Below are 101968 nucleotides of genomic sequence, written 5' to 3'. Positions count from 1 at the left end.
CCTCCCCACCCCCCCGCCCAACACCCCAAGCCCCCAAAACACCCTTCTCAAAAAAACCCTCCGCCCCCAACCTTTTTCCGTTGCGACGCGCGCGGTGTTTCTGTTTCCGACGTCTACTTCGACAGCGGTAACCCGGTCGGGGCCGGGATCTGTTCCACGGTGAGGCGCTTGCGGAACACCCAGTACGTCCAGCCCTGGTAGATCAGCACGACCGGCATGCACAGCAGCGCGGCCCAGGTCATCACCTTCAGGGTGTAGGCGCCGGAGGCCGCGTTGTGGATGTCGAGGTCGAACGCCGGGCTGATGGTGGACGGCATCACGTTCGGGTACAGCGAGCCCACCAGCAGGATCGTGGCCGACGCGATGGTGACGGCGGTGCCGACGAAGGCCCAGCCGTCGCGGCCCGCCGCGGTCGCGCCACCCGCCAGCACCAGGCCGACCACTGCGGCGCCCAGGGCCGCCCAGGTCCAGCCGTTGCCGTAGGCGAGCTGGGTCCACAGACCGAAACCGCCCACAATTACCACGGTCGGAATGAACAGGATCCGCACGCACTTGCGGGCGTCCTCGCGGACATCGCCACCGGTCTTCAGCGCCAAGAAGATCGCACCGTGCAACGCGAACAGGATGGCCGTGGTCGCGGCGCCGAGCAGGGCGTACGGGCTGAGCAGGTCCCACACCGACCCCACGACCTGTCGCTTCTCGTTCAGCGGCACCCCACGCACCAGATTGGCGAACACCCAACCCCACGCCAGCGCCGGAATCCACGAACCGATCCCGATGCCGACGTCACACCAGCCCCGCCACTTCGGCGAGTTGATCTTGGACCGCCATTCGATGGCGCACACGCGCACGATCAACGCCACCAGTAGTAGCAGCAGCGCCAGGTAGAACCCGGAGAACAGGCTGGCGTACCACTCGGGGAACGCCGCGAACATCGCACCGCCCGCGGTGATCAGCCAGACTTCGTTGCCGTCCCAGACCGGGCCGATGGTGTTGAGCAGCACGCGCCTGCGCGTGTCGGAGCCCTTGCCCAGGATCGGCATCAGCATGCCGACCCCGAAGTCGAAGCCCTCGAGAATGAAGTAGCCGGTGAACAAGACGCTGACCAGCACGAACCAGAATTGCTGCAGACTCATCGTGGTCTCCTAGTACGCGAAGGACAGCGGTTCGACAGGATCGGCACGGTGTTTACCGCCGCCACCGTCGTCATCGGGACCGGACTGATCATCGGCGGCCGTGGGCCCGGGCTCGGGCCCGACCACGGTGTAGCGGTGCATCAGGTAGTACCAGACCACCGCCAGCGCGCCGTACAGCAGCGTGAACACGGCCAGGGAGAAGATGACCGTGCCCGGCGCGTGATCGGAGACGCCTTGCGCCACGGTCATGCGAATGGTCTTGTCGCCGGTGAGATTGGGCACCACCACCCAGGGCTGACGGCCCATCTCGGTGAAGATCCAGCCCGCGCTGTTGGCCAGGAACGGGGTCGGAATGGCCAGGATCGACAGCCACGAGAACCATTTCTTGTCGGGCACCCGACCGCCGCGCGTCATCCACAGCCCGGCCAGCAGCAACAGCACCGGCCCGGCCAGCAGACCGACCATGCCGCGGAAACCCCAGTAGGTGACGAACAGGTTGGGCCGGTAATTGCCGGGCCCGTAGTCCTCGACGTAGGACTTCTGTAGATCTTCCACGCCCTGCAACGTCACACCGGTGAACTTGTCCTTGGCCAGGAACGGCAGCACATACGGCACCTGGAACAGGTGGTCGACGCTTTCACAGTTGTTGTGCGTGCCCACGGTGAGAATGGAGAACTTCGGGTCGGTCTGGGTGTGGCACAACGATTCCGCCGAGGCCATCTTCATCGGTTGCTGATCGAACATCAGTTTGCCCTGGATATCGCCGGTCATCCCCACCACCACGATCGACGCGGCCACCACCCACATGCCGGCTCGGGCCACCGGCCGCCACATGGTCTTGGCCTCGTCCTGTTTCGTGGCGTCGCCGCTGCGCATATTGCGCACCATGAACCAACCCGCGATACCCACGACGAATGTGGCCGCGGTCAAGAACGCGCCCGCGACCACGTGGGGGAACGCGGCCAGGGTGGTGTTGTTGGTGAGTAGCGCCCAAATACTGTCCAGCTCAGCACGTTTGGTTTCGGGATTGTATTTCGCGCCCACCGGGTGCTGCATGAACGAGTTGCCTGCGATGATGAAGAACGCGGAGGCGTTGACACCGAACGCGACGATCCAAATCGTGGCCAGGTGAACCAGTTTGGGCAGTCTGGTCCAACCGAAGATCCACAATCCCAGGAATGTCGACTCCATGAAGAACGCGATCAGCGCCTCGAATGCCAGTGGCGCACCGAAGACATCGCCGACGAACCGGGAGTATTCGCTCCAGTTCATGCCGAATTGGAACTCCTGCACGATGCCGGTGGCCACGCCGATGGCGAAGTTGATCAGGAACAGTTTCCCGAAGAACTTGGTCAGGCGGTACCAGTGCTCTTTCCCGGTGATCACCCAGGCGGTCTGCATACCGGCCACCAGTGGGGCCAGGCCGATGGTGAGGGGAACGAAGATGAAGTGGTAGACCGTGGTGATACCGAACTGCCACCGGGAGACGTCCAGGGTGCTCATTGCCAGCGAACTCATCTTCGGATCTCCTGCCATCGCAGTGAACTGTGGCCGAACCGCGTGCGCTTGGTGATTGTCGTCTGTGTCTAACGTCTGATGCGGATATCGAGATGAAATGGATGCATATCAATTTTCCGGCGGCGGGGGATAGGTGATGGTCGTGCCCGCCACGTGGGCGAAGTCGGTGAGCTGGTGGTCGGGTGCGCGGGTGGCGGACATGATGTCGCGCACCTGCACGCCCCGGACCAGCAGCGCGTCGCCGACCAGCGAGCGGTGGCACCGCCACGGCACGGCTTCGGCGCACATGATCGCCGTGGTCGCTTCGCCCGCGAGGTCGACGAGTTCGTCGATGCCCGCGCGGAATTCCGGTGTCTGCATGTAATCGGCATACTGGCGAAACGACGCATTGCGCCAGCCGGCGTTGGTATCACCGGTTTGACCGTGCCGCAGCCCGCCCAATGCCGCGAGATACACATAGCGAATGCCCGCCGCCTGTAGCGTTTCAGGGAGAACTTCGCGGCCGAACTGTGGATTGTGGCGTGACCGGGGAACGGTGCGGATATCGACCAGTTGGGTGACGCCATAATCGTTGAGCAGACCGACGAATTCGTCCGCGGTCCGCGTGGAATGGCCGATCGTGTACACAGTCAGCACTGCTCGATCCTAGGTCACGATCTCGCCGATTCCGGTCACGACTCGGCGATTGTCTTGGCGCGCAGGAGGACGTCTTCGACCATGGCGGGAGTGACCCGGCCGGTGGCGGTATTGCGTTGGCTCACGTGATAACTGCCGAGAATGGTGACCGCGCGACCGTCGGGGTGGGTGATCACGACTTCCGCGCCGTGCGTGAAACGGGGGCGTGGGCGGGGAATGTTCCAGCCGCCCTCGAGCAGCACCGCGAACAGGGCCTGCCATCCGAACGCGCCGAGCACGACCAGCACCCGCAGCGTGCCGCGGAGCAGTTCCAGTTCCCGGCTCAGGAACGGGGCGCAGGTGTGTCGTTCTTCGGGTGTGGGTTTGTTCTGTGGCGGGGCGCAGTGCACGGGCGAGGTGAGGCGGGTGTTGATCAGCTCGATGCCGTCGTCGCGGCTGACCGGGTGCGCGCCGGTCGCGAGACCGACCGCGTGCAGTGCGCCGAACAGCACAGTGCCGCTGGGGTCGCCGGTGAACATGCGGCCGGTCCGGTTCCCGCCGTTGGCCGCAGGCGCGAGCCCGACCACCAGGATGGCCGCGTCGGCAGGCCCGAAGCCGGGCACCGGTCGACCCCAATAGTGTTCGTCGCGGAAGGACGCGCGTTTGACCGTGGCGACTTCCTCACGCCAGGCGACCAGTCGGGGGCAGGCCCGGCAGGTGGAAACCAACTGGTCGAGCGCGGCGATGCTGCGGGTGCCTTTCGCCTGTTGCGGGGCGGTTTCCGGGTCTTGGCCGGTCATCGGCACAGTCTAATCGGCGGTGTCGATGCGACTTCGAGACAGTTCGCTGGACGAACCACCTGCGCGGTACCGCCAGTACCACGTACATTCGGGGAATGCTGTCCCCTGAGATCGTGAGCGCCGACGGAGTCGTGCGCGGTCGTGTGGGCCGTCGGATCGCCCGATGGCGTGCCCTGCCCTACGCCGCCCCGCCCACCGGACCGTTGCGGTTGCGCGCGCCCCAGCCCGTTCGGCCGTGGTCGGGGGTGCGGGCGGCGACCGAGTTCGGCTTCGCCGCGGTGCAGAACCCCCAGGGCGCCCGCGTCGGCCCGCGCACCTGGCAACCGACCGGCGAGAACTGCCTCACGCTCAATGTCACCGCCCCGGCCACGACATCGGCGACACCGCGCCCGGTCATGGTGTTCTTCCACGGTGGCGGGTACCTGCTCGGCACGTCCAGCATGTATTCGGGCGCGCGGTTGGCCGCCCGCGGTGACGTGATCGTGGTGTCGGTGAACTACCGGCTCGGCGCGCTGGGTTACGTGGACTTCAGCGAATTCTCGACGCCGGAAAGACCTTTCGAGTCGAATCTGGGTCTTCGGGATCAGGTCGCGGCGCTGGAATGGGTGCAGCGCAATATCGCCGCGTTCGGCGGCGACCCGGACAACGTCACCATTTTCGGGGAGTCGGCCGGCGCGCACGCGGTGGTCAGCCTGCTGGCCACGCCGTCGGCGGCAGGCCTGTTCCACCGGGCGATCGCGCAGAGCGCCCCCGCGGACTGGACATCGACACCCGAGCAGGCCCGCCGGTTCGCCCGCCGCTGCTTGGAACGGCTGGGCGCCACTACCGCCGACGCGGCGACGGTCCTGAGCACCCTGCCCGCGAAGGAGCTCGGCCGCGCGGGCGACCGTGCGCTGGCCAGATCCCTGCGCGAGGAGCCCGGCAACTTCCCCTTCGCCCCCGTCGCCGACGGCGAATTCCTGCCCGAGGCGCCCCTGGACGCGATCGCGGCGGGCCGGGCACATCCGGTGCCGTTGATCATCGGCACCAACCGCGACGAGGCCACGCTGTTCCAGCGTTTCGCCAAGGCGATCCCGCACACTCCCGAGCAGCTCACCACCATCTTCGAACGCTACGAGCCCGGCGCGGAACAGCTCGTGACCGGCAGCTATCGCGGCTACCCAGCCCCTCGGACCGCGGTGCGCATCGGCGGCGACCACCTGTTCCTGCGCCCCACACTGGCCGTGCTCGAGGGCCACAGCGCGTACGCCCCGACTTTCGCGTATCGGTACGACTATGCCCCGCGCGCACTGCATCTCGCGGGCTTCGGCGCCACCCACGCCCTCGACCTCGTTCCGGTCTTCGGCTGGGTGGATGGCCCGGTCGGCCGCGCGATGACGGCGGCAGGCGGTCGGCGCGCGTTCCTCGCCGTCCAGGACTACATCCAGGACAACTGGTTGAATTTCGCCCGCACCGGCCAACCGTTGGCGCCCTGGACGCCGTACACGGCCGAGCAGCGAACCACCTGCATCATCGACAATCCACCGCGCGTGCTGGTCGACCCGGATGCCGCGCGACGTGCGGCCTGGCAAGGCATTCGAAAGTGTGAAGCGTGAATGTGGAGCTCGACGCCGGGCAACTGGCGGATCGCATCAAAACGCTCTACGCCGAAGACGAGCAGTTGCGGGCGGCGCGGCCCGACGAGAACGTGCACGCCCGGGTGACAACACCCGGACTGCCGATCTCGCGCATCGTCGAGACCGCCATGACGGCGTACGGGGATCGTCCGGCGCTAGGTACCCGGCGAACCGAGCTGGTCGAGTCAGGCGGGCGCTGTTTCCGAAAGCTGTTGCCGGAGTTCGAATTCCTGACCTACGGCCAAGTATGGGAGCGGACTCGCGCGCTCGCCGCGGCTTGGCAGCGGGACGGCATCGTCGCGGGGGATTTCGTCGCGGTGCTGGGGTTTACCAGTGCCGACTATGCGGTGCTGGATCTGGCCACTATTCACCTCGGTGGGGCCGCGGTGCCGTTGCAGGGCGGCGCGGGTCTCGAGCAGTTGCGGTCGATTCTGGACGAGACCGAGCCGACGGTGTTCGCGGTCGATACCGCGCACCTGGACGTCGCCGTCGACGCTGTGCTGGCCGGTGCCACGCCGCATTCGCTGATCGTGTTCGACCACCACGCCGACGATGACGACCACCGAGATGCCCTCGCTCGGGCTCGGACCCGTTTGCGCGCAGGGGGATCGACCGTTGTGCTCAGCACGCTCGACGACACCGTCGCCCAGGGCCGTCTGGCCGAACCCGCACCGCTGCACGTGCCCGACGACGGTGCGGACCCCCTCGCGCTGCTGGTTTACACCTCTGGCAGCACCGGCACACCCAAGGGCGCGATGTACACCCAGCGCCTGGTCGCGGTGGGCTGGCAGCCGCGACGGCCGCTGACCGCGATCACGGTGAACTTCCTGCCGATGAGCCACATTGCCGCGCGGCTCACGCTCAACAGCGTGCTCGCCCGTGGCGGTATCGCGTATTTCGCTGCGGCGCCGGACCTTTCGACCTTGTTCGACGACATCGCGCTGGCACGACCGACCGAGATCTTCCTGGTGCCGAGGGTGTGCGACATGATCGCGCAGCGTTACCGTCGCGAGGTAGCCGAGCAGGGCTCGATGAAAACCGAACTGCGCGAACAGTTCCTGGGTGGACGCTTGATGTCGGCGTCCTGCGGCAGCGCACCGATCGCACCCGAACTGCGGGCCTTCATCGAGTCGGTGTCGGACCTGCGTCTGCACGACGGTTACGGCTCCACCGAGACCGGCGGCGGGGTCATCTTCGATACGAAGGTGATGCGGCCGCCCGTGCTGGACTACAAGCTCGTCGACGTGCCGGAGCTGGGGTATTTCGGCACCGACAAGCCGTATCCGCGCGGTGAGTTGCTGCTCAAGACCACCACCATGATCGCCGGGTACTACCGTCGTCCCGAGGTGACCGCCGAGGTGTTCGACGCCGAAGGGTTCTGTCGCACAGGTGATGTAGTCGCGGAGTTGGCACCGGACAGGTTGGTCTACGTCGACCGTCGCAACAACGTCTTGAAACTGTCCCAGGGCGAGTTTGTGACCGTGTCACGGCTGGAAGCGGTGTTCGAGGGTGCCGATCTGGTGCGCCAGATCTACGTGTACGGCAGCAGCGAACGGTCGTATCTGCTGGCAGTCGTGGTGCCGACCGAGGCTGCGCTGGCCGGACCTGCCGAGGAGCTGCGTGCCGCGGTGAGCGCATCGTTGCAGCGTGCCGCGATGTCGGCCGGGCTCGAGCCGTACGAGATTCCGCGTGACTTCCTCATCGAAAACGAACCGTTCTCCACGGCCAACGGGATGTTGTCGGGCATTGCGAAACTGTTGCGGCCCAAGCTGAAACAACGCTACGGCGACCGACTCGAACAGCTCTACACCGACCTGGCGCGCGGTCAGGAAGACGAACTCGAGCGCCTGCGGCACGAGGCCCCTGGCTTGCCGGTGTACGACACCGTCGTCCGTGCAGCGCGCGCTGTGCTCGGCGGCGATTCCGCGGACCTGGCCCCGGACGCACGGTTCGGCGATCTGGGCGGGGATTCGCTTGCCGCACTGACATATTCGAACTTGCTGCGTGAACTGCTCGGCGTGGATGTGCCGGTGAACGTCGTGCTCGGACCGTACAGCGACTTGGCGCGCATCGCCGACTACGTGCAGCAGGAACGCGAACCCGGCACGCGCAGAATAGATTCCGATGCGGTACACGGCCCGGCGGCCACCGAGATTCGCGCGACCGACCTGACGCTTGAGAAGTTCCTCGACGTCACCACTACCGCGCAGGTACCGGCAGCCACCCCGGCGAAGACGGTGCTGATCACCGGCGCGAACGGCTATCTCGGACGATTCCTCCTCCTGACCTGGCTCGAACGTCTCGCCCCTGTGGGCGGCAAGGTGATCTGCGTGGTCCGTGGTGGCGACGCAACCGCAGCGCGTGAACGTCTGGACGCGGCATTCGACTCCGGAGACGCCGAACTCAGCGATCTCTTCCAGACTCTCGCGAAGGAAACCCTCGAGGTTCTGCCCGGCGACATCGGCGAACCGAATCTCGGCCTGCCGCAACCTGTGTGGGATCGCCTTGCCGCCGAAGTCGACCTGATCGTGCACTCCGCGGCGCTGGTGAACCACATGCTCCCGTACACCCAGCTGTTCGGCCCGAACGTGGTCGGCACCGCCGAGATCATCCGCCTGGCACTGACAACCACCCGCAAACCGGTCACCTATCTGTCGACAGTGGCCGTCGCGGCACAGGGGGAGTCCTTCGCCGAAGACGGCGACGTGCGAACCATGAGCCCGGTCCGCCGACTCGACGATTCCTACGCCAACGGCTACGGCAACAGCAAATGGGCCGGCGAAGTGCTGCTGCGCGAGGCCTCCGAGCGGTTCGGTCTGCCCGTCGCGGTGTTCCGCTCCGACATGATCCTGGCGCACAGCCACTTCCGCGGCCAACTCAACGTCCCCGACGTCTTCACCCGCCTGCTGCTCAGCGTGCTGATCACCGGCTTGGCCCCGAAGTCGTTCTACCGCACCAATTCCCACGGCCACCGACAACGCGCTCACTACGACGGCCTACCCGCCGACTTCGTCGCCACCGCGATCACGGATCTAGGTGCCACCGTTACCACCGGCTACCGCACCTACGACGTCCTCAACCCCCACGACGACAACATCTCTCTCGACACCTTCATCGACTGGCTGACCGAAGCAGGCCACCACATCGACCGCATCGACAACTACGCCGAGTGGTTCACCCGCTTCGAAACCGCCCTGCGCACCCTCCCCGAACCCCAACGCAAGAACACCCTCCTCCCCGTCCTGCACGCCTACCGCCACCCCGCCCGCCCTCTACCGGGCTCGGCCCTGCCCGCAGACAACTTCCGTGCGGCGGTCCGCGCGGCACAACTAGGCACCGACATCCCGCACCTACCAACGGATCTCATCGCCAAGTACGTCCGCGACTTGACCCACCTCGGCCTCCTGAAATAGCTGGCAGTGGGGGAGGGGTGTCACCGGTCGGACAATCGCTGTAGGGCAGGGGAGGCCAAGGTGCAGTGGAGGTTTGAAGTGTCCGGGTACTGACGCCGGTGGTGGTCTCAGGCGAGCCGATGGCACTCAGTCGTGGCCACTCAAAAGGCAGAAGATAAATCATGATACGTACATATAGGCATCTACTAATGTGTTTGCCGATCCGATCAAACGGCGCGCCGCCCACAAACCAAAACCCTAAAGACGCATAGACGGGAGGCGGCCAGGCTGCCCGCAGAAGTAGTCGACCAACACGTTCGGAACTATGGTCGAATGCGGAACTGAACAGTTCTGGAATTTGTGAGATGAGGGCTGGATGAGCGCGGACAAACCACGGTGGCAGCAGCTGCGCGAGCAGCGCGACGTCGCGACCGCTGATCTGGACCAACTGTGGACCCGGCTACGCCCAGCTCGCGCGGAGGACATCCTCGGGCAATGGCGTGGTGACGCCTTCCAAACCGGGCACCCCCTGTGCGGCGCGCTGCCCGCCAGCGGCTGGTACGGCAAGAACTTCCTCGCCCTCGACGACGCGCAGCCACTGATCTGTCGACGCGACGACGGCACCCTGTTCTCGAATATCGAACTCGGACAGGGTGAGGCGACCCTGTGGAACATCGAGTTCCGCGGCGAGGTCACCGCGACCATGGTCTACGACGGTCGCGCGGTCTTCGACCACTTCAAGTGGCTCGACGACTGCACCCTGATGGGCATCACGAACGGGCGCCCCGACCTGGTGCTCGCGCACGGCGAGTACTTCTATTTCCTGCTGGAACGGGTCGCGTCATGACACTGACCTACAACGACCTCACCGACACCGAGACACCGACCCGAACCCAACGACGACTCACCGCGTTGAGTGCCGCGCGCGCGGTCTTCGTGGTCCAGGGCTATCACGGTGCGAGCATGGACGACATCAGTGACCGGGCCGGCATGAGCAAACCCGTGCTGTACACGCACTACGCGAGCAAGCTCGACCTGTATTTGGCTGTGCTGCAAGGCTATCTGGACCGGATGGTCGACGGCATCCGCGATGCGCTGGCCGACGCCAGCGGGCAAGAGGACAAGGTCCGCCGCGCCGTGCTGGCCTACTTCGACTTCGTCGACGAGGACGCCGGCGGGCACACCCTGGTCTTCGAATCGCCCGTGCCCAGCGAACCGACTGTGCGGTGGCGGGTGCGCAAAGCGATGAGTGAATGCGCGGTGCTGGTCAGTGCGCAGTTGCGTGCGGCGGGCATGGATGACGTTCGCGCGTACACGTGCGCGTTCGGGGTGGTCGGCGCCAGCCACAACGCGGCCAGGCAGTGGCTCGACGCGGGTCGTCCGATTCCGAAGGAGGACGCGGTCGAGACCGTGGTCGCGCTGTGTTGGAGCGGCCTGTCCGCGGTGCAGAATGGGCAGAAATCGGAAAAACGTACGTCGTAACTGCTTATCTGGACTCATGACCCCGTCCATTGCAGTGATCGGCAGCGGGTTCGGCGGCCTCGCGGCCGTGATCGAACTGAAGAAGCGCGGCTTCGACGATATCGTCGTGTTCGAGAAGGCCGACGAGGTCGGCGGTGTGTGGCGGGAGAACACCTATCCCGGTGCTGCCTGCGATGTGCCGTCGCCGTTCTACTCGTACTCCTTCGAGCCGAATCCGCGCTGGCCGCACCGTTATTCGCGGCAGCCCGCGATTCTGGACTACATCAGGCAGGTCGCCGAAAAGTACGACGTCGCCCGCCACATCCGTTTCGGCACCGAGGTCGTGAGCGCCGCGTTCGACGAGGTGACCGGGAAGTGGACAGTTCGTGTGAGCACGGGCGAGTCGGTGGTGGTCGATGTGCTGGTGTCGGCGGTCGGTCAACTCTCGCGACCGGTCATTCCGGCGATCGAGGGCCGGGAGACCTTCGGCGGTAAGAGTTTTCACTCCGCGGAGTGGGACCACGAGGTAGACCTGACGGGCAAACGAGTCGCGGTGATCGGCACGGGAGCGAGCGCCATCCAGTTCGTGCCGGAGATCCAACCGCACGTCGAGAAGCTGACGGTGTTCCAGCGCAGCGCGCCCTACATCATCCCGCGCATGGACCGCGAGTTCTCGCCGCGCCATCAGCGCATGTTCGAGAAGCTGCCGGTGACCGAACTCGCCGAGCGTGGCACCTGGTACGGCGTGGTCGAAGGGCTCAGCGTCGCGTGGGTATACGCGAAACCGCTGGCCGCGGCGATCAAGGCGGTGTCGAAGTGGCACATGCGCAGGCAGACCAAGAACGCGCCGGGCCTGTTCGAGAAGGTGTGGCCGGACTATCCGGTGGGGTGCAAGCGAATCCTGTTCTCCGACAACTACCTTCCCGCGCTGACCGAACCCAACGTCGAGGTCACCACCGCGGGAATCGCCGAGATCACCCCGACGGGTGTGCGCACGGTCGACGGACGTGACCACGAGGTCGACGTGATCATCTGGGGGACCGGTTTCGCGACCACCGAGTTCCTGGCCCCGATGACGATCACCGGCACGGGCGGGCACCCGCTGGCCGAGGAATGGCGCGACGGCGCGCGCGCCTACTTCGGCATGACCGTGCCCCGGTTCCCGAACCTGCTGGTGATGTACGGCCCCAACACCAACAGCGGCGGCGGTTCGATCATCTTCTTCCTCGAAGCGCAGGCCGCCTACCTGGCCCGGTATGTCGAACATCTCGCGCAGGCGGGTCGGCCGTTGACGGTGCGGCCCGAGGTCGAGCGGGCCTACGACGAACGTGTTCAAGCGCGGCTGGCCGACAGTGTGTGGAGCAAGTGCTCGTCGTGGTACCGCCAGGCGGACGGCCGGATCACGACCAACTGGCCGCTGCTGGGAATCCAGTACAAGCAGCAGGCGCGGTTCGACCCCGCCGATTATGAGGTGGTCCCGTGACATATGACTACGACGCGATCGTCGTCGGCTCCGGTTTCGGCGGCAGCGTGACCGCGCTGCGTCTGACCGAAAAGGGTTATCGCGTAGGAGTTCTCGAATCGGGGCGACGCTGGAACGTCGACGACTATCCGAAGACGAACTGGAACATTGCCAAGTCCATCTGGGCACCACGGCTGGGTCTGACCGGTCCGCAGCGGATCAGCGCGCTGGGCAAGTGCCTGGTGTTCAGCGGTGCGGGTGTCGGTGGCGGTTCGCTGATCTACGGCAACACCCTGTACGAACCGCTGCCGGAGTTCTATCGCGACCGGGCGTGGGCGCACATCACCGACTGGAAGTCCGAGCTGGCCCCGTATTACGACCAGGCCAAGCGCATGTTGGGCGTGGTGGAGAACCCACAGCTCGGGCCGAAAGACGAAGTGCTGCTGCAGATTGCGCGCGATATGCAGGTGGCCGATACCTTTCATCGCACCCAGGTCGGCGTGTTCTTCAACGAAGGATCCGAAGGCGTCGAGGTCGATGACCCGTACTTCGGTGGTGCGGGACCACGCCGAGCCGGCTGCATCCACTGCTCGGAGTGCTTCACCGGCTGCAAACACAGTGCTAAGAACACCACCACCCTGAACTACCTGCATCTGGCCGAAACCAATGGCGCGCAAGTGCATTCGTTGACCACGGTCACGTCGGTGGCACCCGACGGTAACGGTGGTTATCGCGTGGACACGGTGCAGTCCAACGGCTGGTTGCGCAGACAGCGGCGCACGTTCACCGCCGAGCAGGTGGTCTTCTCAGCAGCGGCGCTGGGCACACAGAAACTGCTGCACCGGTTGCGCGCTGACGGCACCCTGCCCGAGCTGTCGCCGCGAGTCGGGCAGCTCACCCGCAGTAACTCCGAGGCGATCATCGGCGTGCAGAGCAAGTCGCGCACCGATTTCGCACAGGGCGTGGCGATCACGTCGTCGTTTCATCCGGAGCCGCAGACCCATGTGGAGGTGTGCACGTACGGCAAGGGGCAGAACGCGCTGTTCGTGCAGACGGTGCCGATGGTCGACGGCGGTGCGTTCCGATTCCTGCGGTTGCTGCTGACGATGCTGTTGCATCCGCTGAAGTTCGCACGCTCACAGAACGCGCACCGGGCGTCGGAGCGGTCGGTGATCCTGTTGGTGATGCAGTCGCTGGACAACTCGCTGACGTCGTCGTTGAAGCGCGGCAGGCTGGTGACCGCGCAGGGAAGCGGGCAGGCGAACCCGGACTGGATTCCACTGGGTCATGACATCGCGCGCCGGTACGCGGCGGAATGCGACGGCGACACCGGCAATATCGCCACCGACATCTTCAACATCCCCGCCACCGCGCACTACATCGGCGGGTGCACCATTGGCGACTCCCGCGACACCGGCGTGATCGACCCGTACCAGCGCGTCTACGGCTACCCCGGCCTGCACATCGCCGACGGCAGCGCGATCACCGCCAATCTCGGGGTGAATCCGTCGCTGACCATCACCGCGCAGGCCGAGCGTGCGATGGCGTTCTGGCCGAACAAGGGCGAGCCGGATCCGCGACCCGACCTCGGTTCCACCTACCGGCGGATCAATCCGGTCGTCCCGGTTCGGCCCGCCGTCCCCGCTTCCGCGCCCGGCGCCCTGCGTTTGCCGAGCTGAGGCTGTTTGCCACGGTGATTGCGGGGTACGCGCCGGATGGGGAGGACCTTCGACGGAAGGACGCGTTCCATGACTACCTACCATGATCCGCATCAACACAAGTTCCCCGATACCGAGCGCACGACGCGTTCGCACGCGGGGGAGCTGGTCCAGGATTCCCTCAATTGGCCGGGGCTGTTGCTCGTGGGCATCGGCATCGTGATGGTCGCGGCCACGTTGACCGCCGCCGGTTCCGGATTTGTCGGGTGGGCGGTGATCGCCGGGATCGTCAGCGGGGTGTGCCTGCTGCTCGGGGTGGGGATCGTGCTCGCCGAGCATCGCCGGATCAAGGTCGGCGAGGGGCTGCACCTGACCGATCCGTGTGGGCACTGATGGCCGAACCCGCGCTGATCACCGTGGGCTATTCGCATCTGTTTCCCGGCGTGGTGGTGCACGCCGATCGGATGGCGGACGATTTCGATGTGGTGTTCTCCGACGGCGTGCGCACCGAGGCGGGGATCGTGCACGACAACAACGGGGGTTCGGCCTTGGACGTGGTCGGGTACGCGACGGCCGCGGGGACGATGCTGCCCGGACGGATGTGGCCGATCACGTCGATCGAGGATGCCGAGTCCGGGGTGACTATCAAACTCGGGGCTTTCGTGCGCTAGCGGCGCTGAACCAGGCCGGTTCGCGCTAGCTGGACCTTTCTGTGCCCATCAGCTGGACCGGCGTCCACCTATGCCGCACTGTTGATTCTCATGAGCGAGCATCCCGCGCAACGGCGCACGTTGGCCGTGTTGGTCGCGGCGCAGATCTTCAGTGGGGCGGGGCTTGCCGCGGGTATCACGGTCGGGGCGCTGCTGGCGCAGGACATGCTCGGGTCCACCGGGTGGGCGGGGTTGCCCGCGGCGATGTTCACGGTGGGGTCCGCGGGGGCGGCGGTCGCGGTGGGCAGGATTTCGCAGCGAGCCGGGCGGCGGGCGGGGCTGACGTTCGGGTATCTGACCGGTGCGCTGGGCAGTTTCGGGGTGGTGGCGGGCGCGGTGACCGGGAGTCTGCTGCTGTTGTTCGCGTCGATGGTCGTCTACGGGGCGGGCACCGCGACCAGTCTGCAAGCGCGCTACGCCGGTGCTGATCTGGCCCGACCCGCGCATCGGGCGCGCGCGATCAGCACGGTGCTGGTCGCCACGACAGTGGGTGCGGTGGTCGGCCCGAACCTGACCACGCCGATGTCGGATCTTGCTGTGCGGTGGGGCATTCCGAGTTTGTCAGGGCCGTTCGTGCTGTCGGGAGTGGCGTATCTGCTGGCCGGACTGGTGTTGTGGGTGTTGTTGCGCCCGGATCCGCTCGTGCTCGCCAAGGCGATCGCCGAGAAGCCCGCCGACGACGTTGTCGACACGACAGCGACGCCGCGGTGGTCGGCACCGATCGTGGCCGGGACGACGGTGATGGTGGTGACCCAGTTGGTCATGGCCGCGATCATGACCATGACACCGATCCACATGCAGCATCACGGGCACGGCGTCGGCGCGGCGGGATTCGTGATCGCGGTGCACGTGGCGGGGATGTATCTGCCGTCGTTGCTGTCGGGGATGCTGGTGGACCGGTTCGGGGCGGGGCGGGTCGCGGTGGCGGCCGCGGCCACGCTGGTGGCCGCCGGATTGGCCGCGGCGCTGGCCCCGCCGAGCTCGGTGGGGGCGCTGGCGGTGGCGCTCGGACTGCTCGGAGTCGGCTGGAACCTGGGGTTGGTCGCGGGCACCACGATGATCGCGGACGCGACACCGGTCGCCACTCGTGCTCGCACGCAGGGCACCGTCGACGTGGGGATCGCCATCGCTGGTGCCGGCGGCGGGCTCGGGTCCGGGGTCATCGTGGCCTTCTCCGACTACCCGGGGCTGGCCTTCCTGGGTGCGGGGATCGCGTTGTTGATCGTGCCCGCGCTGGCCTGGTCCGCTCGCCGTCCGCGCATTCACGACGAGGTCGCGGCCGGTTGACCGCGGCGCGGCGGGTGGTCGGCCCGTGGGATGATCGGGCGATGAAAGGTCAGACGAGTACATCCCGCCTGTTGACGATTTTCGGCGGCGTGGCCATCGTGATGCTGTTGGTCAACTGGAGTCTGATGCGTGCGGTGGCGTTCGCGGTGATCTGGGCGATCGCGGCGGCGGTGCTGGTGTTGCGGGACCGACGCCGCGGAACCCCTGAACCCACCGAGTCAGACCCCGGCGAGCGCTGAGGCCAGATCCCCTCGCGTCGGTGTTACCTTTCCACCTCGGCGCGCGTCATAGCTGTGACGACCTGATTCGCACGGGTCGTCGCCTCAATGACTGAAGTGGAGAACTTCGATGCTGACCGACATCATGTATGTGACTGTGTACGTCACCGATCAAGACCGCGCGCTGGCGTTCTATACCGACGGGCTCGGGCTGGAGAAGCGGATCGACTTCGCGGGTCCCGACGGGCGTTTTCTCACCGTCGGTGCGCCCGGCAGCGAGATGCAGGTCATTCTGTGGTCGGACGCGACGGCCGCGGGAAAGCCCGCAGGCGGGGGCGAACAGGCCGCGCCAGGACCGCTCATCCTCGAATCCGATGATCTACGAAAGGATTTCGAGGTGATGCGACAGCGCGGTGTCGTCTTCGAGGAGTCCGAACCGCAGGACTATCCGTTCGGGGTGCGCGCCGAAGCGGTCGATCCCGACGGCAACCGGATCTCGCTCCGCCAGCAGCGCACATCATGACCACCCACCCGCCGGGTTCGGTGACCGACGCGTTCGAAGCCCAGCGCGGTCGACTGCACGCGGTTGCCTACCGAGTGCTCGGCTCGCACGCCGACGCTGAGGATGTGGTCCAAGAAGCATGGTTGCGCCTGGTCGGCCAAGACACGGCTGCCATCGGCAATCTGGCGGGTTGGCTCACCACCGTCGTCGGCCGAATCAGTCTCGACCTGCTGCGCTCCCGTCGGGCGCGCCCCGAAACGGTCTATGGGCCCGAACTAGCACCTCTGATCGTGACTCCCGACGACGAGCCCGCGCCGGACGAGCAAGTGGCGCTGGCCGACTCGATCGGTCTCGCGTTGCTCGTCGTTCTCGATTCGCTCACCCCGAGTGAGCGCCTGGCGTTCGTGCTGCACGACATGTTCGCGGTCCCGTTCGTCGACATCGGCCACGTCCTCGGCAAATCCGCCGACGCCACGAAGATGATCGCCAGTCGAGCCCGCCACAAGGTCCATACTGTGCGCCGGCCGACCGGTCGCGACCGCGAGCACCGCGAGGTCGTCGACGCGTTCGGTGCCGCCGCACGCAACGGCGACTTCGAAGCGTTGCTCCGCGTCCTCGACCCGAATGTGAAGCTCACTGTCGACACGGCCGGTGGCAGGGTCATCACCCTGGGAGCCACCGAGGTCGCCACCGGCGCCCGAATGTTCTCCGGTGAGGTTGCCCGCCATCGACCCGTGCTGGTCAACGGCATTCCGGGCCAGATGTCGTGGCAACCGGACGGCCATCCCCTCTCGATCATCACTTTCACGGTGACCGCCGGGCGAATCACTACGATCCACATCATCATCGACCCTGCGATCCTGAACGCGATCGATGTACCCGTCCCGTAAGGGACCTGATGGTGCGGCGGTTTGGACGTGATCGAGCCGGAGGCGTCGGAATCATCATGAACGCAACCGGTGTCGGTGGTCGTGGGATTCGGGCGCGGGGAGAGACGCCGTTTCTGCATGCGATCGCGCACAACACCTCGGCGATCAGTTTGTACGAGACGTTGGGTTTCACTGTGCGGAAGAGGTCGATGCTGACCCTGATGCAAGCACCGTAGTCGCTGCGGCGCCGGGATTTCGGTCGCGAAGGGCTGTCGCATCTGACTATTGGGCGATAAAGTCTGCCTGGAGTGAACTAACAGCGGAAGGTGGCAGGCCAATGACGGCAGCGGCGGTTAAGCAGCAGGTGCTCGAACTCGGTGGGGCGTTCATGATCTCGCGTGAGGTCAGGGCGTTCGGGGAGACGACCGGGGTGGCGGGGTTTCACGGGTCGTACATGCGGGGGCGTGGTGGGGTGCTCGGTGATGTGGATGCCGATGTGGTGACCGCGGCGTTCGGGTTCTTCGAGCCCGAATGTGTGCGTGCCGCTTGGGAATCGGTGTCGATGCCCGCTGCCGAGGCGGCGACGGGGTACATGGTGGCGTGTCGGGAATTCGGGCAGCGCAAGCTCGCCGGGTTCGAGCACGCTGATCGGCTGGCCGCACTGCTGCAGCGGGTGGTGGATGCCGCGCCGTCGGCCGGGTTGCCGTTGTTCGCCGGGTGGCGGGCGCTGCCGGTGCCCACCGACGGGCGGGCCGCGGTGCTGCAGTTGACGCATGTGCTGCGCGAACTGCGTGGTGGCTTGCATCTGGTGGCTGTGTTGGCCAACGGGCTCACCCCGTTGCAGGCGATCTTGGTCGCGGGCGCACCGATCCACGACGGGCCCGGTCACGCGAAGTTCCTGGGTTGGACCGAACCGTTCGAGTCGGTGACCGACGACGTGCGCACGCGGTGGGAAGCCGCGGAGAAGGTGACCGACGAGCTGATCGCGCCCTGCTTCGACGTCCTCGACGAGTCAGAACGCGACGAGCTCATCACGCTGATGCACGAAGCGCACCGAGTCGCGTTGACTCGCTAGCGTTTTCACGACCCGATGACGTCGCGCCCGCGTCCCACGATCAGCGGGTCCGCGGTGCCGACGATCTCGACATCTTTGTTGTCGTACTCGAACCCGCTCAGCACATGCCGCATCGCGTTCAGCCGCGCGCGTTTCTTGTCGTTGCTCTTGACCACGATCCACGGTGCCTGGTCGGTGTCGGTGTGCTCGAAGTTCTCCTCTTTGGCCGCGGTGTAGGAATCCCATTTGTCCAGCGACGCGAGGTCCATCGGCGACAGTTTCCAGTGCCGCACCGGGTCGACCTGACGGATCGCGAACCGGGTGCGCTGCTCCAGCGGCGACACCGAGAACCAGAATTTGATCAGGTCGATGCCGTCGTCGACCAGCATCTGCTCGAACAACGGCACCTGCGACAGAAACCGCCGATGTTGTTCGGGCGTACAGAAATTCATCACCCGCTCGACCCCCGCCCGGTTGTACCAGGAACGGTCGAACAGCACGATCTCGCCCGCGGCGGGCAGGTGCTGGACATACCGTTGGAAGTACCACTGGGTCGATTCGCGCGCGGACGGCTTCTCCAACGCGACCACTCGCGCGCCGCGCGGATTCAGGTGTTCCATGAACCGTTTGATGGTGCCGCCCTTGCCCGCGGCGTCGCGCCCTTCGAACACGATCACGATGCGCCGACCGGTGGCCTTGACCCAGTTCTGCAGTTTCAGCAGTTCGATCTGCAACAGCCGTTTGTCCAGGTCGTATTCCAGGCGCGACAGCCGCTCGTCGTACGGGTAGCCCTCGCGCCAGGTGTCCACGACCAGCCCGCCGGGCGCGGTGAGCAGGATCGGGTCGTCGTCGTCGCTGTCGTCGACGGTGAATCCGGTGGTGTCGGCCAGGTTCACCACATCGGCGAGATCGGCGACCTCGCTGACGTCACGGGGCATCGGACTCGTCTGGACATCGGTCATCGTTGGGACGTTAAAGGGTGTGCGTGACACCGAGATGAACGCACGGTGCCCGGCCGCACGCGGCGCGGGTGCACAATCGAAAGATGTTCCGTACGGCGATCTATCCCGAGCGCGGTTCCCGATGAGCGGGCGCGTCGAAGGCCGGCCGGGGTCGCCGACGGCGCTGCGGGACCAGAACCGGGCCCGGGTAGTCGAAGAGCTGCGCAAGCAGGGTCAGGCGACCCAGGCCGATCTGGCCAGGGCGACCGGTTTGGCCCCCGCCACGATCTCCAACATCGTGCGCGATCTCGCGGGCGCGGGCAGTCTTCGCATCGAAAAGCGCAGTGGCAAACGCAATTCCGTGCGACTGACCGGTGGGACGGGGTTCGTTGTCGGGGTCGATCACGGGCACCGTCACGTCACGGTCGGTATCAGCGACCTGGCGCACCAGGTGGTCGCGCAGACCCGCACCGAACTGCCTGTCGGCCTGTCGGCGGCACAGTCGATGGACCATGCCGCGCGACTGCTGGACAAGACGCTGGTCGACGCGGGCATCGAACGCGCGGAGCTGGTCGGTGCCGCCATGGGCCTGCCCGCACCCATCGACCGCACCACCGGCCGCGTGGGTTCACCGTCGATCCTGCCCGGCTGGGTCGGCATCGACGCCAGCAGTTTGGCCACCACCGCATTGGGCCTGCCGACGCGCGTGATCGTGGACAACGACGCGAACCTGGGCGCCCTGGCAGAGCATCAGTGGGGCGCCGGGACCGGCACGACCGACATGGTCTATCTGAAACTGTCCGAAGGTGTGGGCGCGGGGCTGATCGTGGGCGGACGCCTGTATGCGGGGGTCGCGGGCACAGCAGGCGAGATCGGGCACACCACCGTCGACGAATTCGGGGCGGTGTGCCGGTGCGGTAACCGGGGGTGTCTGGAAACGCTGGTGTCGGCGCGGTACGTGGTGTCGCTACTGGCTCCGACCGAGGGGGAGTTGAGCATCGAGGAGGTCGTGCGTCGCGCGATCGCCGGTGATCGGGCGTTCGTGCGGGTGCTCGACGATGTCGGCAGGCAGGTCGGGGCTGCGGTGGCGGGGCTGTGCAGCATCCTCAACCCCGAACTGCTCGTGCTGGGCGGCGAACTCGCGCAGGCCGCCCAGATCCTGATCCCGTCGATCCAACAGGTGGTCGACCGGTGCGGCGTGCCCTCGGCCGCCGCCGCGTTGCGCATCCGACCCGCACTGCTGGGCCCACAGACCCATTTGCTGGGTGCGATAGCGCGGGCGATCGCCGATGCAGACCGCTCGGTGTTCATGTCCTGAACGGCAATATGGCGATTTGGGCTCGATTGCGCGAATTCCTGCATGTGTCACGCAATTCGGGGCACACTGTGATCTGATTCACATTGTTGCTTGCGAGGCAATGATGCCCGCCGTGGAGAGGACGAGGCCGATGCACGATGGAGTCTCCTTGGACAAATCCGCCCTTCCAGACGGCGAGGGTTCCAGTAACCGCGTCGTGCTGATCGCGTCCGTCGCGGCGCTGGGCGGGTTGTTGTTCGGCTTCGACAGTGCCGTGATCAACGGCGCGGTCTCGGCGATCCAAACCGAATTCGACGTCGCCGACGCGGTGCTGGGCTTCGCTGTCGCCTCGGCGCTGCTGGGTGCCGCGGCGGGCGCGATGACCGCGGGTCGCATCGCCGACCGCATCGGCAGGCTCAAGGTGATGAAGATCGCCGCGGTCCTGTTCTTCCTCAGCGCGATCGTGACCGCGTTTGCCCCCGACGTGTGGACGCTGGTGCTGGGTCGCATCATCGGCGGCATCGGTGTCGGCGTCGCCTCGGTGATCGCGCCCGCCTACATCGCCGAAACCTCGCCCGCGCGCATCCGCGGTCGCCTGGGCTCGCTGCAGCAATTGGCCATCGTGCTCGGTATCTTCTTGGCCCTGCTGGTGGACTACCTGCTGGCCGAACTGGCCGGCGGTGCGAGCGAAACGCTGTGGTTCGGGCTGGAAGCCTGGCGCTGGATGTTCCTGTCGATGGCCATCCCGGCCGTGGTGTACGGGGTGCTGGCGTCCACGATCCCGGAGTCGCCGCGCTACCTGGTGGCCACGCACAAGATCCCCGAGGCGCGGCGCGTGCTGTCGATGCTGTTCGGTGAGAAGAACCTCGAGATCACCATCCACCGCATCGAAGACAGCCTCAAAAGCGACACCAAGCCGTCGTGGAAGGACCTGCGTCGTCCCGGCGGCGGCCTGTACCCGGTGGTCTGGGTGGGTTTGATGCTGTCGGTGTTCCAGCAGGCCGTGGGCATCAACGTGATCTTCTACTACTCGAACGTGCTGTGGGAGGCCGTGGGCTTCGAGGAATCGCAGTCGTTCCAGATCAGCGTGTTCACCTCGGTGGTCAATATCGCCACCACGATCGTGGCGATCATGCTCATCGACAAGGTCGGGCGCAGGCCGCTGCTGCTGGTCGGCTCGATCGGCATGACCATCACCTTGGCCACCATGGCCATCTGCTTCGGTGCCGCCGACCAGGTCGCCAACGCCGAGGGTGTGCTGGAACCGCATCTCAACGGTGCGTGGGGTCCGATCGCGTTGGTCGCGGCGAACCTGTTCGTGGTGTTCTTCGGCATGAGCTGGGGCCCGGTGGTGTGGGTGCTGCTGGGCGAGATGTTCCCCAACCGGATCCGTGGCGCGGCGCTGTCGCTGGCCGCGGCCGGGCAGTGGGCGGCCAACTGGGCGATCACCGTGTCGTTCCCCAGCCTGAAGACCTTCTCGCTGGGCTTCGCCTACGGCATGTACGCGGTGTTCGCACTGCTGTCGTTGGCGTTCGTGGCCAAGTTCGTGCCCGAGACCAAGGGCATGACTTTGGAAGACATGGACGAAGCCGCCGGTTTCGACCGTCCCGCCACCACCGCCTGACCATCTCTCCCGCTTCACCAGTCTCGGAGCTCCACCATGTCTGCTTCTGTGCCCTCTTCCGGTCTCAAAATCGCTGTTCTGGGTCCCATTCCGCTCGACCACGTCGTCACGCACCGCGGCGAGGTCATCGACAAGTACGGGTGCGCGCTCTACACCGTGGCCGCACTGGCCTCGCTGCTGGGCCCCGACGATGTGGTGCGGCCGATCGTGCACGTGCGCGAACGCGATCTGGGCCCCATCACCGAACAACTGTCGCGGTTCAGCAATGTCGACCTCACCGGCATTCGCGCGGGCAGCGACCGCGGCGACGTCGTGGAACTGACGTTTCGTGACCAGAATTTCCGTGACGAACGCCAAACCGGTTTCATGCACCCGATCTCGCCCGCCGACGTCGAATTCGCTTTGGACTCCGACGCTTTCGTGTGCGTGCCGATCACCGACTACGAAGTCGCCCAACCCACCCTTGCCTACATTCGGGCCAACAGCGACGGCCTGATCCTGCTGGACTGTCACGGCCCCACCGTCGCGCTGACCGCCGCCGGGTACCGGGTGAGCAGGCTGTGGATCGACCGCGACGCGTGGCTGCCCACCATCGACATCATGAAGATGAACCTGGAGGAGGCGGGCCGGGCCTGGTTCCCGCCGCCGGGCGGTGACCCCGACGAATTCGGCAAACCGCTGCCCAAAGAGCAGTTGCCCGAGTTCGCCCTGCACTGTTTGCGCCGCGGGGTGAAGGCGGTGTGTGTGACCCTCGACGAGGAAGGCTGCGCGATGTATTTTCTCGACCCCGACGGGGAGTTACGGGAGGAGATCGTGCCCCGCATCCACGTGGAGAACGTCATCGACACCACCGGTTGCGGTGACTCGTTCGCCTCCGGGATGGCCTTCGGGTACCTGGCCGCGGGCGATTTCGTCACCGCCGCCCGGTACGGCAATGCGATGGGGGCGCAACGATGTTCGGGCAAGGACCTGTCGGTCTATCGGTCGCTGCTGGAAACCAACCAGCAGTTGCGGGAGGCGTACGGCGCCGAGGCGGTGGGGCAGTGAACGCGCCGGCGCAGACCGACACGACCTGGTCCGTGGTCGAGAACGGGTGGAATCCGCAGCGCGCCAACTACTTCGAGACGATCTTCACCGTCGGCAACGGTCGTCTGGGCACACGAGGGTCGCTCGAGGAACGGCACACCGGGGCGTTGTCGGGCACGTTCATCGCCGGTGTGTACGACGCGTATGACTCGCCGGTGATTGATCTGGTGAACGCACCGGACTGGCTGGACAGTGAAGTCTTCGTCGACGGTGTGCGGTTGGACACCGAGACGGTGCGCGTGGTCGAACACCGGCGCGAACTGGACTTGCGGTGCGGAGTTCTGCACCGCGACACCGTGTTCGCGCTACCCGACGGTGCGCGGGTTCGGTTGCGCACGCAGCGGTTCGCCAGTACCGCTGACCGTGATCTGTGTTGTCTGCGGATCGAGGTGAGCTGTCTGGATCGGGCAGGTGCGGTGACGGTGCGTACCGGGGTCGACGCGAACCGGCGCAATCTGGAACGGCTGCCGACCTATCGTGAGCAGACCTCGTTCGGATACGAACGCAAATGGGACAAGTGGGCCAAGTCCACGCATTTGGTATCGGCCGGTGCGGGGTTCGACGGGGAGATCGGGGTGATCGCAAGCCGCACCATCGACAGCGGCATCGACCTCGCCTACGCCTTCACCTGCACCGCCGACGGCGGGCGGCAGCAACAACGGTGCCGCCACGACGCCATCTCCTCGCAGTGGCAATTCGATTGTGGTGCAGGCGAATCGGTGCGGGTGGACAAGCTGGTCGGGATCGCCACCAGTCGCGACTATCAGGCCGTGGAACCGGTGCGCGAACGCGCCGTGGACACGGTGGTGCGCGCGGGCACCTTCGACGATGCGGCGGCGGCGAACCGGGCGGCGTGGGATCTGGTGTGGGCCGATGCCGATTGCGAAGTGGTCGGCAATGATCGGGTGACGCAGGCGTTGCGGTTCGCGATCTACCACCTGCTCATCGCCGCGGACCCCGACGACCCGACCGTGAGCATCGGCGCGAAATCGCTGTCGGGCGAAGGGTATCGGGGGCATGTGTTCTGGGACACCGAGGTGATGCTGCTGCCGTTCTTCCTGTTCACCCAGCCGCGCGCGGCTCGCGCGTTGCTGGGGTACCGGCACCACACGCTGCCCGGTGCGCGCGAAGTCGCCGCCGACAACGGGACCGGCGGTGCGCGCTTTCCGTGGGAATCCGCGGACACCGGCCGCGAGGAATGCCCGCAATTCACCCCCGACGGGAAAGACCGTTTCTATACGCGCGAAGAAGAACTGCACGTCACCGCCGATATCGCCTACGCGATCATGCGCTACGCCGAAGTCACCGGCGACGACGATTACCTGTTCGGCGAAGGCGCGGAGATCCTGTTCGAAGGTGCCCGATTCTGGGTGCAGCGGTGCGTGGAAGACGGCGATTCGCTGGTCATCCGGACGGTGATGGGGCCCGACGAATTCCACTCCCACGTCGACAACAACGCCTTCACCAACAAACTGGTGCACTGGCATCTGCTGCAGGCAGCGGCGGTATTCGACCGGATGTCACGGGAACGGCCGGATCAGCTGGATGCCCTGATGGCGTCGATCGGGCTGGATCCGGGCGAACCGCCGGGTTGGCTGGCCGCCGCGGACCGACTGCGGGCACCGGTGGATCCCGACTGCGGGGTCATCGAACAGTTCGACGGCTATTTCGAGCGCACGGTCGTGCCCATCGTGGAATGGGACGACAACGACATGCCGCTGTATCCGGCCGGCTACAACCATTTCAACTGCGAAACCACCTCACTGCTCAAACAACCCGACGTGGTGATGCTGATGCATTTGCTGCCCGACGAATACTCCCTGGCCACCCGGCGGGACAATTACGAGTTCTATGAGCAGCGCACGGTGCACAAATCCTCGCTGAGCCCGTCGATCCACGCCATCGTCGGATTGCAGGTGGGGGACTCGCGCACCGCGGAACGGTATTTCGGACGGTCGGCGTTCGTGGATCTCGACGACAATCAGGGCAATACCGAAGAAGGCATTCACATCGCGTCGGCGGCGGGGACCTGGCAGGTCGCCACGCACGGTTTCGGTGGATTCCGGGCGTCGGTGGACGGGTTGCATTTCTCGCCCGCGTTGCCGTCCTCCTGGGAACGGTTGCGGTTCTCGGTGCACTGGCGTGGACGCACGGTGCGCGCGGATCTGGGACACGGTGACGCGCGGTTCGAGTTGGTCGGGGAAGGACCCGCAGAACAGATCATGGTCTGGGGTCGCCCGGTGACACTGGCACCCGGCGTTCCCGTCGAGGTCGCGGCTACGTGACCCGCGTCTTGGCTTCGCAGGCAGTGCTTTTCGACCTCGACGGGGTGCTCACCGACACCGCGGCGGTGCATCGACGGGCGTGGTCGGCGCTGTTCACCGAGTTCCTGCCCACCGTGGCTCCCGCCGCCGCGCCCTATACCGACGCCGACTATTTCGCCCTGGTGGACGGGAAGGAGCGGGCGGCGGGAGTGCGGTGCGTGCTGGACTCGCGCGGGGTGCGCCTGCCCGACGGGGCATTGGACGACCCGCCCGAGGCCGCGACCGTGCACGGGCTGGGCAACCGGAAGAACGTGCGGTTCACCGACATCATCGAAAGCGACGGTGTCGAAGTGTTCGCGGGGTCGCTGCGAGTGGTCGACGCGGTGGGCGCGGCGGGGATTCCGATGGCGGTGGTGTCCAGCTCCCGCAACGCGGTACTGGTGCTGGAAACCGCCGGCCTGCTCGACCGGTTCCTGGTGGTGGTCGACGGGGTGGTGGCCGGGCGTGAACACCTGGCGGGCAAGCCCGCACCGGACATGTTCCTGTCCGCGGCAACGACTTTGGGTGTGGAACCCGCGCGCACGGTAGTGATCGAGGACGCGGTGTCGGGGGTGCAGGCGGGGCATCGGGGTGGGTTCTGGGTGGTCGGCGTGGATCGGGGGACCGGGGTGACGGCGTTGCGTGACGCCGGGGCGGACGAGGTGGTGGCCGACCTGGGGGAATTGTTGGTGTGAGGGTGCACGGGCGCGGTAGGGTCGCACCGACCGTCCAACTGAACAATCGTCCAAGTTCGCCGGGTGTTCACGTCGACGACGGCCGACACCGCTAGATTCGGATCGCACGATTCGCGTTGTCACCGTCGAGGAACGTCTAGGCTGCGTCGCGATTGTCCAACAGCTCCCAGCCAGAAGGTGGCCATGCCCGATCAGTTCTCGTCCGGAATCGGCCGTCGCGAAGTGCTGGCCGGTGCGGCCGGTGTTGTGGCGGGCCTGTCGCTGGTGGGCCTGACCCCCGCGTCCGCGGTACCCGCCGAGGTGCCCAAGTTCGCGCCTGCACGTGGGCGTAACGTGCGCGTGCTGGTCACCGGTGATGCCGGCACCGGCAGTCGCACCCAGTGGGCTGTAGCCGACGCGGCACGCGAATACCATGCGCGCCAACCGTTTTCGCTCGCGGTAGGCCTGGGCGACAACATCTACGAGACCGGCCCCGACGGTCCCGACGACGAACAGTTCGCCACCAAATTCGAGAACCCCAACGCGGGCCTGGACTTCCCGTGGGCCATGGTGCTGGGCAACCACGACACCAGCGCGATCTTCCCCGGCGACGGCGGCTGGCTCGCGCGCGGCAACCACGAAGTGGCCTACCACGCGAAATCGCAGCGCTGGTGGATGCCCAGCCGCTACTACTCGCTGCGCGTGCCCGAACAGAACCCGGTCGTGGAGTTCTTCGTCCTGGACATCAACCCCCTCGCCGCCTACATCCCGCCGTTCCTGGACCCGTACTGGGCGGTGGACGGGCCGTACATGAACCAGCAACGCGCCTGGCTGGACACCGCGCTGGCCGAATCCACCGCGCAGTGGAAGATCGCCTGCACCCACCAGCCCTACCTGAGCAACGGCCCACACGGCAACGCGGGCAACTACGAGGGCCTGCCCATCGAACCGATCAACGGCGTGCACGCCAAACGCTTCTTCGAAGACCATGTCCTGGGCAAGGTGTCGTTCCTGCTGTCGGGCCACGACCACACCCTGCAGGTGCTGGAACCCACCCCGGCCACCGTGGGCACCCGCCAGATCGTGTCCGGCGCGGCAGGCAAAACGTCCAGTGGGCACCCGCGCACCGGTCCTAACGCCGCGCTGTTCGAGACACAGAACGAACTGGGGTTCATGGTCATGGACCTGACCGCGAACTCGGCGAACCTGAAAGTGGTCACCGTCGATCCGGCCACCGGCGCGAGCACCGAGGTTTTCGACCGACGACTGGGCTGAAACGCCGCCGACAGGGGATGATCGGAACATGGGTTTCTACACCGACCGGATCCTGCCGCACCTCGTCGACAAAGTCTGCGGGACCGCCCAGAACGGGCCACTGCGCGAGCGCACCTGCGCCGGATTACACGGGCACGTTGTCGAGATCGGGTTCGGTTCGGGCAACAACATCGGGTTCTATCCCGCCGCGGTCGACAAGGTCAGCGGGGTCGAGCCTGCGTCGGTGGCGTGGGATATCGCCGCCAAACGTGTTGCGGCCAGCCCGATTCCGATCGAACAGGCAGGCCTGGACGGTCAGTCGCTGCCGTTTCCCGACAACACCTTCGACACGGCGCTGTCCACCTTCACCCTGTGCACCATCCCCGACGTGTCGGCCGCGCTCGCCGAGATCCGCCGGGTGCTCAAACCGGGCGGCACCCTGCATTTCGTGGAACACGGTCTCGCACCCGACGAATGGGTGCAGACCTGGCAGCACCGCCTCAACCCGATCCAGCAGCGCGTCGCCGGTGGCTGCCACCTCAACCGCGACATCGCCGCGCTGATCGGCGACGCGGGCTTCGAGTTCACCGAACTGGACCGGTTCTACCTGCCGGGAGCCCCGAAAGCGTTGGCGGCGTTGTCACTTGGGGTTGCCCGCTGACTGGTTTCGGCAAATGCTTGCGCGACGGTGAGGCTGTCTTCGTAGACGTGGTAGCGGGTGATCACACCGCTTTCGACGGTGAAGTGCAGTGCGCACCGGGCGGTGTATTTCTTGCCGGTTGCCCTCACCGTCTGATTGATCTCGCCGAGCACGACGGCGTCCGGACCGTCGACCAGGATTTTGGTGATTGTCCCGCCACCCTGGCCGGGAACGTGGAAGTCGTGCAGTGCCCTGAAATGGTCGGCGACGTCCGCGCGAGTCGACCGCTGTCGGATCCAGGGCACCGCGGGATGCCCCGCATCGGGCCAATCGAGTTGCCAGTCGACATTTTCCGCGAACAGCTCGGCGATCCGGTTCGGCTCTGCCTGTGCCAGCCGGTGGAGAAATTCGGTCACGACAGCGCGGGCGTCCGAGTCTGGTGTAGAGGTCATAGTCGAAACTGTAAGCAAGCTGCACTGACATCTTCTGTCAGTGAACTTTGACAGAATCGCCGTATGCGCGCGGCTCGTCTGGTGACCCTGCTGTTACTGCTGCAAGCCCGAGAGCGGATGACCGCTCAGGAACTGGCAGACACCCTCGAGGTCTCGGTCCGCACGATCTACCGGGATGTGGAATCGCTGGGCATCGCGGGAGTCCCGGTGTACGGAGAACCCGGACATGAAGGCGGTTACCGCCTTCTAGACGGTTATCGGACCCGACTGACCGGTCTCACCGCCACTGAGGCCGAGGCGCTGTTTCTCACGGGGCTGCCCAAGGCCGCCGCCCAGTTGGGTCTAGCTGCCCAAGCGACCACCGCACAGCTCAAGATCGAGGCCGCGTTGCCCGCCGACGTGCGCGATCGTGCGCGCCGCAGCGCCGATCGGTTCCACCTCGACTCGTCGACCTGGTACAGCGACGCCGACCACACACCCCATCTGTCACCGATCGCCGACGCCACCTGGAATCAGCAATGCGTGCGGATCCACTACCTGCGCTGGGCGGTACCGCGGGAGATCACCCGCATCGTCGAGCCGCACGGACTGGTCCTCAAGGCCGGCGTCTGGTATCTCGTAGCCCGCAATCAGGGACGGTTGCGCACCTACCGGATCTCCCGCATCCTCGAGGTGAAAGTTCTCGCCGAGTCTTTCGACCGATCCGAAGGTTTCGACCTGGCCGCCCACTGGAACGACTACCTGATCCGATTCGACCAGCGCCGCCACCGTGACACCGCCACCCTGCGCCTGTCTCGCCGCGGTATCGAGCGGTTGCCGGGTCTACTCGAGCCCGCCATGGTCGCGGCCGCCCAGCGCACAGCTGTGGGACCGGATGCCGCGGGTTGGACTGAGGTCGAGCTGCCGATCGAGTCGGTCGAAACGGCCGTACCCGAACTGCTGAAGTTCGGTGCAGATGTCGAAGTTGTCGCGCCCGAAGAACTTCGGACGGAAATCACCCGAACGCTGCGAGCGATGTATCGGATCTATGAGTAACAGCTGCCGGGTCCGCTGCTACTCGGTGATCCCTACCAGGAGCTGATCAGTGTGGTCTCGTGGTCGCCGCGGTGCCAGTGTTGCGCGAGGCGGGTGAGGCGGTGGGGGGCGGCGATGCTGCGGGTGGTCGCGATCTTGTTGTCGCGGATTTCCAGGATCGCCACGCCCAGGACGCGGTCGTCGGTGGTGAACACGATGGCTGGGCAGCCGTTGACCACGGCGGCGTGGATCGAGGGTGTGCCGCCTGCGAGTCGGCGTTTGGCCGGTGTCGGGGTGAAACCGGCCTGTATGGCGCGGGCGAGGCGTTGTGGGGTGGCGTAGCTGATCAGTTTCGCTGCGCGGCCGCCGAAGCCGTCGGAGATGCCGGTCGCGTCGTCGGTCAGCAGCGCGATCAGGCGTTCGGTGCGGCCCGAGGAGGCGGCGTCGACGAAGGCTTCGACGATGCGGCGGGCGGACCCGGGATCGGTGCCGGTGTTGTTGCGGGCCACGGTGATTCGTGTGCGGGCGCGGTGCAGGTGTTGCTGGCTCGCGGAGACGGTGAGGTCGAGGATGTCGGCGATTTCGGCATGCCGGTAGGCGAAGGCTTCGTGTAGCACGTAGACGGCGCGTTCGACCGGTGACAGTCGTTCCATCATCGCGAGTACGGCCAGGGTCACCGATTCGCGCTGTTCGACGGTGTCGGCGGGGCCCAGCATCGGGTCGCCGTCCAGCAGCGGTTCGGGCATCCAGGTGCCGACGGCGCGTTCGTGGCGTGCTTTGGCCGACCGGAGTCGGTCGAGTGCGAGGTTGGTGACGATCTTGGTCAGCCAGGCCTCCGGTACGTCGACGTAGGTCCGGTCGGCGGCCTGCCACCGCAGGAACGCGTCCTGCACCGTGTCTTCGGCGTCGGCGGCCGAGCCGAGTAGGCGGTAGGCGATCGAGGCCAGCCGGTGGCGGCTGGCCTCGAAATGCGCCACGGTGGCGGTGTCCATGAGCACGACTCTAGGCGGGGATCACGTCGTGTTCGACGGTGGTGACCGCGCGCTTTGACTCGTGCGGCCGCCCGGCCTCGCAAAGCCCACGACTTGGATCGCGCGTCACCGCCGACCACCTGGAACAACCCGTCCTTGCGACCCAGACTGATGTGATTGCCCACGTAGGGAAGCGATTTCGTCGAGATCGTGCGCCCGGTCAGGTCTCCGACGATCGTGGCGGTGGCCTGCATGCCGGTGAATCCCGCGGACGCGCACGACATCGGCAGCGGTTGTCCGTTGTCGCCGATGACGAAGGCGCTGTCACCGGCGACGTAGACGTCGGGGTGCGAGACCGAGCGCATCTGACGGTCGACGGTGATCTGACCGTTGGGTTCCACGGTGAGACCGGTGGCTGCGGCGATCGGATGGGCGGCGAAACCGGCGGCCCACACCGTCGCGTCGGTGGTGAACACGGTGCCGTCTGTGGCCACCGCGCGTTCGGCTTCGACCCGCTCGATGGCGGTGTTCTGGTGGACGGTGATGCCGAGCCGGTCGAAGGCGTCGAGCAGGTGGGTGCGGGCTTTGGTGCCCAGCCAGCCGCCGAGTTCGCCGCGGGTGGTCAGGCTGACGCGCAGTTCCGGATGGGATTCGGCGATCTCGGTGGCGGCCTCGATCGCGGTCAGGTTGCCGCCGACGATCAGTACCTTCGCGCCCGCGCCGAGGGCGTTCAGGTGGGCGCGCAGTCGCAATGCGGCCGGGCGCGATGCCACGTGAAAAGCGTGCTCGTCGACGCCGGGGACATCGTGGTCGTTCGCGGTGCTGCCGAGTGTGTAGAGCAGGGTGTCGTAGTCGAGTCGGTCAATTCTGTTTCCGTCGGTGATCGTGACGGTTCGGTCTTCGACGTCGACACCGGTCACCCGCGCCACATGAAGCCGGATGCCGGTTCCCGCGAACATCTCCGCCAACGGCAGATGCCGCAGATCCTGACCGGCGGCGAGCTGATGATTGCGCAACCGTTCGGCGAAATCGGGTTCGGCGTTGACGATCGAGATCTCGAAGTCGTCGGAATGGAGTCGGCGGGCCAGGGCCCCGGCGGAGAATGCTCCGGCGTATCCGGCCCCGAGGACGACGATGCGGTGCTTCATGATTCGCTCCTGTCTGGTTCGCGTGCACCCTGAACGAGACAGGCCGTGATTTCCTGACACGTTTGCCAAGTGACGTGAGTCACGCCCTGTCGCCGTGTTCGGTGATGCTGCCCGTCAACCACCAGAACGCCGAGGACGCCCGGTGGGTGATGCGGACATAGGCGGTGTCGTGGGCGAAGTCCTGGACCTGGGTCACAGTGTTTACCGAATCCGGTTCGGTCCACGACACCCAGATACAGTCCGGTCCGGAGCTCGACACGGTCGATCGGGAGGAAGGCAACAACGTCGGCGCTCCCACCTGGGTATCAGTCTTCGACCACATCGCTACCACCGAGTCGGTCAGAGAATCCTGAAGTGCCGATTTCAGGGTGTTCGGTCGGTGTGTCGTTTCCGGCAGGGCAGACTCAATTGCACCAGCATCGCACCGATCAGCATGATCACAGCCCCCACTATCTGTGTCAGCCCTAGTGACTGGCCGAGCAGCAACCAGGCCAGCACGGCCGCGACCAGTGGTTCCACCACGGCCAGCACGCTTGCGAGAGCCGAGGGCAGATCACGCAGGGCCCGCAGACCGGCCAGATAGGGCAGCACGGTCGCCGCCACCGCCAGCACCAGAAGCACCAGCCACACCGGCGCTCGTAGACCGGCCAATACTGCGGGGGCTGCCAATAGCTGCGAGGGCAGCGTCCACGGCGGGGTAAACATTGCTACCACCACCGCGCCGATCGCCAACCCGACCGCCGTCAGCCCGACCGGGTCATGCCTGCTCGCGCCGTGTTCGCCGAGCAAGAAGTATCCGGCTGAGCAGATCGCCGAGCCCAGACCGGCGGCAACACCGAGCACGTCCAACTGGGCGCCCTGCCAGACCTGTGCAACCAGACCCAAGCCGCCCCCGGCTAAACTGATACCCAACCAAACTGAGCCGGTCAGCCGAGTACGCCGCACTATCCGCACCCACAGTGCCACCAGCGCGGGCGCAAGATTGACCAGCACCATCGCCAACCCGACTGGAACCCGGGCCACCGCAACGAAAAACAACAGTTGCACCCCGGCCACACCGACCACGCCATAACCGAGCAGAAGCCACAGGTCGGTACGGCGGAACCGCAATGCTCGTGGACGCAACACCGCAACAATCGGCACCAGAAGTACCGCAGCCAACACGGTTCTCGCAGCAGTCACCGCCGCCGGGGACCAGCCCGTCCCCATGACCGCCTTCGCCAAGGGGCCCGAACTCGCGAACAATACCCACGAGGCCAAACTCCACCCCGTCGCCCGGGCTCGAATAGACACTCGCCCAGCGTGTTCCATCGTGGCCATAGCCCAGTGTCACGAAACGAGCACTGCGCCGACCACAGAATTTCCGACGGGACTACGTCGTCACAGGCGGCACGGCTCCATCGGGGTGAACGAAGTCTACTGCCGCATATCGCGCGGCCATGTCAATCGCCGCGCCGGCGGGACGCTCAGTAGGCTCGGCGGGTGTCGACGATCGCGCTTCGTGCCGCAACCAGCAGTGACATCCATACCATTCTCGCCTTCTGGGGAGCCGCCGCCGAGGATGCCCACCGGCCCGCGGACACCGCCGAGGCCATCGAGTCCGTCATCGGCCGCGACCCTGGCGCCGTGATCCTCGCTATCGATGAGGACACCGACGACCGTGCTCTCGTCGGCACCGTGATCGCAGGCTGGGATGGCTGGCGGTGCCACATCTATCGGCTGGCGGTCTCACCCGACCGCCGCCGTAGCGGCATCGGCCGACGCCTACTCCAGGCCGCCGCGCAACGTTTCGCCGAACTCGGGGGCGGTCGCGCGGACGCGATGGTTCTCGACCGAAACGACTTGGCGCACAGTGCGTGGAAGGCCAACGGCTATGCGCAACAGCCCGAGTGGTCGCGCTGGGTCAAGCCCTTGTGAGCGGCCCTGATGTCGGAGCGCACCCGCGACGGTCTGGCCGCGGCTCGTGCCCGTGGCCGCACCGGCGGACAGAAACCCAAACTCGGTCCGCGGCAGGTCGCCCCGACCCGGCAGATGTACGACGAACTCGACGAACGAGGCAAACGTCGCTACACCGTCGAAGCTATCGCCGCCGAGTTCGGTGTCACCCGCCCCACCATTTACCGACATCTGTCCGCTGACACAGCGAAAATGGAGGCGTGACGGCGGCCGGGCTGACCGGATTGACTGACGCGGACCGCCAGCGGGCGATGAGCTGCTTCGAAGTGCTGCGGCCTCATCTCGATGACGAGGTGCCACTGACCCGCGCTGCAGCACAGGCGGGTGTGCCGTTCTTCGAACAGGGACATGCGGTTCAGATGGACCGAATCCGGCAGTCTTTGACCGGGCCCAAGCCCAGGATCCTGAAACGCTATCTGCGATAGCGAGCTTGCCGGGGTTCCAGCCCGTATAAAGCTGTCACCGCGATTAAGGTGTGCCCGTGAGTGATACAGGTTTGGACAACGAATTCGGCCCCGCGACCTGGGCGGGAATCGAAGCGGCGTGGACGTCGTGGGGGCGTCTCGATCAGGACGTCATCGCACCGTTGATCAACCCGGCCTTTATGGGCGGACCCGCCTGGCCCGGTCTTCGTCAGGCGCATTCGATCACTCGCCGCACCGACGGGATCCTGCTGGCCAGCAGCGGTTTGGCCGACCCGACCACATGGGACGACGACGAGCCCACCAACGGCTTCGAGGTCGAGGTGTATGCGATCGCCTCCGATCTGCCCGTCGACAGCGACACAATGACCGTCGCGGGGTCCTGGCTGGGCAGTGTGGTGATGGCCGTGTCGGATCAGGTGGCCCACCTCGGATTCCGATTCACCGACACCCTCACGCGATCCCGCCTGCTCACCATGGCCCTGCCGCACGTGGAACTTCCCGACGTGCCGGACCACTACATCGACAGTGACGATGGCGCGGTGGTGATGATCGGGTTGACCGATGCCGAGATCCCGAATGTGGTCACCGGCCCGCTGTCCCCGATCCGCCTGGTCAACATCAAACTGCTCACCCGCGCCGAAGGCCGCTTCTGCGCGAGTCACTGGAGAGGCAGCAACTACGCCCGCCGCGAGGTAGCGCGGCGGCTCGCCAAACAGGGGCGCCCACTCTACTCAGGCCTGAATCGTCCATCAGTCGTCTGACGTCCGACTCGCGGGAACCGCCGAATATCGCATCTGTAGAGACCTACTCGGGCTACCCAGCTGACGCTGGTTGCCGAGCTCGAAACCGCCGACGCTACGTTCCGTCGGTTCTGGACAGATCATGCGGTCGGCACCCGCAGACACACCACGAAGTCGTTCAATCACGCAGATCTCGGAGCCGCTACGTTCGAGTTCGAAACACTGCACCTGCACGAGGACGGCCTACGCATCTCCTGCTACACAGCCGCCGGATAGTTGCCCCACAGCCGCTCCCATTCGGCAGCCCCGCCCGGAGACACCCACGCGGTGGTGCGGGCGGACTCGAAAGGGAGGTTGTTCGACAGGTTCACCAGTTGTTGTTCGAAGGCGGTGCGGACGCCGGTGTCGGATGTAGGCGCTCCGGTGAGGACCTTGCGTTGGTGGGTCAGGGCGGCCTCGAAAAACATTGCCTGGTGCGCCGGGGTTGTCGATCGGTAGAGGGTGAGCGCGTTCGGTACCAGCCCTTCGGCGTTCGCGGCGACGAGCCGATCGTGACCGTCGAGCACTAGCCAGCCGTCGAGGCTGGAGACGTGCCACAACAGGACCGGAGGGAGGCAGCCTTCCCTGGCGCGACGGCGGTAGGCCTTCACCCGTGGCGCATCGGGGGCGGACAAGGGGCGCAGCGGAATGATCGGGGTGTCGCCGTCGCACCAGTCCACATATCGGTTCGGCCAGGAATCCGGGAGATCGGTAGGCCAGCAGTACCTCGGCGGGAGGTGTTGAGTGCCGAGCTGCCACAGCCCGGCGTGCAGGGGACCGCGATCGGAACCGGCGAGTGCTTGGGCGAACCGGTGTGTCCAGTCGGGTTTGCGCCGCGACAGGTGCGCGGTCAGTGGCGGTATCGGTGATCGGAATCCACCGAACTGCCGGACGGTGACGCCGGCACGGTCTTCGTCGACCTGCGCGAGAAGTACTGCGATGCCGCACTGCCGCACCAGGAATCGGCGGCTGCCCGCGACTTCGATCCGCAGCGGCGGCCGTAGCAACGGACCGGGTACGGACAGTGCGAGCGCTCGGTCCAGGTTCTGTCTCGTGACCATGGCGACAACGCTACGGTTCGTCCCCTGCGCGGGTCGATCGCTTTATGCTGCGCGGCAGTCGAATCCGGTGCGAGGTCTCGATCGGCGGGTCAGCGGTCGGCGGTTGTGGTGGTGAGGAATTCGGTGATGGCGGCGGTTACTGCGGTGGGTTGGTCGAGCATGGACAGGACGTAGGCGTTGTCGATTTCGATGAGGCGGGCGTGGGGGAGGAGGGCGGCTAGGCGGGGGCCGTGGGCTCGGGGCATGACTTTGCCTGCTGAGGACCAGAGGATGAGGGCTTCGCCGGGGAAATGTTGGAGGGCTTCGGTATTGGTGACGACGGTGCGTTTGTCGACTCCGGAGCGGAGATAGCTGATGACGTCGGCGCGGACACCGGAGTTGCTTAGGCCGGGCTCGGTCCAGGTGTGGACGAGGGTGGCGGGGAGGTCGGAGATGGTCATCTGGCCGAACATCAGTGGACTGCGGCGTAGCCAGCCGATGCGCATCTGGCGCAGGGCCAGGGTGATGCCGCCGGGGAGGGTCGCGGCGAGGACGGCGAGTCTGCCCGGGAGGCCCGGTGGGAAGTTGTCGAAGGCTTCGCTGGGGAAGATGATCAGGCGGCTGACGCGCCGGTCGAGGCCGTAGGCGGTGAGGAACAGGGCGCCACCCCAGTCGGAGTGCACCAGGGTCACGTCGTGCAGGTCCAGGGCGGCGAGGAAATCGGCGACGAGGTGGTTGAGCCCGCGCAGGCTCAGGTCGGTGCCGGGGTTCATCGGTTCGGGGTGGGCGCCCAGCGGCAGGTCGGGCAGCACATACCGGAAGCCGGTGGGGAGGTCGTCGATGATCGCGTCCCAGACCGTGTGGTTCATCAGCAGTCCGTGCAGCAGGACCACCGGGGGACCTTCGCCGCGTTCGCGGTAGTGGATACGGCCCGCATCGAGTTCGACGGTCGGCATGACATCCTCCGTTTCGACTAGAGCATTCACTCTAGTGCGTTTGCTCTAGTCTGGAGGAGTGAGCGAGCAGATGTCAACGACCACCCGCGACCGCTTGGTGACCGCGGTCGCCGAACTGATGCGCGTGCACGGGTACAGCGCGATCACCGTCAAACAGATCACCGCCGCCGCCGGTGCTCCGATGGGGTCGCTGTATCACCACTTTCCGCAGGGGAAGGTGCAGATCGCGGCCGAGGCGTTACGCAGCACCGGTGCTGCCTACATCCAGTTGCTGCCGTTGTTGATGGACCCGCACGAAGATCTGCGGGTGGCCGTGCCCGCCGCGTTCTCCGACGCTGCTCGCGCACTCGAGGAATCCGGGTGGATGAACATGTGCCCGGTGGGCACCGTCGCGGGGGAGGTCGCCGACAGCGAGCCGGTCCTGCGCGAGGTCGCCGCCGAGGTGATGCGGGACTGGATCGACCAGGGCGCAACATATTTCGTCCGACGCGGAGTCGCGGAATCCGCGGCGCGCGAGTTGATTCTGGCGATGCTGTCCGCGCTGGAAGGAGCTTTCATTCTGGGCCGCACGCTGCGTTGCGCCCAGCCGTTGCGGGCGGCCGGTCAGGCGATGGCGGCGCGGGTGGACATCGTGCTCACACCACAATGACCGTGTCACGGGCCCTGTGACACGGTTGTGGTTGTGCGAGTGGATGATTCATCTACGCGGCGGCGAGCGCTGCGGTGATCTTGCCGGTCATGTCGGCCATCGTCGGGTTGGGCTGCGGCTGGAACAGCGCGGTGGTGTCGATGGCCACGCCGATGGTGTTGCGGAAGTTCTCGGCCTCGACCGGGTCATGCTTGCCGAGCAGGCTCACCGCCGCCGTGAGAGCGGGCAGCACCTGATCAGCCAGTTCGGCGACCGACGACCCGCTCAGGGCGATGCGTCCGGACTTCTCGGCCAGGACATGTCCGACCAGGCCGGTCGCCGACGACAGCGCGATGCTGCCGGCCGTGGCGATCTTGTGCGGCTTACTGGTGGCCCCGCCGGCTGCGGCGAGGAGGGAGACGGCGCCGTACGCGGCGGTCCGCAGGGTGGTCTTTTCCTGGGTGGTGAGGGTGACAGACATGATGGTGTTCTCCTTGTGTGTTGTTGTGCGGTACGGGGATTGGAAGATTCAGCTGCTTGCCGACGAGGTCGCCTCGACTTCGCGCACGGCGTCGGCGATGGCGCGGAAGTCCTTTTTCAGGATCGCGCCGTGGTTGCTGGGGACCTTCGCGCTGATGCGGATATTGGGGTTGGTGGCCAGCACGGCATCCAGGCCGGTGCGGATCTTTTCCTGCTCGTCGCCCTTGCTGCCGAACGAGGTTCCCGACGCGACCACGTACCGCACCGGGTCGGTGATGGCGTTCAGGACCGGGGTCAGGTTTTTCACGCTGGACAGCTTGCCCAGTTCGATATTGCTGTCGGCCTGCTGCTTCGCGGTCAAACGGGGCGCCAGGCCGGTGGGGCGGGCCAGCGGAAGGACCCAGCTCAGCCGCTTGAACAGTTTGCGGATGCGCAGTTCCATGGCCTCGTCGAGCCAGTCGTAGGGGAAGGCGCCGTCGACCAACACCGCACCCAGCGCGGCGCCGGGGTTGCGGCTGGTCCAGTGCGCGCCCAGGTAGGCGCCGTAGGACCAGCCGACCAGGATCGGCTTCTCGGTGATGCCGCGTGCGGCCAGGATCGCGTGGATGTCGCGCACGCAGGTGTCGAAGGAGTAGTCGGCGGACTTCTTGGACTTACCGCGGGCCCGCTCGTCGAAGGTGATGTGACGGTAGCCGGGGCCCAGTTCGGCGATGACCTTGCGCCAGTAGCCCTGGGTGCCGAACTGGCCGTTGAGGTAGATCACCGGGGTGCCGGTGCCGCCGGTGTCGGTGACCGCGAGTTCGGTGTCGTCGATGGGGACCATGCCGGTCCAAGCGGTGGTGGTGGCGGTGGAGTTCGAGGAAGTCATTGCCATGTCCTTGCGTTGCGATGTTCGGGCTTTACTGATGATTGAAGAGTATGTTGCGTTCACTGTTCTGTCAACACTTGATTTCAATTAAAACCCATGTGGGAGTGCGTAAAGACCCTGGCATTGCAATGAATATGACAGTGAATGCAACGGGTAGCCGCATTGCGTATTGCAATGAGATGACAGTGAATGCATACTGGGCGTGGGACAGGCGACCACGCCTCGTACCGGTGAACAGAGAGGTGACCAGCAGCGATGCCAGGAGGCAGACTCACCGACGCGGACCGCCAGCACATCGCGCAGGGCCTGGCGCAAGGACTCGGCTACGCCGAAATCGGCCGGACACTGGGCCGACCCGCCTCGACCGTCATGCGCGAAGTCACCCGCAACGGCGGACCCGACGACTACCGCGCCCACCGCGCACAACAGGCCACCCAGCAACGCGCCCGCCGACACAAACAACCCCAACCGGACCCGCCCCCGATCCCCGACAACGGCTACGGACGCGACCCCCAAGCCGTCGCGGACTTCGCCGAATCGTTCACCGCCCTGCTCATCGAACAGGGCCTGCCGCGCATGGAAGCCAGAGTGCTTGCCTGCCTACAGATCACCGACGCCGGCGCCCTCACCGCCGCCGAACTGGTCGAACGCCTGCGTGTGAGCCCCGCGTCGATCTCCAACGCGGTCGCCTTCCTCGAACAGCAGGGCATGTTGCGTCGTGAACTGGTCCCCGGACAGCGCCGCGAACGCTACGTCATCGACGACGACATCTGGCTACGCAACCTCGCCGCCTCGGTCCACATGCAAAACGCCCTCGCCGCCATCACCCGCCGCGGAGTCGAAGTCCTCGGCCCCGACACACCCGCGGGCGCCCGCTTCGAACTATCGGGGGAATTCGTGCTCATCGTCGGCGCGGCACTACGCCAGGCCATGGAGCAGTGGCAACAGCGGCTGGCCGAGCGTGCGCGCTACTCATAGATCGTCGCTGCGCGCAGGGCAGTCTGCATGACCTCCCAGCTGCTCCACGGGATCGGGACACCACGGTTGGCGTAAAAGCCCTCAGCATCGGCAAGCCAACCGGCCAGCGCCTCCAGGTAGTCCGGCAACGAATGATTGTCCCAGTGCGCGGGGGGACCAGCTGACCAGTCCGCAACCAACGCACGCACTGCGGAGACCATCCGGTCATTCGCCCCTGCCGCCACCGCCGACGGACAGCCAGGCAGACCACAGTCTTCGTCCGGGTCGCCGTCCGGGTTGGACAGGTCGTGCTCGAACTCGTAGTGGAAGCACACGTAATGCATCCCTTCGAACACTGTGTAGTTGTCGCGACCCACTCGAACGGGTCGGCCGCAGCGACGGCAGATCGGGCTGCTGGTGGTATCGGGCACGTGAGGATCATGGCAAATGGTCCGGGTGCAGGTCCTTGCCTCGGGTAGGTGACGAAATCGGAATGCGGTCCGATCGGCGCTCTGGCAGCATGGCCGGATGCCGGATCTGCTGTGGAGCGAGGTCAAGAACTTCTTCGACCCCAACTTGATGGGTGATCTGCCGGATCTGTGGGTGCCCGACACCTCTGTCGAGGACTGGCAGGCGGTTTTCGAACTGATCCGTTCCAGCGGGTGGGCATGGGAGTACGCGGAGGACGGCACCGTGCGACCGCTACCGCCTGCGGCGGACGTGCTGCCGCGTCCTGTTGATGCGGAGTCGGTCACGCTGCGGGTCAGGCCCGTGCCGGGCGTGGAGGTGATCTTTTGGCCGATGTCGGCCACCGACATCGATTTCGACGTGAACCTCCGTGAGCTGCAAGGCCAGGAAGGCGTGGATACCCTGTGTGGCTTGTTGTGTGCGCTGGGCCGCTTACTCGGCAAGCCGGTGTTCCTGTGTGCCGAAGGCCGCCAGCACGGCTACCCGGTGCTCGGGTTCGACCCGGCAGCTGACCGTGTGGTGCTGCTGGCAGATCCAGAACTCTGAAGACCTTGTTCCGCGCGCGGACCCACTGCGATGCGTGTGGATAGGCAGGCCCCGCCTCTACGAAATCTATTCTGCTGCAGGGTGTTTCGACCGGCTAACCGGTCGGGGTGAGGACGATTCGGGCGACCAGGGCTCGGTGGTCGGCGCCGGGGAGGGGGAGGGTTTCGACGGTGGTGGCGTGGGCGTTGGCTAGGAGGAAGTGGTCTATGCCGACCAGTGGGGGGAACGGTTTGTCGGTGGGGTAGGTGGGGAGGTGGCCTGCGCCTGCTTGGGTGGCGGCGTCGGCGAAGGGGGCGGTGGTCATGGTGCGGAACAGGGCGTGGTCGTGGGTGGCGTTGAAGTCGCCGCCCACTATGGCGGGGCGGTCGGTGGGGGCGTTGCGCAGGATTTCGTTGAGGCGGGTCAGTTCGTCGGCCCAGACAGCGGTGTCGTAGACGGGTGGGACGGGGTGGAAGGCGTAGATCGTGACCGGGCCTACGTCGGGGATGGTGGCGGTGGCGGAGATCTGGTTGAGGATGTAGCCGTCGTATTCGGTGGTGTGCGACAAGGGGAATCGGCTCCAGATGCCGGTGCCGCTGGCTGTTTGACCGGGGGCCAGGTAGCGGTGGGGGAGGAGGTGGTCCAGGCCTGCGCGGGACAGGGCGTCGACGGCGGGGCGGGTGAGTTCGTTGACGGTGAGGATCGCGATGTCGCGGGTGCGGACCTGGTCGACGAGTGCGGCGGGGTCGGCGCCGTCGAAGAGCAGGTTGGCTTGCATCGCCATGATCGGGTGGCCGTTGCCGCCGGGCTCGGCGAAGTACAGCGGGGCCTGGGTGGCGAGGCCCGCGCCTGCGACGATTACGGCCACACCGGCCGCGACCCACTGGCGAGTTGCGGCGAATCCGACAGCGCCGATCACCGCGCCGCACATCAGATAGGGCGCCCCGGATGCGGCCAGCACCAACGGTTCCAGCGGCCACCGGATGAAATGCAGTGCCACGCCGGCCGCTGCTGCGAGCGTTGCGGCGCCGGCCAGCAGGCGGATACCGGTCCGGATTACCTGCGGTGTCATCTCGCCAGCCAAGCACGGGTCGGGAGTTCGCGCGAACGAGCGCTCACCGGTCGGCGCAGTTTCGCTCACCTCGAGTCCACGGTCGCGAGCAGGGGCGCAAGGGCCCGAAGACCGGCGGGTGGCGCGGGGGAGGTGCCAATGGTGGTAGGAAAGGGGGCGTGTCGGCATCTGGCGAGAATTCTGGTTCCCACGGTCGGTCGCGCGCGGAGGACGAGGTGGTGGAGCTGGTCAGCAAGCTGATCCAGTTCGACACCTCCAACACCGGCGACCTGGCCACCACCAAGGGCGAGCAGGAATGCGCGCACTGGGTGGCCCAGCAATTGCACGAAGTCGGGTACGAGACCGAGATCGTGGAATCGGGCGCGCCCGGACGCGCGAATGTGTTCGCGCGGTTGAAAGGTGCCGACCCGAATCGCGGCGCGTTGATGATCCACGGGCACCTGGACGTGGTGCCCGCCGAGGCCGCCGACTGGAGCGTGCACCCGTTCTCGGGTGCGGTGCGCGACGGGTACGTGTGGGGGCGCGGCGCGATCGACATGAAGGACATGGTCGGCATGACCCTGGCGCTGGCTCGTCAGTTCAAAGCCGAAGGCACGGTGCCGCCACGGGATCTGGTGTTCGCGTTTCTGGCCGATGAGGAGAACGGCGGCAAATGGGGGTCGCAGTGGCTGGCAGACAACCGGCCCGACCTGTTCGAAGGCGTCACCGAGGCGGTCGGTGAGGTCGGCGGGTTCTCGCTGACCGTGCCGCGACCCGACGGCACCGAACGCAGGCTCTACCTGGTCGAAACCGCCGAAAAGGGCCTGGGCTGGATGCGGTTGCGGGCCAAGGCGCGCGCCGGGCACGGGTCGTTCCTGCACGACGACAACGCGGTCACCATCCTCGCCGAAGCCGTCGCACGACTGGGCAGGCACACCTTCCCGATCGTGCTGTCGGATTCGGTGGCCGAGTTCCTGGCCGCGGTCAGCGAGGAGAGCGGGCTGGCATTCGACCCGCACGGACCCGACATCGAAGGCCAACTGGCCAAACTGGGCACCATTTCGCGGATCATCGGCGCGACCCTGCGCGACACCGCCAACCCGACGATGCTGCAGGCCGGATACAAGGCCAACGTCATCCCACAAACGGCCGAAGCCGTGATCGACTGCCGGGTGGTGCCGGGACGGCAGGCGGCGTTCGAACGCGAAGTCGACGAGCTGATCGGACCCGACGTGGAACGGGAGTGGATCACCAAACTGGACTCCTACGAGACCACCTTCGACGGGCACCTGGTCGACGCCATGAACGACGCGGTGCTGGCCCACGACGCCAACGGGCGCACCGTGCCCTACATGCTGTCCGGTGGCACCGACGCGAAAGCGTTCGCGCGCTTGGGGATTCGCTGCTTCGGGTTCGCACCGCTGCAACTGCCGCCGGACTTGGACTTCACCGCGCTGTTCCACGGGGTGGACGAACGAGTGCCGGTGGCATCGCTGGAATTCGGCACCAGGGTGCTGGAACACTTCCTTCTGCACAGCTGACCTCGACTGGAAAGGTCTTTCTATGAGCTACAACCCCTACGACGCGCTGCCGCAGGTGCCGTCGTTCACTGTCACTTCCGCCGACATCACCGACGGTCAGCCGTTGGCCAACGATCAGGTGTCGGGGGTGTTCGGATCCGGCGGCAAAGACATCTCACCGCAGCTGAGCTGGTCCGGATTCCCCTCCGACACACAGAGTTTCGCGGTGACCGTGTTCGACCCCGACGCACCGACCGCGTCCGGGTTCTGGCACTGGGCGGTGGCCAATATTCCGGTCTCGGTGACGTCGCTGGACGTCGGTGCCGGTAGCGAGGGCGGGACGCTGCCCGCCGGTGCGGTGAGCTTGCGCAACGACGGCGGGTTTCCCGGCTTTGTCGGCGCGTCCCCGCCCAAAGGTCATGGGCCGCACCGGTATTACGTGGTCGTGCACGCGGTCGACGTCCCCGAACTCGAGATCGGACCCGACTCCACCCCCGCCTACCTCGGGTTCAACCTGTTCTTCCACACGCTGGCCAGGGCTACCCTGATCGGCACCTACGAACAGAACTGACACAACAGCGGTGGCCCCGGGGAAAACCCCAGGGCCACCGCTGTTCTCGCTGATTACTTCACGTTGATGACATGCTCGGGCGGCGTCTCGGCGTAGAGCTCGGTAATGGTCTCGGCGTACTTGTTCGAGATCGGCGTGCGCTTGAGCGACATCTTCGGGGTCAGCTCGTCACCGCCGGGCTCCCACAGATTGTCCACGATCACGAAACGCTTGATCTGCTCCACCCGCGACAGCTTCCGGTTGCCCTCCAGCACCGCTTCTCTGACCTCGTCGACGATTTCCTTGCGACGCGCCAACTCAGCGTGCGTGGCATCGGTGGCACCGAAGTCCTTGGCGCGCAACGCCACAACGTCGGGATCGAGCATGATCAGCGCGGTGATGTAAGCGCGCGCCTCACCGATGGCCACGGCCTGACCGATCATCGACGACGCCGCCTTCATCGCGTTCTCGATATTGGACGGAGCGATGTTCTTACCCGCCTCGCTGATGATCAGTTCCTTCTTACGGTCCACGATCCGCAGGTAACCGTCAGCGTCCAGGGTGCCGATGTCGCCGGTGTGCAACCAGCCGTCGTCGTCGATCGCCTCCGCGGTCTTGTCGGGCATATTGCGGTAACCGGGCGTGATGATCGGGCCGCGGATCAACACCTCACCGTCGGCATCCAAACGCAACTCCACCCCGTCCATCACCCGCCCCACCGAACCGGGGCGCGGCGAGTCCAGGTCGGTGAAGGTGCCGACACCCGAGGTTTCCGACATCCCCCACACCTCGCTGACCGCGAAACCCAAGCCCAAGAAGTACTCCAGGGTCTCCGGCGGCACCGGCGCGGCACCCGACGCCGCGCACTTCAACTCCTGCAAACCCAACGCCGCACGCAACTTCGACAACACCAGCGCATCCGCGATCTTGTGCTGAAGGCCCAGCAGCAGCGGACTCTGCCCCGCCAGATTCGCCTTCGCCTGCGCGACACCGACACCGATCGCCCAGTTGGCCAACAGCTTCTTGACCGGGCTCGGCTCGACCGCGAGCTTGTTCTCGATCCCGGTCTTGATCTTCTGCCACACCCGCGGCACCCCGAAGAACACCGTCGGCCGGGCATCGGGCAGCGCCGCGGCGATCTCGCGCGGATCGGGCACCGTGGTCAGCTGGATGCCGGTGAGCAGGCTCATCGCGTGCGCGGAAATACGGTCCGCGACATGCGCGGCGGGCAGATACGACACCGCACGGTCATCGAAACCGACCTTCAGTGGACCCGCGACCAGGCCGATGACCTGCGCGATCACATTCTTCTGGGTGAGCTCGACACCCTTGGACGGGCCGGTGGTGCCCGAGGTGTAGATCAACGTGGCCAGGTCGGTGGGCTGCACCGCTTTCCAGGCCGCGTCGAAATCGAAATCCGGGGCCGGGTCGGTCGCCAGAGTCGCCAGAGCGACCGTGCCCTCGGCGGTGCCGTCCACGAGCACGGTGTGCTCGACCTGCGCACCGGAAGAACGAATCAGATCGAGGAACGCCTGCTCGGTGACGACCACCTTGTTGCCCGCATTGGCGAACACATGCGCGATCTGCTCGGGCGAACTGGTGTTGTACACCGAGAACGGGACCGCGCCCAGATGCAGTGCGGCAGTGTCGATCAGGTTGAACTCGGGCCGGTTGGTGAGCATGATGCCCACCGCATCCCCATGTCGCACACCGAGTTTCGCCAACCCGGCCGCCAACGCTTGCACCCGCGACGCGTACTCGGACCAGGTGATCTCCTGGGTACCACCGACCGTGCGCAAAGCGATCTGATCGGGCCGCAAAGCGGCAGTCTGCTGGAAGGCGGCGGGCACGGTGTGCACCGTGACGCCCGAAGCGTGCGCGAAACCGATGTCTGTCATATCCCTGTTCCCATAGGCCGAGCTTGGACGCCGAGCCAATGCGAGTGAAACTGCCTCGTTATCTCGAGACAGGGACATCGACAGTGGCGTGGCTCACTTATCGTAACCGGACATACGGGATTGTGATGGGGGTTACCGCCGACGGCCGAAACGCGATCGCTGCCACCATCGCGGCCGGTCCTGGGCCACCTGCGGATCGGCGACCTCGGTCGATGCGGCCGGAAGCGGTGCCCATGGCGCGAAATCGCCCGGGATCATGTGCTTGCGGCGGCGGACTTTGGCGTCGAGGTAGCGACGTCCGCGTTCGGTGTGGAGCTGGATCGCCAGGGGTAGAACCTCGACCGCGATTCCCGCGTCGGTCAACGCCCGTACCTTGTCCGGATTGTTGGTCAGCAGGCGTACCTGGTGCAGGCCCAGATTCAGCAGCGACTTCGCCACCAACTCGTAGCGGCGGGTGTCCGGGTTCAAGCCGAGGTGCTCGTAGCTATCGAAGGTGTCGATCTGGAGCATTTCGCTGGTCTGGTAGCCGATGGCCTTCCAGATCAGGCCCGCGCCGCGACCCTCTTGTTCGAGGTAGACCAGCACCCCGGCACCTTCGGCTTGGATCTTGTTCATCGACAGCGCCAGCTCCGGGCCGCAGTCGCAGTCATCGGACCCCAGCGCGTCACCGTAGAGGCAGCGGGAATGCACACGGACGAGGGGCTTTTCGCCCAGCTGTCCGAACACGAGCACGTAGCCGCCGTCGGTCGGGCTATCGATGGTGTGTACCTGCACCGGCATCTGGGCGCCGTTGCGGCTGAATTGATGCACCGGTGGCACAGTGTCAGCGAACCATCCGTTCGCCGTTATCGGCGTGCTGCGGACGGGACCGGTGATCGTCAAGCGCTCCTCCGAGGCTGTTCCGACAGCGGGAAACCCGCTGCGTGGACGGCATGATCATGGCAACGGCGCGACTGTACTCGGTATGTGGCGTGCGACACGTTAGCCGGGTGTCACATCAGCATTAAGAGTGTCATCGTCGACGGGTGCGTACAGGCGCACGATCCGATCGATCTCGTGCACAGGTGGCATCGACACCGCCACCGCACCCAAATTCTGGGTGGGCATCATCGCCGCAGTGGCCCACACGAAATCGTGTGCGGCCAGCGGTGTTTCGCAGTTCACGAGTCGATAGGCCAGTGCGCCGGTGAAGGCTGCGGCAGCACCGACGGAGGCCTTGAGAACCTGCGGAAAGTGATCAATGACGGCCTCGACTGTGTCAGAGGCGACGACGCAGTGAAAGTTCTCCACCGTGCAGACAGTGCCCACACCCAGACCCCTCAGCAATCGGGGGACGTCGTCGGTGGATTCGGCAGGCGCGTCGGGCAGCAGGGCTGCCAGATCCGCGCCCGCGCCGACGAGATAGTCGACCGCGCTCAGATACTGGTACAGGCCTTGCGGAACTGCCATCGCCGGCGTCGGACACACGATGACCGGTGGTTTGGGGTCCATCTGCGACACCATCGACAGCACCTGTTCGATCACCGAGGGTGGTTGCTCGAAGCTCAGGACCACCACGTCCGAGGCTTCCAACGCCGCACGCAATCCCGGACGGTGCAGGTCCTCGTCCTGAAGTTGGACACTGCTGTCCCGACAGCCGATGATGTGGGATTCACCGTTGGGGGCGATGACCACCGCGGTGACAAGCGACGGCGCGAACGGCACGACCTTGACCAGGTCCAGGTTCACGCCCTCGTCCTTGATGAATTCGAGAATGCGGCGGCCATATTCGTCGCCGCCGACTGCGCAAGCCAAGTGCACGTTGATTCCAAGACGTGCTGCGGCCACGGCCCGGTTGAGTCCTTTGCCGCCGGGATGGCCGACGAAGGTGCCGCTGGCCGCGTCATCGGCCGCGGGAAAGTTGTCGACGCGATACAGGTGATCGATGACGGCGTCGCCGAAAACCGTGACGGTGCCGCGGCGCTCGGGCACCGTGGTCGGTTGCGCGCTCGATGGTCCCGCCATGGGATAGCCCGAGTCGGTGGCCAGCAGTCCGGCCAGGGCGGTGAATGCGGTGTGCTCGGAGAACGTGCGCAACCGTTTGACCGTCGGTACCTCGGGAACAGGGTCGACATCGAGCAGGGTGTGCAGCGCAATCCACTGTTCTGTCAATGCCTCTCGACGTTCCCCGAGGTTATCTGCATAAAGGCGTTCGACATCGATACCGACGCCGGACCGGTCGCGGAACAGGCCCAGCGACAGCACCGCGTCCACGATCAGGCGTTCTGTGGGTGGCAGCCACTGGGCGACCTCGCACACCACCGGCAGGATCGACTCCTCGACGGTGGCCCCGGTGCGGCGGGCGTGGCGTCGTACCGATACCAGCTCTAGCAGGGGCGCAGCGTCGATTTCGGTGTGGCGCAAGCGTTCTGCGCTCAGGCCCGCGTACTTTCCCAGTCTCGCCAGGATGGAGCGGATCGCGGCGACGCGAGCATCCTGGGGAACCGTGGGCACGTTGCCTCCCGTGAACTTCTCGATGGAAACCAGTGTCCGGTTCGGGGCGGACGCCGAACTGCGATCGCCAGAATTCGGGGTTTGCCACCACCGAAATCCGGCAATTACCAACGTACAACGGCAATTGACCGCAGTGAAGGGCAAATGCCACACTGGAATTGGCGATACAGCGAGTTCACGCAGGATATGGCGGGCTCGAGGTGCAGTCGGCGCCACCGCTGATGCACGTGCCGGACGCGACAGGACGGTCGCGTTCGCGCATCTGGAGGAATCGGGAGCCTGGAGCTCCCCAGTTGGAATCGGAGAATCCGATGACCATTCACCTGACCCCGGACGACATGCGCAGCACCCGCAGCCCCGAGTACGCCGTGCGTATGGTCACCGACCCGGATATCTGGCAGTTGAGTTGGCTGCCCGAACGCAAGCTCACCCGCGAACAGGCTTACGCGGGAATGAAACTCGACGAGTTGATCAGCGATCTGGCCGTCGCTCACGACCGGTTGGTGCACGCGCAGATCAGTGCCTACGCCGACGAACTGGGGATCGTGTGGCAACAAGCCGCCATTCGGCTGTTCAAGCGGATGATCGGACGGTTGGACAACGGCGACCCCGAGGAGGCGGCCCAGTGGGTGTCGGTCCGGGGCCCGCGTACCTCGCCGCAGTTGTTCGGGCACGGTAACGCGCAGCGTCGGGTCTACTTCGGGTAGCTCACACCGAGTGGGCGCGGTGTTCGGCGCCGACCGCGTCGGACAACGACGCGTAGCCACCGGCGCGCAGTTTCGCGGCGATGGTGCGGTGGATGCGGGTGGTCCAGAAGGGGCCGCCGTAGATGAAGCCGGTGTAGCCCTGCAGCAGGGTGGCGCCGGCGAGGATGCGGGCCCAGGCTTGATCGGGGGTTTCGATGCCGCCGACCGAGATCAGCACGACCTGGTCGCCGACGCGGGCGTAGAGGCGGCGCAGGACTTCCAGGGAGCGGTCGGCGACGGGGGCGCCGGACAGGCCACCCGCGCCCATGGCCTCGACTTCGGCGGCGGGGGTGCGCAGGCCGTCGCGGCGGATGGTGGTGTTGGTGGCCACGATGCCGGCCAGGCCCAGTTCGACCGCGAGGTCGGCGACGGCGTCGATGTCATCGTCGGAGAGGTCGGGGGCGATTTTCACCAATACCGGCACCGAGACGCTGTCGAGCACGGCCTGCAGGATCGGGCGCAGTGACTCCACGGCTTGCAGGTCACGCAGGCCGGGGGTGTTGGGGGAGGACACGTTGACCACGACGAAGTCCGCGAGCGGGCCGAGTAATCGGGCGCTGGTCGCGTAATCGCCCGCGGCGGCCTCGGGTTCGGTGATCTTGGTCTTGCCGATGTTGGCGCCGATCGGGACGGTGGGGTGCGCGCCGTGCAGGCGGGCGGCCGCGGCGGCGGCACCGTGGTTGTTGAAACCCATCCGGTTGATCAGGGCGTGATCGGCGGGTAGCCGGAACAGGCGCGGTGCGGGGTTGCCCGGCTGGGCGTGCGCGGTGACGGTGCCGATCTCGGCGAAACCGAAACCCAGTGTCCCCCAAGCGTTCACGCCGTCGGCGTTCTTGTCGAAACCGGCGGCCAGGCCCAGCGGTGCGGGGAAGTCGACCCCGAACGCGGTGGTGGCCAGGATCGGGTCGGGCACCACGGTGAGCTTGCGGGCCAGCCAGCGGGTGGGCGGGAACCAGGTGGCGAAACGCAGCGAGGCGAACACCAGGTGATGAACCCGCTCGGGCGGGATCAGGAACATCAGGCGTAACAGCAGGGCGTACATGGTCGGCTCACAATCCGGGTTCGGGCACAGGCAGGACGGCATTACGGCGGCGGCGCAACAACACCCGGCGACTGCCGTCGGTGTAGGCGCGCACCCGCGACAGTTCCCACCCGCCGAATTCGGCCGAGATGGTCAGTCGCATCGAGGCGGTGACCCGGTTGACGTCCGGCGGCAGGCGCAGCGGCACGTATTCGTAGTCGTCGTTGCTGGTTTCCCAGCTCGGCGGCACCGCCGAGCGTGCGTTGCGATGCGGTGCTGCCATCACTGCCCTGCCTTCCGCTCGGTCGCGCCGATCCGCTGCAGACCGTCGCCGGTGGCCGAGGCCACGAACAGGTCGCCGGTGGCGGGGTCGACGGTGATCGCGTCGGGTTGGCGCAGTGTCGCGAACCTGGCCACTTCGACACCGATCCCGGTCGACAGGTCGTAGCCCACCACCTCGTTGCTCTGTGTGCAGCTGACCCACACCAGTTCCGAGCGCGGGTCGTATGCGAGCGCGTAAGGCGACGATAATACCGGGAAACGCTGCCGCAGCACGAGCGGACCGGCCGAATAGACCAGCAGTTCACCGCCCGCGGTGTCGGCGACGATGATGCGGCCGTGGGGGTCGGTGATGGCGTTGGTGGCGCCGTCGCCCGCGCGCAACATCAGACCCAGCGCTTCGTTGCCCACCGCGACCACGGCGGTTTGCTTGCGGTCGAGCACGGTGATGTTGTCGCCGGTCGCGGCGATGTAGTCGGCGGAGATCAGGCCCGTGATGGTGCGGGTGACGGTGCCGTCGGCAGCGATCTCGCGGATGGTGCCGTCGGCGGTGCCCACTACGAGGGTGCCGTCGGTGCGAGTTTGCACGCTGTGCACGTCCCCGTCGACGGGGAGTTCGGTGAGGGCGCCTGTGGTCGCGTCGACGCGAATCACCCGGTTCGGGGCGGCGATCAGCACTTCGCCGGGATTGCCCTGCGATAGCGAGACGCCTGCGGCAGGCAGCGGCACTGTGCGAGTGGTGGTCGCGGTGGCGGGGTCGATCAGCGTCAGGGTGGTGCCCGCGGTGTCCAGGGCGGCCAGTCGCGCGGTGCCGCGTTCGGCGAGCAGGGCCTTGGTGGCGGCGGCGGGGTAGACCTGGCCCGCGGGATTCGCGGTGGCGGGGGAGACCGCCGCGGTGGCCGGTGGCCTGGTCGCCACGTCGGGTCCGCTGTTACCGCACCCGGTCAACGCCACTACAACCACCGCGCCGAACAACGCAGGGGCGACCGAGCCGCGAGGGCGCATACACCGAACTCCTTCATTCCGCACGAGGTGAACGCTTGATCACCATCTGACCATGATGACTCACCAGTAGCTTCGACCGGGTAGCGCGCGTGGGAGCTGTCAGTGACCCGCGTTACTGTTGACGTGTCGACAACATTGAGCGCCAGGTAGGGCAGGAGATCCCCACGATGACCGACGCGACACCCGCGGGTTTCGGCATCGACGACATCTGGGTCGGCCCGTTCGCGCACGGTTTCGGCACCACCGACGACGGCCACCCCTTCGCCTTCCGCACCCGCGGCGCGACCCTGTCGGTGCAGATCTACCGCGCCGACCTGGGCGATACCGTGCCCGGCTCCGCCGACGTGGTCGCCAAAGCCGCAGCTCAGGTCACCGATATCGACCTCGGTGATGCTCGCAGCATCAGTGCCTTCGTGCGCGATCTGCTGCCCGCCGCCACCCCGGTCGCAGGTCCTGAAACCGGTGACATCTCCACAGTTCGGGGCATCCTGGGGCGGATCAGTGCCGTCATTGATGGTATGTAGATGGTGATGTCATCCACACTTTTCGCCAGGGCCGCTGCGGCCACCGCCTGCCTCACGGCTCTCGTCACCCTCGCCGCCTGCGCGTCGAGCTCCGACGAGGCCTCGGTCGACGCCGCACGGTCCTCGGCCAACGCCTCCCTGTCCTCCTCCGTCGCGGTCTCGGTCAGCAAGGCCAACGTGCCGTTGCCCGGCGCCCCCGAACTCGACGCGCAGATCAAACGCGCGCTGGACCCGGCCCTGCCCGATGTCGAGCGCACCGAACTGATCGAGGACGGTGCCGCGTTCTCCGACGCCATCCCCGACATGTACAAGGCGTTGCGCGACAACCCGCACGCTGTCTACGGCGTGGTGGACCCGGTGTTCGACAACCGCGACGGCACGCTGACCGCGACCATGCGCTTGGACAAGGACGGGTCGGGCTCCAACGTGCGCACCACCATCGTGCATTTCGTGCTGTTGGACGGTAAGTGGAAGATCTCGCGCACCGACCTGTGCGGGATTCTGCGCTCGGCCGATTACCGCACAGCAGCCTGCGGCTGACATGCGTGAATCTCGATCCCTGCGGTGGGGCCGTTTCGTGCACCGCCACCGATTTCTCGTGCTCGGATTCTTCGTGGCGGCGGTGCTGGTGTCGGGGTGGTTCGGTCGCGACCTGACCGACCGGTACACCCAGGAGGGTTGGTTCGACGAGTCCAGCCAGTCGGTGGCGGCGTCGAAACTGGCCGACGACACGTTCGGCCGCGACACCGACGGCGACCTGATCGTCATCTACACCGCACCCCCGGGCACCACCGTCGACGACCCGGGAGTGCGCGGACCGGTCACCGCGGCGCTGGCCGATCTGCGCAAGACGCACGGCGCCCAGATCCACAAGATCGACAGCTATTGGGACAGCCCGTTTTCCGCGAATGCCTCCGATCCGACCAAACAGCACGCGTTCGCCAGCATCGGGTTGGCCGGTGGTGGCGGCACGGCCACGGTGAACAACTATCTGGCGCTGAAACCGCATTTGGACGCGGGCGTGCCGGGCGGGGGTCCCGGGGGCACGACCGTGCAGCTGGCCGGGCTGCAGCCGGTGGTCGAGGGCATCAATATCGGGATGCAGCACGACATCAAGCGCGCGGAGATCATCGCGTTGCCGATCGTGGCGATCCTGCTGTACTTCGTGTTCGGCGGGGTGATCGGCGCGCTGCTGCCGGTGTTGATCGGCGGCCTGACGATTTTGGGCACGTCCGGGATTTTGCGGGTGCTCACCGCCCATATCGAGGTCAACGTGTTCGCCGCGGCGGTGATGACCCTGGTGGCATTGGGATTGGCGATCGACTACGGGCTGTTCACGGTGACCCGGTTCCGGGAGGAACTGGCCGCCGGACGCTCGGTCGAGGACGCGACCGCGCGCACCGTGGCCACCGCGGGCCGCACCGTGCTGTTCTCCGCGGCGATCATCGCGGTGAGTCTGGGTGCGCTGTTCATCTTCCCCAACGGGGTGTTGCGGTCGGTGCCCTACGGTGGCATCTCCGCGGTGATGTTGGCGGCGTTGTTGTCGGTGACGGCGCTGCCCGCCGCGTTGAGCATCGTCGGGCACCGTGTGGACTGGTTGGGCTGGAAACGCTTCTCGCGCAGCAAGACCGAGGCCCAGATCGACTCGGGATTCTTCTCCCGGTTGGCGCGATGGGCGATGCGCAAGCCGTGGGCGGTGGTCATTCCGATCGTGCTCGGGTTGTTGGCGTTGAGTATTCCGTTGCGCCACATCGAGTTCGGGGGGATCAGCGAGAAATACCTGGCCGTGAACAACCCCGCGCGAGTGGCCCAAGAGGACTTCGACCACCTGTTTCCCGGGTTCCGCACCGAACCGTTGAAACTGATCGTGGTCGGTGCCTCACCCGAACAGCTGGGCGATATCCGGTTCGAAGCCAATCAGGTTCCCGGGCTGACCGGACGATTCGAACCCGCCGCGGCGACCAAGGACAACGTCAACGTGCTGTCGGCGGGGCTGGGTGACAAACGCGACGCCGACCGGGTGATCGACACCTTGCGCGCGCTACCCGCGCCACCGGGCGTACAGGTGATGGTCGCCGGCATTCCCGCGCTGGAACGCGACAGCATCAACGGCCTGATCGACGGGCTACCGCTGCTGTTGGCGATCCTGATCGCCGCGGCGCTGGCGTTGATGATCGCGGCGTTCCGGTCGGTGATCCTGGCGGTCAAAGCCGTGGCGATGAGCGCGCTGAGCTTGTTCTCCACGCTGGGCGTGCTGACCTGGATCTTCGTGGAAGGACACGGTGCCGGGATATTCCACTTCACGCCGGGGCCGTTGATGTTCGCGGTGGTGGCCTTGATCGTGACGGTGATCTTCGGTTTGTCCACCGACTACGAGGTGTTCCTGCTGTCGCGGATCGCGGAGAAACGCGCCGCCGGGGCCGACGCGCAGGAGTCGATCCGCTACGGCGTGGCCCACACCGGCGGGGTGATCACCTCGGCGGCGGCCATTTTGATCGTGGTCACCGGCGCGTTCGGGTTCTCGGACCTGGTTCTGATGAAATACATCGCCTACGGAATGATCGTGGCGCTGATCATCGACGCCACGATCATCCGCATGATCCTCACACCGGCACTGCTGAAGATCATCTGGAAGTAGTCAGGTCGTCTTGATGGTGCCGCCGTCGATCACCAGGTCCGCGCCGAGAATGTTGGCGGCGCGGCCCGAGGCGAGGAAGGCGATCAGGGCGGCTACCTCGTCGGGTTCGGAGATGCGCCGCGAGGCGATGCCGAACTGATCAGGTAGCGCCGCCAGGAACTGGTCTTGGGAAATACCGTGGGCGGCAGCCATTTTCGCGCCGACACGGTGTTCGTCGCGCCAGATCCTGGTGCCGACGGGGCCGGGGGAGACCGTGTTGACGCGCACGCCCTGCGGTCCGAATTCCTCGCTGAGGCGTTTACCGAGGGAGGTGAGGGCGGCTTTGGCTTCGCTGTAGCCGACGGGGCCGGCCGCAGGCAGGTGGGCGTTGATCGAGGAGACGTTGATGATGGTGCCGCGGCGGTCGAGCAGGCTCGGCAGGGCGGCGCGGGTGGACCAGATGGCGCTGAACAGGTTGAGGTCGAAGTAGTGGTGCCACTGGTCGTCGGTGGTATCGAGGAAACCACCCATGGTGAGTGCTTCGGGGTCGCCACCGCCGACATTGTTGACGAGGATGTCGATGCCGCCGAGTTCCTCTAGCGCAGTGTCGAAGACCGTGGTGACGCCGTGTTCGGTGCTCAGATCGGCGGCGACCGTTGCGGCCGCGACCTTGTCGAGTTCGGGAGTGATCGTGCGGGCGGCACCGACCACGCGCACGCCTGCCGCGGCGAGGGTTTCGGCGACGGCGAGGCCGATGCCGCGGGAGGCTCCGGTGACGACGGCGGTCTTTCCGGTGAGTTCGAGATCCATTCTCGTACCTTTCTTGAACTACAGGTCAATAACTAGGACATGCGAAAAGGAGTGTAGGCGTGAGGGTTTCAGAGTGTGGTTAGCGCTACGTCGATGATGCGGTAGAGCTGGGTGGCGTCATTGGTCTTGGCCATCAGGCGCAAGCCTCCGCTGGTCGTGAATAGCAGGGCCGCAACCGAATTCGGGTCGACGTCGCGGTGGACGTCGCCGTCGCGGCGGCCCTGATCGATACGCGCGGCCAGGGTGGCGACGATGCGTTGCTCGATGCCACGTAAGGCATCGGTGGCCGCGGTGTCGTTGCCACCCAGTTCCGCGGCGGTGTTGACGGCGAGGCAGCCGCGTCGAGTGGGGGAGGCCATGTCGAGATCGACTGAGGCGCGCAGGTATTCACGCAGGCAGTCGCGGGTGGAACCCGGGCGGGACATGTAGTCACGCGCCATCTCGACTCCGAGTCGGCCGTAGCGGTCGAGAACCATGTCGAACAGGGCACGTTTGCTGCCAAAGGTGTTGTACAGGCTGCCTTTTCCGATGCCGGCGGCGTCGGCGAGTTGGGCGGGGGAGGTGTTGGCGTAGCCGTGGGTCCAGAACTGGTCCATCGCGCGGTCGAGGACCGTGTCGGTGTCGAAGTTCTGAGGCCTGGCCATGCTCGAACCGTAGCTGTTTTGAACCTATAGGTCAATAACTCGGGTGAAGGACCGTGGACGTGCCACGATCCAGCGGGCTATTTTCCGATCAGGCCGAACGGGTTGCCGTTGGGGTCTTCCAGCACGCAGATGCGGGTGCCGGGGCTGACCTCGCGCGGGGCGGTGCGCTCGGTGGCGCCGGCGTCGATCGCGACGGAACGGGCGGTGTCGACGTCGTCTACCGCGGTGTAGGCGACCGGTCCCGCGGCGATGTCACCGCTGGGGTCCAGGCCGATCTGGACGTCGCCGGCCGCCCAGCCCACGTAGTAGGACTCGTCGGTGTGCGGTGTGCCGTACAGGGTGGTGTAGACGGCTTTGGTCGCGGCCAGGTCGGATACGGGGATGACGACACTGGCGATGGTGGGGCTCATCGGATCTCCTCTGCGATGCGGCGAGCCATCTTCGTCAGCGATGGTGACCGCGGTGGACGAATGACCTCGCCGGTCAGCCTACTCAGGGGTGCTCTGCTCGTCTGTCGCCGTGAATGTGCGTGTCGCGCGGTGTTTTTGCCGCGGCGAAGGCGTTCGACCAGGACCGATCAGCGGTGGCCGCGTTCGGGCAGCACGAGCTGGGCGCCGGTGGTCGGGTGGTCGAACACGTCGACGGGGTGGCGGTAGACGGTGGTCAGCAATGTGCGGGTGAGGATCTCGCGTGGGGGGCCGTCGGCGGCGACGCGGCCATCGTCGAGGACGGTGACGCGGTCGGCGTACGCGGCGGCTACGCCGAGGTCGTGGACGACCACGACCACCGCTGCGCCCTGCGCCGCGCGGGTGGCGGCCAGGCGCAGTACGGCTTCCTGGTGGCCCAGGTCCAGTGCGGCGGTCGGTTCGTCCAGCAGCAGGGTGGCGGTGTCTTGGGCCAGCACGCGGGCCAGCGCCACGCGGGCCCGTTCGCCGCCGGACAGGGACGGGAACACCCGAGAGGCCAGGTGGGTGACGTCGGTGGCGGCCAGGGCGGCGGTGATCAGGGCGTCGTCGTTGTCGGCGGCGGGGGTGTGCAGCCAGGGGGCCCGGCCCATGGCGACGACTTCGCGGGCGGTGAACGGGAAGCCCAGGGTGTGCGATTGCGGCAGGACCGCGCGGCGGCGGGCCATGTCGGCGGGGGTCCAGTGCGACAGGGCGTGGCCTTCGAGTTTCACGGTGCCCGTGCTCGGTTCCAGTTCACCGGCCAGCGCGGCGAGCAGACTGGATTTGCCCGCACCGTTGGGGCCGACCAGGGCGACGATTTCGCCCGCGGCCACCTGGAAGTCGACGGCTTCGAGGACGGTGCGGGAGCCACGCTGCACGGTGAGCCCGGTAGCGCGCAGGGTCACGGTGCCGGGCTCGGGGCGCGCGGGCAGGTCCGGGGTGCGGGTGAACATCGCTTGCCAGGAGTTTCGACGGGTCATCCCCAACCTCCCGCACGGGCTCGGGTGCGGCGCAGCAGCCAGAAGAAGAACGGGCCGCCGATCAGGGAAGTGAGCATTCCCAGGGGCAGGTCGGCGTTGTGGACCAGGGTGCGGGCGACGACGTCGGCGCCGAGCAGGACCACAGCGCCCACGATCGCGCTCAGGGGCACGAGAACGCGGTGGCCGGGGCCGACCATCATGCGGACCAGGTGCGGCACGATCAGGCCGACGAACAAGATGATGCCGCTGAACGCCACGCCCGCGGCGGTGAGCAGGGCGACCACCACGATCACCTGCCTGCGCAGACGTTCCACGTCGACGCCGAGGTGACGGGCGGCGGAATCGCCCAGGGCGAGCAGGTCCAGGCGTGGGGCGATCAGGATCGCGGCCAGTATTCCGACCCCGGCCAGGACCGCCACGATCGCGACCGACGGCCAGGTGGCGCCGTTGAGGCTGCCCAGTTGCCAGAACACGATCTGATCGCGGGCGGCGGGGGTGGCCACGAACAGCAGCAACGCGATCAGCCCGCCGGCGAAGGCGTTGATGGCGACACCGGTGAGGATCAGGGTCACCACTTCGGTGCGGCCGTTGGATCTGGACAGCACGTAGACCAGCGCGGTGGTGATCAAACCCGCGACGAAGGCGGCGGCGGCGACCGACCAGGCGGCCACGAACGCGCCACCGACCACGATGACGGTGCCTGCTCCGACCGCGGCACCGGCGGAGACGCCGATGATGCCGGGTTCGGCCAGGGGATTGGCGAACACGCCCTGCAGCAAGGCGCCTGCGGTGGCCAGCGAGGCTCCGACCAGGATGGCCAGCACGACTCGCGGGAAACGGACCTCCCAGAGCGTGACTTCACCGGCGGGATGGGCGGGCATGGGGCCGATGTCCAGGCCGATTCGGTGCGCGACGCCGCCGAGTACTTCTGCGGCGGTGGTCGGCACCTGCCCGAGAACTGCCGACACCAGCGCCAGCACCAACAATGCCAGCAGCGCTACGGCGAAGACCACGGTCACCCGGGTGCCTCGGTGGCGTGGGCTCGGCAGCGGGTCCGGGGTGGAATCGGTGATGCGCGGTTTCGTCAGGTCGGGAGCGTCACTCATGCCGGTGTGCCGTAGACCGCGTCGGACAGGGCGGAGACCACGCGGCCGGTGTTGGGGCCGAAGCTCAGCACGACCGCGTCGGACATGTCGACCACGCGCCGGTTGCGGCCCGCGGGGGTTTGGGCGATGCCGGGGACCTTCGACAGCCCGTCGACCCCGCCGACCGATTTCAGTCCGTCCGACATCACCAACAGCACGTCGGGGGCGGCGGCGATCATGGCCTCGCTGGTGATGGTCACGAACGGTTCGTTCACTCCGGCGGCGGTGCCCGCGTCGACTCCGCCGATCGCGGTGATCAGCGAGTCCGCGCCCGAGCCGCGGCCGGCCATCATGGTGATCGCGGTGCTGCGCAGGTACAGGAACGCGATCTTGGGTCGCGGATCCTGGTGTGGCACGCGGGCGGTCGCGGTGGCGATCTCGTCGGCAGTGCGTGCGCCCAGCTGTTTGCCAGCGTCGGGTACGCCCAGTGCGGTGGCCACGGCTTCGATCTGCGGGACCACACCGTCCATGCTGCGCTCGGGGTCGAAATAGACCACGTTCACCCCGGCCGCGCGTAATTGTTCGCGCACGGCGGGGGCCGCGCTGGTGGTGTCGGTGAGAAACACCGACGGGCGCAGGTTCAGCACCGCTTCGACGCTGAGGCTGCCGTTGCCACCGGCCACATTGGGCACCGCGGCCACGGCCGGGAACGAGGCGGAGGTGCTGCGGCCGACGAGATTGCCGCCCAACCCCAGCGCCCACACGGTTTGAGCCAGGGTTCCGTACCGGTCCACCGCGACGATGCGCGACACGTCGGTGACGGCCACATCGGTGCCGTCGTAGGACTTCACCGTCACCGGCAACACCGGGGTGGGCGCGGCACCGATCGGGACGGGGTCCAGGTCAGCGAGCGCAGCGGTCACCGGACCACCGGAATTGGCAGTCGATGCAGAATTGCTCGAGGTGCAAGCAACAGTGCCGGTGAGCACCGTCGCCGCGAGCATCACCGTCAGCACGCCACGCAGTTTCATGTAGGTAAGGCTAGCCATCATTCGGAACGGGCGCTCACATCGTCCAGGGCCGCCGCGATCGCGCGCGGCAACTCGAGGGTTTCCGCGGCCAGCACGCCGGTGAGCTGACCGATGTCACGGGCACCCACGATCATGCTCGCGATACCGGGCCGATCCCGAATCCAGGCCAGCGCCACTGCCAGGGGTGACGTGCCCAGGCCGTCGGCGGCGGTGACCAGCGCGTCGACCACCCTGGTCGCGCGATCGTCGTCGAGCCTGCGCCGGATCTCCGCCGCGGTGGCCTCGTCGGCGCCGCGCGAATCCGCGGGCACCCCGTCGCGGTACTTGCCGGTCAGGATCCCACCCGCCAGCGGCGCCGACGCGATGACGCCGACCCCGTGATGGCGAGCGGCGGGAATCACCTCGTTCTCGGTGCCGCGCGCGAGCAGCGAATACGGCGACTGGGCGGCGGTGATCGGCGCGATCGCGGCCAGACTGGCCAACTGCCACGCCGCGAACCCGCGCACCCCCGCGTACCGGGTGCGGCCGGTGCGCACCGCGGTGTCGAGGGTGGCCGCGACCTCGTCGAGTGGGGTGTACGGGTCCCAGGCCGCGATGCTCCAGATGTCGAGGTGGTCGGTGCCCAGTTCCAGCAGGGTCTTGTCCAGTTGCGCCAGCAGCGTGCGCCGCGACGCGTCGACCACCGGGCCCATCGCCGCGGGGGCGGGCACCGAATCGCCGACGCCGGCACCGGGCGCGCGCATCACCACCCCCGCACTGCCACTGAGCACCAATTCGTCACGCGACACCACCTCGCCCAGCAAGTCCGCCAGGATCGCCTGCGCCGCGCCCTCGCCATACACCGGGGACAGGTCGACCAGCGTGCCACCGGCTTCGGTGAACGCCGCCAACTGCACCGACGCCTCGTCGGCATCGGTATGTGTTCCCCAGGTATGGGTCGCCAACCCGATTCGCGACACCCGAAGTCCGCTGCGTCCCACCGTTCGCTGTTCCATCACCGCGCCCGCGCATTCGTCACGGCCACAGCCTAATGCGCGCACCGCCGCTGCCCCGTTCACCGACCCGCGCGGGCGTCGCCGGTGCCGTGCAGGGCGGGTGCGCGGGCGGCGACCCGGCGCGGTGACGGGTAGGGTCGCTGCGAGATCGCGGCCGTGCGGGCCGCGCGCAGTGCAAAAGCCCAGGAGGACGCGGTCTTTCGGGCGCGAGTCAGCAGGAGGACGTGGTGGGCGAGGCGATGACCTGGTTCCAGGCATTGGTACTCGGATTGGTGCAGGGGCTCACCGAGTTCCTGCCGATCTCCTCCTCAGGACACCTGCGGATCGTGTCGGGCGTGTTCTTCGGCCAGGACGCGGGCGCGTCGTTCACCGCGGTCACCCAGTTGGGTACCGAGCTGGCGGTGCTGGTGTATTTCGCCAAGGACATCTGGCGAATCCTGGTGGCCTGGTTCACCACCCTCGGTCTGCGGTGGCGGGAACGGTCGCAGCGCGAAGTCGCGGTGGGGGACCGGGTGACCACGAAACTGCCGGTGATGGACCGCAGTGCGCGCGAGGCGCACGAACGTGACACCCAACGCGAACTCGACTACCGCATCGGCTGGTACGTGATCATCGCCACCATCCCGATCGGGGTGCTGGGGTTTCTGTTCAAGGACGAAATCCGTACCGGGGCCAGGAATTTGTGGCTGGTGTCGTTCATGTTGATCGCGTTCGCGCTGGTCATCGCTGCGGGCGAGCACTTCGGTAAGAAGGAGCGCTCGATCGAGCAGTTGACCACCCGCGACGGCATCATCATGGGTCTGTCGCAGTGTCTGGCACTGATTCCCGGTGTTTCCCGGTCGGGCGCGACCTCGACCGCGGGCCTGTTCCTTGGTTTGAAGCGTGAGGCGGCGGTGCGGTTCTCGTTCCTGCTGGCCATCCCGGCGGTGACCGCGTCGGGGCTGTTCAGCCTGCCTGACGCGTTCGAACCCGCGGGCGAAGGACTCAATGCCAGTGGGCCGCAGCTACTGGTCGCCACGATCCTGGCGTTTTTCGTCGGGTACGCGTCGGTGGCCTGGCTGTTGAAGTTCGTGAGCAACCATTCGCTGTACTGGTTCGTGGGGTACCGGATCATCGTCGGCCTCACCGTGATGGGCCTGCTCGCCGCGGGCGTCGTCTCCGCGACCTGAGCGAAATGCCCCTGATGGTTAGGCTGGTCCCATGACGGTGATCCTGCTGCGGCACGGAGTGTCCACCTCCAACACCGCGCGCACCCTGGCCGGGCGCGCCCCCGGTGTCGAACTGACCGACCGTGGCGTCGAGCAGGCGGCCGCGGTCGCGGACCGGTTGGCGATGTTGCCGATCGAACATATCGCCAGTTCACCGCTTTTGCGGTGCCAGCGCACTGTGGCGCCGTTGGCGGAGAAGCTGGGGCTGGAACCCGATCATGACGAGCGGCTGATCGAGGTCGATTACGGCGACTGGACCGGGCGCCCGATCGCGGAACTGGTCACCGAACCGCTGTGGCGGGTCGTGCAGGGCCACGCGTCGGGTGCGGTGTTCCCCGGCGGGGAGGGGCTGGCGCAGGTGCAGCAGCGTGCGGTCGCCGCGATTCGCGATATCGAACGCACCTTGGCCGAGAAGGCGGGCCGGGATGTGCTGTGGGTGGCGTGCGCGCACGGCGACGTCATCAAGTCGATCCTGGCCGACGCGTTGGGCCTGCACCTGGACAGTTTTCAGCGGATCGCGGTGGAACCGGCCTCGATCAGCGTGGTCCGGTACGCACCGCACGGGCCCTCGGTGTGGAAGTTCAACGACACCGGCGGTGATCTTTCCGCGCTGGCCGCGGGAGCGTCGGCCACACCGACTCCCGGTGGAGAGGTGCCCGCGGCCGCGAGCGCGGATAATGGGAATGCGGGGCACCGCGATTCTCCGTGACGGAGAGTGTGTTCGTGAGTGTCGATCAGGGTCACGTATCAGGAGGTGCATGTGTCACGCGCAATCCATGTATTTCGCACCCCCGATCGTTTCGTCGCCGGGACCGTCGGTGAACCGGGCGATCGTTCGTTCTACCTGCAGGCCGTGCAGGATCCGCTGGTGGTGAGCGTGCTGCTGGAAAAGCAGCAGGTCAAGGTGCTCGCCGACCGGATGGGGCTGCTGCTGGACGAGGTCGCGCGCCGGTTCGGCGCCGAAGTGCCGCCCGAGGGCGACGACGTGCGCGATGTCGCACCGCTGGTCACCCCCATCGACACCGAATTCCGGGTCGGCACCATGGGACTGGGCTGGGACTCCGACGCCAACGCCGTGGTGGTGGAACTGCTGGCGATCACCGAAACCGAGGTCGACGAATCGGTGGTCCTGGACGACACCGAGGAAGGACCCGACGCGGTGCGGGTGTTCCTCACCCCGATCCAGGCGCGGGAGTTCGCGTTGCGGTCGGCGCGGGTGATCGCGGCCGGGCGGCCACCGTGCCCGCTGTGCGGGGAACCGCTGTCGCAGCGCGGGCACATGTGCGTGCGCACCAACGGGTACAAGCGCGGCGAGATCTTCGGCGCGGCCGAGCTCGAAGAGGAGTGAGGTGATCGGCGAGGGTGACCTCGACATCGTCGGGCGGATCGGGGTGGCCAGCAATCTCACGCTGGTGTGTGAGATTGCCGCACCCGAACCCGACGGTGCGCCGCTGCGGGTGGTGTACAAGCCGGTGCGCGGCGAACGCCCGCTGTGGGACTTCCCCGACGGAACTCTCGCCGGGCGTGAAGTCGCGTCGTACCTGATCTCGCAACACCTGGGCTGGGGCGTCATCCCCGAAACCGTGTTGCGCGACGGGCCTTTCGGGCCGGGCATGGTGCAACGGTGGGTCACCTCGGTCGACAACCGCACCGACTTGCGTCAACGCCCCGACCTGGTCGACCTGTGCACGCCGGGAACCGTGCCCGACGGGTTCTGTGAAGTGTTGCGCGCGTTGGACGAACAGGGCAACGAGGTGTCGCTCATCCACGCCGACGACCCACGCCTGCAACGCATGGCCGTGCTGGACCTGTTGCTCAACAACGCCGACCGCAAAGGCGGGCACGCGCTGGAAGGCGTCGACGGTCAGGTCTACGGTGTGGACCACGGCATCTGCTTGCATGCCGAACCCAAACTGCGCACGGTGCTGTGGGGTTGGGCAGGCCGCCCGGTGCACGAGTCACTGATCGCCGACATCAGCACCTTCGCCGCGAATCTGCCCGGCGCCGTGGCTGATTCGCTGGCCCCGCACATCACCGACGCCGAAATCACCGCGCTCACCGAACGTGTGACAGCGCTGCTCGACCAGCCGACGATGCCGGTGCCCAACTCCTCTCGCCCGATCCCCTGGCCTGCGTTCTGACGGCAGGACCCGCGCGGGTGCCGACGCTCTGTTACCTGGTCAGCGCTGGTGTTAGTGTGCTCCAAGCACTTTCGTTATCCCCGCGAGATCTGAGGAGTCCTATGTCGACCCGTTCCATCGTGACCACTTCCGCTGCCGCCCTGCTGCTCACCGGTGCCGTCGCCGCTGTCGCCGCACCCGCACAGGCACTTCCCGGCGGTTGGTGGTCGGGCAAGACGTTCGTGTGTTCGTCGGTCGACCATGCCGGACAGCCGCTGCCCGACGTGACCGTGAAGGCCAGCAACGAGGTCGGCGCCGCCTACTTCGCGCTGCAGGAACTGGGTCCGCTGGGCCCGCACTCGGCGCACATGCAGTGCCGCCAGCAGTGATCTGATCGATTCGGTGTCCGCCGCACGTCGGGGAGCGGTGGCGCCGAGAGTCACGATCGGCGTCGATTATCACGACCGGGATGTCCGCTTCGCGTAGTTGTGTGTCGCGGAACACGGGCAGTTTCCGACAGCGGGCACCGCTACCCGTCCGACCAGCGAATCTGCCTGAGCGCAACCCTTGACGCGGGGCCGCGAACACGTTTGTGTGCAGGTAGCGGGCCACCATACGGCGCCGCGAATACCCCATGACCCGGCCCGCGAACGCAGCGCGACGACGGGGGCTCTACCCTCGAACACATGCAGTCCTGGTCTGATATCGCCGTGCCGACCGTCCCCGGAACAGGGCCGCCGTTGCGGTTGTTCGACACCGCCGATGGTCAGATCCGTCCGGTCACTCCCGGCGAGACCGCGAAAATGTACGTCTGCGGCATCACCCCCTACGACGCCACCCACCTCGGGCACGCCGCCACCTATCTGACGTTCGACCTGGTCAACCGGATCTGGCGCGACGCGGGCCACACCGTGCACTACGTGCAGAACGTCACCGACGTCGACGACCCGCTGTTCGAACGCGCCGACCGCGACGGCATCGACTGGCGCGACCTGGGCACCCGTGAGATCGAGCTGTTCCGTGAGGACATGACCGCACTGCAGGTGCTGCCGCCGCGCGACTACATCGGTGCCATCGAGTCCGTCGACGAGGTGGTCGAGCTGGTGCAGAAGTTGCTCGCCGCGGGCGCGGCCTACCAGGTCGACGATGCCGAGTACCCCGATATCTACTTCCGCACCGACGCCACCGAACAGTTCGGGTACGAGTCCGGGTACGACCGGGCCACCATGGAGACGTTGTTCGCCGAACGTGGCGGTGACCCCGACCGTGCGGGTAAGCGGGACGTCATCGACGCGCTGCTGTGGCGGGCACAGCGCCCGGGTGAGCCGTCGTGGCCCGCGCCGTTCGGTGCCGGTCGGCCCGGTTGGCACATCGAGTGTGCGGCGATCGCGCTCAATCGCATCGGCGCCGAGTTCGACGTGCAGGGCGGCGGCTCGGACCTGATGTACCCGCACCACGAATACTCCGCCGCGCATGCCGAGGCGATCACCGGCACGCGCCGGTTCGCCCGCCATTACGTGCACGCCGGGCTGATCGGCTTGGACGGCGAGAAGATGTCCAAGTCCAAGGGCAATCTGGTGCTGGTGTCGAAGCTGCGCCGCGCCGGAGTGGATCCGGCCGCGATCCGTCTCGGTCTGCTCGCGGGGCACTACCGGTCCGATCGCATGTGGACCGATGAGGTGCTCACTGCCGCGCAGACGCGTCTGGACCGGTGGCGTGAAGCGGTGTCGCTGAGCGCGGGACCGTCCGCGGTGGACACGGTCGCGCGGTTGCGACAGCACCTGGCCGACGATCTGGATACCCCGAAAGCCCTGGACGCGATCGACAACTGGGCCGAACAGGCCATCGCCTACGGCGGCGCCGACACCGACGCGCCCGCCTTGATCCGCGACGCGGTCGACGCGCTTCTGGGCATCACCCTCTAGCTGACCACCCCCGCGACCTGCGCTGATTCGTGACCGCCACCCGGTAGAGTCCGGCGGAATGCAGGCGCGGGGCGTGCCGCGCACCACCGGCGACGGGAGCGGCGATGCGCGGCAACACAGACCACACCGCCGACGAGCACCGCACGGTCTGCCATGCCAAGCACGACCAGCACATGCACAGCGACCACCCGTCGATGTCCATGGCCGGCATGGCCCGCGATATGCGCAACCGGTTCCTGGTCGCGTTGGTGTTCTCCACGCTGGTGATGCTGTGGTCGCCCATGGCCACTCACATGTTCGGCCTGCACCTGCCCGTCCCGTTCGGGATGCGCGCCGACATCTGGATGCTGATCCTGAGCCTGCCGGTGATCTTCTACTCCTCCACGATCTTCTTCACCGGGGCGTGGGCGGCGTTGAAGGCCCACACCCTGGACATGATGGTGTTGGTCGCGGTCGGCATCGGGACGGGTTGGCTGTATTCGCTGTATGTCACGTGCACCGGCGGCGGGGAAGTGTTCTACGAGGCCTCGACCATGTTGGCCACGTTCGTGCTGCTCGGCCACTGGTTCGAGATGCGGGCGCGCAGTGGTGCCGGCGACGCGGTGACCAGTCTGCTGGACCTGTCGCCACCCAAAGCTGTTGTGCTGCACGACGGTAAGGAATCCGAGGTGCCGACCGCGGACGTGCGGGTCGGTGATGTGCTGCTGGTGCGCCCGGGTGCGAAGATCGCCGTGGACGGGACGGTGCTGCACGGTTCCAGCGAGGTCGACGAGTCGATGGTGACCGGTGAGAGTTTGCCGGTGCACAAGAAGCCCGGCGATCCGGTGATCGGCGCGACCATCAACACCACGGGCAGTCTGCGGGTGCGCGCCACCAAGGTCGGGTCGGATACGGCGCTGGCACAGATCGTGAAATTGGTGAAACAGGCGCAGAGTTCGAAGGCACCCGGTCAACGGTTGGCTGACCGGGCGGCGTTCTGGTTGACCCTGGTGGCACTGCTCGGTAGTGCGACCACGTTGGTGGTGTGGTTGCTGGTGGGGGCGCCGCTGAGCAAGGCGTTGCTGTTCGCGATCACCGTGGTGGTGGTGACGTGTCCGGACGCGTTGGGGTTGGCCACACCGACCGCGATCATGGTGGGCACGGGGTTGGGTGCCAAACGGGGTGTGCTGTTCAAGAACGCGACCGCGCTGGAGGATGCGGCGCGTATCGATGTGGTGGTGATGGACAAGACCGGCACTTTGACCAAGGGCAAACCCGAGGTCACCGATGTGGTTGCCGCGCACGGTGTCGATACCGGGCGGGTGTTGGCGTTGGCGGCCGCGGTCGAACTCGACTCCGAACATCCCCTGGCCAAAGCCATTGTCGATTACGCGAAAGGGCATGGTGCCCAGACTCTTTCGGCCTCCGACTTCCAGAACGTGGCAGGCCGTGGCGCGAAAGCCACCGTCGACGGGCATCACGTGATCATCGGCAACAAGGGCCTGCTCGACGCCGAACACATCGCGCTGGGTGAACTCGCTAAGCACCGTGACGACCTGGCCGCCTCTGGCCACACCGCCGTACTGGTCGCCGTGGACGGGCACGCGCAAGCGGTGATCGCGCTGGCCGATGCCCCGCGCCCGACCTCCGCCGACGCCGTGAAAGCCCTGCACGAGCTCGGCGTCGGCGTGGTGATGCTGACCGGCGACAACAAGGGCACCGCCGAACGCATCGCGCACGACCTGGGCATCGACACCGTGATCGCGGATGTCCTGCCGAAGGACAAGGCCGACCGGATCGCTGACCTGCAACGCACCGGCAAGAAGGTCGCCATGGTCGGCGACGGTGTCAACGACGCACCAGCACTGGCCCGCGCAGACCTCGGCATCGCGATCGGCGCGGGCACCGATGTCGCCATCCAAACCGCTGACGTGGTGCTCATGCGTTCGGACCCGTTCGCGGTGTCCACCGCCTTGCGGATCGGCCGCGGCACCGTGCACAAAGAACACCAAAACCTGGGCTGGGCAGTGGGTTACAACGGCACCGCGTTGCCGATCGCGGCCGGTGTGTTCGCGCACTGGGGGCTGACCATGCGCCCCGAGATCGCGGCCATGGCCATGTCGGGGTCCAGTTTGATCGTGGCTCTCAATGCCCTGCACCTGAAAAAGTTGCCCCTGCCCACCGCGCCGCACCACCGGTGATCCGCCCTGTTCGTCCCGGTTGCTCACGGTGTGCTGCGCTTATACTGTGGGCCACAGCGCAGCTGACCTGCCGTCGATCGGAGAGCGCCACATGGGTTGCTACCAGCGCATCATCGTGGGAACCAACGGGTCGGAGTCCGCGCGCACGGCGGTAGCGGTCGCGGGCGATTTCGCCGTCCGGCTCGGCATCCCGGTGACCGCGATGAGCGTGTGGAAGGAAGCGGCCCGCAAATCGGGCACCGACGCCGGGTGGGCCGAGGAAACCACCGCCGAAGCCGCGCAAGCGCTGACCGCCGCGGGGGTATCGCAGGTGTTTCGCACCGAACTCGACGGCGCCGCGGGGGCGTTGCTGCTGGACGCCGCCGAACGCGAACCCGACACGTTGCTGGTCATCGGCGGGGGCAGTCTGGGCAGTTCCAAGGCACGACTGCTGGGCTCCACCGCCAATCACGTGTCGCATCACAGCCAGACCGATGTGGTGTTCACCCGCAAACTGCCCAAACGGTGGACCACGGTCGGCCTGACCACCGACGGTTCGCCCAGTTCACTGACCGCCGTGCGACGCGGGTACGAACTGTCGCTGGCGATCGGGGCGCGCCCGTTCCTGGTGACCTCGGCCAAAACCGACGAAGACGGCGGGAACACGCTGATCGACGTGGAAGGCGAAATCGCGGTCAGCGACCCGGAACTGTTCGGTCGCGACGTGCTCACCGGCGTGCCCGCCGCGGAGGCGATCTGCAACGCGGCCTGGAAATACGATCTCGTGGTCATCGGTAATCGTGGAATGAGCGGGCCCGCAAGGCTTCTGGGGTCGGTGGCGAACAAGGTCACCCATGACATCGACACCAACTTGCTGCTGGTGAACACCACCCACTGAGCAGGCCGTCGAGAACGCCCACCCCGCCGTCGCTTGCGCCGTACCCTGGAGAAGGTGTCGGCCACAGGCTCGGAAACCGCCCCGCACGTCGTCGTCTTGTTCGGCGCCACCGGCGATCTCGCTCGCCGCAAACTGTTACCGGGCCTGCTGCACCTGTCCCGCTCGCACCTGGCCCCGGAACTGCGCATCATCGGCGTGTCCCTGGACGACCTGGATGACGCGTCCTTTCGTGCACTGGCCCACACCGCCTGCGAAGCGTCCTCGCGACGTGGCGTGCTCGCGGACTGGGACAAGTTCGCCGACACCCTGAGCTACGTCCCGCTCACCGCGGGCCCCGAAGCGCTACGCAAAGCCGTCGACACCCAACGCGCAGCGCTGGGCCCCGACACGCAAGTGCTGGCCTACCTGTCGGTGCCGCCCAAAGCCGCCCCCGCGGTCATCGCCTTGCTGGCCGAGGCGGGCCTGACCGAGGACGCCAGGGTGGTGATGGAGAAACCGTTCGGCGTGGACCTCGACAGTGCCCGTACCCTCAATGCCGCCATCCACGAAGTCTTCGACGAATCGCAGATCTTCCGCATCGACCATTTCCTGGGCAAGGAATCCGCGCTCAACATCCTGGCGTTCCGGTTCGCCAACGGGCTGTTCGAACCGATCTGGAACCGCAACTTCATCGACCACATCCAGATCGACGTCCCCGAAAAGCTCAGTCTCGAAGGACGTTCGGAGTTCTACGACGCCACCGGCGCGTTCCGCGACATGGTGGTGACCCACCTGTTCCAGATCCTGGCGTTCGTGGCCATGGAACCGCCCACGGCACTGGATTCCGAAGCGATCACCATCGAGAAGAACAAGGTCTTCCGGTCGATGCTGCCGCTGGACCCGCGCAAAGTCGTGCGCGGGCAGGTGCGCGGCTACCACGACGAACCCGGCGTCGACCCCGACTCCGACACCGAAACTTTCGTGGCGTTGGCCTGCGGCATCGACAACTGGCGGTGGGCGGACGTGCCCTTCTACCTGCGCACCGGCAAGTACCTGGCGCAGGGGCAGCGCATCATCTCCATCGCGTTCCGGGAACCGCCGCAGAGCATGTTCCCGCCGGGATCGGGAGTCGGCGCGCACGGACCCGACCATCTGACCTTCGACCTGGCCGATTCGTCGAAGGTGTCGCTGTCGTTTTACGGCAAACGCCCCGGGGTCGGCATGAAACTGGACAAGCTCAGCCTGCAGTTCGCGCTCGAGGAAACCGACCGCGCCGGCGACGTGCTGGAAGCCTACGAACGTCTCATTCTCGACGCGATGCGCAACGACCACACCCTGTTCACCACCGCCGAGGGCATCGAACGCCTGTGGGAGATCTCCGCGCCGCTGCTGCAGGACCCGCCACCGGTGCGCAACTACGACACCGGCTCCTGGGGCCCCAATGCCATCCACCAACTGGTGACACCGCGCTCGTGGCGGTTGCCGTTCGAACGAGCCTGGCGCGAACGGCGCGTGTGGACCTGATTCCAGCGGTTGCTCCGGTTTAGCCGCGAACGAAGGAACCTGCCTGATCACTGCCCTATGATGACCGTTACGCGCGTTTTCGGACACAACGGAGTGGACGCCGGATGAATGCTGAGATCACCGCGGCGGGCTTCTTCGGCCTGCTGGACTGGGAGAAAACCACCGGTCTGAGCAAGTTCTGGGTCGATATGATCACCATCCCGATCTTCAGCGCCCTGGCCGGGCTGATCACCAACTGGACCGGGGTGATCATGCTGTTCGCGCCGGTCCGTTTCACCGGCTTCTACGTGCCCGGGCTGAAAGCGATCTTCCCGCTGCTGCCCCGCAAAGTGCAGATCCTGCCCACCTTCGCCCCCGGCGGCATCCTCGGCTTCCAAGGTTTCATTCCGGCCCGCTCGGAGAAAATGGCCAGTCTCATGGTCGACAACGCCGTGGCCAAGATCGGCACCGCCAAGGACTTCTTCGACCAGATGGATCCGCGCAAGATCTCCGCCCAGGTCGCGCACGCGGCGCTGCCGAACGTGCGGTCGATGGTCGACTCGATCATGACCACCGAGCACCCGCAACTGTGGGCCGACATGCCCCCGCGCGCCCGCGAAGCCGTCTACACCCGAGTCGAATCCGAACTGCCCGCGATCACCGACCGCGCGTTCGACTTCATCGGCGAGAACATCGACCAACTCCTTGACGTGAAGCTGATGGTCGTTGGCTATCTGCGGCGACGGCCCGAACTGCTCAAAGACGTCATCTACGGGCTCGGTGCGCCGGAACTGCGGTTCATGACACGCAGTGGGGTGCTTGGGTTTCCGTTCGGGGTGATCGTGGCGCTGTGGTTGTCGCTGCTGCACTACAGCACCCCGCACGGCGACACTCCCGCGCTGATCCACCTGCCCGGCTGGCTGTATGGCATCCTGCATTTCCTGCCCGCGTGGGCGTGGGTGTTGGCCGGTGGGGCCGCGGTGGGTGTGCTGGTCAACATCATCGCGATCAAGGTGGTGTTCGAACCCGCCGTACCGCAGCCGCGCTACAAATACCCGTGGCGGGTCGCGAAATTCGCCAAACGCCAACACCAGGCCGCCGCCGATCTGGGGCACGCGATCGGCTACCAGATCGTCACCCTCGACGTGGTCACCGAGCAACTGCTCGACGGGCCCAGCGGTGACAAGACCAGGGCGGTGATCGCGCACTTCCTCAAAGTCGAGATCGACCGGGTGCTGGGCCCGCTGCGGTCGGTCACCCGACTCGCGGTGGGCGCGCGACAATTCGACGCCATCCAGGCCACCGCGGGCGCCAACCTGGCCACGGAGATGAAACCGTGGCTGGTCGACGACGTCGAGTTCTCGCAGACCACCGCCGCCAGCGTCGACCGGCTGGCCACCGAGAAACTGCGCGAACTGCCACCCGAGGAATTCGTCGAAATGCTGTACACCGCCATCGAACAGGACGCCTGGCTGCTGTACCTGCACGGCGGCATCCTCGGCGCCTTCATCGGCGCACTGCACCTGCTGATCTTCGGAGCGTGACCGCATGTCGCAGCAGCCACCCGACCGCGAACCCGGCATCCCCACCGACCTGCTCGGTCTGGCGCGCATCGCCGGATCGTCGGTGCGACACATCGTGGAATCGCTGACCAAAGGCGCCGTACACACCGCCACCGACCTGGTGCACGACATTCGCGCCGGCGAACCGATGTCCCAGATCTTCGACGAACGCGTCGACCTGATCCGCCGCACCGCACTGAGCGCACTGGGCCTGACCAGCACCGCCACCGGGGTCTACGGCCCGGTCGAAACCACCGTCGACGCCGCCGATCTCAAAGCCATGGGCGACGCGATGATCACCGAAGGGTGGGACAGCGCCCAACAGCCGCGCGAACTGCACCCGTCGTTCGTGCCGATCCTGCACGACCTGACCCCCGACGAAGCCCGCATCCTGCGATTCCTCGCCGTGGCAGGACCCCAGCCCGCCATCGACATCCGCACCAAGGCACTGTTCGGGATCGGGTCACAGCGGTTGGCCGACGGGATCAACATGATCGCCGCGATGGCCGGATGCGCACTGCCCGAACGCGACCACCACTACCTGGGCAACCTGAGTCGACTGGGGTTGGTGCGGTTCTCCACCGAACCGGTCGCGGACTTCCGGCGCTACGCCTTCCTCGAAGCGCAACCGGTGGCGCAGACGGCGTACAAGTCGGTGAAGATGCGCGCGATCAGTTCGTATCGCAGCATCTACCTCACGGTGTTCGGGAAGCAGTTCTGCGACGCGTGTTTCGTGCTCGGGGACTACACCGGGGGTGGGTGGGCCGGGGATGATCGCGGCGATATCTACCTCGGTAAGGGTCCGCGGTTGCCGTGAAGTGTGTCAGCCCCGGCCGCGGCGTAGGGCGTCCAGGACATCGGCGAACATCACCGATTTGATCGCGGTCATCGTCGGCTGATCCTTGCCGCCCAGCGGGGCCACCAAAGCCAGTGCGGTGTCGAGGACTTCGCCTTCGCCGGCGATGGCGTCGACCAGATCCACGGCCAACGCGTCCGCACCACCGAAACGGCGGCCGGTGGTCATGCTCGCGATGGCGGTTTTCGGGGTCACCTTGGCCTGGATCAGCGCGGCCATGCCGTTGGTGAACGGGATGCGGATATCGGCCTCGGGGAAGCAGAAATAGCCGCGGTCCGCGCGCATCACCCGGTAGTCGTGAGCCATGGCCACCATCGCACCCGCGCCGAACGCGTGGCCGCCGATCGCGGCGACCGTGGGCATCGGCAGGGTCAGCACGCGGGCGAACAGGGTGTGCACGGCTTCGACGTATTCCGCGGCGCGATCGTTGTTGGCCTGCAACCAGTCCAGGTCCAAACCGTTGGACCAGATCTTGCCGGTCGCGGTGGTCACCAGCGCGTGCGCGCCTTCCTCGACGACGGTGTCCAGGTGGGTGTGCAGCTCGGTGAGGTAGTCGGGGGAGAAGCGGTTCTCGCCGTCGCCGAGGTCGAGAACGGCGATCGTGTCGTGGTGACGCAGTGTGGGCACGGGGTTTCCTTTTCAGTGGGGACCGAGGTCGAGGACGGCGCGCACCGCGGCGCGCAGCTGGGCTCGGGCCAGGGGGTCGGTGAGGCGGTCGCGGCGCAGCAGCAGCGCGGTGGGCAGGTCTACCAGGCAGGTGGTGACGGTGGCGACGGTGCGCTTGTCCGCGCGACCCCACAGGGCGCGCGCGAGCCGGTTGATCGCGGCGAGCAGGGCCTTCTCGGTGTCGGCGATCTCCTGGGCCAACGCGGGCGCGATGTCGCCGTCGAGCAGTTCGGCGCGGTCGATCTGCAGCAGTAACCGCGCGGAGTCGGGGTGGTGGTTGGCCAGTCGTGCGGGGGCTTCGGCGGCGTCCAGGACCGCGTCGACGCGGGCGGGGTGGTCGGTGGCGTGCACGGCGCGGTCGATGTCGGCGCTCTGCATGGCGAGAAAGCGGTGCGCGGCGCGTAACCAGGTGCGTGCCAGCACCTCCTGTCGGGACGCGAATGTGTGATAGAGCGCGCCATTGGATACTCCGGTAGCGGCGGCCACCGCGCGCACCGTGACAGCGGCGGGTCCCGAACGCGCGGCGAGGGCCTCGGCGGCGTCCAGGACCGTCTGCGGGTCGTGAGTGCGCGGTCTGGGCATGAACAATAGTTTACAGAGCGTGTGCTCTGTTATTCCATTCGGACGCACTTTCGGGTCTCTGGTCACGTATTTCGTTCCGCCACTTGACAATTCGACAGCCGCCTCGCCGGTTCGGGCACAGAGTGGACGATGTTACGTTCGCGCGAAGGCTCGATACGATGGGGTACTGTTCGCATTCTTCGGCCCCTGCCCGCACGAACAGAACGGCATCGCGATGTCCCGAGTGGTCACCAAGGAGCAGTACTACGACACCGCGGTGGTGGTGCTCGCCGAGTTCGGCTTCAAAGGTCTGAACATCGGTGTGCTGTGCCGCCGATTGGGCGTGACCAGCGGCTCGTTCTACCACCACTTCGGTTCCTGGCAAGGCTTCGTCGACACGCTGCTGGAGCACTGGGAGAACCGGCAGATGGTCGAGTTGCGTGCCCTGGATGTGGGCCACGGTGACGCCGACGCCGACGTGCGCGCGATGTCGGTGTTGGCCAGCGGTTTGGAGCACGGTGCCGAAGCGGCACTGCGCGCGTGGGCGGCCAACGACGAGTCGGTGCACGTGACGGTGAAGCGGGTGGACGAGTCACGTCGGCGCACGGTGCATCGGGTGATCGACGGGGTGGTCGGCGATACCGATACCGCCACGGTGGTCACCGAATTCGGGATGGCGATGATCATCGGGTACCAGCAGTTGGCCGCCGCGGGCGAGTCCACCGAGCTGGATCACCTGCTCGCCGAGTACGCGCGGTTGATCTACTCGCACCGCAGTTAGCGCTAGCCCAGTAGTTGGTCCACGTAGCACCAGCGCCACGCTTCGCCGGGTTCCGCGCTGCGCATCACCGGGTGCTGCGAGGCGCGGTAGTGGACGCTGGCGTGGTCGCCGATCGAGGATTCGCAGCAGCCGATATTGCCGCAGGCGGTGCACATGCGCAGATGCACCCAGCGCAAGCCCTCGTCCAAGCACGCCTGGCACACCAGCTCGCCAGCCGGTGGCGTCACCAGCGGCGCCTCGTCCAAATGCACGCACCCCTGCGCGCCGGCGGCGGTCGACAGCGGTTCGGTGCGCCGCTGGTCGTCGTTTTCGTCGAAGCGGTCGATCATCGACTCCTCGAGGTCGAGGCGGGCCAGAACATGTTGCAGCACTTCGTAATCCACTGTCCCCGCGTCTCGCACTGTCAGCACGGCGTCGCGTTCGGCGGCCAGCATCGCCAAGCGCAACCGCCGGTACTCCGCGGTCGGTGTCACCAGTTCCGCTTCGGGCCTGCCCAGGCGTTCCCAGGCGGCGTTGGACCGCCAGATCAGCCGTTGACGCAGGGACGCGATCACCGGTTCGGGGGTGTCGGGACCGATCTGCCGGTCCAGTTCGGCCAGTCCCGCGGTCGAAGCCTGTTGCAGCAGATCGGCTTTCGCGAGCGCGTCCTCCTCGCGGCTGGGTCCACGCAAGCGCAGCAACCGCACCAGCCACGGCAGCGAACTGCCCTGCACCAGCAGGGTGCCGCCCACCACGACCAACGCCAGCAATTCCAAAACCGGTAGTTGCGGGGTCGAATCGGGCAGCAACAGCACCGCGGCCAGGGTCACCACCCCGCGCATTCCCGCCCACGACACCACCGCGGCGTGACTCAACGGTTCGGTCGTGCGTCCGAACATCCTCGCTACCAACACCGGTGTGAACACCCAGATCGGTCGTGCCACCATCACCGCGGCCAGCACGGCCAGCGCGGTGACGATCAGCGTGCGGTGGTCCAGCCCGCTGTGCCAGGCACCTTCGACGATCCAGCGCACCTGCAATCCGATGATCAAGAACACCGCGCTTTCCAGAATGAACTGGATGGTGCGCCAATTGGTGGATTCCGCGACCCGCGACGCCGCCCCCTGCCAGCGTTGCGCGCCGTGGCCCAGGATCATCCCGCACGTCACCACCGCGATCACCCCCGATGCGTGGAAGTGCTCGGCGGGCAGGTAGGCCACGAATGGGGCCAGCAGCGACACCGAGGTGTCCAGCACCGGGTCGGTGATCCGTCTGCGCAGCAACGCCAACGCCGTGGCGATCACGGCTCCGATCACCGCGCCGCCGACCGCGGCGAGCAGGAAATCGCCGCCGATCTGCCACACCGTGACCGCGCCGGCCATGGCCGCGATCGCACTGCGCAGCGCCACCAGTGCGGTCGCGTCGTTGAACAGGGACTCGTCTTCGAGCACGGTCACGATGCTGCGCGGCATGCCGGTGCGCCGGGCCACCGCGGTCGCGGCGACGGCGTCCGGGGGAGCGACCACCGCGCCCAGGGCCACCGCCGCGGCGAACGGCACCGGCAGCAGCCACCAGACCACCAGCGCTACCGCGAACGTGCTGAACAGCACCAATCCCACCGACAGTGACGCGATAGTGCGCAGGTTGTCCTTGAAATCGACCAGGGAGGTGCGCAGCGCGGCGGTGTACAGCAGCGGGGGGAGTAGGCCCAGCAACACCACCTCGGGTTCGAGGTGCACCTGCGGGACCATCGGCAGGTACGACGCGGCCACCCCGGCCAACGTCAGCACCAGCGGTTCCGACACCCCGAAGCGTCGTGCCAGCGCCGCCAACGCGGTCGCCGAGCCGATGAGGACAACCAAACCGATCGCGACATCCACCGGGGCATTGTCCCACCCGCGGACCAGTTAGTCCGTGGACGCCGCCCACGGGCTGCGCGCCAGCACCGACCACAGGTACACCCCGAAGCTCGCGCCGATCCCCAACGCCACACACACCGCGCCCGCCTGCACGAAGTACCCGATCCCCGACACCTGGTACACCGACAGGATCAATCCCTGGCACACGATCAGACCCGGCAGCAGCGCACCGGTGATCCCGACCAGCGCCAATGCCGACATCGGCAACCGCAACCAGTTCGCGGTCGCGGCGGCGAGGAAGCCCAGCACCACGGCCGCGAGCGGGCCCGCCCACACCGACGGGAGGTGTCCGACATGGATCAGGGTCTGGTTCACCGACGCGGTCACCAAACCGGCCACCGCCGCGGGCACCAGCAGATTTCGTCCGCCCACATTGAACAGTGCGTTGCCGATCGCGCCCAGGATCGCGAAAATGATGCCCAACCACACCGGCAGCTGCGGCAGAGTCGGATCACCGGCGATGCCCAGATCGAAACGCCACGACAGCGCCAACATCAGCAACCCGCCCAGCGTGATCCCGCCGATGATCAACGCCGCGCCCAGCGCTCTGGCCAGCGCGGTCAGACTGTCGGAGCTGACCACGTCGATCGCGGTCGACATCAGTTGCGGCAGTGGGGCGATGAGCACCCACGCGGTGGCTACCACCGTCGCCGCTTGCGCCACCGTCAGCCAACCCAGGCCGTGGAACAAGCCACCGAACGCGCCCGCCCCCGCCGCTTGGACCGCGACGGTGAAAAACGTTGGCACACCATGCTTTCCGAACCAGCGGCCGCTCAGGTTCACCACCAGCTGAGTGCCCGCCGCCAGTACCGCGGCCAGTGCGTGGCCGCCGATCTGCAGGCAGATGCAGAACGCCAACAGCACCCCGCCTGCCTGCACCGACCACCACGGAAACGGTTGCGGCCCAGCATTAGCCGCCTTCAACCGCTCGCACGCGGTATTCGGATGCAGCTGCTCCACCACGGTCTGGCGGGCGACGTCTTTGATGCGGCGCATCCGGTCACAGTCGAACGCGTCCAACGTCGATGCTTCCGCCAGCCGCGACATCGTGTTGCCGTTGTTGTCGCTGCACTGCACGATCACCACCCGGCCGACCCCGCACACCGACACATCCCGCAGCCCCCATGCCGCGGCGCACGAACCCACGATCAGCAGGGTGGCCTCGGTGGCGTAACCGGATTCCAGTGTCGAGGTGCCCAATTCGGTCAGGAAGGTGAGCGCGGCTTCGATATGCAGGTCATCGCAACTCCGTGCGCAGTCGATCTGCGACCCGGTGGGTTTCAACCCACTCGGTTCCGATTCGCCACGTTCGGACCCGCTGTCGTTCGACCCGCTCTGGTTCGACATAGCGCCAATGTAGTGGGCCGTGTGCGGCCTGCCGGGAGACACGCGCGCCCACGTCACCGGGGGTGTTCACCCCAGATGGTCCACCGCCCCCCACACCCGCAACGCCAGCCGCGGACCCTCGCGCCGCCACTGCGACACCGACGCGTTGGGCACCGGCTCGAGCGAATCCGGTACCGGCGCACCGAGTCCGTCGAGGATGTACCGCAACGACACCACCACCGCGTCATGGGTCACCACCAGCACCTGTTCACCCGCGGCCACCACATCCAGCTCGTCGACGAAACTGCGCACGCGCATCGCCACGTCGGCCAGAGATTCGCCACCGGGTGGGCGATACACCCAGTTGCCGACCTGTTCACGGCGAGCGGCCTCTTCGGGTGCGCGCCGCCGGATCGCCCGGTAGGGATGCAGTTCGAAAACCCCCATCTCGCGGTCGCGTAGTCGTTCGTCGACCAGCGTGCGAATGGGGTGCAGGTGCCGGTTGCGTGCCGCGGCGGTCTCGGCCATCACCGCCCAGGTGACCCTGGTGCGTAAGTAAGGGGAGCACACGACCAGCGTCGGCCGCTGCGCGCTGGCCAACCCCGCTAACCAGTCGCCCAAACACTCCGCTTGCCACTGCCCGTGCGCGGTCAGTTCCACCGCGGAATCGGTGCCGCGCATGGGCCGCTGTTCGGTGGCCGGATCGGCGTACCACGCGTTGGCTTCGCTCTGTGCGTGCCGGACCGCCCACAATCCACCCAGTGACCGTGGCCCGGCCAACCCCTCATGCATCGCCACCCACCCCCGCGCTCGTTCGCGCTCCACCGCCCTACTCCTGTCCCCGGTAACATTGCCCATGGTTGCCCATGATCAGCTCGAATCCGGCGTCTCCCGTCGAAAGAGGCCAGCATGACGACAGTAGAGGTTTGGACCGACATCAATTGCCCCTTCTGCTACCTGGGCAAAGCCCGCTTCGAAGAGGCGCTGGCCGACTTCCCGCACCGTGACGATGTGCAGGTGGTGCACAAGTCGTTCGAACTCGATCCGACCCTGCCACCGGGCTCCTCGGGCCCGGTCGTCCCGGCGATCGCCGCGAAATACGGCATCACCGTCGACCAGGCCGCGGCCAACGAACGCGGGATCGGCGCGCAGGCCGCCGCGATGGGGCTGCCGTATCAGACGTCCGGTCGCGACATGGGCAACAGTTTCGACATGCACCGACTCCTGCACTACGCCCTGGACCAGGGCAAACAGGAAGCCATGCTCGACGCGCTCTACGAGGGCAACTTCGCCGAACCCGAACCGGTGTTCGGCGACACCGAACGTCTTGTCGCGCTGGCCGTGCGCGCGGGCCTGGACGAGAACTCCGTGCGGGCGGTGCTGGCCGACCCCGATGCGTACGCCGACGCGGTCCGCCGCGACGAAGCCGAAGCTGCCGCGCTGGGCGCCAACGGTGTCCCGTTCTTCGTATTCGACGGCAAATACGCTGTTTCGGGCGCACAACCGCCAGAAATGTTCACCCAGGCTTTGAACACCGCCTGGAACGACCGGCCCGGCCCGCAACTGCTCGCCGACGGCGACACCTGCGGCCCCGACGGGTGCGCGGTCCCGGGGTCCGCGACGGCGCAATGACCGTCGCGGACAACCACTTCCGACTCAGGCCAGGTCGATAACGACCTTGATGTCGGAGCCGGTACCGGGATCGAACGCTTCCAGGGCCCGCTCCAACGGCAGCCGCCGGGTGATCAACCGTTCCAGCCAGGTTTCGTCGGCTTTGGCCAGCGCCGCGGCGCCCTGCTCGTAGTGGTGGCGGTTGGCGTTCACCGAACCGAACACCACCGCGTTGTCGAGCACGATATTGCGGTTGAGCCCGCCCACATCGACCTCACTGTCGACACCGGGCGTGGACACCCCGGTCAAGCAGATGATCACGGCGGGATTGTTGATCTCCATCGCCTGCAACGCCACCGCGGGCGCACCGGTCGCCTCGATCACGATGTCAGGGCTGATCGCGGTGGCCACCGCAGCCGCGGTACCGGTATGGAAGGTGGCGCCCAGCGACTGGACAAGTTCCTCCTTGATCCCGCCGGTGGTGCGGTCGAGAACATGCACGTCCATCCCGCGCAGCTGACCCAGCAACGCCGCCAGCAAACCGATCGGCCCCGCACCGGTGACCAGCACCTTGCGCGGTTCGAACCAGGCCCGCTGGTTGATCTTCTCGATCTGATCCCACGCCTTGGCCACCACCGTGGTCGGCTCCAACAACACCCCGACCTTCTCCAACGACGGGTCCAGCTTCACCGCGAAATCCTGTCGCACCGACCACTGCGTCGACCCGTACCCGTCGATCTCCTTGATCCCGCGCTCGACATACATGCCGTTGCGGCACATGTCCCATTCCCCGCGCGCACACGCACCACACGGCACCGGGTCGGGCCTGCGCACGATCCCCACCACCAGATCGCCCGGCGCGAACTTGCTACCCGCAGGCGCGGTCTTCACCCGCCCCAACGACTCGTGCCCCAGCACCATCCGCGACTTGCCCGGCGGCAGCCAGCCGTAGTTGCCCTCCGCGATATCGCGGTCGGTGCCACAGATCCCCAGCGAGATCCCGTCGACGAGCAACTCGTCGGGACCAACGACCGGATCGGGTACATCCTCCACCCGCAATGTCTGCTTCTGCATGGGAATCACTGTCAACGCACGCATTTCGGCTTCCCTTCCGCCGGACGGGCCACGGTTTGTTGTCTGTACGCCACCACATCCACGACACCCGGGGAGCAACCCCTTCGCGAACTCGCCGCGAACACGGACTACCTGCGAAAACGATACGCGAACAATGCCCCGATCGGTCGTTCCGAGACCGTTCGCGAACATTGCGCATCACCGTTTCGACGCTGCCACTGTCGACGCACCTGGTGACGATCGCCGGGCAGGCCGTGCGGTGACAAGCGTTTCGTGTCGGAGGCCTCGGCTACGGTGGACCTCGCTCGCACCCGATCCACCGTGGCCAGCTGGAGGCGTCTTGCGCAACATCGTCCGGATCTTGCTCGTGTTCGCCGCGCTGCTGTGCGCGAGTGCGCCCGCCCTGGCCAACCCGGTTCTCATCGACGAGACTTCCGCCCGCAAGATCGACGAATTGCTCGCCGTGCGCGCGGAATCGGCGGGCCTGAGCAGACCCGAACTGATCGACCGACTGTCGGCCCGGTTACTGGGCACCTCCTATGGCGCGAACATGCTGGTCGGGTCCGCGACACAACCCGAACAGCTCGTCGTCGACCTGCGCCGGGTGGACTGCTTCACCTTCCTCGACTACATCGACGCCGCCTCCCGTGCCGGCACCCGCGACCAGTTCGTCACCGAGCTCGTCGCCGACCGGTACATCGACGGGCGCGTCGAATTCGCCCAGCGCAAACACTTCTTCACCGACTGGGCCACCAGGGAACGGCGTACCGCCACCGACATCACCGCGAGCCTGAGCCCCGCCGCGGTCACCACCACCAAACAACTCAACGCGAAAGCGGACGGCGGGCTGTACCTGCCGGGAGTACCCGTGGTCGACCGCCCTATCACGCATATTCCCTCGGCCGCGGTCGACGGGGGAGTGCGGGCAGCATTACGCACCGGCGACTTCTTGGGCGCCTACACCTCCGAAGCCGGCCTGGACGTCACCCACGTCGGCATCATCGTCCAAACCCCCACCGGCCCGGTCTTCCGCAACGCCTCGTCACTGGCCGCGAACAACCAGGTTGTCGACACCCCGTTGACCGACTACCTGCAGACCGTTCCCGGCATCGTCGTCCTGCGCCCGCTCTGACCGTCCCCGAGGATTCGCCATGACCACACTGCCCGATCGTCCCCACACCGCACTGCTCGTCGTCGACGTCCAAAACGGTGTCGTCGACGAAGCGCCGCGCCGCGACGAGGTCGTGGCCAATATCGCCACTCTGGTCGGACGGGCGCGCGCCGCCGATGTCCCCGTCCTCTGGATCCAGCATTCCGACGAGGAACTCGTGGAAGGCACCGACCCGTGGCGCTACGTCCCCGAACTCGTCCGCGCCGACACCGAACCGCTGGTCCCCAAGCGATACGGCGATTCGTTCGAAGACACCCCGCTCGAGGGCCTGCTCGCCGCCGTGGGGGCCGGGCACCTGGTCGTCACCGGCGCCGAGTCCGACGCGTGTGTCCGTTCCACCATCCACGGTGCCTTCACGCGTGGTTACGACGTCACGCTGGTCGCCGACGCCCATACCGCGGGCGACAAAACCCGGTGGGGCGCACCGAAACCCGAAGAAGTCATCGCCCACACCAACCTGTACTGGCAGTTCCAACAGGCGCCCGGCCGCACCGCCGCGGTCACGCCGACCGCCGAAGTCGACTTCGGGCAGGCTACGTAAGCCGCTGCGGCGGTAGATTCGACATTCGGCGATGTCGACTCATCGAAGGAGAGCCATGAGCACGGCCAAGAAGACCATCGAGCCCGCGGACAGCCATGATCTGATCCGCGTGCACGGTGCGCGCGTGAACAACCTGCGCGATGTCAGCATCGAGATCCCCAAGCGCAGGCTCACGGTCTTCACCGGGGTGTCGGGGTCAGGGAAGAGCTCGCTGGTGTTCGGCACCATCGCCGCGGAATCGCAGCGGCTGATCAACGAGACCTACAGCGCGTTCGTGCAGGGTTTCATGCCCAGCCAGGCGCGTCCCGACGTCGACGTGCTCGAAGGCCTGACCACAGCCATCCTGGTCGACCAGTCGCGGCTGGGTGCCAACCCGCGCTCCACCGTGGGCACCGTCACCGACGCCAACGCCATGCTGCGCATCCTGTTCAGCCGCCTGGGCGACCCGCACATCGGGTCCTCGCAGGCGTTCTCGTTCAACGTCGCCTCCGTCAGCGGGGCGGGCGCGGTCGAGATCGAGAAGAACGGGGTCACGGTCAAGGAACGCCGCAGCTTCGCCATCACCGGCGGCATGTGTCCCACCTGCGAGGGCAAAGGGCAGATCAACGACATCGACCTCACCGAGCTCTACGACGAGAACCTGTCCCTTGACGACGGACCGTTCAAGATCCCCGGCTACAGCATGGACGGCTGGATGGGTCGCATCTTCAAAGGTTCCGGGTTCTTCGACCCGGCCAAGCCGATCAAGAAGTACACCAAAAAGCAGCTCGCCGACCTGCTGTACAAAGAGCCGACCAAGGTCAAGGTCGAAGGCATCAACCTCACCTACGAAGGCCTGATCCCGAAACTGCGAAAGTCGATGCTGTCCAAGGACATCGAGTCCTTGCAGCCGCACGTGCGCGCGTTCGTCGAGCGGGCGGTCACCTTCGGCACCTGCCCGGACTGCGACGGCACCCGCCTGTCCGAGGCCGCGCGCTCGTCGAAGATCAAGGGCCTCAGCATCGCCGACGTCTGCGCCATGCAGATCACCGACCTGGCCGAATGGGTCAAAGACGTCAACGACCCGTCGGTCGCCCCGCTGCTCGAGTCGCTGCGCCAAACGCTGGATTCCTTCGTCGAGATCGGCCTGGGTTACCTGTCGCTGTCGCGCCCCTCGGGCACGCTGTCCGGCGGTGAAGCCCAGCGCGTGAAGATGATTCGTCACCTGGGCTCCTCGCTCACCGACGTCACCTACGTGTTCGACGAGCCGACCGCAGGCCTGCACCCGCACGACATCCAGCGGATGAACGGCCTGCTGCTGCGGTTGCGCGACAAGGGCAACACGGTGCTGGTGGTCGAACACAAGCCCGAGACCATCGCCATCGCCGACCACATCGTCGACATCGGCCCCGCGGCCGGTTCCAAGGGCGGCACCATCTGCTTCGAAGGCACTGTCGACGGTTTGCGCAAGAGCGACACCGTGACCGGCCGCCACTTCGACGACCGTGCGGCGGTCAAGGACTCCGTGCGAAAGCCCAACGGCGCGTTGAAGATTCGCGGCGCGGTCGCCAACAACCTGAACAAGGTCGACGTCGACATCCCGCTGGGTGTGCTCGTCGCGATCACCGGCGTCGCGGGTTCGGGCAAGAGCTCGCTGGTGCACGGCTCGATCCCCATCGACGAGGGGGTCATCTCCATCGACCAGGCCCCCATCAAGGGCTCCCGCCGCTCCAACCCCGCCACCTACACCGGCCTGCTCGACCACATCCGCAAAGCCTTCGCCAAGGCCACCGGCGCCAAACCCGCCCTGTTCAGCGCCAACTCCGAAGGCGCCTGCCCCAACTGCAACGGTGCAGGCGTGGTCTACACCGACCTGGCCATGATGGCCGGCGTGGAAACCCGCTGCGAAGTATGTGAGGGCAAACGCTTCCAAGCCGACGTGCTCGAACTGCGCTTCGCGGGCAAGAACATCAGCGACGTGCTGTCCATGCCGGTGGAGGAGGCCCGCGACTTCTTCGGCGAAGGCGAAGCCCGCACCCCCGCCGCCCACAAGATCCTCACCCACCTCAGCGAAGTGGGACTGGGCTACCTCACCATCGGCCAGCCACTGACCACCCTGTCCGGCGGCGAACGCCAACGCCTGAAACTGGCCACCCACATGTCCGACAAGGGCGGCACCTACATCCTCGACGAACCCACCACCGGCCTGCACCTGGCCGACGTCGAACAACTGCTGGGCCTGCTCGACCGCCTCGTCGAAGCAGGCAAATCCGTCATCGTCGTCGAACACCACCAGGCCGTGATGGCCCACGCCGACTGGATCATCGACCTGGGCCCCGGCGCAGGCCACGACGGCGGCCAGATCGTCTTCGAAGGCACCCCTGCCGACCTGGTCAAGGCCCGCTCCACCCTCACCGGCGAACACCTGGCCACCTACGTCGGCGCCTGACACCCGTCGCGCCGGACTCACCCCGAGTCCGGCGCACCTATCCTGAACCGATGCTCGAGATCTCCACCGACCCCACCGCCGTCGACCTGCACTGGCTGCACCACCGCCTGTCCACCGACGCCTACTGGGCTATGGGCCGCAGCCGCGACCGCGTCCAACGCCTGGTCGAGAACTCCCTGCCCTACAGCGTTTTCGACAACGGCACCCAGATCGCGTTCGCCCGCCTGGTCACCGATCGCACCACCTTCGCGTGGCTGTCCGACGTCTACGTCGACCGCGCCCATCGCGGAAAAGGTGTCGGAAAACTTCTGCTCGACCGCATCATGGCCGACGCGGATACCTGGGGCCTGCGCCGCATGGCCCTGGCCACCGGCGACGCCCACGACCTGTACCGCCCCTACGGCTTCGCCCCGCACCCCAAACCGGACCAGTGGATGGAAAAGAACTGGCCCGACAACCCTTCGTGAATGTTCCCCAGCACCCGCGCCGTAGTGAAAGATCCGCTACGGCGCGGGACAGCTCGGTTATCAGCCGATGGCTTCACTCACTTGGATGGGGCTTGCGAACTGCTCGTCCGGCAAGCTCTGCAGGGCGCTGATGACCGGGCCGGGTGCCGAATGCTGTTCGGCCGTGGCGACCAGGGTGTCGCGGCCGACTGGATAGTTGACTCCCCCGAGATACTTCTCCACCTGAATCGGAGTGCTCTGCGCCATGGAGTGGTTCCTTTCGTCTGTCGACTTTCGGATTGGTACACATGACGAACGTTCGGCCCGAACGATCCCCACCGTACCCACCAGCGCGAACACGTGCCGCGCGTGAGCGAACTGGCGCTCGAGCGACGTGCGGTTGCAACGCCACCGAGCTTGCGGGTGTGGGAGACGGGCGAGTACACGCGCGGGGGAGTAGTCAGCGGGGGAGTAGGCCCAGCGTCAGGTGGTCGACCAGGTCGTCCAGTAGTTGTTCGGAGTCGTAGTCGGCGGTGTAACCGGAGCCCACGAACGTGGCCAGGCCTTGCAGTGCCGCGAGTGCGGTGACACCGAGTCGTCGCGGGTCGCCCGCAACGATCTCGCCCGCGGCTTGACCATCGGCGATCAACGCGATCGGGACCGCGAAGGCCCGGTCGACGGCTGTCTGGATGTCGGCCGAAGGGGAGTTCCTGCGCGCGAACATCAGGGGCAGCAGCTCGAGGTTGTCGACGGCGAAACGCAGGTAGGCGCGGGCCACGGTGCGCAGGCGTGTGGTGATCGGTCCGTCGATCACGGTCTGCTCGAAGCAAGCGCCGAGGCGATACAGCCCAGTGACAGCCAGCGCGTCCAGTAATGCCTGTTTGTCCCGGAAGTGCCGGCTCGGGGCCGCGTGGCTCACACCGGTGTCACGGGCCAGCTGACGCAATGACAGCCCGTCCACACCGACTTCGCGCAGCGTCGCCTCGGCGCTGGTCAGTAGGGCGGCGCGCAGGTCTCCGTGGTGGTAGGGCGTGTGCAGGGACATGGTGAGAGCAGGATATCCGACGCCGCCACAAATGTTTGCGTTGACTACTTTGTAGTCACTGACTACATTAGCGAACGCCATGACTGACAACACCGCGCGCACCCGCACCATGCCCCTGCGAGAGTGGCTGGCCCCGATCACCCTGGTCGCCGTCCTCGCCGCACTGCTGGGCACCATGTACCTCGGCTACACCGCCGACCCCGAGAAACACCTGCACGACTTCCCGATCGCGCTGGTCAACCAGGACGTCGGCGACACCGTCGCAGGCAAACCCGCCGATATCGGCGGACAGATCACCGCCGCGCTGCACGACAACATCCCCGCCGACAAGATCGACCTGCGCGAAGTCGGCCTCAACGAAGCCCAACGGCAGCTGCGCAACGGTGAGGTGTACGGCGCCATCGTCATCCCCGGCGACTTCACCAAACGCGTGGCCATCCTCGGCACCGCGTCGGTGGTACCCGGCCAGATCGAACAGCCGATCATCTCCGTGCTGACCAACCCGCGCGCGGGAACCCTTGCCGCACAGATCATGAGCACCATCGCCGACCAGGCCATGACCCAGGTCAACACCACCGTGGGCACCCAACTCACCGACCAGGTCGAAGCCGCGATCGGCACCACCCCACTCAGCGGCGCGGCCCAACTGCAGCTCACCCAGCCGATCGACGTCGTGGTCACCCCGTACCACCCGCTACCCGAAGGCACCGGCCAAGGCTTGGCCGCGTTCTTCTACACCCTGGTCCTGCTGATTGTCGGCTTCAGCGGCGCGATGATGATCAACTCCCTTGTCGACGCCTCACTGGGTTTCATCCCCGCCGAATACGGCCCCTGGCACAAGAACACCGCCCGCGCCCCGATCAGCCGGGCACGCACCCTGCTCATCAAATGGGCGATCGCCGCGATCAGCGCACCGATCGCGTCGGCGGTGTTCCTCGGCATCGGACTGCTGCTGAACATGTCGATCGAACGCCCGCTGATGCTGTTCCTCTACGGCGCGTTGGCCATCGCCGCGATCGCGATCACCGGCCTGTCGGTGATGGCCGCCTTCGGCACCGCGGGCCTGATGATCAACCTCATCGTGTTCGTGGTGCTCGGCATCCCGTCCTCGTCGGGCACCATCCCCCTGGAAGCCACCCCGCGCTGGATCGCGGACATGGCCGCCTTCGAACCCATGCACCAGATCTACCTGGCCGTGCGCGCGATCCTGTTCTTCGACGGCCATCTCGAGGCGGGCATGGCGCAGGGCCTGTGGATGACCCTGGCGGGCCTGGCGATCGGCCTGACCCTCGGCGCGGTCGCCACCAACGCCTACGATCTGCGCGGGATGGACCGCCTCGGCGCGAAGCATTCGGCGCCCGCCCCGTAGCCGTCCGGGCCCGGAAAGTCTGGACTTTATACCGTAATCCTGAACCCCACCTGTTACGTCTCACGAATTTCCGCACTCAGCACCGCACCAAACCCCCTGGTTCGTATCCTCACCAGGACCGCGCCCGGCGCGCGGCACCAGAACAGGGGTTGAACACAGCACATGGCTATATCTGACGTCGAGGCGTACACGCACCTCTCGCCCGCCGACATCGAAGAGTTCGGGAAGCGCCTGGACGCGCTGCGCGAACAGATCGAATCCAGCTTGGGCGAGCGCGACGCGAAATACATCAAGACAATGATCCGCGTGCAGCGCGCGTGCGAGATCGCCGCTCGACTGGTGCTGCTGGACTCCGGCCGCAAAAGCAGTTGGTGGTGGGGGACAGGACTGCTCACCCTGTCCAAGGTGCTCGAGAACATGGAAATCGGGCACAATGTCATGCACGGCCAGTGGGATTGGATGAACGACCCGGAAATCCATTCCACCACCTGGGAATGGGACCATTCCATGCCCGCCGCGCACTGGAAAGAAGCGCACAACTACCGGCACCACGTATTCACCAACGTGCTCGGTATGGATCCCGACGAGGGTTACGGACTGCTGCGCATCACCCGCGACCGTCGCTGGCGCCCGTACCACCTGGGCAATTTCGTGTACCTGGTCCCGGTGTCGTTGCTGTACGAGCTGGGAATGTGCGTGTATCACCTGGAGATCCCGCGGGTGCTGGCGGGTAAGAAGGACAAGAAAGAGTTCCTGCGCGCCCGTGACGAAATCGTCGAGAAGGCCGGCAAGCAACTACTCAAGGATTATGTCGTGTTCCCGGCGCTGTCCAGGCGGAACTGGAAATCGACGATGCGCGCCAACATCACCGCCAATCTCACCAAGAACGTGTGGGAGCAGATCGTCACGTTCTGTGGGCATTTCCCCGACGGTGCGGAGAAGTTCACCAAACGCGATCTCGAAGGCGAAACCCGCGGCGAATGGTATCTGCGCCAGTACCTGGGCAGCGCCAATATCGACGTCGGTCCGGTCATGCGCATTCTCACCGGCACCCTCAGCCACCAGATCGAACACCACCTGTTCCCGGACCTGCCCAGCAATCGCCTCCCCGAAATCCAACGCGAGGTCCGCAAACTGGCAGCCGAATACCGCCTGCCCTACACCACCGGCAGCTTGGTCCGCCAATACGGCCTGACCCTGCGCACCATCGCGAAACTGTCCCTGCCCGACAAATACCTCACCGCCGACGCGGACAACGCACCCGAAACCAGTTCGGAAAAGGCTGACGAATCCCGTCGCCTCATTCCCGTTCCTGCCTGATTCCTCCGCTGGCACGGAATCGCCGCATATCCGGCGATTCCGTGCATCCAGGCACTACCAATACTTTCGTCACTGTGACGTAATTGGGTACCGGGGAAGTGGAGGGGGAGTGCCGCTGCGGAGTATCGAAAACATAATTGGCCCTGAGTGCGGGCTCGAATCAGCGACTAATGACATTCAGTAGGAATCGCCAGTAATCGTCGAGTAATCGTCAAACCCGCGAATCTGCCGGAATTCCTCGAATCCGTCCCGCATCGTGAAACGTCAACAATCGCATACCGCAAAGAGTTCTCGCACGAACGAACTCGCGCAGGCAGCGATCCGGGAGCCGTTTCAGCAGACCATGCAACACGGCGCACACCGCAAAACACGCAAAAACCCCTCCCGACAGGCCGCCTTCAAACGCCGATAATGCACATTATGTCAAGTAGTCCGGCACTGTTCATCGGTAGACGTATTTGCCCAGCACCCTTTGCAATTCGATCAGGTCCGGATTCGAGAACAGCCACTGCCGCTCGCTCGGCGCGAACCGCACCACCATCGGGCACCCGCCGTAAGCGTCTCCGATGATCACCTCGGTGCCCGCCGAGTGGCAGATCAGCCCACCGGCGGTCGGCTGAAATCTGCATCGTTGGGCAACGACATCACCTTCATCGGCCGGTCCCCCAGACCTTGCGGCGAAGTCGGGCCGGTGCCCGCCGCGCGATCTCAGCGACGCCGGTGGTCCGTCGCGGCCGCCGGACCAGCTCCCCCGCGCAGTTCGGGCACACCCCGTGACCCGCCGAGCAGGTCGAACAGTACGTGCACTCGTAACTGCAGATGAACACTTCGGCGTCGTCACGCAACGGCGCCGTACACGTTTCGCAGGTGGACTTCATCTTCAGCATTGTCGGTACTCCCTCGCTCGCACATACAAACTGTATGTCACATACAATGTGTATGTCATCAATCGAGAGAAGGCAAGATGCCAACGGTTCGCGAAGCGGGCGCAGCACAGACTCGGGCGAAGCTGATCGCGGTCGGCACCGCGTTGTTCGCCGAGCGCGGCTTCGCCGAGGTGACGACCGCGCAAGTCTGCGAGGCCGCAGGCGTCACCCGGGGAGCGCTGTATCACCACTTCGGCGGCATGGTCGGGTTGATGGAGGCCTGTTTCGGCGAAGTCGATCACGGCCTGGTCGACACTCTCTCGGCCCATGCGCTGACAGGGTCGCCGGTGGAACGAGTGCGGGCGGTCACCCACGCTTTCGTCGATCAGCTGGCCGACGAGCGCACCCGTCAGATCCTGTTCGTGGAAGCTCCCGCCGCTCTGGGCTGGGCACGCTGGCGCGAGATCGATGGTGGACGCTCGCTCGGCTTGGTCAAGAACTTGCTGGTCGCGGCACACGAGCAGGGCGAACTGCTCCCGGCACACAACCCGAAGGTGCTCGCGCATCTGCTGCTGGGTGGGCTCAACGAGCTCGCGATGTTCGTGGCCGCGTCACGTTCACGCGAGAAGGCCCTGGCAGCCGCCCACACCGAGCTGCGTGCGGTGCTCGACGGCATGTTCACTCAACCGCGATGACTGTGCGGCTGCTTCGACCGGTCAGCGGGGCGTCAGCGCGATGGAGCCGATCACCACTCCACCCAGATACGCCGGGCCTGTGTACCCACCGTGTCCGTCGCTGATCAGTTCGACTCGGTGGCCGGGAAACAGGTCGACGTAACCGCCGGTGGGCGTCGAATGGATCGGGTAACGCCCGATCAGGACCAGTTCCCCACCCTCGACGCGTCCCTCGCGTTGCAGGAGCACGATGCCGGACGACAATGTCGTGGACGTGTACGTGCCGGGTTCGACCTCGGCGACTGCTTGACCGGCGGCGCCGAACAGCGTGCCGGCACCCACGACCGCCGCGATTGCGGCAGTCCGAACTATCGCTGGTCTGACGCGTACGGACATCGTCAACTCCTGTCGCCTCGATTTATCAACTCTACGCCCGACCGTCCCCCTGCGCGCGGGATAGATCTGCTGGCATACTCGCCGTCCATGGCTTGCCGATTCAGCGAACTCGTCATCAACTGCGCCGACCCCGATCTGCTGGCCGCCTTCTGGTGTCAGGTTCTGGGCTATGTCGAACTCGATCGGGACGACGAGGGATACATCGAAATAGGTCCGGCCGGAACAGGTTTCGGCGGCCCACAACCCACTCTGCTGTTCGCCCCGACCACCGACCCCCGCGAGGGCAAGGTCCGTCTGCACATCGACGTGAACCCCACCGACCGTGACCAGGACGCCGAACTGGAACGCCTGCTCGCGCTGGGCGCGAAGCCTGCCGACGTAGGCCAACCCGGCACGGCGCACTGGCACGTCCTGACCGATCCCGAGGGCAATGAGTTCTGCCTGCTGCGCACCCGTCTGGACCCGCTGTAGTCCGACTCCCCCGGCCTGTCAGGTTTCGGACCGAGTGTTGCAGGCGTCACTGAAGTCGATGAGTTGCATGGGTTTTGGACGAATGCCGACGGGTAATCGACTGCCAGTCGGGTAGCGGGGACCCTGGCGTCGCTGTGCGAAAAGCACAAACCGCGCGGATTCAGATTGTCCGAGTCACCGCGTGCCAGCGGCACACACCCAGCGCGAACCGCAGTTCGAACGTGTCGGTGTCGACCGCGATTCCGTAGCGGCCGGTGACCTGTTGGATGCGGTATTGGACGGTGTTGCGATGGACGTCGAGCACGCGGGCGGTGCGGGCGTAGCTGCCGCCTTCGGCCAGGAACACCTCGAGGGTGTCGCGCAGGAGGGCGACTTTGGCACCGTCGCCGGCGAGTGGGCCCAGGACGCGGTGGACCAGTGCCGCCAGTTCGTCCGGGTCGTCGGCGAGCAGGGCGAACGGCGCGACGGCGTCGTAGGCCACGACGGTGGGCGCGGACTCCCCCGCCGCGACGGCCAGTGCTTTGGCGCGTGCCGCACTGCGGGCGGATCGACGGAACCCTGGCAGGCCGTGGTCCGCGGGGCCGACAGCGACGCGCACAGGCAGTCCGGCGGCTTCCAGGTATTCGGTGAGTTCGTCGATGGCCAATGGCCGGTCGGTGGGAAACCAGAGACACATGGCGCGATCGCCCGATGCCGCCACCAGTTCGGTGCCGCCGGTCCGCATGGCCGCGGCCAGTAGTTGTCGCGCCTGCTCGAGCGCGCGCCCGGCGTCGGTGCCGGTGACCGTGGCCCAGACTTCGGCGGCGCGATGTTGCTGGTCGAGGCGGTATTCCAGCACCTCTTCGGCGGCCTCCATGTCGACGTCACCGCCGTCGAGCAACCGTGCGATCCACTGTTGCCGGGCCGCCTGGCGACTGCTGAGCCACCGGTCGCGTTCGGTTTCGTAGATGCGACCCATCGACGAGTTGAGTCGGTCGAGGTAGGTGCCCGCGAATCGGAGCAGTTCCGCGATGCGGGCGGGTTGTTCGGGGCCGGGGGTGGCCAGGATCAGTCCGATGGCCGCGTCGAGGATCCGGTATTGGCCCAGCCCGTAGGCGCGCAGTAGCACCGTGAGCGGCACGCCGCGCCGTGCCAGGCGTTGTGCGTAGGCGGCGGCGCCTGCGGGTGGGCTGACGGTGGCGGGGTCGATGCCGTTGGCCAAGACGTACTGCACGGCGACAACGTTTTCCGCGATGCTGGCGGCGCGCATGTCGGCCAGGTCCGCGGCGATGTCGTTGAGCGGGATCATCTGCTCGGTGACCCGGATGAGGTCGTCGGTGATCGGGCCGGTCAGCGGCCCCAGTGCCTGGCCGACCCACACCAGCGATCCGTAGGCCGCCAAGGCCATCTCCGTCCGTTGAACAAAAACCGTCGACAAGATTGTGCCATCCGCACAAATTTCTGGTCGAATCGGTCCTGACGTCGCAAAACGAACTGGTCATGTGGTCACAAGATGGTGACTTGTGGTGTCATGGTCGCCGAACGCCCCGATATTCGACTCTTTCGTGCTTGTTCGACACTGGTCCGCCCCCGGTAGACCGAATCCGACAGGGTTCGTGGGTCAATCGCAGAGCTGTGGGCAGGACACGTGAAGGATGTTGTACCGCAATGGGTGAAGTTCGCCGAACGCCGCGTAGTCGAGGCAATCGGAAGTCGAGCACTCCCCTCTTCGCGCAACTCCTCACCGCCGCGGTCGACACCGCGGCAGACACCATTGCCGTGTCCTTCTCCCCCGTCGACGGCGAACGTCGCGAGCTCACCTACACCCAACTCGATGAGTACTCGTCCCAGTTGGCCCGCGATCTGCTCGCGCGCGGGATCGGCCCCGGCGACATCGTCGCGCTGGGTTTCACCCGTTCGATCGAATCCGTGGCCGCTATCTGGGCGGTGGCCAAGACCGGTGCCGCGTATGTCCCCGTCGACCCGGCATTGCCCGCGGAGCGCATCGCGTACCTGCTCGAGGATTCCGGCACGATCCTGGGACTGACGGTCACCGCGCACCGCGAGAAGCTGGGCGATTCCGTCGAGTGGCTGGAAGTCGACGCCCACCACGACCGCATCGCCGCGCACCCCACCCACCCGATCTCCTATCTCGATCGCGTCCGCCCGCTGACCGATCAGCACCCGGCCTATGTCATCTACACCTCGGGCTCCACGGGCCGCCCCAAGGGCGTGGTCGTCACCCACACCGGCTTGGGCGCGCTGGTCGCCGCGGCCAGGGAACGCTATTCGGTCGGCCCCGACGACCGTGTCCTGCACGTGTGCTCCCCGAACTTCGACGTGTCCGTGCTCGAGCTGCTGCTGACGTTCAATTCCGGTGCCACGCTGGTGGTTTCGCCGTCGACGGTGTTCGGTGGCCATGACCTGGCCGACCTGTTGCGCCGCGAACGCGTGACCCACATGTTGATCACTCCGGCGGCGCTGGAATCGGTAGACGCGCACGACCTGGACGACCTGCGGGTTGTCGTGGTGGCGGGCGACGCGTTCGGCCCGACCCTGGTCGACCGGTGGGCGGAAGGTCGCGCGTTCTTCAACGGTTACGGTCCGACCGAGGCCACCATCTTGGCCACCGGCACCACCGAACTGCTGCCGGGTGCGCCGATCACCATCGGCGCGGCCTTCGCCGGAGTCGGTGCGGCGGTGCTGGATTCGCGTCTGCGCCCGGTTCCCACGGGGGTGGCGGGTGAGCTGTATCTGTCGGGTCCCGCGCTGGCCCAGAGTTACCAGGGCCGCCCCGGTCTGACCGCGGAACGTTTCGTCGCCTCACCGCTGGCCGGTGCCGGGTCGCGCATGTATCGAACCGGCGACCTGGTTCGACGTACCGCCGACGGCGATTTCGAGTATCTGGGCCGCTCCGATTTCCAGGTGAAGATCCGTGGTTTCCGGGTGGAACTGGGCGAGATCGACGCCGTGCTCACCACTCACCCCGACATCGAGTACGCGGTCACCCTGGGCGCGAAGGCCGATTCGGGCGCGACGGTGTTGGTGTCGTATGTGCTTGCCCGGGACGGTGTTTCGATCGACTCCGACGAAGTCGCCCGTTTCGTGGGCACGTCCCTGCCCGCCCACATGGTCCCGACCGTCCTGATGACCCTGGACGAGATCCCGCTGACCCCCAACGGCAAGCTCGACCGAAACGCCCTGCCCACACCGGTTTTCGGTGCGGTCGGTTCGCGTGCGCCCGAGGGTCCGGTCGAGATCGCGATCGCCGAATTGTTCACGCAGATCCTGGGCGTGGAGCAGATCGGTGCCGAGGATTCGTTCTTCGCTGCCGGTGGCGACAGCATTTTGTCGATCCAGCTGGTGTCGCGGGCGCGCAATGCCGGTATCTCGTTCACCCCGCAGGCGGTGTTCGAGCACCGCACCGTCGCCGGTTTGGCGCGGGTGGCGGTGTTGGGTGCGGAGTCCGCTCCGACCCTGGCCGAGCTGCCCGGCGGTGGTGTGGGCGAGATGCCGCTGACGCCGGTGTTGGCGGCATCGGTGGCCGGTGGTCGCGTGTTCAGCCGATTCACCCAGCAGATGGTGCTGACGCTGCCCGGTGACATCGACCGCAATGCGTTGGTGGACACCCTGACCGCGGTGATCGATCACCACGACATGTTGCGTGCGAGCCTGCGCCAGGTCGACGGACAGTGGCAGCTGCACACCCTGCCGCCGGGCGCGGTGGACGTGAACACCCTGCTCACCCGCGTCGACGTCCCCGCCGACAGCGACCTCGACGAATTCGCCGACACCGCCATGGATTCGGTGCTGACCTCGCTGGACCCGCAGGCCTACCGGATGATCGGTTTCGCCTGGCTCGCCCGCGAGAACGGCCCGCACGGCCTGGTCGTAGCGGCCAACCACGCCGCGATCGACGGTGTGTCCTGGCGAATCCTGTTGTCGGACTTGGTCGCAGCGTGGGCACAGCACGGTCAACGGGTCGTGCTGCCGCCGGTGGGCACCTCGTTCCGGCGCTGGGCGCACGGGCTGACCGACGAGGCGACGGCCAGGCGCGACGAGCTCGACCACTGGCAGGCCACTTTGGCCGTGCCCGACCCGCTGCTGGGTGACCGCCCGCTCGACGCCACCGACACCGCGTCGACGGTGCGCACCATCAGCGTCGAGGTCCCCGCCGACGTCACCGAGGCGGTATTGACCGACCTGCCCGCGCTGTACCGCGCGGGCGCCGAAGACGGTCTGCTGGCCGCGTTGGCCATGGCGGTGCGCACGTGGCGGTCGCGTCGCGGCATCGTCGCCCCCGCGACCCGTGTCCGGCTGGAAGGTCACGGCCGCGAACAGTCCGCGCTCGACGGCGCCGACCTGACCCGCACGGTCGGCTGGTTCACCAGCATGTACCCCGTCGCGCTGGACCTGAGCGAAGTCGACAACGACGCCGTCTGGCACGGCGGTTCGGCCACGGCCGCCGCGGTCAAGGCCGTGAAGGAGCAGCTGCGCGCGGTGCCGCACAAGGGCATCGGCTTCGGCATGCTGCGCCACCTGGACCCGGAGTCGGCCCCGCAGCTCGCGGGCCCGCTCGGCCAGGTCGGCTTCAACTACCTCGGCCGTATCTCCGCGGGCGACGTCGCGAACGCCGACGTCAGCTGGCTGCCCACCGCGGAGTGGGGTGAGCCGGTCGCCGAGCAGGACCCGGCCCTGCCCGCTGCCGCCGTCGTCGACATCAACGCCTTGGCGACCACCACCGACGCCGGTCTGCAACTGCGCGCGTCGTTCTCCTACGCGTCGGAGATCATCGACGAACAGTCGGTCCGCGAACTGGCCGACTGCTGGACCGCGGCTCTGACGATCCTGGCCGACCATCTGCGCGACCCGGCAGCGGGCGGCCTGTCCCCCGCCGACGTCCCCCTGGTGCAGGTCACCCAGACAGAACTGGACACCTGGCACAGCGAACGCCCCAGCCTGAGCGATGTGCTGCCGCTGGCGCCGTTGCAGCTGGGTCTGATGTTCCTCGCCCAGGTCTCCCCGGCCGACCCGTACCTGGTCCAACTGGCCGTCGAGCTGGCAGGCGACGTCGACACCGACCGTCTGCGCCGCGCAGCCCAGGCCGTACTGAACCGCCACGCGATCCTGCGCACGTCCTTCGGCACCTCGGCCGCGGGTACCCCGGTCGGCTTCGTCGCCGAAAAGGTCACCGTCCCTTGGCAGATCGTGGACACCGACGGCCGCGACGCGATGGAGTTCCTGGCCGCGGAAGCGCGCATCGGTTTCGACCTGACCACCCCGCCGCTGCTGCGCTTCACCCTGTTCCGTCGCCCCGACGGCATGCACCTGGTGTTGACCGCGCACCACCTGCTGGTCGACGGCTGGTCGATGCCGTTGCTGATGCAGGAACTGCTCATCTGCTACGCCACCGACGGTGCGGCCGCGGTCCTTCCGCGCGTGCGCCCCTACCGCGACTACCTCGCGTGGCTGGCCGACCAGGACCGCTCCGCGGCGTTGCGGAAGTGGCGCGAAGCGCTGTCGGGCCACCAGCCCACCGTTCTCACCGCCGCGGTCACACCCCCGACCGAGCTGGCCGACGGTCACGGCATGTGCGCGATCGACCTGTCCCCGGAGCAGGCCCACGAGCTGGCAACCGCCGCTGCCGCCAACGACGTCACCGTCAACACCCTGTTCCAAGCGGCCTGGGGTCTGGTGCTGGCCGGCGCGGTCGGCCGCGACGACGTCGTGTTCGGTGCCGTGGTGTCGGGCCGTCCGCCGCAACTGGACGGTGTGGACGGCATGGTCGGGCTGTTCGCCAACACCATTCCCGTGCGAGTGCACTACGACCGGTCCGCACCGTTGCGAAACCTGTTGTCGCAGCTGCAGTCCGAACAGATCGCCCTGCTCGACGGCCACCACTTGGGTCTGGCCGAGATCCAGCGGGCCGCGAACGCGGGCGAGCTGTTCGACACGCTCATGGCGTACGAGTCGTACCCCGTGGACACCGAGGGAATGCAGCGCGCCCACGGTTCGATCGACGGCCTCGAGATCGTCGACGTGAAGGCCGCCAACGCCACGCATTACCCGGTAGCGGTCGGTGTCGAGGTGGGCGAGGGGATTCGCGTCGGCGTGCAGTACCGCCTCGACCTGATCGACCCGAGCATCGCGCAAGCGCTGGCCCAGCGTCTGCGCACCGTCCTGGACACCCTGGTCCACACACCGGACCACACCCCAGCCCAACTCCAGCGCACCCTGGATCAGCGCAACGACCCGATCGCGGAGTCCGCCTACTGGCGCACCGTGCTCACCGACCTGCCCCAAGACCTGAACCTCCCGGCCGACCGCCCCCGGCCCACAACGACCGTAAAGGCTGACGCCGGAATCGCTTTCGAGATCCCCGCCGATCTCCACCAGCGCATGCGCGACTTCGCCGAAACCCGCGACACCACCGTTTTCAGTCTGGTGCACACGGCGTTCGCGGTGCTGATCGCCCGACTGTCGGGCACCGACGACATCGCCATCGACGTTCCGTGCCCTCAGTTCCCGGACACGAATCTCATGCTGCGACTCCGTGTTTCGGGCAGTGTCGAGGACCTGATCGCCGACGCCACTGCAGGCGCACGCCGGGCTTTCGCGCGTGAAGGTTCGCGTCGCGCGATCTTCACCGTGGACTCTCCTGAGCAGATGCGGTTCGCGATGGCGACCGGAACATACCCGAACACTGACGTGGTCGACCGCGATCTCGTTCTGTCGCTGCGTATTCCGTCGCCGTCAGGCGAAGAGATCGCCGCGCTCCGGGAGTCGGACAACGCCGATGATCGTCCAGGCCACAGCGACGACCGCGGGGCTCGATCTTCGACGGGTATCGACGCCGAATTCACCTACGCCAGCGCCCTCTTCGACGAAGAGACAGTCGCGGTTTTCGCGCAGCGCCTGATCCGCGTACTCACCGCCGCCATCGACCACCCACACACCCACGTCGGCGACCTCCCGATCCTCAGCGCCACCGAACAACAAACCCTCACCGCACGCACCGAGCACCCCCACCTTGACCACGCCCTGTTCCCCGACCTGGTCGCCCGCGGCACCGAACTGGGCCCCGACCGCATCGCCCTCCGTCACGAGGGCCACTCGATCACCTACGGCGAACTCTCCGAGCAGACCGCCCGCTACGCCCGCGAACTCATCGCCCGCGGCGTAGGCCCCGAAGTCGCTGTCGCGGTTGCCCTTCCACGTTCGGCCGACATGGTCATCGCCGCCCTCGCCATCGCCGCAGCCGGTGGCGTGTACGTGCCGATGGACCCGCGCAACCCCGCACACCGCCTCCAGCACCTGGTCACCGATTCCGGTGCGGCACTGGGCATCACCGCCCCCGTCCACCTGGCAGACCTGCCCGATGACCTGACCTGGCTGACCCTGGCCGACCTCGACCGCACCGCACACCCCACCACCCCGATCACCGACGCGGACCGCCTCGCCCCGTTGAAGGCGGACCACCCGGCCTACACCATCTACACCTCCGGTTCCACGGGCCTGCCCAAGGGCGTCACCGTGACCCACACCGGCCTGGCACCCCTGGTCGACGAGGCAGTACGCCGCTACCGTCTCGAGTCCGACCACCGCTTCCTGCACATCTGCTCCCCCTGGTTCGACCCGTCCGTGCTCGAGTGGCTGTGCGCGTTCTCCACCGGCGCCACCCTGGTCGTGGTCCCCGCCGACATCGCGGGCGGCGTCGACCTCGCGGACCTGCTGGCCGCGGAGTCTGTCACCCACGCCATCATCACCCCCGCAGTCCTGGGCACCCTGGACCCCACCGGTCTGGACGCCCTGGAATCGCTGTCGGTCGGCGGCGACGTGACCACCCCGGAACTGCTGGCGAAGTGGCAGCCCGGCCGCCGCTACCTCAACGGCTACGGCCCCACCGAAACCACCATCATCTCCTCGTACGCCGAACTGATTGCCGGACAACCGATCACGATCGGCAGCCCCGTCCAGGGCACGCACGCGATGATCCTGGACACCCGCCTGAACCCGGTCCCGCGCGGTGTCACCGGCGAGCTCTACCTCACCGGCACGGCCCTGGCTCGCGGCTACCGCAACCAGCCCGTCACCACCGCAGCCCGCTTCCTCCCCGACCCGTGGGGCACCCCCGGCACCCGCATGTATCGCACCGGCGACCTCGTGCGCGTGCGCAGCACCGGCGAGATCGACTACCTGGGTCGCGCGGACACCCAGCTCAAGGTCCGCGGCTTCCGCATCGAACCCGGCGAGATCGACGCCGTACTGGCAAGCCACGAATCCGTGGATTTCGCGGTGACCGTGGGACGCAAGACCGCCGCCGGATCGACCACCCTGGTGTCGTATGTGCTTGCCGCGCAACCCCATACGCCCGACCCGACCGCGCTGACCGAGTACGCCACACAGCGTTTGGCCGCGCACGCGGTCCCGTCCGCGATCGTGGTCCTGGACGCCCTGCCCCTGACCTCCAACGGCAAACTCGACCGCAACGCCCTGCCCGAACCGGTCACCGCGACCGCATCCGCCGCCGCCCCCACGGGCGCGATGCAAACCCGCCTGGCCGACCTGTTCGCCCGAGTCCTGGGCGTGGAATCGGTGGGCGTGAACGACTCCTTCTTCGCGATCGGCGGCGACAGCATCCTGTCGATCCAGCTGGTCTCCCTCGCGCGCGCCGCGGGCATCGTGTTCACCACCCGCGACGTGTTCGAACACCGCACTGTGGCAAGGCTTTCCGAGATCGCCGCCATCGACAGCCCGGACACCCCGGTCCTTGCGGAACTACCCGGCGGCGGCATCGGCGAAATCCCGCTGACCCCGGTCCTGGCCGACTTCCTGACCACCGGCTCCAGCGACCGCTTCGCACAGACCATGGTCCTGGCCCTGCCCGACGACATCGACCGCGCGGGCCTGATCACCGTCCTCACCGCGGTCCTGCGCCACCACGACATGCTCCGCTCGCGCCTGCGTGCAGTCGGTGACGACTGGCAGCTCGAGGTCCTGCCCCCGCACGCGATCGACGTGAACGCCCTGGTCACCGAAGTCGACGCGCCTCCCGGCAACGCCGATGACCTGACCCGAATCGGCACCGCGGCCATGGATTCGGCCCTGTCCGCGCTGGATCCCGCGCAAGCCCGCATGATCGCCTTCACCTGGATCCGCAGGCAGAACGCCCGCGACATCCTGGCGGTAGCCGCGCACCACTACGTCATCGACGGTGTGTCCTGGCGAATCCTGTTGCCCGACTTGATCATCGCATGGTCTCAGCATGCCGCGGGCCAGCAGATCACCCTGCCCCCGACCGGCACCTCGTTCCGTCGCTGGGCGCACGGCCTGACCACCGCCGACCGCACCGCCGAACTCGCCCACTGGCAGCAGGTCCTGTCCACCCCCGACCCGCTACTGGGCACCCGCGCAGTCGACAGTTCCCTCGACACCGAGGCGACGATGCGGTCGCTGACGGTGCAGATCCCCGCCGACCTCACCGAACCGCTGCTCACCACCCTGCCCGCCCAGTACCGGGCAGGCGCGGACCACCCGCTGCTGGCCGCGTTGGCCCTGGCGGTGCGCGTGTGGCGGGCCCGTCGCGGCATCGACGCCCCCACGTTGCGCCTGCGTCTGGAAGGCCACGGCCGTCAGGAAGACGCCGTCCCCGGCGCCGACCTGACCCGCACGGTGGGCTGGTTCACCACCGTCTACCCCGTAGCCCTGGACCTGTCGGCCATCAACCCGGCGACCTTCGACGACGAAGCCCTGGCCACCACGGTGCGCACCGTCAAGGAACAGCTGCTGTCGGTCCCCGATAGCGGCATCGGTTTCGGTCTGCTGCGCCGCAACCATGAAACCCGAAACCTGTTGTCGGGCAATGTCGGTCAAATCGGCTTCAACTACCTGGGCCGCGCGACCACGGGCACCGCACCCACCGACGACACCGCGTGGCTGCCCACCGCGGACCTGGGTGACATCGAGGTCGACTACGACCCCGACCTGCCCGCGCACACCGTGCTGGACATCAACGCGATCGCGGTCACCACCGACACCGGTCTGCAACTGCAGGCCAACTTCCGCTACGCCACCGGCATCCTCACCGAGTCCGACGTGCAGGAACTGGCCGATGACTGGACCGCCTGGCTCACCGCGTTGGCCGACCACACCCTACACCCCTGCGCGGGCGGTCTGACCCCGTCCGACGTTGCGCTGGTACAGGTTTCGCAACACGACCTCAACACCTGGCGCCAGCAGTACCCCGGCCTGTCCGATGTCCTGCCGCTGTCCCCGCTGCAGAACTCCCTGCTGGCCCTGGGCGACATGCTCGACGAATCGGTGGCCGCCTACGTCATCCAGCTCATGGTCGACATGACCGGTGACCTGGACACCGACCGCCTGCGCAGCGCCGCCGCCACCGTGCTGCACCGCCACGCCAACCTGCGCTCGGCCTTCGTCACCGCCCCCGACGGCACCCCCGTCCAACTGGTCGCCGACGCCGTCGAAGCCCCCTTCCACATCGTGGAAGCCGACGACAGTGACCTGCCCGCCCTGCTGGCCGCCGACCAGCAAGCAGGCTTCGACCCCACCGTCGCCCCGCTGCTGCGTTTCACCGTGTACACCACCGGTTCCGGCCGCAACCATCTCGTGCTGACCGGCCACCACATCCTGCTC

The 101968-nt window shown here is 66.7% G+C and carries 98 protein-coding genes (1 of these 98 running past the window's edge); 58 read left to right on the top strand and 40 right to left on the bottom strand.

The genetic code is table 11. The features are described from left to right. Nucleotides 1-113: 113 nt before the first annotated feature. The 4 genes from cydB to ACFWVD_RS14550 all read right to left on the bottom strand — a co-directional run bounded on the left by cydB (nt 114) and on the right by ACFWVD_RS14550 (nt 4069). Nucleotides 114-1136 (bottom strand): cytochrome d ubiquinol oxidase subunit II, encoded by a 1023-nt coding sequence (gene cydB / locus ACFWVD_RS14565; protein WP_379242784.1) that lies wholly within the window; start codon nt 1134-1136, stop codon nt 114-116. Between the two features lie 9 nt (nt 1137-1145). Beyond that, on the bottom strand, nt 1146-2639 hold the full coding sequence (locus ACFWVD_RS14560; protein ID WP_379243313.1) for a cytochrome ubiquinol oxidase subunit I: 1494 nt from the start codon (nt 2637-2639) through the stop codon (nt 1146-1148). Nucleotides 2640-2762: 123 nt separating this feature from the next. Further along, entirely contained in the window at nt 2763-3290 is a 528-nt protein-coding gene (locus ACFWVD_RS14555; protein WP_379242782.1) for a DUF488 family protein, read from the bottom strand. A gap of 35 nt (nt 3291-3325) precedes the next feature. Next, nucleotides 3326-4069, bottom strand: coding sequence for a uracil-DNA glycosylase (locus ACFWVD_RS14550; RefSeq protein WP_379242780.1), 744 nt, complete (start codon nt 4067-4069; stop codon nt 3326-3328). A gap of 95 nt (nt 4070-4164) precedes the next feature. Between ACFWVD_RS14550 and ACFWVD_RS14545 the strand changes: the two genes are divergently transcribed. The 14 genes from ACFWVD_RS14545 to ACFWVD_RS14480 all read left to right on the top strand — a co-directional run bounded on the left by ACFWVD_RS14545 (nt 4165) and on the right by ACFWVD_RS14480 (nt 18319). Next, complete coding sequence (locus ACFWVD_RS14545) at nt 4165-5664, top strand: carboxylesterase/lipase family protein (RefSeq protein ID WP_379242778.1); 1500 nt, start codon at nt 4165-4167, stop codon at nt 5662-5664. Beyond that, nucleotides 5661-9098 carry a carboxylic acid reductase gene (gene car / locus ACFWVD_RS14540; protein ID WP_379242776.1) on the top strand — a complete coding sequence of 1146 codons (3438 nt, stop codon included), beginning with the start codon at nt 5661-5663 and terminating at the stop codon, nt 9096-9098. The genes ACFWVD_RS14545 and car overlap by 4 nt, the downstream gene beginning before the upstream one ends. Before the next feature lie 355 nt (nt 9099-9453). Continuing rightward, entirely contained in the window at nt 9454-9924 is a 471-nt protein-coding gene (locus ACFWVD_RS14535) for a DUF4334 domain-containing protein (RefSeq protein WP_379242774.1), read from the top strand. After that, on the top strand, nt 9921-10559 hold the full coding sequence (locus ACFWVD_RS14530) for a TetR/AcrR family transcriptional regulator (RefSeq protein ID WP_379242772.1): 639 nt from the start codon (nt 9921-9923) through the stop codon (nt 10557-10559). The genes ACFWVD_RS14535 and ACFWVD_RS14530 overlap by 4 nt, the downstream gene beginning before the upstream one ends. Nucleotides 10560-10575: 16 nt before the next feature. After that, a complete protein-coding gene (locus tag ACFWVD_RS14525; protein ID WP_379242770.1) occupies nt 10576-12021 on the top strand; it encodes a flavin-containing monooxygenase in 1446 nt (481 codons plus the stop codon). Further along, nucleotides 12018-13679 (top strand): GMC oxidoreductase, encoded by a 1662-nt coding sequence (locus ACFWVD_RS14520; protein WP_379242768.1) that lies wholly within the window; start codon nt 12018-12020, stop codon nt 13677-13679. The genes ACFWVD_RS14525 and ACFWVD_RS14520 overlap by 4 nt, the downstream gene beginning before the upstream one ends. A 69-nt stretch (nt 13680-13748) precedes the next feature. Then, nucleotides 13749-14051: a hypothetical protein gene (locus ACFWVD_RS14515; protein ID WP_379242766.1), complete on the top strand. Its 303-nt coding sequence runs from the start codon at nt 13749-13751 to the stop codon at nt 14049-14051. Continuing rightward, on the top strand, nt 14051-14329 hold the full coding sequence (locus tag ACFWVD_RS14510) for a hypothetical protein (protein WP_379242764.1): 279 nt from the start codon (nt 14051-14053) through the stop codon (nt 14327-14329). The genes ACFWVD_RS14515 and ACFWVD_RS14510 overlap by 1 nt, the downstream gene beginning before the upstream one ends. 90 nt (nt 14330-14419) lie before the next feature. Beyond that, the gene (locus ACFWVD_RS14505) at nt 14420-15655 is read left to right on the top strand and encodes an MFS transporter (RefSeq protein ID WP_379242762.1); all 1236 of its coding nucleotides are present in this window, start codon (nt 14420-14422) and stop codon (nt 15653-15655) included. 41 nt (nt 15656-15696) lie between these two features. After that, entirely contained in the window at nt 15697-15894 is a 198-nt protein-coding gene (locus ACFWVD_RS14500) for a hypothetical protein (RefSeq protein WP_379242760.1), read from the top strand. A 109-nt stretch (nt 15895-16003) separates the two neighbouring features. Beyond that, nucleotides 16004-16396, top strand: a complete 393-nt coding sequence (locus ACFWVD_RS14495; RefSeq protein WP_379242758.1) for a VOC family protein — start codon at nt 16004-16006, stop codon at nt 16394-16396. After that, complete coding sequence (locus tag ACFWVD_RS14490; protein ID WP_379242756.1) at nt 16393-17265, top strand: sigma-70 family RNA polymerase sigma factor; 873 nt, start codon at nt 16393-16395, stop codon at nt 17263-17265. Before ACFWVD_RS14495 ends, ACFWVD_RS14490 begins: the two co-directional genes overlap by 4 nt. Nucleotides 17266-17273: 8 nt before the next feature. After that, nucleotides 17274-17480, top strand: coding sequence for a GNAT family N-acetyltransferase (locus ACFWVD_RS14485; protein ID WP_379242754.1), 207 nt, complete (start codon nt 17274-17276; stop codon nt 17478-17480). A gap of 101 nt (nt 17481-17581) precedes the next feature. Further along, nucleotides 17582-18319 carry a hypothetical protein gene (locus ACFWVD_RS14480; RefSeq protein ID WP_379242752.1) on the top strand — a complete coding sequence of 246 codons (738 nt, stop codon included), beginning with the start codon at nt 17582-17584 and terminating at the stop codon, nt 18317-18319. A gap of 5 nt (nt 18320-18324) precedes the next feature. Here the strand turns inward: ACFWVD_RS14480 and ppk2 are convergent, their stop codons facing one another. Then, the gene (gene ppk2 / locus ACFWVD_RS14475; RefSeq protein WP_379243311.1) at nt 18325-19236 is read right to left on the bottom strand and encodes a polyphosphate kinase 2; all 912 of its coding nucleotides are present in this window, start codon (nt 19234-19236) and stop codon (nt 18325-18327) included. A gap of 145 nt (nt 19237-19381) precedes the next feature. On the opposite strand from ppk2, the gene ACFWVD_RS14470 reads away from it, so the two are divergent. From ACFWVD_RS14470 to ACFWVD_RS14440, 7 genes are all read left to right on the top strand, one after another. After that, nucleotides 19382-20557 carry an ROK family protein gene (locus ACFWVD_RS14470; RefSeq protein ID WP_379242750.1) on the top strand — a complete coding sequence of 392 codons (1176 nt, stop codon included), beginning with the start codon at nt 19382-19384 and terminating at the stop codon, nt 20555-20557. A gap of 130 nt (nt 20558-20687) precedes the next feature. Then, nucleotides 20688-22160 (top strand): sugar porter family MFS transporter, encoded by a 1473-nt coding sequence (locus ACFWVD_RS14465; RefSeq protein ID WP_379242748.1) that lies wholly within the window; start codon nt 20688-20690, stop codon nt 22158-22160. 36 nt (nt 22161-22196) lie between these two features. After that, nucleotides 22197-23207, top strand: coding sequence for a carbohydrate kinase family protein (locus ACFWVD_RS14460; protein ID WP_379242746.1), 1011 nt, complete (start codon nt 22197-22199; stop codon nt 23205-23207). Further along, entirely contained in the window at nt 23204-25531 is a 2328-nt protein-coding gene (locus ACFWVD_RS14455; RefSeq protein ID WP_379242744.1) for a glycoside hydrolase family 65 protein, read from the top strand. Before ACFWVD_RS14460 ends, ACFWVD_RS14455 begins: the two co-directional genes overlap by 4 nt. Continuing rightward, a complete protein-coding gene (locus tag ACFWVD_RS14450) occupies nt 25528-26244 on the top strand; it encodes an HAD family hydrolase (protein ID WP_379242742.1) in 717 nt (238 codons plus the stop codon). Before ACFWVD_RS14455 ends, ACFWVD_RS14450 begins: the two co-directional genes overlap by 4 nt. Nucleotides 26245-26427: 183 nt before the next feature. Then, nucleotides 26428-27498, top strand: coding sequence for a metallophosphoesterase (locus tag ACFWVD_RS14445; RefSeq protein WP_379242740.1), 1071 nt, complete (start codon nt 26428-26430; stop codon nt 27496-27498). Nucleotides 27499-27526: 28 nt separating this feature from the next. Further along, nucleotides 27527-28138: a class I SAM-dependent methyltransferase gene (locus ACFWVD_RS14440; protein WP_379242738.1), complete on the top strand. Its 612-nt coding sequence runs from the start codon at nt 27527-27529 to the stop codon at nt 28136-28138. Here the strand turns inward: ACFWVD_RS14440 and ACFWVD_RS14435 are convergent. After that, nucleotides 28081-28569 carry a nuclear transport factor 2 family protein gene (locus ACFWVD_RS14435; protein WP_379242736.1) on the bottom strand — a complete coding sequence of 163 codons (489 nt, stop codon included), beginning with the start codon at nt 28567-28569 and terminating at the stop codon, nt 28081-28083. The genes ACFWVD_RS14440 and ACFWVD_RS14435 overlap by 58 nt on opposite strands. 63 nt (nt 28570-28632) lie before the next feature. Here ACFWVD_RS14435 and ACFWVD_RS14430 point away from each other — a divergent pair, with 63 nt between their 5' ends. Beyond that, nucleotides 28633-29604 (top strand): helix-turn-helix transcriptional regulator, encoded by a 972-nt coding sequence (locus ACFWVD_RS14430; RefSeq protein ID WP_379242734.1) that lies wholly within the window; start codon nt 28633-28635, stop codon nt 29602-29604. Nucleotides 29605-29636: 32 nt separating this feature from the next. On the opposite strand, the gene ACFWVD_RS14425 is transcribed toward ACFWVD_RS14430, so the two are convergent. The 4 genes from ACFWVD_RS14425 to ACFWVD_RS14410 all read right to left on the bottom strand — a co-directional run bounded on the left by ACFWVD_RS14425 (nt 29637) and on the right by ACFWVD_RS14410 (nt 33013). Continuing rightward, nucleotides 29637-30521: a sigma-70 family RNA polymerase sigma factor gene (locus tag ACFWVD_RS14425; protein ID WP_379243309.1), complete on the bottom strand. Its 885-nt coding sequence runs from the start codon at nt 30519-30521 to the stop codon at nt 29637-29639. Beyond that, the gene (locus tag ACFWVD_RS14420; protein ID WP_379242732.1) at nt 30407-31702 is read right to left on the bottom strand and encodes an NAD(P)/FAD-dependent oxidoreductase; all 1296 of its coding nucleotides are present in this window, start codon (nt 31700-31702) and stop codon (nt 30407-30409) included. The genes ACFWVD_RS14425 and ACFWVD_RS14420 overlap by 115 nt, the downstream gene beginning before the upstream one ends. A gap of 79 nt (nt 31703-31781) precedes the next feature. Next, nucleotides 31782-32024, bottom strand: a complete 243-nt coding sequence (locus ACFWVD_RS14415; RefSeq protein WP_379242730.1) for a hypothetical protein — start codon at nt 32022-32024, stop codon at nt 31782-31784. 41 nt (nt 32025-32065) lie between these two features. Next, nucleotides 32066-33013, bottom strand: coding sequence for a DMT family transporter (locus ACFWVD_RS14410; protein ID WP_379243307.1), 948 nt, complete (start codon nt 33011-33013; stop codon nt 32066-32068). Nucleotides 33014-33184: 171 nt separating this feature from the next. On the opposite strand from ACFWVD_RS14410, the gene ACFWVD_RS14405 reads away from it, so the two are divergent. The 5 genes from ACFWVD_RS14405 to ACFWVD_RS14385 are packed head-to-tail and all read left to right on the top strand — an operon-like array spanning nt 33185 to nt 35099. Then, on the top strand, nt 33185-33619 hold the full coding sequence (locus tag ACFWVD_RS14405) for a GNAT family N-acetyltransferase (protein ID WP_379242728.1): 435 nt from the start codon (nt 33185-33187) through the stop codon (nt 33617-33619). A gap of 9 nt (nt 33620-33628) precedes the next feature. After that, nucleotides 33629-33862, top strand: coding sequence for a TetR family transcriptional regulator (locus tag ACFWVD_RS14400; protein WP_379242726.1), 234 nt, complete (start codon nt 33629-33631; stop codon nt 33860-33862). Next, nucleotides 33859-34083, top strand: coding sequence for a hypothetical protein (locus ACFWVD_RS14395; protein WP_379242724.1), 225 nt, complete (start codon nt 33859-33861; stop codon nt 34081-34083). The genes ACFWVD_RS14400 and ACFWVD_RS14395 overlap by 4 nt, the downstream gene beginning before the upstream one ends. Before the next feature lie 56 nt (nt 34084-34139). Beyond that, entirely contained in the window at nt 34140-34844 is a 705-nt protein-coding gene (locus tag ACFWVD_RS14390; RefSeq protein WP_379242722.1) for a hypothetical protein, read from the top strand. 60 nt (nt 34845-34904) lie between these two features. Then, complete coding sequence (locus tag ACFWVD_RS14385; RefSeq protein WP_379243306.1) at nt 34905-35099, top strand: hypothetical protein; 195 nt, start codon at nt 34905-34907, stop codon at nt 35097-35099. On the opposite strand, the gene ACFWVD_RS14380 is transcribed toward ACFWVD_RS14385, so the two are convergent. Together ACFWVD_RS14380 and ACFWVD_RS14375 are read right to left on the bottom strand one after the other, a co-directional pair. Beyond that, a complete protein-coding gene (locus ACFWVD_RS14380; protein ID WP_379242721.1) occupies nt 35081-35923 on the bottom strand; it encodes a hypothetical protein in 843 nt (280 codons plus the stop codon). The two genes, ACFWVD_RS14385 and ACFWVD_RS14380, sit on opposite strands and share 19 nt — an antisense overlap. 89 nt (nt 35924-36012) lie before the next feature. Beyond that, nucleotides 36013-36858, bottom strand: coding sequence for an alpha/beta fold hydrolase (locus ACFWVD_RS14375; protein WP_379242719.1), 846 nt, complete (start codon nt 36856-36858; stop codon nt 36013-36015). 58 nt (nt 36859-36916) lie between these two features. Between ACFWVD_RS14375 and ACFWVD_RS14370 the strand changes: the two genes are divergently transcribed. Further along, nucleotides 36917-37507, top strand: coding sequence for a TetR/AcrR family transcriptional regulator (locus ACFWVD_RS14370; protein WP_379242717.1), 591 nt, complete (start codon nt 36917-36919; stop codon nt 37505-37507). Nucleotides 37508-37559: 52 nt separating this feature from the next. On the opposite strand, the gene ACFWVD_RS14365 is transcribed toward ACFWVD_RS14370, so the two are convergent. Next, a complete protein-coding gene (locus ACFWVD_RS14365) occupies nt 37560-37967 on the bottom strand; it encodes a hypothetical protein (RefSeq protein WP_379242715.1) in 408 nt (135 codons plus the stop codon). A 48-nt stretch (nt 37968-38015) separates the two neighbouring features. Then, nucleotides 38016-38834, bottom strand: a complete 819-nt coding sequence (locus ACFWVD_RS14360; RefSeq protein ID WP_379242713.1) for an alpha/beta fold hydrolase — start codon at nt 38832-38834, stop codon at nt 38016-38018. Nucleotides 38835-39089: 255 nt separating this feature from the next. On the opposite strand from ACFWVD_RS14360, the gene ACFWVD_RS14355 reads away from it, so the two are divergent. Next, a complete protein-coding gene (locus ACFWVD_RS14355; protein WP_379242711.1) occupies nt 39090-39812 on the top strand; it encodes a helix-turn-helix domain-containing protein in 723 nt (240 codons plus the stop codon). Here ACFWVD_RS14355 and ACFWVD_RS14350 read toward each other — a convergent pair. Beyond that, on the bottom strand, nt 39803-40222 hold the full coding sequence (locus tag ACFWVD_RS14350; RefSeq protein ID WP_379242709.1) for a hypothetical protein: 420 nt from the start codon (nt 40220-40222) through the stop codon (nt 39803-39805). The genes ACFWVD_RS14355 and ACFWVD_RS14350 overlap by 10 nt on opposite strands. A gap of 97 nt (nt 40223-40319) precedes the next feature. Between ACFWVD_RS14350 and ACFWVD_RS14345 the strand changes: the two genes are divergently transcribed. After that, complete coding sequence (locus ACFWVD_RS14345) at nt 40320-40805, top strand: hypothetical protein (protein WP_379242707.1); 486 nt, start codon at nt 40320-40322, stop codon at nt 40803-40805. A 94-nt stretch (nt 40806-40899) separates the two neighbouring features. Here ACFWVD_RS14345 and ACFWVD_RS14340 read toward each other — a convergent pair whose 3' ends face one another. Next, entirely contained in the window at nt 40900-41856 is a 957-nt protein-coding gene (locus tag ACFWVD_RS14340; RefSeq protein WP_379242705.1) for an endonuclease/exonuclease/phosphatase family protein, read from the bottom strand. A gap of 158 nt (nt 41857-42014) precedes the next feature. Between ACFWVD_RS14340 and ACFWVD_RS14335 the strand changes: the two genes are divergently transcribed. Continuing rightward, nucleotides 42015-43376, top strand: coding sequence for a M20/M25/M40 family metallo-hydrolase (locus ACFWVD_RS14335; protein ID WP_379242703.1), 1362 nt, complete (start codon nt 42015-42017; stop codon nt 43374-43376). Nucleotides 43377-43398: 22 nt separating this feature from the next. Continuing rightward, nucleotides 43399-43926: a YbhB/YbcL family Raf kinase inhibitor-like protein gene (locus ACFWVD_RS14330; RefSeq protein WP_379242701.1), complete on the top strand. Its 528-nt coding sequence runs from the start codon at nt 43399-43401 to the stop codon at nt 43924-43926. A 53-nt stretch (nt 43927-43979) separates the two neighbouring features. Here ACFWVD_RS14330 and ACFWVD_RS14325 read toward each other — a convergent pair whose 3' ends face one another. The 3 genes from ACFWVD_RS14325 to ACFWVD_RS14315 all read right to left on the bottom strand — a co-directional run bounded on the left by ACFWVD_RS14325 (nt 43980) and on the right by ACFWVD_RS14315 (nt 48296). Then, nucleotides 43980-45803 (bottom strand): AMP-dependent synthetase/ligase, encoded by a 1824-nt coding sequence (locus tag ACFWVD_RS14325; RefSeq protein WP_379242699.1) that lies wholly within the window; start codon nt 45801-45803, stop codon nt 43980-43982. A gap of 132 nt (nt 45804-45935) precedes the next feature. After that, nucleotides 45936-46613, bottom strand: coding sequence for a GTP cyclohydrolase II (locus ACFWVD_RS14320; protein WP_379242698.1), 678 nt, complete (start codon nt 46611-46613; stop codon nt 45936-45938). Between the two features lie 171 nt (nt 46614-46784). Next, complete coding sequence (locus tag ACFWVD_RS14315) at nt 46785-48296, bottom strand: PfkB family carbohydrate kinase (RefSeq protein WP_379242696.1); 1512 nt, start codon at nt 48294-48296, stop codon at nt 46785-46787. A gap of 311 nt (nt 48297-48607) precedes the next feature. Between ACFWVD_RS14315 and ACFWVD_RS14310 the strand changes: the two genes are divergently transcribed. After that, nucleotides 48608-49003, top strand: a complete 396-nt coding sequence (locus ACFWVD_RS14310; protein ID WP_379242694.1) for a hypothetical protein — start codon at nt 48608-48610, stop codon at nt 49001-49003. A 1-nt stretch (nt 49004) separates the two neighbouring features. Here ACFWVD_RS14310 and ACFWVD_RS14305 read toward each other — a convergent pair whose 3' ends face one another. Genes ACFWVD_RS14305 through ACFWVD_RS14295 form a run of 3 tightly spaced genes read right to left on the bottom strand, consistent with a single transcriptional unit; the run spans nt 49005 to nt 51347 of the window. Continuing rightward, complete coding sequence (locus ACFWVD_RS14305; protein WP_379242692.1) at nt 49005-50084, bottom strand: quinone-dependent dihydroorotate dehydrogenase; 1080 nt, start codon at nt 50082-50084, stop codon at nt 49005-49007. Between the two features lie 7 nt (nt 50085-50091). After that, a complete protein-coding gene (locus ACFWVD_RS14300) occupies nt 50092-50346 on the bottom strand; it encodes a DUF5703 family protein (RefSeq protein ID WP_379242690.1) in 255 nt (84 codons plus the stop codon). Continuing rightward, nucleotides 50346-51347, bottom strand: coding sequence for a hypothetical protein (locus tag ACFWVD_RS14295; protein WP_379242688.1), 1002 nt, complete (start codon nt 51345-51347; stop codon nt 50346-50348). The genes ACFWVD_RS14300 and ACFWVD_RS14295 overlap by 1 nt, the downstream gene beginning before the upstream one ends. Before the next feature lie 167 nt (nt 51348-51514). Between ACFWVD_RS14295 and ACFWVD_RS14290 the strand changes: the two genes are divergently transcribed. Genes ACFWVD_RS14290 through ACFWVD_RS14280 form a run of 3 tightly spaced genes read left to right on the top strand, consistent with a single transcriptional unit; the run spans nt 51515 to nt 54509 of the window. Beyond that, nucleotides 51515-51871, top strand: coding sequence for a hypothetical protein (locus ACFWVD_RS14290; protein ID WP_379242686.1), 357 nt, complete (start codon nt 51515-51517; stop codon nt 51869-51871). A gap of 6 nt (nt 51872-51877) precedes the next feature. Next, the gene (locus ACFWVD_RS14285) at nt 51878-52411 is read left to right on the top strand and encodes a hypothetical protein (RefSeq protein WP_379242684.1); all 534 of its coding nucleotides are present in this window, start codon (nt 51878-51880) and stop codon (nt 52409-52411) included. Nucleotide 52412: 1 nt separating this feature from the next. Next, nucleotides 52413-54509: an MMPL family transporter gene (locus tag ACFWVD_RS14280; protein WP_379242682.1), complete on the top strand. Its 2097-nt coding sequence runs from the start codon at nt 52413-52415 to the stop codon at nt 54507-54509. On the opposite strand, the gene ACFWVD_RS14275 is transcribed toward ACFWVD_RS14280, so the two are convergent. The 7 genes from ACFWVD_RS14275 to ACFWVD_RS14245 all read right to left on the bottom strand — a co-directional run bounded on the left by ACFWVD_RS14275 (nt 54510) and on the right by ACFWVD_RS14245 (nt 60479). After that, nucleotides 54510-55298, bottom strand: coding sequence for an oxidoreductase (locus ACFWVD_RS14275; protein WP_379242680.1), 789 nt, complete (start codon nt 55296-55298; stop codon nt 54510-54512). It lies immediately after the preceding gene. Nucleotides 55299-55366: 68 nt separating this feature from the next. Next, the gene (locus tag ACFWVD_RS14270) at nt 55367-55942 is read right to left on the bottom strand and encodes a TetR/AcrR family transcriptional regulator (RefSeq protein ID WP_379242678.1); all 576 of its coding nucleotides are present in this window, start codon (nt 55940-55942) and stop codon (nt 55367-55369) included. A 77-nt stretch (nt 55943-56019) separates the two neighbouring features. Beyond that, nucleotides 56020-56352, bottom strand: coding sequence for a VOC family protein (locus ACFWVD_RS14265; protein ID WP_379242676.1), 333 nt, complete (start codon nt 56350-56352; stop codon nt 56020-56022). 167 nt (nt 56353-56519) lie between these two features. After that, on the bottom strand, nt 56520-57368 hold the full coding sequence (locus ACFWVD_RS14260; RefSeq protein WP_379242674.1) for a heme ABC transporter ATP-binding protein: 849 nt from the start codon (nt 57366-57368) through the stop codon (nt 56520-56522). Further along, nucleotides 57365-58474: a FecCD family ABC transporter permease gene (locus tag ACFWVD_RS14255; RefSeq protein WP_379242672.1), complete on the bottom strand. Its 1110-nt coding sequence runs from the start codon at nt 58472-58474 to the stop codon at nt 57365-57367. The genes ACFWVD_RS14260 and ACFWVD_RS14255 overlap by 4 nt, the downstream gene beginning before the upstream one ends. Beyond that, nucleotides 58471-59484 (bottom strand): hemin ABC transporter substrate-binding protein, encoded by a 1014-nt coding sequence (locus tag ACFWVD_RS14250; protein ID WP_379242670.1) that lies wholly within the window; start codon nt 59482-59484, stop codon nt 58471-58473. Before ACFWVD_RS14250 ends, ACFWVD_RS14255 begins: the two co-directional genes overlap by 4 nt. 17 nt (nt 59485-59501) lie before the next feature. Then, the gene (locus ACFWVD_RS14245; RefSeq protein ID WP_379242668.1) at nt 59502-60479 is read right to left on the bottom strand and encodes an aldo/keto reductase; all 978 of its coding nucleotides are present in this window, start codon (nt 60477-60479) and stop codon (nt 59502-59504) included. A 239-nt stretch (nt 60480-60718) separates the two neighbouring features. Here ACFWVD_RS14245 and ACFWVD_RS14240 point away from each other — a divergent pair, with 239 nt between their 5' ends. The 11 genes from ACFWVD_RS14240 (at nt 60719) to ACFWVD_RS14190 (ending at nt 72650) form a co-directional block, all read left to right on the top strand. After that, nucleotides 60719-61648 (top strand): undecaprenyl-diphosphate phosphatase, encoded by a 930-nt coding sequence (locus ACFWVD_RS14240; protein ID WP_379243304.1) that lies wholly within the window; start codon nt 60719-60721, stop codon nt 61646-61648. Between the two features lie 31 nt (nt 61649-61679). Beyond that, nucleotides 61680-62396, top strand: a complete 717-nt coding sequence (locus ACFWVD_RS14235) for a histidine phosphatase family protein (RefSeq protein ID WP_379242666.1) — start codon at nt 61680-61682, stop codon at nt 62394-62396. Between the two features lie 51 nt (nt 62397-62447). Further along, entirely contained in the window at nt 62448-63035 is a 588-nt protein-coding gene (locus ACFWVD_RS14230) for a DUF3090 domain-containing protein (protein WP_379242664.1), read from the top strand. A gap of 1 nt (nt 63036) precedes the next feature. Next, nucleotides 63037-63828: an SCO1664 family protein gene (locus tag ACFWVD_RS14225; protein ID WP_379242663.1), complete on the top strand. Its 792-nt coding sequence runs from the start codon at nt 63037-63039 to the stop codon at nt 63826-63828. 101 nt (nt 63829-63929) lie between these two features. Next, a complete protein-coding gene (locus tag ACFWVD_RS14220; RefSeq protein ID WP_379242661.1) occupies nt 63930-64196 on the top strand; it encodes a hypothetical protein in 267 nt (88 codons plus the stop codon). A gap of 297 nt (nt 64197-64493) precedes the next feature. Continuing rightward, nucleotides 64494-65732, top strand: a complete 1239-nt coding sequence (gene mshC / locus ACFWVD_RS14215) for a cysteine--1-D-myo-inosityl 2-amino-2-deoxy-alpha-D-glucopyranoside ligase (protein WP_379242659.1) — start codon at nt 64494-64496, stop codon at nt 65730-65732. 104 nt (nt 65733-65836) lie between these two features. Next, entirely contained in the window at nt 65837-67912 is a 2076-nt protein-coding gene (locus tag ACFWVD_RS14210) for a heavy metal translocating P-type ATPase (protein WP_379242657.1), read from the top strand. A 91-nt stretch (nt 67913-68003) separates the two neighbouring features. Further along, nucleotides 68004-68789 carry a universal stress protein gene (locus tag ACFWVD_RS14205; RefSeq protein WP_379242655.1) on the top strand — a complete coding sequence of 262 codons (786 nt, stop codon included), beginning with the start codon at nt 68004-68006 and terminating at the stop codon, nt 68787-68789. A gap of 54 nt (nt 68790-68843) precedes the next feature. Further along, a complete protein-coding gene (zwf, locus tag ACFWVD_RS14200) occupies nt 68844-70292 on the top strand; it encodes a glucose-6-phosphate dehydrogenase (protein ID WP_379242653.1) in 1449 nt (482 codons plus the stop codon). Between the two features lie 104 nt (nt 70293-70396). Then, nucleotides 70397-71815 (top strand): hypothetical protein, encoded by a 1419-nt coding sequence (locus tag ACFWVD_RS14195; RefSeq protein ID WP_379242652.1) that lies wholly within the window; start codon nt 70397-70399, stop codon nt 71813-71815. A 4-nt stretch (nt 71816-71819) separates the two neighbouring features. Beyond that, the gene (locus ACFWVD_RS14190; RefSeq protein ID WP_379242651.1) at nt 71820-72650 is read left to right on the top strand and encodes an Abi-alpha family protein; all 831 of its coding nucleotides are present in this window, start codon (nt 71820-71822) and stop codon (nt 72648-72650) included. 6 nt (nt 72651-72656) lie between these two features. Here the strand turns inward: ACFWVD_RS14190 and ACFWVD_RS14185 are convergent, their stop codons facing one another. Together ACFWVD_RS14185 and ACFWVD_RS14180 are read right to left on the bottom strand one after the other, a co-directional pair. Beyond that, nucleotides 72657-73316 carry an enoyl-CoA hydratase-related protein gene (locus ACFWVD_RS14185; RefSeq protein ID WP_379242650.1) on the bottom strand — a complete coding sequence of 220 codons (660 nt, stop codon included), beginning with the start codon at nt 73314-73316 and terminating at the stop codon, nt 72657-72659. Nucleotides 73317-73328: 12 nt separating this feature from the next. Beyond that, nucleotides 73329-73937: a TetR family transcriptional regulator gene (locus tag ACFWVD_RS14180; protein WP_379242648.1), complete on the bottom strand. Its 609-nt coding sequence runs from the start codon at nt 73935-73937 to the stop codon at nt 73329-73331. A 214-nt stretch (nt 73938-74151) separates the two neighbouring features. Here ACFWVD_RS14180 and ACFWVD_RS14175 point away from each other — a divergent pair, with 214 nt between their 5' ends. After that, on the top strand, nt 74152-74697 hold the full coding sequence (locus ACFWVD_RS14175) for a TetR/AcrR family transcriptional regulator (protein ID WP_379242646.1): 546 nt from the start codon (nt 74152-74154) through the stop codon (nt 74695-74697). Nucleotides 74698-74699: 2 nt separating this feature from the next. On the opposite strand, the gene ACFWVD_RS14170 is transcribed toward ACFWVD_RS14175, so the two are convergent. From ACFWVD_RS14170 to ACFWVD_RS14160, 3 genes are all read right to left on the bottom strand, one after another. Next, nucleotides 74700-76556 (bottom strand): Na+/H+ antiporter, encoded by a 1857-nt coding sequence (locus ACFWVD_RS14170; protein ID WP_379242644.1) that lies wholly within the window; start codon nt 76554-76556, stop codon nt 74700-74702. A 27-nt stretch (nt 76557-76583) separates the two neighbouring features. Beyond that, nucleotides 76584-77942: a threonine/serine exporter family protein gene (locus ACFWVD_RS14165; protein WP_379242642.1), complete on the bottom strand. Its 1359-nt coding sequence runs from the start codon at nt 77940-77942 to the stop codon at nt 76584-76586. A gap of 66 nt (nt 77943-78008) precedes the next feature. Then, nucleotides 78009-78746: a histidine phosphatase family protein gene (locus ACFWVD_RS14160; protein WP_379242640.1), complete on the bottom strand. Its 738-nt coding sequence runs from the start codon at nt 78744-78746 to the stop codon at nt 78009-78011. A gap of 84 nt (nt 78747-78830) precedes the next feature. On the opposite strand from ACFWVD_RS14160, the gene ACFWVD_RS14155 reads away from it, so the two are divergent. After that, a complete protein-coding gene (locus ACFWVD_RS14155) occupies nt 78831-79553 on the top strand; it encodes a DsbA family oxidoreductase (protein WP_379242638.1) in 723 nt (240 codons plus the stop codon). Nucleotides 79554-79577: 24 nt separating this feature from the next. Here the strand turns inward: ACFWVD_RS14155 and ACFWVD_RS14150 are convergent, their stop codons facing one another. Then, complete coding sequence (locus ACFWVD_RS14150) at nt 79578-80606, bottom strand: glucose 1-dehydrogenase (protein WP_379242636.1); 1029 nt, start codon at nt 80604-80606, stop codon at nt 79578-79580. A 340-nt stretch (nt 80607-80946) separates the two neighbouring features. Here ACFWVD_RS14150 and ACFWVD_RS14145 point away from each other — a divergent pair, with 340 nt between their 5' ends. The 4 genes from ACFWVD_RS14145 to ACFWVD_RS14130 are packed head-to-tail and all read left to right on the top strand — an operon-like array spanning nt 80947 to nt 85213. Continuing rightward, on the top strand, nt 80947-81738 hold the full coding sequence (locus ACFWVD_RS14145; protein WP_379242634.1) for an N-acetylmuramoyl-L-alanine amidase-like domain-containing protein: 792 nt from the start codon (nt 80947-80949) through the stop codon (nt 81736-81738). A 19-nt stretch (nt 81739-81757) separates the two neighbouring features. Further along, nucleotides 81758-82318 carry an isochorismatase family protein gene (locus tag ACFWVD_RS14140; RefSeq protein ID WP_379242632.1) on the top strand — a complete coding sequence of 187 codons (561 nt, stop codon included), beginning with the start codon at nt 81758-81760 and terminating at the stop codon, nt 82316-82318. 55 nt (nt 82319-82373) lie between these two features. Further along, a complete protein-coding gene (locus ACFWVD_RS14135) occupies nt 82374-84746 on the top strand; it encodes an ATP-binding cassette domain-containing protein (RefSeq protein ID WP_379242630.1) in 2373 nt (790 codons plus the stop codon). A 50-nt stretch (nt 84747-84796) separates the two neighbouring features. Beyond that, nucleotides 84797-85213: a GNAT family N-acetyltransferase gene (locus ACFWVD_RS14130; protein ID WP_379242628.1), complete on the top strand. Its 417-nt coding sequence runs from the start codon at nt 84797-84799 to the stop codon at nt 85211-85213. Between the two features lie 60 nt (nt 85214-85273). Here ACFWVD_RS14130 and ACFWVD_RS14125 read toward each other — a convergent pair whose 3' ends face one another. Both ACFWVD_RS14125 and ACFWVD_RS14120 read right to left on the bottom strand, forming a co-directional pair. Then, nucleotides 85274-85459, bottom strand: a complete 186-nt coding sequence (locus ACFWVD_RS14125; protein ID WP_379242626.1) for a DUF2795 domain-containing protein — start codon at nt 85457-85459, stop codon at nt 85274-85276. Nucleotides 85460-85652: 193 nt separating this feature from the next. Next, nucleotides 85653-86237 carry a TetR/AcrR family transcriptional regulator gene (locus ACFWVD_RS14120; RefSeq protein WP_379242624.1) on the bottom strand — a complete coding sequence of 195 codons (585 nt, stop codon included), beginning with the start codon at nt 86235-86237 and terminating at the stop codon, nt 85653-85655. A gap of 79 nt (nt 86238-86316) precedes the next feature. Here ACFWVD_RS14120 and ACFWVD_RS14115 point away from each other — a divergent pair, with 79 nt between their 5' ends. Both ACFWVD_RS14115 and ACFWVD_RS14110 read left to right on the top strand, forming a co-directional pair. Continuing rightward, a complete protein-coding gene (locus tag ACFWVD_RS14115; protein ID WP_379242622.1) occupies nt 86317-87606 on the top strand; it encodes a YhgE/Pip domain-containing protein in 1290 nt (429 codons plus the stop codon). 162 nt (nt 87607-87768) lie between these two features. Next, the gene (locus ACFWVD_RS14110) at nt 87769-88926 is read left to right on the top strand and encodes a fatty acid desaturase family protein (protein ID WP_379242620.1); all 1158 of its coding nucleotides are present in this window, start codon (nt 87769-87771) and stop codon (nt 88924-88926) included. A 650-nt stretch (nt 88927-89576) separates the two neighbouring features. On the opposite strand, the gene ACFWVD_RS14105 is transcribed toward ACFWVD_RS14110, so the two are convergent. After that, entirely contained in the window at nt 89577-89804 is a 228-nt protein-coding gene (locus tag ACFWVD_RS14105) for a DUF1272 domain-containing protein (protein ID WP_379243302.1), read from the bottom strand. An 86-nt stretch (nt 89805-89890) separates the two neighbouring features. Here ACFWVD_RS14105 and ACFWVD_RS14100 point away from each other — a divergent pair, with 86 nt between their 5' ends. Continuing rightward, the gene (locus tag ACFWVD_RS14100) at nt 89891-90487 is read left to right on the top strand and encodes a TetR/AcrR family transcriptional regulator (RefSeq protein WP_379242618.1); all 597 of its coding nucleotides are present in this window, start codon (nt 89891-89893) and stop codon (nt 90485-90487) included. Between the two features lie 21 nt (nt 90488-90508). On the opposite strand, the gene ACFWVD_RS14095 is transcribed toward ACFWVD_RS14100, so the two are convergent. Further along, nucleotides 90509-90862: a hypothetical protein gene (locus ACFWVD_RS14095; RefSeq protein ID WP_379242616.1), complete on the bottom strand. Its 354-nt coding sequence runs from the start codon at nt 90860-90862 to the stop codon at nt 90509-90511. Between the two features lie 87 nt (nt 90863-90949). Between ACFWVD_RS14095 and ACFWVD_RS14090 the strand changes: the two genes are divergently transcribed. After that, entirely contained in the window at nt 90950-91333 is a 384-nt protein-coding gene (locus ACFWVD_RS14090) for a VOC family protein (RefSeq protein WP_379242614.1), read from the top strand. Between the two features lie 160 nt (nt 91334-91493). Here the strand turns inward: ACFWVD_RS14090 and ACFWVD_RS14085 are convergent, their stop codons facing one another. Then, complete coding sequence (locus ACFWVD_RS14085; RefSeq protein WP_379242612.1) at nt 91494-92714, bottom strand: PucR family transcriptional regulator; 1221 nt, start codon at nt 92712-92714, stop codon at nt 91494-91496. A 266-nt stretch (nt 92715-92980) separates the two neighbouring features. Here ACFWVD_RS14085 and ACFWVD_RS14080 point away from each other — a divergent pair, with 266 nt between their 5' ends. Continuing rightward, a protein-coding gene (locus tag ACFWVD_RS14080) for an amino acid adenylation domain-containing protein (RefSeq protein ID WP_379242610.1) crosses the window boundary here: on the top strand, nt 92981-101968 show its 5' portion. 7335 nt of this gene lie beyond the right edge of the window; only the first 8988 of its 16323 coding nucleotides appear in the window; the start codon lies at nt 92981-92983; its stop codon lies beyond the right edge, outside the window.

The sequence above is a fragment of the Nocardia sp. NPDC058666 genome, from assembly GCF_042714895.1.
In the GTDB taxonomy this organism is placed as follows: Bacteria; Actinomycetota; Actinomycetes; order Mycobacteriales; family Mycobacteriaceae; genus Nocardia.
Note: the sequence above shows the minus strand (reverse complement) of the source record. Positions and strands in the feature narration are given on the sequence as shown.

Bases quoted from the DNA above. Each gene is read 5' to 3' on its own strand.
- cydB (WP_379242784.1), bottom strand. From the start codon at position 1,136: ATGAGTCTGCAGCAATTCTGGTTCGTGCTGGTCAGCGTCTTGTTCACC.
- ACFWVD_RS14560 (WP_379243313.1), bottom strand. From the start codon at position 2,639: ATGAGCACCCTGGACGTCTCCCGGTGGCAGTTCGGTATCACCACGGTC.
- ACFWVD_RS14550 (WP_379242780.1), bottom strand. From the start codon at position 4,069: ATGACCGGCCAAGACCCGGAAACCGCCCCGCAACAGGCGAAAGGCACC.
- ACFWVD_RS14545 (WP_379242778.1), top strand. From the start codon at position 4,165: ATGCTGTCCCCTGAGATCGTGAGCGCCGACGGAGTCGTGCGCGGTCGT.
- ACFWVD_RS14535 (WP_379242774.1), top strand. From the start codon at position 9,454: ATGAGCGCGGACAAACCACGGTGGCAGCAGCTGCGCGAGCAGCGCGAC.
- ACFWVD_RS14530 (WP_379242772.1), top strand. From the start codon at position 9,921: ATGACACTGACCTACAACGACCTCACCGACACCGAGACACCGACCCGA.
- ACFWVD_RS14525 (WP_379242770.1), top strand. From the start codon at position 10,576: ATGACCCCGTCCATTGCAGTGATCGGCAGCGGGTTCGGCGGCCTCGCG.
- ACFWVD_RS14515 (WP_379242766.1), top strand. From the start codon at position 13,749: ATGACTACCTACCATGATCCGCATCAACACAAGTTCCCCGATACCGAG.
- ACFWVD_RS14510 (WP_379242764.1), top strand. From the start codon at position 14,051: ATGGCCGAACCCGCGCTGATCACCGTGGGCTATTCGCATCTGTTTCCC.
- ACFWVD_RS14505 (WP_379242762.1), top strand. From the start codon at position 14,420: ATGAGCGAGCATCCCGCGCAACGGCGCACGTTGGCCGTGTTGGTCGCG.
- ACFWVD_RS14500 (WP_379242760.1), top strand. From the start codon at position 15,697: ATGAAAGGTCAGACGAGTACATCCCGCCTGTTGACGATTTTCGGCGGC.
- ACFWVD_RS14495 (WP_379242758.1), top strand. From the start codon at position 16,004: ATGCTGACCGACATCATGTATGTGACTGTGTACGTCACCGATCAAGAC.
- ACFWVD_RS14490 (WP_379242756.1), top strand. From the start codon at position 16,393: ATGACCACCCACCCGCCGGGTTCGGTGACCGACGCGTTCGAAGCCCAG.
- ACFWVD_RS14485 (WP_379242754.1), top strand. From the start codon at position 17,274: ATGGTGCGGCGGTTTGGACGTGATCGAGCCGGAGGCGTCGGAATCATC.
- ACFWVD_RS14480 (WP_379242752.1), top strand. From the start codon at position 17,582: ATGACGGCAGCGGCGGTTAAGCAGCAGGTGCTCGAACTCGGTGGGGCG.
- ppk2 (WP_379243311.1), bottom strand. From the start codon at position 19,236: ATGCCCCGTGACGTCAGCGAGGTCGCCGATCTCGCCGATGTGGTGAAC.
- ACFWVD_RS14470 (WP_379242750.1), top strand. From the start codon at position 19,382: ATGAGCGGGCGCGTCGAAGGCCGGCCGGGGTCGCCGACGGCGCTGCGG.
- ACFWVD_RS14465 (WP_379242748.1), top strand. From the start codon at position 20,688: ATGCACGATGGAGTCTCCTTGGACAAATCCGCCCTTCCAGACGGCGAG.
- ACFWVD_RS14460 (WP_379242746.1), top strand. From the start codon at position 22,197: ATGTCTGCTTCTGTGCCCTCTTCCGGTCTCAAAATCGCTGTTCTGGGT.
- ACFWVD_RS14445 (WP_379242740.1), top strand. From the start codon at position 26,428: ATGCCCGATCAGTTCTCGTCCGGAATCGGCCGTCGCGAAGTGCTGGCC.
- ACFWVD_RS14440 (WP_379242738.1), top strand. From the start codon at position 27,527: ATGGGTTTCTACACCGACCGGATCCTGCCGCACCTCGTCGACAAAGTC.
- ACFWVD_RS14435 (WP_379242736.1), bottom strand. From the start codon at position 28,569: ATGACCTCTACACCAGACTCGGACGCCCGCGCTGTCGTGACCGAATTT.
- ACFWVD_RS14430 (WP_379242734.1), top strand. From the start codon at position 28,633: ATGCGCGCGGCTCGTCTGGTGACCCTGCTGTTACTGCTGCAAGCCCGA.
- ACFWVD_RS14420 (WP_379242732.1), bottom strand. From the start codon at position 31,702: ATGAAGCACCGCATCGTCGTCCTCGGGGCCGGATACGCCGGAGCATTC.
- ACFWVD_RS14415 (WP_379242730.1), bottom strand. From the start codon at position 32,024: ATGTGGTCGAAGACTGATACCCAGGTGGGAGCGCCGACGTTGTTGCCT.
- ACFWVD_RS14410 (WP_379243307.1), bottom strand. From the start codon at position 33,013: ATGGAACACGCTGGGCGAGTGTCTATTCGAGCCCGGGCGACGGGGTGG.
- ACFWVD_RS14400 (WP_379242726.1), top strand. From the start codon at position 33,629: ATGTCGGAGCGCACCCGCGACGGTCTGGCCGCGGCTCGTGCCCGTGGC.
- ACFWVD_RS14380 (WP_379242721.1), bottom strand. From the start codon at position 35,923: ATGGTCACGAGACAGAACCTGGACCGAGCGCTCGCACTGTCCGTACCC.
- ACFWVD_RS14375 (WP_379242719.1), bottom strand. From the start codon at position 36,858: ATGCCGACCGTCGAACTCGATGCGGGCCGTATCCACTACCGCGAACGC.
- ACFWVD_RS14365 (WP_379242715.1), bottom strand. From the start codon at position 37,967: ATGTCTGTCACCCTCACCACCCAGGAAAAGACCACCCTGCGGACCGCC.
- ACFWVD_RS14360 (WP_379242713.1), bottom strand. From the start codon at position 38,834: ATGACTTCCTCGAACTCCACCGCCACCACCACCGCTTGGACCGGCATG.
- ACFWVD_RS14355 (WP_379242711.1), top strand. From the start codon at position 39,090: ATGCCAGGAGGCAGACTCACCGACGCGGACCGCCAGCACATCGCGCAG.
- ACFWVD_RS14345 (WP_379242707.1), top strand. From the start codon at position 40,320: ATGCCGGATCTGCTGTGGAGCGAGGTCAAGAACTTCTTCGACCCCAAC.
- ACFWVD_RS14340 (WP_379242705.1), bottom strand. From the start codon at position 41,856: ATGACACCGCAGGTAATCCGGACCGGTATCCGCCTGCTGGCCGGCGCC.
- ACFWVD_RS14330 (WP_379242701.1), top strand. From the start codon at position 43,399: ATGAGCTACAACCCCTACGACGCGCTGCCGCAGGTGCCGTCGTTCACT.
- ACFWVD_RS14325 (WP_379242699.1), bottom strand. From the start codon at position 45,803: ATGACAGACATCGGTTTCGCGCACGCTTCGGGCGTCACGGTGCACACC.
- ACFWVD_RS14310 (WP_379242694.1), top strand. From the start codon at position 48,608: ATGACCATTCACCTGACCCCGGACGACATGCGCAGCACCCGCAGCCCC.
- ACFWVD_RS14305 (WP_379242692.1), bottom strand. From the start codon at position 50,084: ATGTACGCCCTGCTGTTACGCCTGATGTTCCTGATCCCGCCCGAGCGG.
- ACFWVD_RS14300 (WP_379242690.1), bottom strand. From the start codon at position 50,346: ATGGCAGCACCGCATCGCAACGCACGCTCGGCGGTGCCGCCGAGCTGG.
- ACFWVD_RS14295 (WP_379242688.1), bottom strand. From the start codon at position 51,347: ATGCGCCCTCGCGGCTCGGTCGCCCCTGCGTTGTTCGGCGCGGTGGTT.
- ACFWVD_RS14290 (WP_379242686.1), top strand. From the start codon at position 51,515: ATGACCGACGCGACACCCGCGGGTTTCGGCATCGACGACATCTGGGTC.
- ACFWVD_RS14285 (WP_379242684.1), top strand. From the start codon at position 51,878: ATGTCATCCACACTTTTCGCCAGGGCCGCTGCGGCCACCGCCTGCCTC.
- ACFWVD_RS14280 (WP_379242682.1), top strand. From the start codon at position 52,413: ATGCGTGAATCTCGATCCCTGCGGTGGGGCCGTTTCGTGCACCGCCAC.
- ACFWVD_RS14275 (WP_379242680.1), bottom strand. From the start codon at position 55,298: ATGGATCTCGAACTCACCGGAAAGACCGCCGTCGTCACCGGAGCCTCC.
- ACFWVD_RS14270 (WP_379242678.1), bottom strand. From the start codon at position 55,942: ATGGCCAGGCCTCAGAACTTCGACACCGACACGGTCCTCGACCGCGCG.
- ACFWVD_RS14265 (WP_379242676.1), bottom strand. From the start codon at position 56,352: ATGAGCCCCACCATCGCCAGTGTCGTCATCCCCGTATCCGACCTGGCC.
- ACFWVD_RS14260 (WP_379242674.1), bottom strand. From the start codon at position 57,368: ATGACCCGTCGAAACTCCTGGCAAGCGATGTTCACCCGCACCCCGGAC.
- ACFWVD_RS14255 (WP_379242672.1), bottom strand. From the start codon at position 58,474: ATGAGTGACGCTCCCGACCTGACGAAACCGCGCATCACCGATTCCACC.
- ACFWVD_RS14250 (WP_379242670.1), bottom strand. From the start codon at position 59,484: ATGAAACTGCGTGGCGTGCTGACGGTGATGCTCGCGGCGACGGTGCTC.
- ACFWVD_RS14245 (WP_379242668.1), bottom strand. From the start codon at position 60,479: ATGGAACAGCGAACGGTGGGACGCAGCGGACTTCGGGTGTCGCGAATC.
- ACFWVD_RS14240 (WP_379243304.1), top strand. From the start codon at position 60,719: ATGACCTGGTTCCAGGCATTGGTACTCGGATTGGTGCAGGGGCTCACC.
- ACFWVD_RS14235 (WP_379242666.1), top strand. From the start codon at position 61,680: ATGACGGTGATCCTGCTGCGGCACGGAGTGTCCACCTCCAACACCGCG.
- ACFWVD_RS14220 (WP_379242661.1), top strand. From the start codon at position 63,930: ATGTCGACCCGTTCCATCGTGACCACTTCCGCTGCCGCCCTGCTGCTC.
- mshC (WP_379242659.1), top strand. From the start codon at position 64,494: ATGCAGTCCTGGTCTGATATCGCCGTGCCGACCGTCCCCGGAACAGGG.
- ACFWVD_RS14210 (WP_379242657.1), top strand. From the start codon at position 65,837: ATGCGCGGCAACACAGACCACACCGCCGACGAGCACCGCACGGTCTGC.
- ACFWVD_RS14205 (WP_379242655.1), top strand. From the start codon at position 68,004: ATGGGTTGCTACCAGCGCATCATCGTGGGAACCAACGGGTCGGAGTCC.
- ACFWVD_RS14195 (WP_379242652.1), top strand. From the start codon at position 70,397: ATGAATGCTGAGATCACCGCGGCGGGCTTCTTCGGCCTGCTGGACTGG.
- ACFWVD_RS14190 (WP_379242651.1), top strand. From the start codon at position 71,820: ATGTCGCAGCAGCCACCCGACCGCGAACCCGGCATCCCCACCGACCTG.
- ACFWVD_RS14180 (WP_379242648.1), bottom strand. From the start codon at position 73,937: ATGCCCAGACCGCGCACTCACGACCCGCAGACGGTCCTGGACGCCGCC.
- ACFWVD_RS14175 (WP_379242646.1), top strand. From the start codon at position 74,152: ATGTCCCGAGTGGTCACCAAGGAGCAGTACTACGACACCGCGGTGGTG.
- ACFWVD_RS14165 (WP_379242642.1), bottom strand. From the start codon at position 77,942: ATGTCGAACCAGAGCGGGTCGAACGACAGCGGGTCCGAACGTGGCGAA.
- ACFWVD_RS14155 (WP_379242638.1), top strand. From the start codon at position 78,831: ATGACGACAGTAGAGGTTTGGACCGACATCAATTGCCCCTTCTGCTAC.
- ACFWVD_RS14150 (WP_379242636.1), bottom strand. From the start codon at position 80,606: ATGCAGAAGCAGACATTGCGGGTGGAGGATGTACCCGATCCGGTCGTT.
- ACFWVD_RS14140 (WP_379242632.1), top strand. From the start codon at position 81,758: ATGACCACACTGCCCGATCGTCCCCACACCGCACTGCTCGTCGTCGAC.
- ACFWVD_RS14135 (WP_379242630.1), top strand. From the start codon at position 82,374: ATGAGCACGGCCAAGAAGACCATCGAGCCCGCGGACAGCCATGATCTG.
- ACFWVD_RS14130 (WP_379242628.1), top strand. From the start codon at position 84,797: ATGCTCGAGATCTCCACCGACCCCACCGCCGTCGACCTGCACTGGCTG.
- ACFWVD_RS14125 (WP_379242626.1), bottom strand. From the start codon at position 85,459: ATGGCGCAGAGCACTCCGATTCAGGTGGAGAAGTATCTCGGGGGAGTC.
- ACFWVD_RS14120 (WP_379242624.1), bottom strand. From the start codon at position 86,237: ATGTCCCTGCACACGCCCTACCACCACGGAGACCTGCGCGCCGCCCTA.
- ACFWVD_RS14115 (WP_379242622.1), top strand. From the start codon at position 86,317: ATGACTGACAACACCGCGCGCACCCGCACCATGCCCCTGCGAGAGTGG.
- ACFWVD_RS14110 (WP_379242620.1), top strand. From the start codon at position 87,769: ATGGCTATATCTGACGTCGAGGCGTACACGCACCTCTCGCCCGCCGAC.
- ACFWVD_RS14105 (WP_379243302.1), bottom strand. From the start codon at position 89,804: ATGAAGTCCACCTGCGAAACGTGTACGGCGCCGTTGCGTGACGACGCC.
- ACFWVD_RS14100 (WP_379242618.1), top strand. From the start codon at position 89,891: ATGCCAACGGTTCGCGAAGCGGGCGCAGCACAGACTCGGGCGAAGCTG.
- ACFWVD_RS14095 (WP_379242616.1), bottom strand. From the start codon at position 90,862: ATGTCCGTACGCGTCAGACCAGCGATAGTTCGGACTGCCGCAATCGCG.
- ACFWVD_RS14090 (WP_379242614.1), top strand. From the start codon at position 90,950: ATGGCTTGCCGATTCAGCGAACTCGTCATCAACTGCGCCGACCCCGAT.